The sequence below is a fragment of the Candidatus Palauibacter polyketidifaciens genome (genome assembly GCF_947581785.1).
Taxonomy (GTDB): Bacteria; Gemmatimonadota; Gemmatimonadetes; order Palauibacterales; family Palauibacteraceae; genus Palauibacter; species Palauibacter polyketidifaciens.
In genome coordinates this window covers 1-114448 of the sequence record NZ_CANPVO010000014.1, presented here as the reverse complement: position 1 = coordinate 114448, position 114448 = coordinate 1, and the positions used below count along the sequence as shown (strand labels likewise).

Sequence of the window (114448 nt, the reverse complement as noted above, 5' to 3'; positions counted from 1 at the left end):
GAGTTCGTCGTTCGCCGCCTCGAGTTCGGCCATGCGCTCGGTCAACTCGCGGAAGAGGAGGCTGCGCTCGACGCCGTTGCGGATGGCGAAGGCCAGCACGTCGTTGTCCCACGGCTTCTCAAGGTACTGGTAGAGCCCGGCCTCGTTGATCGCGAGGATCGCGTTTTCCTTGTCGGCGTAGCCGGTGAGGAGGATGCGGGTCGCCTCCGGCCTCATGCTGCGGGCTCGCGAAAGGAACTGAACGCCGTCGAGGTCGGGCATCATGAGGTCGGCGACGATCGCGTGGACCGGCTCCTCCTCCAGGTGCTCGAGCGCGGCGCGAGGGGACGTGAAGGGGAGCACGAGGTGGTCCGTCTCCAGCTCCAGGAACCCCTGAATGGCGTCCACGACCATGTCCTCGTCGTCGACGACCATCACTGTACCGGCGTCCGGTCTGATCTCATCCATGTCGGATCATGTCATCGCCAGGCCGCGAACGCGACTCGCGAGGCCGCGGAGGAGGTCGAGACCGAGTTCGGGGTGGTCGATGAGCAGGTCGCGAAAGTCCTCCCGGGTGATGCGCAACACGCGGGTGGACTCCACGGCGTGCGCTTCAACGAGACTCGGATGTTCGTCGATCAACGCCCACGTGCCGAACGCCTCCCCATCCGTGAGGGAAATCGATCCCTCCCCCTCCCCCTCGAGCGAAACCTCGCCGTGGATCACGAGGTAGAGGGCGTCCGTCGGCTCCCCTCTGCGGATGAAGACCGCGTCCGGCCGGACCTCGACCTCCCTCGCAATGGAGGCGAGGAGCGCGAGTTGCCGGCTCTTCACGCCCGAAAGGAGATCCACGCTCTGCAGGCGGAACACTTTCTCGATCAGTTCCATCTCTTCCTCGTCTCGCTCGTCCCCCGGATCCAGTGCGGGGGTCTGTGTCCGTCGCGCAAGCCGGCGGACCAGCCGCGCCAGTGCCGGTTCCGCCGGCGAGAAGCCGCGGAGGGCCTCGTTGGTCGCCTCGCGATCGGTCTCGAAGGACGTCCAGAGCGCGCACCTCGCGATCCAGGCGTCCTCATCGTCCCACAGCTCCCGCAGAAGCTCTCCCGCCTCGCGCGATGGTCCCTGCGGGGCCTCCTCCGCGAGCACCGGCCTGAGGTCGGAGAACGTGCGGTGCCCGACCGTGGTCTCGATCCATTCCAGCGCGTTCGCGCGGCGGCGCGGCCGTCCGCTCTCGAGAGCCAGGTAGCTGCGCCGCATCGGCTGTTCGGGATACACGAGCCCGAGCCACCGGAAGACGCTCGCCCGCCGGTCTCTCCTCGCCTCGTCGAGCGCCCGGAAAAGCAGCGTTCGGGGCATAGACGTGGGCAGGCCCTCCAGTGCGGCGGCGGCTCGGGCGTAGCGCCCGGACGCCTGGACCTCGCGCTCCACGGCTTCGAGCACCCTCTCCGCCGGAAAGGCGAGATCATCGTGCTGCGTGCGCAGCCGGTGGAGCGACACGAGGGCCTGGTCGTCGAGCGCCTGTTCGGTTTCGGGCAGCAGATAGGAGGTGATGAGGGCGTCGATCGTCGCGGGCGTCGCGATCTCGCCGAGCACGCTCGCCACGCCCCGGCGCACCCAGGGGTCGGCGGCCGGGTCGGAGAGCGCCGCAAGCAAGGGCGTCACGATCTCCTCGCCCCGCCCCGCGAGGCCGGCGCGAGCCGCGCTCCGGGTCCGGGGGCTCGCGAGAGCCGCGATGGCCGCCTGTACGAGAGCGGGCTGCGGAAGCCGGGCTGCGCTGCGCGCGGCCGCCGCCGCGACATCTTCCCGCGGATGGGAGATGAGTTCGACCAGGATGCGCTCTACCGAGGGATGGCCCGGGACGAGCCCCGCCGCCATCGCCAACTCGCGGGCGCCGGCCCCTCCGAGCGTCCCCGCCTCGTATCGCCGCAGCAGCTTCTCGAAGCGCGGGGTCGCGATGCGTTCGGACCGGGTGGCGTCGAAGTCGCTGAAGAGGCAGTCGAAGGCGGCGGAGCGGGCGTTCGTCGACTCCGAGTCGAGGAGGGGGATGAGGACATCGCGGGCACGCGGCGCGGCCTTCAGGGCAAGGAGCCGGGCGGCGGCCCGTCGCACAGCGGCATCCGGATCCTCGAGCCGGGCCCGCACCGCCTCCTCGTTCGAGAGGTCTGGCGCGCGCGACAGCGACCGGAGCGCTCGCGCCCGAAGGCGGGGGTCTTTGTGCCCCAGGAGGCCGTAGAGTTCCGGGGAGAGCGCCCCGACATCCTCCGGTGTGGCGCCGCGCAGGAGGTCGAAGGCGAACGCGACTTTCAGCGGCCGCTCGTCCCGGAGCGCGTCCCGCGCGAGGGCCAGCGCACCCACATCCGTCATCGACACGAAGGTGCCGCGCAGGCTCGCGAAACGCCCCTCGAAGGACTGGGCCAGACTCGTGACGTACGACTTTCGCACCTTGAGGAAGGCGAGCAGCAGGACGCCCGCCAGAGCGACTGCGACGATCCCGAGGATGATGAGCCGGCCCATGATCGAAACGCTGGCGAGAAGGAGCGAGGGGATTGCGATGAGCACGCCGGAAAGCGCCTTCCCCAGCCCTTTCTCCACCGCCACATCGATGTACGACTTCGCTTTGAGCTTGATGTCCTCCGGGACGGGTACGTAGAGGATCTCGCGGCCCGTGCGCTCGGCGGAATAGCGGAACGTCTTCTCCGTCGTCCGGGCTCCGACGGCGACGGCGAGCGCGGCGGTGGACAGCCACACGGCGGCGGCGAGAGCCCCGGTCGCGAGGATCACGGCCACCGGGAAGATGATGACGGCGACTGCGGCGCCCCAGTGGCGCAGGACCGGGCGCAGCGCGAGGAGGACGACGATTGGAAGCCATTGCGTGAGGACGTCCACGAAGGCCAGGAATCCGGCGATCGAGGCCAGATCCGTGAAGACCTCGCGGGTAAGCGTGTTGTACTGGTAGTCGATGAACTGCTTGACGACGATCGTCAGGAGCACCGTGGCCGCGATGAGCCGCACCTGCGGGTGCGCCGCCATGCGCCGCAGGTCGCTGCGCTCGAGCTCGGGATCTTCCGCGTGCGCGTACTCGGACGGCGGCTCCGGCGGCTCCCGGGACCAGACGAGCGCGAGGCCGCCCGCGAGCACGAGAAGCGCGGCACCCGCCACGAGAAGCAGGTTCTCGGATGGCCCGCCGCCCGAGGTGAAGACGGTCGTGAGGAGCGCGCCGAGCGTAGCCCCCGCCGAGCCCGAGGCGATGACGACCGGATAGGCGCGCTTCGCATCGCGGGCGTTGTAGAAGACCTGGGTGGCGATGTAGAAGTGGGTGACGAGCGAGGCCGCCAGCACGTCGTACCAACCGTAGAAGACAAGCCCGAACCACGCCTCCCCCGGTTGGTAGAGGAGGCGGAAGGCGACCATGCTGAGGGCGAAGAACGCCGCAGTCAGCGGGATGAGGCGACGCCAGGAGATGCGGTCCGAGAGGAAGTTGTAGAACGGCGCGACGACGACGACCGCCGCGCTGATGAAGTACACCTGGTAGAAGTCGCCCGCGGCGAGTCCCGAGAGGGCGAAGGCGCTGCGCAGCGGACGCAGGATCCCGATGACGAAGAGGACGAGCGCCGCCAGCCCCATCATGGCGAACAGCTTCCCCGCCCCGGGGCGCCGCGCGAAGGGGCGTCGGAGCCTCACTCGGAGTCCATCACCGCGCCGCGGCGACTCTGGCCGCCGCAAGGATTTTTGCCACGGCCTCCCGCATGGTCCATCTTTCTGTCCTTCGGGGCGTGGCGCAGTCCGGTAGCGCACCTGCTTTGGGAGCAGGGGGTCGCCGGTTCAAATCCGGCCGCCCCGATTGGACTCACGCGTTCTCGAGGTCACCAGCACCTCCCTTTCGATCCATCCCCTCGCCCGCCGGATCGCCTCCGCTCGATGGCTCGTCGCCGTCTTCACCGCCGCGGGCAGCTCCGCGTAGGTACGGTGGTGGCCCTCCGGGACGAAGAGCGGGTCGTAGCCGAAGCCGCCCGAGCCGCTCGGCCGGCCTGCGATTCGGCCGCGCACGACCCCCTCCACGACCTCGTGGCGCAGATCGTCCGTAAGCGCGACCGCGCAGCGATAGTGCGCCCCGCGCGCCCCGTCGGCCACGTCCGACATGCGATCGAGCAGCCACCGGTTGTTCGCCTCATCCCTCCCCCAATGCTCGACCCATTCGGCCGGGGCGAAGCGCCGGGTCCGCACGCCGGGGCCGCCCCCCAGGGCGTCCACGCAGAGGCCGGAATCGTCCGCGAGCGCGGGGAGGCCGGAGCGGCGGTGAAAGTACTTTGCCTTGGACAGGGCGTTGCGCGCGAAGGTATCGAAGGGTTCGAGGTCGTCCTCCTCCTCGTGTTCGGGAAGGCCGAGATCCGCCGGGCCGAGCAGCCGGACGGGAAGGTCGGCGAGGAGACCGCGAATTTCGCGGAGTTTGTGGGCGCTGCGCGTGGCAACGAGGACCGGCGGCGGGTTCAGTCCGCCCAAAGACTCTCCGCCTGGAGACTCTCCGCGAACTCCGGGTAGACCTTCCACAGATATCCGCCCATGACGAGCGCCGCGAGGATGTTTCCGACCAGAATCGACCACCAGGCGAGTTCCTCGAGGATCCAGCCGCCGAGCATCGCGACCATGGCGATGAAGAAGACCTCGAAGACGACGAACAGCACGATGATCCCGAGGGCCAGCGGCGGGAACCTGGACACCTGTCTCGCGAGGCCCGAGACCGCGACGCCGAACAGAACGAAGAACGCGAAGTGCGCGAGCGTGTACCCGACGACGGGCGCAAAGGAGATCTGGACCGCGGCCGGCGTGGGGGCACCGCGGAAGAGGACCGTCGCCAGTGCCGCCGGCGTATAGAGGGGCTGCCGGAGCACGGAATCGATGATGAGGAACCAGCACGCGACGACGAGAGCGCCGAGGATCCCCGCGTAGATGCCGTGCCGCGTCACCCGATGCGTCTGGAGGAAGTTCATCATCCCCACGATGCCGGGTTCGGAACTCACCCAGTGCATGTGGGTGAACATCACGACCCCCGCAAGCGCGTTCCCGAAGAAGACGGCCGGCCATCCCGGCGCGGACATCACGAGTCCGGAAGGGGTCCGGATGAGTCCGATGTAGAACGCGAGCGAACACACGAAGAGGCCGTACAGCGCACCGATGAACACGTTGCGCGGGAGGCCCGCCCACTGAACGAGTGCCGCGGCGAGCATCCCGAGCCCGGCCCAGGCGGTGAAGTGAATGAGGGTGAAGCCCGCGACGATCCCCATCGTGGCCTCGATCTCGGCGCGGCTGATGATCGCCCCCCAGAGGAAGGCGGGAGTCTGCAGCGGCGTCCCCTGCCCGAGGTCGTAGAAGTAGAAAAGCACGGCGAGGACGAAGCCGCCCAGCAGCCCGCCGACGAGTCCGGCCCGGATCCTGCGCCTGAGCGTCAACACGCGGAGTCCGGGTCGGCCGCGCGGGCCGCCTCCCACTTGCGCTGCTCTTCCAGGGCCCTCTCGACCTCCTGCTGGCGCTGCCGGCGGCGCGCCCGGAAGATCCCGCCTCCGATCACGACGAGAAGCAGGTAGGGCATCGCCGCCATGAATATGAACATGAGGACGTATCCCGCCTGTTCGTCCGGCGTATGCTGCATCTGCGGGGCCGCCGCAAGGGCGGCGAAGGTGTTCAGCACGGCTGCTACAGCTTGTCGAGGACGAGTACCGCCATCAGCAGTGGAAGATACAGGATCGAGGCCCGGAACAAACCCCGGGCGTTCGCCGGCGTCGCGGCGCGGGCGAACCGGAACGCGGTCCACAGGAAGCCCGCCCCGAGGACGAGCGCGACCGCGAAGTAGACGACACCCGTGAGGCCGAGGACGCTCGGGAGCAGACTCACGGGGATCAGGGTGAGAGCGTAGAGCAGCGCCTGGCGACGCGTCTGCCGGCCCTCGAAGTCACCGACGGAGAGCATGCGAAGCCCCGCCGCTTCGTAATCGTCGCGGAGAAGCCACGCCAGGGCGAGAAAGTGCGGCAGCTGCCAGACGAAAAGGATCGCGAACAGCGCCCAGCCGCCGGGGCCGAACTGCCCCGTGGCGGCGGTCCAGCCGCCGAGGACCGGCAGCGCGCCGGGCACCGCGCCCACCACGGTGGAGAGCGAGTGCACGCGCTTGAGCGGTGTGTAGACGAAGTCGTAGGAGATGAAGGTGGCGAGGGCGAGGCCCGCCGTGACCGGATTGACCGCGAGCCACAGCCAGACGATCCCCGCGGCGGCCAGAGCCCCGGAGATGACCGTGGCGGGCGGCGTCGCGAGGCGGCCGGCGGGCAGGGGCCGCGCGCGGGTTCGCACCATGAGCGCGTCCACATCCCGCTCCAGCACCTGGTTCATCGCGCTCGTCCCGGAAGCGACGAGCGCCACGCCGGCCATGGCCTGCGCGAACAGGGCGAAGTCGAAGCTCGCCGCACCGAGGAGGAAACCGGCGGCCGCGCTCGCGACTACGAGCGCCGTGATGCGCGGCTTCGTGAGTTCCAGGTACGAGGAAAACGTCCCGCGAATCGAGTGGACCCGTCCCGGGATCCCGGCGAAGGGGATCCCGCGGGCCTTCAGAAGACTCCCTACCTCCATGGCGAAGTCGCGCCTACACGTACTCCATCATGATCGCGATGATCATGATGGCCACGGCCGGCAGCGGCGCCAGCGCCACCAGCCGCAGGCGGTTGGGTTCGAACTTCAGGTGCATGTAGTAGAGCGCGACCAGCAGCGCCTTCCATCCCGCCATGATGAGCAGTGACGTCACGATCAACCACTTTGCGATCGCCAGGTAGACCACCCCCACCTCGAGGGCCGTGAGGATGGCCAGGTACAGCCAGATGAGCATGTACTTGGGATGCTCGTGCCCGTGATCGTCCGCCGCGTGTCCTCCGGCTTCACTCATTCGTTCGCTCCGTAGCTCTCGGCCGCCCACTGCCAGGGGACGGCTAGATCAGGTATACGATCGTGAACAGGATGATCCACACGAGGTCGACGAAGTGCCAGTAGAGGCCGAGCACCTCGATCCCGTGCGTGTTGTCCGCCCCCCAATGCCCCTTGTAGGCACGGATCGTGGCCCACGCGAGGCAGATCACGCCCAGCAGGACGTGGAAGCCGTGAAAGCCCGTCATCGTGAAGAACGTGGCCCCGTACAGCCCGGACGCCGGCGTGAACCCGTGGCTCCCCTGCCAGGATTGGTGTAGCACGAGCTCCGTGTACTCGTACACCTGCACGCCCAGGAAGGTGGCACCGAGCAAAGTCGTCGACAGCAACCAGAGCTTGATCCCCCTCTGGTCCCCCATCTGCGCGGCCGCGAACGCCTTCACCATCGTCACGGAACTGCAGATGAGGAGGAAGGTGTTGAACGCGGTTATCATGACGGCCAGCACTTCGTTCGGCTCCGCCCATGTATCGGAGGCCCCGAACCGGAGCACGACGTACGAGCCGATGAGGCCCGCGAAGAACATCACCTCCGAGCACAGAAACACCCACATTCCCACCTTCTGGGTGTAGACATCGAGTCCTCGCTCGGGGACCCGGCCTGCGGTCGCGGCGTGTGCCATCTCGTCTGTTCCCTTCTATCCGATTAGTGGCTGCCGGCAGCCGGACTCACGACGTCCGGTCGCTCGTTCTGTGCCAGCCAGTCCTTGTCGTCCACGTCCGGGTGGCTGTATTCGTGCGGCCCGTGGTAGACGACCGGGATCTCCTCCCAGTTGCCGTGCTTCGGAGGCGAAGGCGTCTGCCATTCCAGCGTCGTCGCATTCCACGGGTTCGCCCCGGCCTTCTTCCCCTTCTTCAGGCTCCAGAAGAAGTTGAACGCGAACAGGAAGCCGGACGCGAAGAGCCCGAACGCCGCCCACGAGATGAGGGCGTTCGTGTCCTCGATCCCCTGCAGGTGCGCGTAGCCGGTGGAGTCGTAGATGCGCCGCATCATCCCCACCATCCCCACGCCGTGCATCGGGAAGAAGACCACGTTGAAGAGGATGAAGGTGAGCCAGAAGTGGATCTTCCCCATCGTCTCGTCCATCATTCGGCCGAACATCTTCGGATACCAGAAGTAGATCGCCCCGAAGAGCGCGAACAGGCTCCCGCCGAAGAGCACGTAGTGGATGTGCGCGACGATGAAGTACGTGTCGTGGATGTAGATGTCGACCGGGGTCGAGGCCATGAAGACCCCTGACAGGCCTCCGATCGCGAACATCGCGACGAACCCGATCGCGAAGAGCATCGCGGAGTGCAGCTGGAGGTTCCCCCGCCACATCGTGCCCATCCAGTTGAACGTCTTGATCGCGGAAGGCACGGCGATGAAGAGCGTCGAGACCGTGAACGCGAGTCCCAGCGTCGGGTTCATCCCGCTCTGGAACATGTGGTGGCCCCACACGATGAAGCCCAGGAAGGCGATCGAGACGAGCGCCAGGACCATCGCCTTGTACCCGAACACCGGCTTCCGCGAGCCCACGGAGAGGATCTCGGAGGTGAAGCCCATGGCCGGGAGGATGAGGATGTAGACCTCCGGGTGGCCGAAGAACCAGAACAGGTGCTGCCACAGGAGCGGCTGTCCGCCCCCCTCGGGGAGGAAGAAGCTCGTTCCTATGGTCTGGTCGAAGATGAGCATGATCCCCGCCGCCGAGAGCACCGGCATGGCGAGCAGCGCGAGGATCGCCGTGATGAACAGCGACCAGATCGTGAGCGGCATGCGCATCCAGGTCATGCCCGGCGCGCGCATGTTGATCGTCGTCGTGATGTAGTTCACCGAGCCGAGGATCGAGGAGAGCCCGATGAAGACGAGCGCCACCAGCCACAGGACCTGTCCCAGGCCTACGCCGGTCAGGTCGGGACGGGCGCTGAGCGGCGCGTAGAGCGTCCACCCGGCCCCCGCCGCGCCTCCCAGCACGAAGAAGCTCGCCAGGGTGAGGATCCCGGCCGGCACCATGGCCCAGAAGGAGAGCATGTTGAGCCGCGGGAACGCCATGTCGTGCGTCCCCAGCTGCAGCGGGATGAGGTAGTTCGCCCACACGCCCACGAGCATCGGCATGATGGCGAGGAACACCATCACCGAGCCGTGCATCGTGACAAGTGCGTTGTAGAACTCCGGCAGGATGTACCCGCTCGCCACCATCGTCTCCGGGAAGATCCCGCCGAGCGGCAGTTCGCCCCGTGCCGGCCATGCGATCTGGTATCGCATGAGCATCGCCAGCAGTCCCCCGATCATGAGGAAGAAGAGCGTGTAGATCAGGAACTGGATCGCGATGACCTTGTGGTCGGTCGAGAAGATGTACTTGCGCAGGAACGACTGCTCGTGCTCCTCGTGCAGGATCGCCTGCCCGGTCGCCTCCGCTACGATCGTCGCCATATCAGCCTTTCTCGATCACTGGGCGGTCGCCGTCGCCTGGCTGGCCTGCCAGGCGTCGAAGTCCGCCGCGCTGTGCACGGTTACGCTCGCCATCATGTAGTAGTGGCCCAGGCCACACAGCTCGGCGCACGCGATCTCGAAGTCCCCGGTCTGGGTCGCGTCGAACCACACCGGGATCGTCATGCCCGGAACCGCGTCCTGCTTCACGCGCAGCTCCGGGATGAAGAAGGAGTGGATCACGTCCTCGGATTCGAGCAGGATCGTGATGTCCTCGTTCACGGGGAAGTGGAACTGGTTGCGGACGGTGAAATCATCCCCCGTCCCCAACTCCAGGTCGGCTCCCGGATAGGTGATGTTCCACTCGAACTGCTTGCCGACGACGAGGAACTCGAGCGCGTCCTCCGGACGGTTGGAGGCGCCCTTGATGTCATGCCACACGGCGGCCGAGTAGGCGCCGAGGATCGCAATGATGATCGCCGGGATCACCGTCCAGATGATCTCCAGCTTGTTCGATCCGTGCGTGTAATGCGCCCTGGCTCCTTCGCGTCCCCGGTACTTGATGCAGAACCAGAGGATCCCGCCCTCCACCAGGAGGAACGCGATTCCGGTGATGACGAGGATGATCCAGAACAACTGGTCGATCACGACGCCGAATGTCGAATAGTTCGGGGGCAGCGCCCAATCCACGAGCTATCTCCTTCCAGGTGAGCCCTTCGGGGGAACGGGAACGCGAGCGGGACCCGGCGACCCGCTCGGGCCGCCGGATCCCGCGCCTGGAGTTACTGGGTGCGCTCCACCCGGATACGCTTCGTACCGTGCTCGAGGACCAGCGCTTCGCCCATGGGGACGTCGGCGCCCATCATCTCGCCGCTGTAGTCGAACGAGGCCTCGGCCGTCCCGCCCGCCGTGACGGTCACGCTCGACGTCATCGTTCCGAACTCCTCGTGCCACGCCGTCATCGTGTAGTCGCCGGCGGGGACGTTGGCGATCGAGTAGCTCCCGTCGGTGCCCGTCACCGCGAAGTACGGGTGGTCGACGACGCCGATGTACGCCTGCATCCAGCCATGCACGTCACACCGCACGGGAACCATCACCTCGGCCACCGCGAAGCGCTGCGTGCTCGTGATCCCGGCCCGCGGCTGGCTGATGTTGAAGCCGCGGTTCTCGGTCGGGGTGGCGTTGATGTTGTGGAGCAGGTTGTCGCTGTTCGAGATCTCGATGTCCTGCCCGCTCTGGACGCCGAGCACGTGCGGCGTGTAGCGGCAGTTCACCTGGTCGAGCGTCGCGGCGCCCGACGCGGCCGGCGCGCCGGAAACCCCCTCGCTCAGGTAGACGAACACGTTGGCGAGGCCCCCACCGGAGACGAGGACGTTCTGGGCCATGGGCCCGTCCGCGCCATAGCCGGCGGCGCAGTCCGCCTCGGCCGACATGTCGATGGCCTCCATCGTCGGGGCCGTCCCGCCGAAGTTGGCCATGCCCGAGATCGTACCCACCGTGGACGGGTCCACCGCGGCGGCGGCCGGCGCCGCTTCGCCCGCGTCGTCCGCCGCACCTTCGGACGATCCGCCGCCGCCGCCACAGGCGGCCATCGCCGCGACGGCCAGCATGGCGGCCGAGCGGTTCCAGAAATGCGATCGCATTGACTTACCTCCGTACCAGAAGCTGTTGCGCAATTGGCTGTTGAGAGCCCTTCCCCGTTGCTTCATCGATCCCTCCGGCGGTCCTGGGCCCGGCGCACGAGAACGAGACCGAAGGCCCCCGTCAAGAGCATGGCCAGCAGGGGCGTCACGACGACCGTGCTGGATGCCGGAGGTTCGAGGAGAATGTAGTACCACGTACTCACGGAACTGCGCTTTCCGACCTCGGCGCTGGACCCATCCCACGCCTGGAAAGCGATGGGCGTCGGAGTGCCCTCCACGAAGTCGAGGCCGTCGCTCTCGACCTCGATCGAGCGGCGGACATAGAGCGTCCAGCGCCCCTCCTCCCACGTCGCCTCGCCGGCTACCGGATCCTCGGCGAGCGGTTCGACGGAGTCCAGGCCCCGGCCCCGGCCCGCGCCGATGCCGGTCTCCGAGTCCCACGTCCAGAGATAGACCGGTTCGCGGGCGTCTCCCATCAGGAAGTACGGCCGGTCGGTGCCCTCCGGCAGTTCGAAGGGGAACTGGAGGAGCACGGCGTCCGGGGGCCGCACGGTCGGCGCGCCGGCGCTGTCGAGGGCGATCGGCTCCGCTCCGTCGAGATCGAGCGCGGCCGTGATCTTGTTCTGCCACTCGTCCCAGTTCGGGTCCGGGCTGTTCGACGGGTCGTTCCACTGCACGCGCAGCGCGATGTCGTTTCCGTCGTGGAGCCCCTGCACCCAGAGCCCGTCGACTGTCGGAGAGAAGTTGCGCGGCAGCTGCACGACCTGGCCGGACAGCGGGAAGTAGAAGGCCTCGACGCCCGCCCAGGCTTCTTCCCCGCCATCGGCCGGAAGCCCGCCCTCCGCCCGCCCCACGCGGATCACCTCCCGCAGCGGCGGCACCTCGCGCGGTCCGAACGAGGCGAGGTAGTGCGACAGCTGCCAGACCTCATCGGGCGAGACGACGCCCGAGTTCATGGCGTCGATCGCCGACGGCATCGGCGTGCCGTCCAGCCCCGTCAACATCCTCGTGTGCATGTCCTCGACGCTGCTGCCGCCGTTCAGGACCCACGCCTCCGTGAGGTCGGCCGCGCGAATGGGGAGCCCCCGCCAATCCTCGAGCGTCGGCGCCGAGGTCCCATCGCCCCGCCCGGAGAGGCCGTGGCACTCTTCGCACAGCATCGTGAGATACGCCGCCGCCCCCGCCTCGATCGCCGCGGGACCCCCGCCGGGATCCGATCCGAAGTCCAACGGCTCGGGAGCGGGACCCTGGGCGAAGAACCTCGAGAAGCTCTTCAGGTAGACGATGAGGTCGTCGATCTCCTGGTCGGAGAGATTGGGCCAGCCCGGCATCGTCGTGCCGGGGAGTCCGTTCTCGATCGCGACCCGGATGTCGGCGTCCGTCGGGAGCTGCCCGCTCCCGGTCGTCCGGATCTGGTAGAGCGCCTGCGTGAAGTCGCGCGGCCGCGGCAGCATCGACGCGGCGGCCGAGCCATCCCCCTGCCCGGTTTCGCCGTGACACTCCGCGCACCAGCGATCGTACACGACCTTGCCGGCGGCGGCCGCGTCTTCCTGTCCCGCGAGCGCGGACGGCGTGCCCGCGAAGAGGGCGATGAGCACGATTTCCGTTCCGCGCGGCGCCCTCATTCGTGCCCCCCTTCCTCTTCCCAGGTGCGCGGCGGGAACCCCGTCTGGTCGTAGAGATAGAGGATCACCGCCCAGATCTCGTCCTGTTCGAGGATCGTCTCCCAGGCCGGCATCGCCGAGTCCCACGGCGTCCCTTCGCGCGGAAGGCCGGGGCCGCCCTTGACGATGCGCCAGAACACGTAGCTCTCCGTGAGCTGGGGCAGGTTGCCCGAACTCGTGAAGTCGGCGGGCACCGGGTTGAAGGCCGGCGCGTAGTGGCCCTGGCCGTCGAGCAGATCGCCGTGGCAGGGCACGCAGTTTCGCACGTAGATCCGTTTCCCGACCGCTAGGTGCTCCTCCATGGAGCCTTCCTCGCGCAGCGGATTCTCGAGCCCCGTCAGCTCGATCGTCTCCCCGCGGAAGGTGAGCTGGTTCGGCGGCGCCGGGTGTACGGCCCGCAGCGTGGCCGGTGCGGCGTAGCTCGGCTTCACGCGCTCGTAGGCGAGCCAGCCGATGAGGACCGGGAAGGCGACCATGAGGATGCCGCGCACCGTCCGCCGGTCGGGCTGCACCATCGTCGCGCGGATCGGCTCGCGGAAGCGCTGCCACCGGTCCTCGTCCGCGCTCATGTAGAGGAGGACGCCGACAAGCACGATCAGCATGTACTCCACGATGACCGAACTCGGGACCGGCGCGCTCGCCACGCCGACCACCGGGAGGACGTAGCCGATCACGTACTCGAACGCGACGTAGGACGCCACGACGACGATCGCGCCCTGCCAGAACGGGTGGGACAGGTAACGTTTCATCGGCTACCTCCCGCGCTGTCGGGCGGGACTTCGGCCGCGTCGCCGGGAGCCTCGCCGCCGGCACCCGAGCCTCCCACGAAGAAGTCCACGAGCACATCGAGCTCGACCGGAGACATGAGATCGCCGAAGATCGTCGGCATCGTCCCGGCGAAGGCGGAGTATTCCTCGTTGATTGTCGCCATCGGATCCACGATCCCCTCGCGGACGACGGCGGGGTCCTGTCCCCGCAGTTCCTCGAAGGGAGGGGCGACCATGCCGCCCTCTCCACCGAGCGCGTGGCAGGCGAGGCAGCCCTGCGCCGTGATCAGCGCGACCGCGTCGACCTGGTTCGGGTCGGTGACGGGGGTCGGTGGCGGGGCGGCGGCGGCCGCGTCGTCGGCGGCCAGCGCCGCGGCGAAGTCGTCCGCGTTCACCGTGATCTCGCCGCCCTGCGACTCCAGGAAGGCAACGAGCGTCCACAGCTCGGCCTGCGACGAGACGATGCTCTGATCGATCATGATGGGGTCGAAGCCCTCAACAATGTAGGCCGTTGGGTTGACCAGAGACTCCCAGAGATAATCCTTGCAGCTCTGCCCCGGGACGCGCGTCGCGCACACACCGCCCACCACGCCGAGGAGGTCCGGAGCGCGCGTGCCGAGGCCGTGGCACGCCGTGCAGCCGCCCGCCCCGGCGTAGATCTCTTCGCCGATCGCCGCCAGCTCCTCGGGCGGCATGTCCGCGCTGAGCACGATCTCCCGCGGCACCGCCGACTGCACCTGCGGGATCACGTTCGCCACGAAGGTGAACACCGCCAACGTCGCCACGACCGTGAACAGGATCTTCAGGTTCGTCATCTATTCCTACCGTCCTCGCACCACCGTCCTCGCGTCCCCGCTATCAGGCACCGCATCTAGTCCACGTCGCCCAGGGAGGGCGCCGGCATCGGGTCTCCGAGCGCGGCGCGCCCCTCCTGCCCGGCCTTCACATTCGCCTCGGCTTCGCGGTACACGGAGCGTTCGGCCAGGCCGCCGAGCCAGAATATGAATCCGACGAGGGCGAAGAAGATGAGCACGCAGATGCTGATGATCGTCGCCGCGGGCCCGAGGGCCGGCGTGAACGCCTGCTCGCTCGTGTCCCGGATCACCTCGTAGACGTGCCAGTGCTGCCGGATCCCGCTGCGGGCGAAGCCCATCAGCCCCATGAGCCACGTAAATGTGACGGCGAGGATCAGGAGCGCGTACTGCGACCGGTCCGGCATCCTCCCCCACCGGATCTCGCCCCGGGACTTCGCGCCCCGGAGCATCGCCATGTCGATCCCGATGACGAACAGGATCGTCGCCAGGACCGCGAGCACCTGGTAGACGGAGAAGCCGATCCGCACGATCGCGGTCACGAAGTAGCCGTACACGCCGTAGAACACGACGACGACGGCGCACAGCGCGAAGGCCGCCCCCTGCAGCACCGTCCCCGCGCGCGCCCATTGGACCACGGGATCCTTGTTCGCCCTCCGGTACATGAGGAAGGAGAGGAACGTCGTCAGGATCATCAGGTTGACGGCCGTGTTCTTCGCGCTCATCACCCCGAGCACCTGCAGGAACGGGTGCCGGATCCCTCCCATGGCCGCGATCTCGTCCCGGTCCGCGATCATCGTGTTCGGGGTGGCCCACACGATGACGCCCAGGACCAGCACGAGCAGCATCCACTTGATGTACGGCTGGAACCGTTCGGCCCCCGGGATCCGTCCCATCCCGATCCACAGATAATAGTTGCCCGCGAGGAAGAGGATGCCGATGAGGAAGGCCTGGATGATCCAGAGCCAGCTCATGAAGCCGCCCATCATCGTGATGCCCATCTGCTGGCTGAACTCGTAGATCTCCCGTCCGAGCCAGTACCCGGCGAAGGGGAGGACGATGAGCGCGCCGATCGCGATGAGGTTGCCGGTGTAGCCCATCCAGTCGTAATGCGCGCGTTCCTCGTCGGTCCTGCTCGTGAGGAAGCGGTACGCCGCGTAGGCGCCGACGATCGCACCGCCGAACACCACGTTCGCGAGCAGCCGGTGGATGTTGATGGGCATCCAGGTCGCGTTGTTGATCGCGCTCCACAACTGGACGGTCTGGGGGGCCGTATCCGCCGTGAGTCCCTCCGGAGGGCTCATCATGTAGGTGAGCCACCCGTTCGCGATGAACATGACGATCGTGCCCCAGATGTTGAGCATGATCCCCAGGCACCAGTGCACCTTCTTCGCGGCGCCCTTCTTCCACGCGTCCCACCCGTAGTAGTAGAGGTAGAGCGTGAACGATTCGAGGAAGAAGAGGCCGGCGTACACCCACATCGACGGAGCGAAGATCGCCGTGAGGTACGCCCAGAAGCGCGGGTAGAGCGTCGAGAGGAAGAAGACGAGGATCGCGCCCCAGATCGCGGTCGCGCTGTAGGCCACGAGCAGGAGGCGGGTGAATTCCTTCGCGAGCTTGTCGTACTTCTCGTCCCCTCCGAACATCCCGATCGCCTCGATGACGACGGCGAACATCGGCACGCCGAGCACGAAGGCCGCGAACAGCAGGTGGAGCTGGGCCGCGATCCAGACCGCACCGCGACGGTCGAGCCCCAGGAAGTTGAATTCCCCGTAGTCGGGCCCCGGCACCTGCGCGAGGAGCGGGAGCGCGACCGCCAGTGCGAGGGCGGCGAGCAGTACGCCGCGGGTCACGACGCCCCGCGTCATCCAACGCTTCATCGCTTTTCCCCCCGTCCCGCGCTCCGCCGACTCCGGGCGAAGAAGGGCATCCGTTTCGAAAAGTCGACCGGCATGGCCCGGCGGACCTCGGTCATCACGTCGAGCGTCACTTCGGAGTGCCCGCGGTCGCGCGCGAATTTCTCCACCCGCTCTGCCACCACGCCGCGCACGAAGCTGGGGATGGCGCTGAGCCGCGCCTCGGCCTCCGCGCTCCACTGGAGCTTCTGCTCGGCCGCCGAGCCGTAGGTGACCGCCCGGCGCGGCTCGATCGCGTCGGCGATGCCGGGCCCCGGCTCGTAGGCGCACGAGGGATCGGGACCGAGGAGGTCGCCGTCCACCGCGTACGCGCGGGCGCGGCAGCCGCCGCAAAGCGCGCGGTACTCGCAGCGGCCGCACTTTCCGCCCGGTTCGCCGTCGCGCAGCAGGCGGAAGACGGTCGCCTCGCGCCAGATCTCGCCGAAGGACGCGTCGGCGAGGTCGCCGGCCACCTCCGGCATGTACGGGCACGGCGTCACCTTGCCCTCGGGCGTAATGCGGCAGTACTGGACGCCGCAGGGGCAGCGCGTCCGGTAGTTCAGGAGCGGAGAGTCCGGATCCTGTTCGTACACGTGCCGCATGAGCTGCGGCTGGCACTTGGAGCGGATCATGAGCCGCCCGCGGTAGTCCCGCTGGAGTTCGGCGAGCCGGACCACGATCTCGTCGTTCTCCGCGGGGGCGAGGCCGCGCATGCCCTCTCCCCTGCCCGTCTCGACGAGGAAATAGACGTTGAGGCAGACGGCACCCTTCGCATCCGCCCAGGCGGCGATGGCGTCGAGTTCGTCCCGGTTCCCGCGCGTGACCGTGAACTGGATGAGGAAGTCGAGACGGTGCTCCGCCAGCCGGTCGACGGCGGCGAGCGTGTCTTCGAGTGCGCCTTCCCCGTGGCGGAAGCGGTCGTGATAACGCGGGTCGAGGGAGTCGACGCTCAGGGCGACCCCCTGCACGCCGGCCGCCTTGAGCGAGGCGACGCGTTCATCGGTGAGTCCGGTGCCGTTCGTGCCCACCGTCACGGTGGCGCCGCGTTCGGAGGCGTACGACGCGATCTCCTCGAGATCGGAGCGCACGAGCGGCTCCCCCCCGCTGAGGATGAGGAGGGGGGATGGACTCACTTCGAGGACCTGGTCGATGACCCGGAAGCACGCCGCGGTGTCGAGTTCGTCGTCGGCCGCGTGCCACGATCCGGCGGAAATATAGCAGTGGGAGCAGGCGAGATTGCAGCGGCGCGTCAGGTTCCAGGCGACAACGTGCGGGATGGCGACATCGGGTTCGGTGCGCGGCGACGCGGCGGCGGGGCCGCCGTCCCATAGCGAACCGGGCACGGCCGGGCTCCGGTGCGCGACAGCTTCCGCGGCCAGCGGGGCCCCGGTCACTTCGGGCGCGATCCCTGCTCCGAAGCGGGACCGCTCTGCTCCGCTCCCGTCTCCTCTCCGAGTTCCGTGCGCGCGAACTTTTCGACCGCGGCGCGGGCATCGTCGGGCGAGACCATCTTGAAGTCGACGGGACAGTCCTCCGCCTGCTGCTCGATGTCGCGGATGGGACAGCGCGTCACCCCGGAGGCCTTCGCCTCCTCGATGAAGCGCTTCATCTCCTCGCTCATCCCGTCGACGCCGGCGGCCTCGGCCCGCGCCTGCTTCGCCTTCAACTCGTTGAACATCACGAGCATCGTGTCGAGGTCGAACTCGTCGGCCGCGATCATCGCGTCCTTGTTCTCGTCCATCACGACCGTCGTCACGCGCCACATGCCCTGGTCGCGGGCGAAGCGCTCCACCGTGTTTCGCGCGAGGGGACGCGCGATCAGCGGCACGCGCCCCAGGCGTTCGAATGCCTCGTGGGTCCAGACGATCGGGTCGGCGTCCGTGCGGTCGCGGGGGATCTGGTTGTCCGTGACCGGACACTTCGCCATCACGGGGAGGGGGGCCTCGAAGGCGTCGGCGTCGCTCGTCTCCACGACGGTGCGCTTCATCGCCTCACCCGCCTTCACCTCCGCGAGGGCGAGTTCCTCCGCATCGCCGATCCCCATCACGAGCTGCATGTGAGTCGGAAGGAGCTTCTTGATCGCCTCGTCGAGGCGTTCGTTGGTCACGACGGGCAACTGGTCACGGTTCCAGAGTTCCGCCTTCTCGCCGTTCGCGCGGCCGTTGGCGGCCTGCCCGACCTCGGCGATCGAAGGCGCGGCGCCCGTCTCGAGGGCCTCGCGCGCCACCCTCGCCGTGCCGTTCGTCGGAGCCTCGGACGCCTTGTACTTCTTCTCGTCCTTCGGATTCGGGACGAAGGCGGCCGCGTAACGGCTCCCCGGCCCGTAGCGTTCGAGGACGAACTCCTCGACGGCCTTGCGGGCGATCCCGAGGGCGAACGGCGGCACGCGCAGGATCCTCACCTCCGCTTCGGGCGCCCACTCGAGCCCGGCCTCCCCGTCCTCTTCGATCCAGGGGATCTCCTCCGGACGCACCTGCTCGGTCCCGATGAGGAGCATGTTCGCATCGGAGAGGTGGACGAGGTTGTCGGCCTGCGACCCCAGATCCGTGCCCTCGATCCGGTGCGAGCCGTGACGGGCCACGACGATGAGGGAAGGATCGATCTCTTCGGCCCACTTGAGGAGCGCGTCGAACGGCTTCCCGATGAGGACCTGGGTCTCGATCTCGACGTCGGGGAACTCGCTCGCCATCACCTCGGCCCGCTTGATGTTCGCCTTGCAGAGGCGGAGGAGGCCCTTGTCGATGATGTTGTTGTGGAGTTCTTCCTGTTCCTCGAACTTGAACACCTTCGAGGCCTGGACCGAGAGCACGTCCTTGATGTTGTGGAAGACGACGTGGTGGTACTGCACGTCGAACGCGCTCGCGATGTAGACCTTGGCGCCGTACTCACGGGCCATCTCCAGCGCAATCCGCAGCCCCTTGTACGCGTAGGCCGATCCGTCCACGCCGACGAGCCACTTGCCGCCTTCGAGCGGCCGCTCGTCGCGGATGATGAGCGCGTCCTTCTCGATCCCGCGGAGCGCGCGCGCGACGACGCCGCCGAGCCGGCTCCGCTCCTGCCGCCCGAGACCGTGAGCGCCGATCGCGACGAGGTCGTACTCGCGGCCGGAGGTACCCGCGAGCTTGTCCTCCTGCTCCTCGTCCTCCGCCAGCAGGCGGCCGTTCTCGCCCAGCTTGACGTCGGTGCGCTGTTTCTCGCTGCCGTCGTAGTTGTGGGCGATGTTCGGATCGAAGCCGATGAGGCTCGGGAGACGGCCGCTGCCGCGGTTCGCCTCGTTGATGATCTCCTCGTAGTTGATGCCCTCGAGAAGTTGGCGCGTGATGGTCACGCCGGCTTCGGTACAGCGGCGGTGGAGCTGGTCGAGGAAGCTGTCGGAGATGAGCTGCAGCCCCTTCTCGATCAGCTTGTCGTGGATTTTGCGCTGCCTGCGGATCTCGGCCGGCTCCTGGAACTGGGCCGGGAGCCCGATTTCGAGCTGGCGGAAGCGGATGTCGTGGAGGCGCGCGGCGTAGACGTGGGAGCCCGTGATGCGGCCCCCGAAGCGGGCGCAGAGTTCGATGGCGCGGTCTACGGCCCAATCCGACTCGCGCGAGTTATCGACCGGGACAAATACCTCTCGATACATGGCGCTCCGTTGGACGGCGTGCTGCGGCCGGTTCACGCTGCTCGCGCCAGCCTCGCCCGGGTGCGAAGCCCGGATATACGCAGTCCGCGAAGATCGGCCACGGACAAGGAATTCGGCGATGCTGGTTCAAGGCCTTCAGGGTCTCCGGAGGTCCGGACCCCCGCTTATGGGCCAAGAAGTTGCGGTTGACCACGGGGAAAGTCAAACGCGGTCACCAGGTTCTTGGCCAGCGGAGGCGGCGGCTCCAATCCGGCGCGAAAACCGCGGCCCCGAAGGTGAGGCCGGCCGCGACGAAAAGGCTGCGAAACCATACTGAATCGTCCACCGGAATCGGCCCGACGGCGGCCCCCAGGGCGGCCCGGAGCGGGGTGTAGGGGTTCCAGTCGGCGACAAAGGATGTCCAGCCGGGCGCGGGCGTCCGGAAGAAGCCGGCGAAGTGCAGGAGGAGGAGGGACAGCGCCGCGGAAGCGAGGGCGGCCTCGGCGAGGGACCGCACCGCGGCGGCGACGAGAGGGCCGAGGAGGTTGGCGAACCAGAGCGTCGCGAGGGTCGCGAGGAGAACGGCGGGAACCGCCCGCAGGCCGCCGGCCGACCACAGGAGGACGAACAGGGTCGGAACGAGTTGCAGAGTGTCGATCGCCGTCCCGGCCAGAGTCCTCTCCAGCAGCCAGCGGGGAGCCGGATACCCCGCGCGCAGGATCTCGTCGAGCCAGCCGTCCCGCGTATCCCGCACGGCCGGGATCGCCGAGCCGAACGCGCCGAAGAAGACGATGAACACGCCGAACACGGCGACGCGGTGCGGCGCCGCCGCTTCGCTCAACGCGACCGGCGTGAGGAGGAGCAGCGGCACAGCCACGTTCCAGGCGAAGAGCCGCCGCCGCGCGAGCGCCGAACGCCACGCCAGACGCCAGATCGTCACGCTGTGTCCCTCGCTGTCTCCTCGAGATCCCGCCCCGTCAGGATGACGAAGGCGTCCGCGAGGCCGGGTTCCCGCACGTTCACGGAGGCGACGGAGGCTCCGGCGCGCAGAACCCACGCGAGCGTCTCCGGGAGGGCCCGGCTCGGGTCTCCGACCTCGAGAAGCAGGCTGCCTTCACCCCACGAAACCGGGCGCACGCCCGCCGGGGCCGGCTCGAGGGCAGCGCGGTCGGGATGTCCTCCCGCCGGGAAGCGGATCTCGACCCGCGGGCGGATCCCGATCCGTTCGAGGAGCCGGGCGGGAGCGTCCGCCACCTCGCAACGCCCGTCGACGATGAAGGCCACGCGGTCGCAGTGCGCCGCGGCGAAGCCCGGGTCGTGGACGGAGAGCACCGTGGCGCCTCCGGCGGCCCGGTGGTCGGCGAGGGCCGCGGCGAACGCCGCGCGGCCTTCGGGGTCGAGGCCGGCCAGCGGTTCGTCCAGGAGGAGCAGCCGGGGTCGCACGCCGAAGGCGACGGCGAGGGCGAGGCGCCGACGCATCCCGCTCGAATAGGTGCCGACAGGACGGTTCGCGTCGCCCGACAGGCCGAAGCGCTCGATCCAGGCGTCGGCCGCGGCCCGGGCCTGCCGGGGCCGCCCGCCGTGAAGTTCGAGCAGCGTGGCCGCGTTCTCGCGCCCGCTGAGCCAGGACCGCAGGGCCGGCTGATCGGGGGCGAGCCAGCGTTGTCGGGCACCGTCCACCGAGGAATCTCGCCGGAGGCCCGGGACCCGGTCGCCCGCGAGGAGTCGGAGAAAGGTCGATTTGCCGCACCCGTTCGGGCCGAGGAGTCCGAGTCGTTCTCCGTCCCGGATCTCGAGCGAAAGTTCGTAAAGGGCGGCACTCCCATCGGGGTAGGTGTAGCTGACGCCCCGCGCCACGACGAGCGCCGGAACGGCGGGGCGCGTCAAGGGACGATCTCGATCCCGTCCTCCCAGACGGTGATCGCATCGACGGGGCAGGACGCGCACGCCTCCAGGAAACGCTTTCGTGACGCATGCTCGGGGGTCGTGAACACGGCCACGCCATCCTCGTCGAGATCGAACGCCTCCGGCGCTTCCTCGATGCAGTCACCGAACCCGACGCACAGGTCGCGGTCCACTACGGCCCGCACGCCGTGAACCTCCCGTTCGATCAGCGGGTCCGGAGCGCCTTCCATCACATCCCCTCGAGTCCGAGATCGGTGCGTGCGCGGTCCATGACGGCGGGGGTCATCTCCTCGATCCCCCGCTCCCTGGCGTAGTCGCTGTAGATCTTCTTCACCATCCCCCGGACGAACGAGGGGACGAGACCGAGCCGCTCCACCGCCTCCACACTCCATCGGACGCCCCCCGGATTCGCCGCGGGGGGTGGCTCGAACGCTTCCTCCCTGCCTGTGGCCACCCCGCTGCGAATGCCCTCGAAGTTCGCGTCGGGCACCGTGCGGCCGCCCACCTTCACACCGAGGGAACTGACGAGTTGCGTCTCCATGGGGTTGGCCAGCATCGCCGTCTTCCGCCCGCAGTCCGGGCACTTGAAGACGGCGGCCATCGTGCCGTCGCCCGGCACGGCGCGTTCGTCGAACGCCATCTGCCGGTCGCATTCGAGGCAGAGGAACTTCACAGCTGCTCCGCCAGGCGCCCGAGCGCCTCCGCCGCGGGCCCCGTCCCGTCCACCCACGGATCGAGGCGGCCTCCGTCGGCGGCGGCCCCCAACTCGGGGTCGAAGGGGAGGCGGGCGAGAAGCGGGACGTCGAAGCCCTCCGCAAGATCTTCGCCCGCCTCTCCGGCATGCAGCGGGACGAGGCTGCCGCAGGCGCCGCAGAGGATTCCCGACATGTTCTCGATCACCCCCAGCAGGCGCAGGCCGCGTGTCCGCGCCATGTCGAGCGAGCGGGTTACGGAGTCGCGCGAAGCCGCGCTCGGGATCGTGACCGTGAGGACTCCCGCCATTTGGGGGACGAGGACGTGCAGCTCGGCGAGGCGCTGGGTACCCGGCGGGAGATCGACGAGGAGGACGTCGAGCTCCCCCCAGGCGACATCCGCGATGAACTCCCGCAGCGCTCCGCGCTCCTGGGCGCCGCGCCAGACGAAGCCGGCGTCGGCGGGCTCGCGCCAGGCGAGGGCCCGCTCCGGCTCCAGGAGGAGCCCCATCGACATGACGCGCACCCCCGCCGGCGAGGTGGGCGGCTCGAGTCCGTCCGGTCCCTCCGCGAGCGTCCCCGGTTCGATGCCCAGAAGGCGGGGAACGCTGGGACCGTTCAGATCCGCGTCGATCAGGCCCACGCGACGCCCCCGACGGGCCATCGCCGTCGCGAGAAGGGCGGAGACGAGACTCTTCCCCACCCCGCCCTTGCCGCTCATCACGGCGACGACCCGTGCCACGGAGGCGAGTCGAGCGGACACGCGCTCGTCCTGCGCCGCCATCTGATCGGGAAGATCCGAGGGCAGTTCGTCGACTTCGTGATAGGTGCGGATTCCGGAGTTCATCGGGGGTGGAAGCTCCCACCGGGCCTGTGAAGGGTCAACAGCATCACCGATAGCGTCACCGGGACGACGTTTCGAGGTTCGCCCCGTCATCGTACGATGTGTGACGGTTCCAGCGCCGTCCACCGTGAACGGAACGTCCCATGTCGATCATCGGCTTTCACCGCTTCCTCATCGCCACGGCCATCGTGTTCTGCGCCGTCTTCGCCGCGTGGGAGTTCCGGATCTTCGCGAGCACCGGCAGCGTCGGGGCGCTGCTCATCGGCGTCGCCTTCGCCCTCGCGGCGGCCGGTCTGGCCTATTATCTCGCCAACCTGACCAGGTTCCTCAGCGGAACGTGGCGCGACTCTCCGTGGCGCCGGGAGCGGTGAGGCGCAGGTTCGGCGGCGCGACGCTTCGGTAGACGGCGTGCGTGACGGGAGCGAGGAACGGGCGGGCGGAGGCCGGCCGGTCGTGTTGTATGTCGCGGGGGCCGCGTTCCTCTTCGTCATCGCCGTCGTCGTGGCCGGCTCGTTCGTAAGACCCGATCCGCTGACGTTCATCCCCACGCCCATCGCCCCGCAGCCTCCGGTGGATGGGTTCGTGGTGGATACCGTGACGATCGATGCGCGGGACGGATCGCAGTGGGTCCACTTCGATTTCGACAAGAGGAGCGCGGTGGATGGGCCGCTCGCGGGCTGGGATCTCGCGCTCAACCGCTACCACGTCATCGTGAACGGCGGAACGGGGTATCCCGGGGCCGGCGGGGCCATCGCCATCGGCGTGCCGTGGGAAGCGGTGACCGAGGCCCCGGCGTCCGGGTATGCAACGACGGAGCGCGCGCTTGAGGATGGCCCGGCGACGCCCGGGCTCGAGCGCTGGTATCGGTACGGGTTCTTCTCCCACCTCCTCGAGCCGAAGGACGAGACGTACGTGATCCGGACCGCGGAGGGGCGCTACGCCAAGCTGAGGATCCTGAGCTACTACTGTCCGCAGGCGACGCCGGGGTGCATGACCCTCGTGTACGGATACCAGGCGGACGGTTCGCGCCGCCTCACCGGCTGAGCCGCCGCGCCCGCTCCACGAGGCGGGACGCACCCGCCTCCAGCATGCGTTCCGCCAGACCCCGGCCGATGGCGAAGGCCGACGAGCGAGGCCCTGTCTCGACGCCTTCGACCGGCGGGCCGCCGTCCACGTCGTAGACGGCCGCGCGAAGGCACAGGTCCTCCCCCCGCGGAAACGCACGGGCCGCGATGGGGACCCGGCACCCCCCCTCGAGCGCCGCCAGGAGCGCCCGTTCGGCCGTGACCTCCTGTCGGGCGGTCGGATCGTCGAGCGCCTGCACGCGGGCAGCCATGTCGTCTTCGCCGGCCCGACACTGGAGCCCGAGCGCGCCCTGTCCGGGGGCAGGCAGCCAGCCGTCGTCCAGGGCGTGTGCACCGGGCGGCCACAGGCCCAGGCGACGGAGCCCGGCTGCGGCCAGAACCAGCGCCTCGAAGCCGCCGTCTTTCAGCTTGCGGAGCCGCGTGTCGACGTTCCCGCGGATCGGCCGCGGATCGAGGTCGGCACGGGAGGCGCGCAGTTGCGCGGCGCGGCGCAGCGAAGACGTGCCGACCCGCGCGCCGGCGGGCAGGCGCCGGAGGACGTCGCCCCGGCCGTCATCCGGTGCGGCGGAATGGAGCGAATCCCGGACTACGAGCACATCCCGCGGATCTTCGCGGGACGGGACCGCGCCCAGCATCAACCCATCGGGGAGGTCGGCCGGCAGATCCTTCAGGGAATGCACCGCGACGTCGATCTCTCTCTCCCGGAGCGCGCGTTCGAGGTCCTCCGTGAACAGCCCCTTGCCCCCGATCTCCGGCAGCGGCGTCCCGGGATCGCGGTCCCCGGCGGTGGAGATGAATCGGTATTCGATGGACAGCTTCGGCCAGCGTTCGCGCAGTCGGTCTCCCACCCAGGCCGCCTGCGCCCGGGAGAGCGGCGACCGGCGCGCCCCGACCACGAGGGACACCTTCAGCCCACGAGCGACGAGTAGGTCCCGCGTCCCACCGCGCAGAGGCGCCCCTGGTCGTCGTGCACGTCGACGTCGGAAACCGAGATCGTACGGCCGTAACGCCGGAGGCGGGCCGTGGCCAGCAGGTACGGGCCTGTGCAGGGGCGGAGGTAGTCGACCCGCAGCGAGATCGTCGGGACGCCGCCTCCGGCTCGCACCGCGACGACCATGTCCCCCGCGATGTCGATCAGCGACGCGACCGGACCGCCGTGATACCTGGTGCCGTCGCCCCGCGTCAGCTCGAGTTGTTTGGGCATCCTGAGGACCGCGGTGTCCTCGCCCAGCTCCTCGAGGGTGACGCCGAGCGCGACGATCGCCTCCTGGCCGGCGAGGATGGACTCGATCAGGGCCCAGGCGCTCGAATCCCGAACCCCGCCGGTCCCCGCCGCGCCGGACGTCGTCATGGCAGCGGCGGAACGCTCGCGACCGGCGTACTCGCGTAGTAGAGGAGCAGGAACACCAGGAGCAGGATGGCGACCCAGATGACGTTGGTGCCGGTGGGCCAGGTGCGCCCCCACACGCCGGTCGGGCCCATGTAGCGCCGCGCCGATCCGATCGCGCTGCCGGCCGCGGCCACGGAGCGCGCCGCGACGGCATCCCGCAGCCGCGACGCGACGCCCCCGGCCGCAAGCGCCAGGCTCCTGCCGAAGCGGCGATAGAACCAGTCCGCATCCAGATTCGTCGAGGGCAACTCGTGCGGCTCCCGGTCCGACAGCCTGAGCCACACGAACGCGAGCACGGCGAAGAAGAGGAGCTGCAGCTGGCTGATCACGTGCGCGGAGGTGAACGGCACGTACGTCACCTCGTACGGCAGGTTCGGATACAGGAACAGGGTCGGGAACGCCCCGTTGAATACGCACAGGAAGGCGGCCATCCCCATCGCGATGAGCATGGTTGTGGGCGCCTCCTTCGTGCGGATCCCGGAATCGGGGCCGAAGAAACCGTAGAACGGGATCTTGATTCCCGCGTGATGGAGCACGCCGGCGGAGGCGAAGAGGAGGAAGAGCCACACGACGTCGAGGTTCTGTTCCAGCGCGGCCGCCATCACCATCGACTTGCTCACGAACCCGCTGAAGAGCGGGAAGGCGGAGATGGAGGCGGCGCCGACGATGCACAGGCCCGCCGTCTTCGGCATGCTCTTGTAGAGTCCGCCCAGCTCGCTGCACTTCGTCGTACCGGTGCGATAGAGCAGCGCGCCGGTCGACATGAAGAGGAGTCCCTTGAAAAGCACGTCGTTGAAGGCGTGCGCGACGGCCCCGTTCATGGCCATCTCGGTGCCGATCCCGACGCCGCACACCATGAAGCCGATCTGATTGATCATGCTGTAGCCGAGGACCCGGCGCAGATCGTTCTCGATCACGGCGTAGAAGATCGGGAACATCGTCATCACCACGCCGACCCAGATCAGCAGATCCTCGCCCTGGTATCCCCGCGCCAGGGTGTAGACGGCGACCTTCGTCGTGAAGGCGCTGAGGAAGACGGCCCCGCTGTAGGTGGCCTCCGGGTAGGCGTCCGTGAGCCAGTTGTGGAGCAGCGGGAAGGCCGCCTTGATCCCGATTCCGAGCAGGATCAGCTTCCCGCCCAGCGTCTCCGTCCCCATGTGGTCGAAGGCGACCGACCCCGTGGCGCGCGCGTGGGCGATGATACCGGCGAGCAGGATGACGCCCGATCCGACCTGGACGATGAGGTAGCGGATGCCCGCCCGGTACGAACGTTCCGTGCGGCGCGCCCACACGAGGAAGACGGAACTCAGCGCCAGGAGTTCCCAGAAGACGAAGAGCGTGATCAGGTCGCCGGCCTGGACGGCTCCTATCGCGGCACCCGCATAGACCAGCGCCGAAGTGTCCTCGAGCGCGCTTCCTCCGCGCCGGGCGAAGATGAGTCCGATGAAGGCGGCGATGTGGAAGAGCCACCCGAAGATCCGGCTCAGCCCGTCGATGCGGACGAGGGTCAGCTCGTAGGAGAAGATCGAGACCTGCCCGAACTCCCCTTCCCCCAGCGAGAGAAGTGCGGCGAGGCTCGCGACGGGCAGGAGAAGGACCCAGCCCGTACGCGCACGACCCCGGAGCAGGGGCACGAAGAGCGCCCCGAGGATCATCACCGCCGCGGGAGGAAGGCTACCGATCATAGTAGTCCTCGTCCCGCATCACGCCCTTCCGGAGCAGCTTCGCGGTGTAGACGATCGCCGTGTAGGCGAGGAACCCGTAAACGGCGTAGAACTCGGGGAAACCCTCCCAGCTGCGCTCCGGGTGGCGCAACTCGAAGCCTGTCAGTCTGTAGAGGATCGGGTTCGCGATGTCGAGCGCGAAGACGACGGCGCACGCCACGATCAGGATCGCGATGAGGCGCTTCCAGCGCTTCGGGTCGTCGAAGTAGTGCCTGCCCCGGTCCTTCACCTCCCCGCTCATATCGCGCTTGCCAGAGGCCATGTCTTACCCTCCGCCCAGGGGGATGAGCAGGCGATACACATCGTCCGCGAGGAAGAAGAGGACGATGCAGCCGAGCGCCGTGAAGGAGAGCGCCGCGACGCAGAATGCCGGCGCCTCCCTGAAGCGCGGCGGCTCCGATCCGTCGGCGGGTTTCGAGAAGAACGCCCGGATGGGGATCGGCACGAGGTACGCGATGTTCAGCAGCGAGCTGACCATGAGGACGGCGACGAATAGAATCTGCCCGGCGTCGAGCGCGCCAAGCGCCAGATACCACTTGCTCCAGCTCCCGCCGAGGGGCGGGACGCCGATGACGCTTAGGGCGCCGATGAGAAACGCCGCCATCGTGATCGGCATCGCGCGGCCCAGCCCGCGCATGTCGCTGACCTCCGTCTTGTGCGCCGCGACGTAGATCGCGCCGGCGCAGAAGAAGAGCGTGATCTTGCCGAACGCGTGCATCGCGATGTGCATGCTGCCGCCGACGACGCCCCAGGTGTTCGCGAGCGCCGCTCCGAGGACGATGTAGGAGAGCTGGCTCACCGTGGAGTAGGCGAGGCGCCGTTTCAGGTTGTCCTGCGCCATGGCGACGAGCGAACCCGCGATGACGGTGAAGCCCGCGGCGTACATGAGCCAGACGCTGATCCCCGTCGCGGTCAGCAGATCGAGGCCGAAGATGTAGATGACGACCTTCATGATCGTGAACACGCCGGCCTTCACGACCGCGACCGCGTGGAGGAGCGCGCTCACCGGCGTCGGCGCCACCATGGCGGCGGGAAGCCAGCGGTGGACCGGCATGAGGGCGGCCTTCCCCGTCCCGAAGACGAAGAGCGCGAGGAGGATGAGGAGGATGCCTTCCTCCGCCCGGCCGGCCAGGATCCCCCCGACGCGGAAGTCGAGCGTGCCAGCAAGGACCCAGGTCCACGCCACCGCCAGGAGGAGGAACGCGACGGACGTGGTGACGAGGATCCCCAGATACGTGCGGGCGCCCTTCATCGCCTTCCGCGTCCCGTGGTGCGAGACGAGCGGGTAGGTCGAGAGCGTCAGCACCTCGTAGAAGAGGAACAGCGTGAGCAGGTTGCCCGCGAGCGCCACGCCCATGGCGGCGCAGATGGAGACCGCGAAGCAGACGTAGAACCGCGTCTGGTGCGCCTCTCCGTGTCCCCGCATGTAGCCGATCGAATACAGCGAAGTAACGATCCAGAGCCCGGAAGCCACGAGGGCGAAGAGCATGCCGAGGGGCTCCAGCCGGAGCACGAGGGAGAGGCCTCCGGGGAGGAGCCGAACCAGCAGGACCCCAGGGGTGGCGCCGGCGAGGACGTGCGGCAGCAGCGACGTCACGAACCAGAAAAGGGCGACGCCGGTGGCGAGCGTCACGGCTTCCCGCACGTTGGGCCACCGGCCGAACAGGGCAATGAGCACCGCACCGGCGAGGGGGATGACCAGCGCCAGGTGCAGCGGCACGAGTCCGCTCACGGGAGCCCCCGCAGCACGGCTTCGGCCGCCTGCTCCGCCACGCCCGCCGAGTACCGGGTGTAGATGCCGAAGAACACCGTCGCCCCGAGCAACACCCAGGTGGGAACGAGCATGGCGAGCGGCGCCTCGCGCGCCTCGCGGGCCCGCGCGCTCGGTTCATGGAAGAAGGCCATCTCGACCACGCGCCACACGTAGACGAGCGCGAGGAGCGAACTGAGGAGCAGGAGGACGGCGACGACGAGGCTGTTCTGTTCCAGCGCGGCCTGGATGAGGTACCACTTGCTGATGAAACCGGCCGTCGCCGGTACCCCGATGAGGCCGAGACCGCCGAGGGCCCATGCGGCCATCGTCCACGGCATCGCGCGTCCGATCCCGGCCATTTCATCGAGGTCGACGGAGTGCAGCTGCAGCATCACGCACCCCATCGCCATGAAGAGCCCACCCTTGATGAGCGCGTGGTTGAACAGGTGGACGATGCCGCCCGTGAGCCCCGTCGCGGTCGCGAAGCTGATGCCGAGCACCATGTAGCCGATCTGCGCAACCGAGGAGTAGGCGAGCATGCGTTTCACGTTGCGCTGGAAGATCGCCACCGTGGAGGCGACGAAGATTCCGGCCAGGGCCAGCGGCATGAGCGCGCGTCCGAGTCCGAGCTGCTCGAACGAGAACTCGAGGCCGAACACGCTGAACATGAAGCGCAGCAGGATGTAGACGGAGACTTTCGTGGCCGTGGCCGCGATGAAGGCGCTTACCACCGATGGCGCGTACGAGTAGGCGTTGGGGAGCCAGACGTGGAGCGGGAAGAGCGCCATCTTGAGCGCGATCCCGACGGTGAGGAAGCCGAAGGCGACGAGCGCGGTCCGCACGCCCTCCACGGCGGGAAGCCGCTCCGCCATGTCCGCCATGTTCAGCGTCCCCGTCATCTGGTACATGAGGCCGATGCCGATGAGGATGAACGTGGCCCCGATCGTGCCCATCACGAGGTACTGGAACGCCGCGGGCAACGCCTGCCGGCGACCCCCGAGCGCGATGAGAGCGTAGGACGAGAGCGCCGAGACCTCGAGGAAGACGAAGACGTTGAACAGGTCCCCGGTGATCGCGATGCCGAGCAGCCCCGTGACGCAGAGTAGGTAGAGGGTGCAGAAGAGATAGTGCCGGCTGGCCGGAATCTCGTCGGTGAGGCTGCGCGGCGCGTAGGTCAGAACGAGGGCGGCGATCCCGGACACGAAGAGGAGGACGAAGGCGGCGAGTGCGTCGACTCTGTACTCGATCCCCCACGGGGCCGCCCAGCCTCCCATTTCGTAGCTGATGACGCCCGCCTCGAGCACGTCGCCCAGGAGGAAGACGGAGACGAGGAAGGTGAGCCAGCACACGCCCGTCGCGAACGGGAGAACCAGGGACCGCCGCCGCAGGATGATGCAGAGCGGCGCCGCGAGAAGCGGGATGAGGACCTGCAGGACCGGCAACTGCGCCTGGAGCGCCTGGCTCATCGAGCCTCGTCCTGCGCGTAGATTTCATCCTCCTCGATCGTCTCGTACGCCTCGCGGATGCGCACGACGAGCGAAAGGGCGACCGAGGTCGTCGCGACGCCCACGACGATCGCGGTCAGGATGAGGACGCTCGGGAGCGGGTTGCTGTAGACCTCGAATCCCTCGGCGACGATCGGCGCCGTGCCCCCGCTCACCTTTCCGACCGTGATGTAGAAGAGGAAGACGGAGCTCTGGAAGATGTTGAGTCCGATGACCTTCTTGATGAGGTTGCCGCGTGAAATGACGATGTAGAACCCCATCATCATCAGGAAGATGACGACCCAGTAGTTGTAGAGGCCGAGGACGGTTTCGGTCATGCGCGCCCCCGCCCGGCGAAGGTCGAATAGATCGCGATCATCACCGCGGCGACGGTCATCCCGACGCCCAGTTCGACGACGAGGATCCCGTAGTGCTGCCCCGTCGAGGGGTGCGCGGGGTTCAGGGCGTCGTAGTCGAGGAAATTCCGGCCCAGGAGCATCGCCACGACCCCGGTGCCCGCGTAGACGAGCACGCCGGTCGCGATGACGAGTTCGACCATGCGGGCCGGGGCGACGCGGCGCACCGCGGTGAGCCCGAAGATGAGGCCGTAGAGCACGAAGCCGGCCGCGAAGATCACGCCCGCCTGGAATCCGCCGCCCGGACCGTAGTCGCCGTGGAACTGCACGTAGAGGGCGAAGAGGAGGACGTACGGCAGCAGGAGCTTGCTGACGACGCGCAGGATCGTGTGGTCCGTCATCGCGCGTCCTCCCCTCCCCCGCCCGCGGGCTGGCGTTTGCGGCTCCCCCGCAGGAGAGCCAGCACGGCGATCCCGGCGGTGAAGATCACGACGGTCTCGCCGAGCGTGTCGTAGCCCCGGTAGCTCGCGAGTACCGCCGTGACGACGTTCGGCACGTGGATGTCGTCCTCCGTGCGCTCGACGTAGGACGGGTGCGGGTAGTTGCTGGCCGGAGCCTCCGGATCGCCGAAATGGGGCATGTCCAGCGTCCCGTAGACGAGCGCCGCTCCGGTGACCGCGACGATGAGCAGCGGGAGCGCGGGTCGTCGAACGGGCACCTTCGCCTTGCGCGTCGTCAGTGCGAGCGTCGCGAGCGCGAGGATGGTCGAGATCCCGGCCCCGACCGAGGCCTCCGTGAAGGCGACATCGGGAGCATCGAGCAGGAGCATCCACGAGGCACCGAGGAAGCTGAAGATCCCCATCAGCATCACGGCGGCGAACAGGCCGCGCATGCGCACGACCGCAACCGCCGTCGCACACAGAAGCGTGAGGAGGAGCGCCGTGACGATCTGGACCTCGAGGGCTATGAACTCGATGTCGCCTCCTCCGTCTCATCGACGTCCGGCCGGAGCCCGGTCTCGAGCGCCGCGTTGGCGAGCGCGTGGGTGGCCGTCGGGCTCGTGATCCCGAGCAGGACGAGGATCGCGACGAGCTTCATCGTCACGGTCCAGTCGGGAGAGAGGAACATCAGCCCGGTCAGAATCAGCCCCGCACCCAGCGTGTCCGTGATCCCCGCGCCGTGGATGCGAGAGAAGAAATCGGGCAGGCGGACGATGCCGATCCCGCCGATGACCGCGAAGACCGCGCCGGCGATCACGAGTACCGAACTCACGATCTCGAGGATCATGACGTCCTCTCGCGGTCCGGGTCCGCGAAGTTCCCGTACTTCGAGAATCTCAGCACCGCGATGACGCCGATGAAGTTGATGAGGGCGTACAGGAGTCCGACATCGAGGAAGTGCGGCCGGCCCGTCACGAACCCGATCGCGGCGATCAGGAGGACGGTCTTCGTGCCGAACATGTTCAGCGCGAGAATCCGGTCGAAGACCGTCGGTCCCTTCCCCGCCCGCACGAGGGCGAGTCCCATCGTGACGATGATCGCGGCGACCGCGGCGGCGAGGATCATCCGTGTCCCTCGACCCGTGTGACCCGCCGGTCCATCTCCCCGGAGAGGACGCCTGCAGCCGCCTCCTCCGTCAGGGCGTGGATCGTGATGTGGTCGCCCTCCGTGTCGATCGTCACGGTGCCGGGAGTGAGCGTGATGGAGTTCGCGTATATGACCCGGCCGACGTCCGTTCGCTGTCCCGCCCGCACGCGGATCACGCGCGGACGGATCGGCAGATCCGGCCTGATGATGCGCAGGGCCACATCGACGTTCGCTTTCACGATCTCGATGACGAGCCAGGGCAGGTAGCGGACGAGCCCCGCCGGCAGCTGGACCGGCAGACCCTCGTCGTCGACGATCCGCATGCGGAGCGAGATGAAGACGACGAGCGCGACCGACACGGCGCCGAGGCCCAGTAGCAGCGGCTTGTCGAAGTACCCCGACAGGAGGAGCCAGACGCCCGCCAGGATGGCGACGAGACCGGCGGCGTACGTCACAGGTTCCGCGTGGCGGGTCGAGCGGCTTGCGGCATGTTGGCGCCCGGACGTTGAGTTAAGGTTGTCGGCCCGTGTGAACGAATCGACCACAGAATGGCGAACGCATCGCGTGGGCGCGAGAGCTTCCCGCGCGATCGGCCCCGGCGGTCGACGCCGGTCAGTCTACCACTGCGATTGCGCCCCGTCGACGATCTGCTGGACGAGATTCTCGAGGGCGACGATCAGGGCCTGGTCTTCGGTTTCGTTTCCGGGTTCGTACTCCCCCGTGCCCGTCAGACTCTGATTTCCCCAGATGATGAGGTTCTCGGCCACATCCAGGATCTCCACGGAGACGCTGACGGTCACGCGGCGCTGGAAGACGTCCGCGCCGACACCGCCGACGGCGTCGAAGTTGACCGCCTCATCGTTGTAGCGCCGGATCTGCGCCGTGATGACCGCGTCCGCTTCCTCCTCGGACGAAAGCCGCAGCCCCAGCCGCTGGCGCGCCGCCGTGAGGAGTTCGTCCATCAGGGACTCCGCGATGCCGAACTGGGTGCTCTCGTTTTCGATCGGAGCGACCCAGACGGTGCGCATGTGGCTGGGCAGCCCGCCGCCGCCGGAGAAGCTGTAGCACCCCGCCAGCACCGTGAGCATCGCGATCGCGACCATCGCTCCGGAGCGGAATCGGCAAGACATAGTTTTCCTCATCGTATGGCTGTGATTGAGCCGTCGCGCTCAGTAACTCCCAACGTACCCCGCTCGAGTCCACGTTGTCCCGGTACCGGGCTTCCCGGGGCCAGCGGGGATCGCTCCCCCACTCGAGTTCGATCCATCGCTCGCGACGGCCCGCCCGCCGCTCATCGAGCCGGGTGAGCCGCCCGCCTTCAAGATAATAGCTTCGCGTCGCGCCTCCCTCGACCGCGAACTCGAGCACGCGGAGGCCGCGGACCTCGGACCCCCGGGCGGGGGGCATCTCGCCCGGCCGAAACACGCCCGCCATGGCATAGAGGAAGACGGTCGGGGGCAGTTCGACGCCCTCGAGGTCGCCGGAGGTGGCGAGGACGCCGTCGACGAGCGTCGCCTGGAGACTCCCCTCCCCCGTCGAGAAGAGGTCGAGGCGGAAGCGGTCGGGAGGGTTCACCCGGGCGGCGCCATCGCCGCGGAAGCTCCCGCTCTCGCCGGCGTATTCCCACCTGAAGATGACGTGCATCGGCTGCTCCGTACCCGAGCTTGCTCGCGCCCGCCGGGCAACCTCTTCCGCATCGGGCAGCGGGGTTCCGCGCTCGAACCCCCCAGCGCAGGCGGTGAGCGTCAGGAGGAGGAGGGGCCCGAGGGCGCGCGGCGCCGAAGCACGGATCACGCGGCGGAATGCGGAGCGACGACGGTCGGCAGCATCTCCAGTTGCCGCCTCACGGCCGCCGGGAACCGGTGGGGACGGCCCCGCGCATCGGTACACACGAGGGCGGTGCGGGCACGGGCGAGCGTCGCGTCGTCCGACGCGCGCGCGATCCGGTAGGAGAAAACGACTTCACGGCTTCGGACGCGTTCGACGCCCGTGTGAATGCGGATGAGTTCGTCGTATTCGACCGGGACCCGGTATTCGACTTCGACCCGGGAAACCGGGAGCCAGAGGCCTCCGCGCTCGAGTTCCGCGTACGACACGCCGCGCTCGCGCATTAGCGCCGTGCGCCCGAGTTCGCACCAAACGAGGTAGTGGCGGTGGTGCGCACGACCCATTTGATCGGTCTCGGCATACCGCACGCGCACTTCCGTCGTTCCGACTCCGTTTGCGTCTTTCATGCCCCCAATATGCTCCCCCGACGCGCCGGGTGTCGAACTTTTCGGCTGATGGGTTCTCCGCGGCCCGCCCACGAGTTTGACGCGCCGCGCCCGGCGCGCCGAGCTTCGGCCCATGTGCGAACGCACCGTCGTCGTGTCCGACATCCACCTCGGCGCCGTGGCCGAGGAGAACGCGCGCGCGTTTCTCGCCTTTCTCGAGGAGGCGGACCGCTGGGGCGACGAGCTTCTCATCAACGGCGACCTGTTCGACTTCTGGTTCGAATACGGTCAGGTGATCCCGCGGGGTCAGCTCGACGTGCTCGCCCGCCTGCGGAGGCTCGTGGAAGGCGGCATGCGGATCCTGTTCATGGGCGGGAACCACGACGCCTGGGGGGGGAGTTTCCTCCGCGATGAGGTCGGCATCGAGATCCTCGCCGAGCCGGCGCGGCGACGCATCGGAGGGCGGCGTGCGTACATCGCGCACGGGGATGGACTCGGCCCCGCGGACTGGGGCTACCGGATTCTGCGCCGGGCCGCCCGGAGTTCGGTGGGACGCGGACTCTTCCGGTGGGTTCACCCCGACCTCGGGCTCCCACTCGCCCGGCTTGCCAGCGGGACGCGGCGGACCCAGGCTGGAGGGGCCGGGAAGGAATCGCCCCGTGCTTCGCTCCTTGCGCGGCACGCCATCGAGGTGCTGGCCGCTCACGAGGATGTCGACCTGGTCGTGTTCGGACACTCGCACCGGCCGGAAGTCGCGGAAGTCGCCCCGGGGAGGTTTTACCTCAACTCCGGGGATTGGCTCCATCACAACAGCTTCGCCGTCGTGACGCCGGACGAGATCCGCCTGGAGTCCTACCGGCGGCCCGGCTAGCGGCCCGTCACAGGACCCCTGCCCGGTTCGAGTGCCACGGGCTGCTAGGGGAAATCGACCTTGAAACCGACGGCGATCCCGACGGATCCATCGGCGGGCGGGCCGATAGAGGGCTCGAAGTCCCAGAACTGGGTGGACACCCACGCGTCGAGACCGCTCAGAAAGGCGATGAACCCGGCGAGGACGATCCAGTTTTCCCGCTGCCCCGAACGGTTCGAGATCCGCTCTTCGTTCAGCGGCAGTTCCTCCTTCGCCGCGGAGAGCCGCGCGTCGGACTTGAAGACCATGAACAGGAAGACGGACTCCGCGGCGAAGTAGAAGGCGCCGCGCGACGGGCGTCCGACCTCCAGTTGTCCCCAGCCCGGGAGGATGAGCGAGCGGCCGAAGGCCCCGAGCGGGGAGATGGGGGGGGGGCGGCCCGTCGTGTTGGCGGCGGGGGTCGCTGCCGCGGGCACCGAATCGGCGACCGCCGGGGGAGGCGGCGGATCCTGCGCCCGCAGCGACGACGGGTCCAGCGCGTGGCCGAGCAGGAGCAGGGCCGCGAGCGCGAAGGTGGCGGGAACGTGTGGGAATCGAACCCACCCGGGACGCGTGAACGCCCCGTAACGGTTTTGAAGACCGCAGGCGACACCAGTCACCATCCGCTCCCGGTCATCCGTGTCGTCGTCATTCCGGTCCGACCGATCAGGTGGCCGGCCGGGCCCGGCCGATCACCTCGATCTCGACGCGGGCCCCCAGGGGCAGCGCGCCCACGGCGACGGTCGAGCGCGCGGGGTAGGGAGGCTCGAAGTGGCGGGCGTAGACCTCGTTCACGACACCGAAGTCGCCCATGTCCGCAAGGAAGATCGTCGTCTTCACGACGTCTCCGAAGGCGAGCCCCGCCTCGTCCAGCACGGCCGCCAGGTTCGTCATCACCCGCTCCGCCTGGGAGACGACGTCGGCGCCCACCAGCTGACCGGTGGACGGCACCAACCCCACCTGTCCTGCGGAATAAAACAGCTCGCCGGCCCAATATCCCTGGGAGTAGGGGCCGACGGCGGCGGGTGCATGGTCGGTGTGGACCGGTCCGGTCTGCATGGCTCGAGGCTCCTTTCGGGGGGCGGGCGATCGGCCGCTGCCACCGGGCGTGGCGCGGAATATCCGCGGGTCGCCGTTGCCTTGCATCGGGTCGGTGGGAGCCGGTAACCTCGCCCGTACGCCTCATCGCTGGAGGCGAGTCGTTGCGTTCGAACGCGTTCTGGCGGTCGGGCGAACATACTTCGATCCCCGGGAGAGCGCCAAAGATCGTGCCCGACGGCTCCGCTCGCCGTTCCGCCGCAAGACTCGCTCGCGATGCCGTGCTCCGCATGGCCTTTGCGGTCGAGGCCTATTGCCGGCTCCTCGTACGCGTGTGGAGGGCTTGTTTGAGTCAGCCCTTCTATCGCGGCGATCTCGTTCAGCAGATGGACACGATCGGCGTCGCGTCGATCTTCATCGTCATGCTGACCGGCCTCTTCACGGGGATGGTGCTCGCCCTCCAGTCTGCCGTGGAAATGGAGCGGTTCGGGGCAACGGTCTACATCGGCCGCCTTGTGGGGGCCAGCACGATACGCGAACTCGGTCCCGTTCTCACGGCGCTCATCGTCACGGGCCGCGCGGGCGCCGGCATGGCGGCAGCATTGGGCGCAATGCGTGTCACGGAGCAGGTGGACGCCCTCCGCACGATGGGTGTCGACCCGATCCGGAAACTCGTCGTGCCGCGTTTTCTCGCCGCCCTCGTGATGCTCCCGGTGGTCACGATCATCGGCGACGCCGTCGCCATCATGGGCGGGCTTCTCATCGCGGTCCTGACGCTGGATTTCACGGCCCAGCTGTATATCAACTCCGTGTGGGACACCCTCGCCCAGAGCGGCTTCGTGCTCAGGGTCATCCCCATCGACCTGATTCAGGGGCTGGTGAAACCCTTCACCTTCGGCGGGATCATCGCGCTCACGAGTTGCTTCCACGGGCTTCGGGCCGAGGGCGGCACGGAAGGCGTCGGGCGAGCGACGACCCGCGCCGTGGTGACCTCGTCCATCCTGATCCTCGCGGCGGATTACTTCCTCACCCAGATCCTGCTCGCCATGTTCCAATGGTGAGCGAACCACCATGAGCGACCGGACGCCCACCGGCGCGCCCCAGCCGGGAAGCGAGGCCTTCGAGGCGGAGTTGCGCGACGAGATTCGCCGCGAGCTGGAAACCCACGGGAGCGGGTCCGGCGGGCCCGAAATCGTCGAACTCCGGGATGTGTGGCTTTCGTTCGGGGATCACGAGGTGCTGCGCGGCGTTTCGCTCGGCGTCGCCCGGGGCGGGACGCTCTGCATCCTCGGCGGGTCGGGGGTCGGAAAGTCGACGATCCTGCGCCTCATGCTCCGGCTCCTCCTTCCCGACCGCGGCGAGGTCCTCATCGAGGGACGCGACATCAGCGCGGTTTCGCGTCCGGAGGCTCTGGCCCTCCGGGAACGGATGGGGATGGTGTTCCAGGGATCGGCGCTCTTCGACTCGCTGAACGTGTTCGACAACGTGGCCTTCCCGCTCTACGAGCATACGACGCTGCCGGAGGACGAGATCCGGGAGCGGGTCGAGGAGGTGCTGTCCTTCGTGGACCTCGACCCGGCCGTGGTCCTTCCTCTACTTCCGTCCGCACTGTCGGGAGGCATGCGCAAGCGCGTCGCCATCGCGCGGGCGATCGCTCACCGGCCGCCGATCCTTCTCTTCGACGAACCGACGAGCGGGCTCGATCCGATCACGACGCGGAGGATCGACGAACTGATTCTGAAGCTGCGGCGGGAACTCCACGTGTGCGTCGTCGTGGTGACCCACGATGTGCGATCCGCATCGAGAATCGCGACCGAGACCGCGCTCCTGAAGGACGGGGAGATTATCTTCAGCGGGACGCCGGAGGAGATGCATGCCACGGAAGACCGCTATGTTCGGGCCTTCCGAGGCTGACGGACGGGCCTTCCACGGCAACGGACAGAGGCAGGAAAGGATACGATGCGACGGTCGGAACCGATCACATGGGACCAGATGCGCGTGGGGTTCGTCCTCATCGTCTCCCTCGTCCTTCTCGCGCTGTGCGTGCTTTTCGTGGGTCGGATCGGGGACGTGTTCGGCGAGCGCTACCAGCTCGTGGCGCTCATGGAATCGGCTTCGGGGCTCCGCCCGGGAGCTCCCGTCCAGGTGGCCGGGCGCGGCGTCGGTCAGGTCGAGCGCGTGGAGTTCATCGCCCCGGAAGAGCGGGGCGACTCGGAGGCGGCGGTCGCGGTCTGGCTCGGGGTCAACGTGGACGTCCGGGAGCAGATCCGTCGCGGCTCGCGAGCCCGCGTGCGGACGCAGGGACTCCTCGGCGACCGTCTCATCGACATCGAACCGGGATCTCCGGATTCGGCAATCCTTGTCCCGGGAGACACGATCGGGACGGCGCCCGCGCTGAGCTACGATGAACTCCTCGGCCAAGCGGCCGATGCCGTCCTCGGCCTCACGCAGCTCTCGAACGATCTTTCCGCAACGCTGGCCCGCGTCTCGAGCGGCGAGGGTTCACTGGGACGCCTCCTTGTCGACGAGGCGCTGTACGACGGCCTCGTCGATCTCAACGACAACCTCGCGGCCGTGCTGGGGCCGATCGCGGACGGGGAAGGCTCGCTGGCCCGCCTGTGGACGGATCCGCAGCTGTACGACCGCCTCGTTTCCTCCACCGCTCGCCTCGACACCGTGACGGGAGCGCTGGCAGCCGGCGAAGGGACGCTCGGGCGTCTGCTGGCGTCGGACTCCCTGTATCGGGCGATCGCTTCGTCCGCGACCCGCGCCAACTCGATCCTGGATCTCATCGAGAGCGGCGAGGGGGTGGTCGGGCAGCTTGTCAGCGACGAGACGCTGTACGAGGAGCTGCTCAAGGTGGTGGTGGACCTGAACGCCTTCCTCGCCGAGGTGCGGGCCAACCCCGGCAAGTTCATCCCGCCGATCCGGGTTTTCTAGCGCAGGGCGGCCGCCAGGATCGCCAACCGCTAGAGTTCGTGCAGCGTCTCGAAATCGATGACCTCGAACTCCCGCGCGCCGGCGGGAAGTCTCACGCTCACGAGTTCGCCCTTTCTCCTTCCGAGGAGTGCGCGGCCGATGGGCGATTCCATCGAGATGTCGTTGTTCTCGATGTCGACGTCGTCGCCGATGGTGAGGTTGAAGGACTCGATCTCGTCGTCCTCCAGGTCGCGCACGGCGACTCTCGAACCGAAGCCGACTCGGTCCGTCGGGATGTTCTCGATATCGAGTTCCCCGAGCTGCGACATTCGGCGCGCCAGGTAGTCGAGCCGCGCCCGCACGAAACCCTGCCGCTCGAGAGCGGCGGTGTACTCGGAATTCTCTCGCAAGTCGCCCTGGGCGACCGCCTTCTCGATCTCTTTCGGAAGGATGACGTTCAGCTCGTGGAGGAGCGTCTCCGCTTCGTCCCCGATCTTGCGCTGCAGTTCTTCGATCATCCGGAACCTCCTCGACCCGTCGACGGGCCGGCCGCAAAAAAAGCCGAGGCGCTCCCGGAAAGGGAGGCGCCCCGGGTGGAGCCTGCATGAGTGGAGGCGGCGGGAATCGAACCCGCGTCCGCGAGCCCATCCGCCACGGCATCTACGTGCGTAGTTCGCGATTAAGTCTCGTCCCGCGAGGGTTCACGAACAACCCCTTACGAAACCAGCCGTGTACGGCTCTCGCCGTGCTCTCGTCACCCGCGGCTCACGGCGCGCCGGGGCGACCAGCCCGATTCATCGACGTCCGTCGGGAGATCCTCGGGCCGGGATCTCTCGGGGACGGGCTACGCAGATTTACGCAGCCAGAGCCAAACCGTCGTTGGCACCTGAAGTTTCCCGGTGTTTAACGAGGCCCCGGGCACCTCGGCACGCTTCCGCAGCTTCCGGTTCACGCGTCGAAGCCGTGTCGCCCCCCGATACGCGTGACTGCTGCCAATACGGTGGTTTATCCCGGCGTGCAGCGCAAGTTCCGGAAGCGGCCGCGGAGGTTCTTTGACAGCCGGAAACCGGCGCGGGTATACTCGGGGTTTGTCGGGTCCCGCAGAGTCGGTTCCCGTTGATTCGATATGCGCCCCGCGTTCGCGGGGAGGAGATATAGATCCAAGTGCAGCTTCGTGAATTGTTCGTCCCGTCCGCCATCAACCTCGACCTGGCGGCCGAGACGAAGGACGAGGCCCTGAAGGAACTTGTGTCGTGCCTGGGCCTCGACGGAAAGTCCGAAGGAATCCTCTACAAGATGTTGAAGCGGCGGGAGAATCTCGGTTCGACCGGGATCGGCCGCGGCATCGCGATCCCCCACTGCCGTTCGCTCGTCGTGACCCGACTGAGGGTCGCGTTCGGCCGAAAGCTCTCCGGCCTCGACTTCAAGGCGATCGACGAGAAACCCGTTCGGTACGTCTTTCTCATCGTCGCGCCGCCGCTGGAAGTCTCGAATCAGTACCTTCCGGTGCTGGGCAAGATTGCGCAGTTCGGCAAGGAGGCCGACGTGCCGGAGTCGCTCGCGGAACTCTCGAGCCCCGAACAGTTCATCGAACTGCTCGAAGCAAAGGATCTCTAGTGGACCAGCAACTCGAACTGCTCCTCGAGATCCAGGACCTGAGAATGCAGCGCCGGGAGCTCACGGACGGGTCGACGGACCTCGAAGCGGAGGTCTTTGACGTCAAGATCGAAGACGCGATCCGGTCGCTCGACGAGAAGGTCGAAGAACTGGCGGCGAAGCTGACCCGGGGGATCCGGGAGCGCTACCGACGCATCGCCGACAAGGCGCCCAGAGTCGTCGCACCGGTCATCAACGGCATCTGCTACGGCTGCTTCGTGGCGGTTTCCACTGCCCGTGCCTCGGAAGCAGACCGCAATCTTCGCGTCGAATCGTGCGAGTATTGCGGCTGTTTCCTCTATCACGTCGGCTGAACGAGGGTCCTTCCTTCGGTCGTTCGTCGGGTCACTCCTTCCCGGTCCAGGTATTCGAGGAGCGGAATCAGGTACTTCCGGGAGAGCCCGAACGTTTCCTTGAACCGCGCGGGAGGGGCCGGCGCGCCGTCGGCGAGGAGATCTCTCACTTGCGCTTCCATGGTTTCGAGAGCCGCGGCGGCAACGTGCAGTTCTGGTGTCACCGCCTTCGTCAGGCCGGATTCCTGTAGCAACCGCAGGAGGTCGTCGAGCACGGCCCGGTCGAGGCGCAGCGACCTTCCCAGTTCCGCGACGAGCGGCGGCTGCAGTCCGGCGGCTTCGATTGTCCGGGCAAGTTGCGCGCGCCCCTCTTCCTCCCGCTCGGTGAGGCGGGGCGCGTGGCCCGGAAGCGCGAGCCGCGGCCCGCTTTCGACGAGCCGGCGATCGTCGAGGAGTCGGCGGACGGCCGTCTCCGCCAGTTCGAGGTCGCAGACCGGCGCCATGGCGGAGCGCACGGCCTCCTTCGACACGCCGGGGGCGCGCCGATCCGCGGCGTGGAGACGGGCCACGCTCTCTTCCACGGCCTGCATGGCGCCCGCCACGGCATCGGCCGCGAACCAGCGGCCGCCGATGCGCACGCATCCGGCTTCCTCCGCGGCCGTCTCGAGTGTGGAGCCGCGCCGCCCGAGGAGGATCGATGACGTGGCGACGGGGAGCCCGCGCAGGCCCCTCAGGGTCACGGCGGCGGCGATCGCCTCCTCCGCGGCGCCATCGAGAATCGGCCCCCAGGATTCCGTCCGTGCCGGCCAGCCGGGGGGCGGGTTCAGTTCCGCGACGCGGATGCCGCCGATCGTCGTCACCGGCGAGTAGAAGCGGAGGATGGCCCGATCGCGGGTCCGGGCGAGGAGCGGCGCCTCGAGGGCAAGCACGGCCCAGGCGGTCGCCCCGGGTGCGACGGGTCGGCGATCCGCCGTTTGCAGCCGGGCCATGACTTCGCGCGTGCCAAGGTAGACCCTGAGACGCTGCCCATGCAGCAGAGGCCGGTCGCGGCTCCCGAGTGCCCGCACCCGGACGCCGAGACGTGCGCTCGACTTCCATTCGGACGGATCGAAGAGCACGCTGCCCCGCTCCACGGAGGCCGGCGCGACGCCGACGAGCGCGACGGCGCACCGGCGGCCGGCGGTGACGCGGGGCCGAGGATCTTCGTGCACCTGGAGCGCACGCACGCGGGCCGAGTGCCCTCCGGGGAAGACGCTCACGGTGTCCCCCACGCCGACGGACCCGCTCCACACCATGCCGGTCACCACGGTACCTGTGCCCCGGATCGAGAAGGACCGGTCGACCGGCAGCCGTAGGCGGTCGTCCACGCCGCGCGCGCGGATCCCCACCATCGCCCTGCGCAGCGCTTCCCGCAGCGGTTCGATTCCGTCGCCCGTCGGGGCGGAGACGGGCACGATCTCCCATGAGGCCCGGTCGGAGTCCTCGTCCAGCAGTTCCCGGGTCGTCTCGCGTGCGAGGTCGAGCCAGTCGCCATCCACCCGGTCGCTCTTGGTGAGCGCGACGACTCCGCGCCGGATGTTCAGGAGGCGCGCAATCGCGAGGTGCTCGTGGGTTTGCGGCATCGGACCCTCGTCCGCCGCCACGACGAGAAGGAGCACATCGATGCCGGTGGCCCCGGCAAGCATGTTCTTGAGAAAGTCCTCGTGCCCCGGGACGTCGACGATCCCCGTCTCCAGGTCGGGATCGAGGTCGAGCCGCGCGAAGCCCAGGTCTATGGTGAGGCCCCGCTTCCGCTCCTCCAGCCAGCGGTCCGTCTCGACTCCCGTCAACGCCCGCACGAGGGCCGTCTTGCCGTGATCCACGTGTCCGGCGGTCCCGATCACGATCCCGCGCCGATCGCTCACGCCCTCGCTCGGCATGCTCACCGGTCGTTCACGGGTCAGTCCAGCCGGCTCAGGAAGGGCAGAGATTTCAGCTGTGCGCCCTCCGCCACGTGGTGCCGGATGAACTCCGCCAGCCAGCGGCCCTGGCGGCCGTTGGACTGGTTCCGCTCCGCCGCCCCCCCCGAAACGAGGATCCGAAGGGTGTCGAGCTCTCCCGGATCGAGTTCGGGTCCGATCGGACCGCACGAGCCGCAGCGTAGTCCACCCGCCTCGAAGTCGAAGCGCGCACGCGTGGCTCCGATCGGATTCCGGCATCCGACACAACGTTCGATCTCCGGTCGAAAGCCCAGGGCGTTGACCACACCCCAGACGTACTCGAGCCCGCTGGCCGACGCACTCTCCCGGACTCGGCCATGGAGTCCGTCGAGACCTTCCGTCAGCGTGCGGTACAGCTCCGCGTCACCGTGTTCGGGGGCGAGGCGCATCACGAGTTCGCAGAGGACGGACGCGATCGTGAAGAGTTTGATCGAACGGTCGAGTCCTCGCCGGTCGTGGAGGAGTTCGAAGTTGGAGAGCGTATGCAGGTCGCGTCCCTCCCGGCTGTAGAATGTCGCCTCCCCTTCAACGAAGGGTTCCAGAAGGCCGCCGAAGCGGCTTCGGGGGCGCAGCGCACCGCGGGCGAGCGCGGAACACGGACCGAGCTCCCAAGTCATCAGGCGCAGGATCTTGCTGGTTTCGCTGTACCGGTACGTCTGGAGGACCACGGCCCGGGTCGTTACGAGTCCCACTCGGCCCCCCGACCGCGGGCGCGGTCAGCTGGGACGAAGCAGGATATCGGTCGTTCCCGCCCCGATCGGCGCCTCGTCGATGAACTCGCCCTCGGCCGAGAGGAGAACGAGACGTCCCTGGCCCGCAGCCACGTAGGTGGCGCAGAGGACCTGGCCGTCCAGAAATGCGGATGCGACCCGGCAGCTGAGGTTCGAACCGTCGCGGTCGCGCGGCTGGATCGGGTTCTCCGGCCCGCTTATCCATGCCCGGATCGCAAAGCTGAACGCCAGAACGTCCGTCTCCGTCGCATCGACACCCTTGGTTCGCACGACGTAGACGAGCCCGTTCCGCCCGGCTTCCATCGAGATTCCGTTGCCGCCAAGGGAGTTCAGGTCCTGCACGCTCCGTGCCGTCATGTCGATTTCGACGAGATTCCCGTCCCCCAGCGGGGCGGAGGTAATCGGATCGACCCCTCCGCCGGCCAACAGGAGCATCTTGTCTTCCAGCACGATGGCCTCGGTGGCCCCGACCGTGCTTTCCGGGAGCCTCAGCTCGTCAAAGTAACTGCCGCTGATGAACTCGTGGAGGGCAATGCGGGGAGGGCCGAGGGGCGCTCGTCCGCCGTCTTCGTCGTCGAGGTTGGCATCGACGGAGACGACGAACTGCCCGGCCGGGATCGCCCTCTCCACGAAGGTGCCCACTCCTTCGACGGCGATTTGCGCCATCGGCGTGCCCGGAAAGGCCACGAACACCGCGTCCAGCCCCCGGGCGGGGATGAGCGCGCCCACCGTACCGCCGGCATCGAAGATCACGGTGGGTTTCCCGGGGTCCACGATGGCGTTGTTCGGGAAGGTGGCCATCGTCTGTTCGTCCGTCGAGAAGGACCCGAAGAGGACCTTGCTTCCCCCGGGCTCGTCCCACGCCGTCACCCACAGATCCTGGATGAAGTCCGCCGTCTGGCCCCGGAAGCCCGCCCCCAGCTGGATGTCACGCCCAAAGGGGACGATCCGGTCATCGATCCTGTTGAACTGCTGCAGGGTCCCGGAGATCGAGTTGAGCACGGCGAACTCCGACCGGTCGGGCGTGACGACGCCGGGTTCATCCGGTCCCGTCCCGTTCGAGCCGCCGCACCCGGCGAGGACGACCGCCAGTGCTCCGATCTGTATCCAGCTACGTCTCCGCATGATCTGCTCCTGTGGTGCCCAACCGATTCGGGTACGCGGCCGTTCGCCGCCCCGGCGACGGCAGCGCCCCATCGGTCGGGTGCATCCCGGCAAAGGTCCGTTCCCGGGTCGTGGACGGCAAGCCGGCGCCTCGGCGCCTGCCCGGGTCCCGCGCGCTTCCGCCAGAATAACGTTCAGGAAGCCTCTATCGGCGACGACGCGCCGCTCGCCACCCCCCGCCGACGGGCCCGAACCGGAAGCACGGAATGCCCGAGATCTCCCAGCGATTCGACCCGGACTTCGCAGCCGTAGGTCGAGGCCAGGGCCGGCGAGCGGAGCACTTCACCGGGCGGCCCGGCAGCCATTCCCTCTCCCTCCGCCAGCAGGATCATTCGATCGGCGTAGCGGCTCGCCAGCTGCATGTCGTGCGTGATGCAGATGACGGTGAGGGCTTCGTCTCGCACGCGCTCGCGGAGCGCATCGAAGATCCACAGTGCGTGCCTGAAGTCGAGGTGGGCGGAGGGTTCGTCCAGGATCAGGATTCCGGGTTCCTGTACGATGGCGCGGGCGAGCTTGGCGCGCTGGCGCTCTCCGCCCGACAGTTCGGCGAGCGGTCGGTGCGCGAGGTGCTCGAGGCCGGCCCACGCCAGCGCGTTCCCGATGACCTCCTCGTCCCTCGGAGCGAGAGGCGCCCACGGACTCACGTACGGGTTCCGGCCCAGTTCGACGTAACCGCGGAGGCTCACGCGAAGGGCCTCGGGGGGAGCATCCTGCGACACCACGGCCGTGCGCCGGGCGAGCACCGAGCGATCCCAGGAGACGAGCGGCCGGCCGTCGAGGTGCACCGACCCCTCGGATGGCTCGAGAATGCCTCCCAGCAGACGCACGAGCGTGCTCTTCCCCGCACCGTTCGGCCCGATGACCGCAGTGAACGCGGCCACACCGAACTCGAGGGACAGGCCCCTGAGGGTCGGGGTGGAGGCGGACGGATAGCGGAATGTGACGTCCTCGAGCTGATAGGCCGCCGCGTCCCCCCGGTCGCCGGCCGACTCAGGCATAACTCCTCCTCAGGAGTACGAGGAAGAGCGGCACGCCAAGCAGCGCCGTCACGACGCCCACGGGAAGTTCGAGCGGCCGGAGCGCGACCCGGGCCACGGTATCGGCGAGGACGAGCGCGGCGCCGCCGCCGAGGGCGCCGAGCGGCAGGAGGCGTCGGTGGTCGCTGCCCCAGATCATGCGCGCGCCGTGGGGTATGACGAGACCCACGAAGCCGATGACGCCCGCGGTACTCACCGCCACGGCAGCGAGCAGTGAGGCGATGAAGTAGGCGCTCCGCCTGACCAGTTCCACCCGCGCTCCGAGATAGGCCGCCGCTTCCTCTCCCAGAGCGAGAGCGTTCAGGTGGCGGGAGAGCGCGAAAGATACGGTCCCGCCCGCCGCGGTCACGAGGCCGAGGGCGACCGTGGACTCCCACCCCGCCCGCTCGAGACTTCCCATCGTCCACAGCACCGCGGCGCGCGTGGCATCCGGTTCGGCAAGCGAGAGAAGGAGCAGCACGCCGGCCCCGAAGAATGCCGAGACGACGACTCCGGCCAGGATCAGGACGTGCGTGTCGAGGCGACCCACGGCGAGCGCGACGCGAAATACGATGCCGATCGCGGCAAGGCCTCCGGCAAGGGCGAAGCCCACCGTGCCGAGATATCCCAGCACGCCTCCGAGTGCGGTGAGCGCGAGGACAGCGCCGAGCGCCGCACCCGAGGAAACGCCGAGGAGATACGGTTCCGCGAGTGGATTTCGGAGCAAGGCCTGGAACAGGGTCCCCGAAATCGTGAGCGCGATGCCCGTCAGCGCCGCGGCCGTGACGCGGGGGAGGCGAAGCGAGAGCACGATGGTCCGCGCCGACGGATCCGTTTCCTGGCCCGCGAGCGCGCGCCACACATCCGCGGGCGCAACGTTCGCGGCCCCCAGCAGGAGGCCGGAGACCGCCGCGATGGCAAGAAGCAGGATGAGCAGGAGCGCTCCACGGCCGGTCCGCGTCACGAGGAACAGGAAACCGCAATCGGCTCCGGAGCGGCCGCCGGCAGTTCTCCGTGCAGCGCCTCCGCGATGGACCACGCCGCCTCCGCCACGCGCGGGCCGAGACGACTCACGACATCGCGATCCAGCGTGGAGATTCGACCGGCCGCGACTGCGGGGATCCGTTCCCACCCGTGGCGCGTCGCGACGTTCGGACGCCGGTGCAGGGCTTCCGCGGCAACGGAGACGAGGATCCGTTCCGGATTGCGGTCGATGATGGCCTCGAGACTCACCCGCGGCGCAGCCGGCTCGAGATCGCCGAACACATTGGCCCCGCCGGCGATCGTGAGCAGCGAGTCGACGAAACTGCCGCCACCGATCGTCATCGGCGGATCGGCCCAGGCATCGTAGTAGACGCGCACGCGCGGTCGACCCTCCGTCGCCCGGGATACGGCCGCGAGCGCACGCGCGATCCGGCCGGCCAGCGCGCTCCCCCCTTCGGCACAACCCACGAGCTCGCCGAGGCGGAGGATATTGCGGCGTAGATCCTCCAGGGTGTCGTGTCGAAGAGCCAGGGTCGGCACGCCGAGGCGGCGGAGCCGCTCCCGGCTTTCCCGGTTCGTTTCCCCATCGTAGAGGATCACGAGATCGGGATCCCGGGCGAGCACGGCCTCCAGCGATGGGCGGATGCCGTCGCCGACGTCGGGGATTCGACGGGCCGCGGGCGGATGGACGCCCCAGCGGGTGCGGCCCACGAGCCGGTCGCCGGCCCCGAGGTCGAAGAGGATCTCCGTCGCGGTCGGGATGAGGGAGACGATGCGGCGCGGTTCGGCCCGCGCGGCCACGTCCCGCCTCGGAACGTCGCCACCGCCGGCGGTACCGGGCGCGCCACAGGCCGCGGCGAGCGCCACGGAGAGGACGGCAAGCGACCGGGCCATGTTGTCCAACATCCATCCCCCGCTTCCAGTCCGAACGGGGGAGCGCGCCGGGACCCGGCGCGACGGAGGACCCCGCTCTTCCCGCGAAGAGCATGCGTTGGCAGTAACGGGCTGCCGGGGCATGGAGGAGCACGTCTCCTGGCTCGAGGCCGTCCGCTCGGTCGGGCCTCTCACAGTGGCGGGGCCGCGCCGGATTCTCACCGACTTCCGTTTGCCCCTCCATGTCCGCGCGTCGCCGCCAAGATGGGCGCCGCCGTCCGCGACGCGCAAGAAACCGCGCTGCGGCCCGTTAGGCGGCTCTCCACGCTCCTCAGGGCTCGAAGCGGCCGAAGTCCTCGGGATCCAGCCCCTTGAGGTAGTCGCTCAGCGGCTCGTCCGGGGCGCGGGACGGCCCGCTCTCGGGGGGCGGTGCCTCTTTCCCCTCCATCCCCGCCTCATCGATCTCGAAGGCGCTCGCTTCGAGGAGACTCTCCGCCGCGTGAATCGGGACCCCGGCGCGAAGGGCCAGCGCGATGCTGTCGCTGGGACGGGCGTCGATGGAGATGAACTCGTCCTCCCGCCGAAAGACGAGCGACGCGTAGTAGGTGTTGTCAACGACCTTCGTGATCAGGACCCGGACGAAGGCGCTGTCCAACCCGCGCACCACCGCGTTGAAGAGATCGTGTGTGAGGGGACGCGTGAACTGGACTCCGGCGAGTTCCATCGCGATCGCCGAGGCCTCGCCGGGTCCGATCCAGATCGGGAGGAAACGCTCGCCGTCCTTCTCCTTGAGGATGACGACGGGAGCGCCCGTCGTCTTGTCGAGCCCGAGGCTGGCCACGGCAACCTCCCGCATCCCGGACTCCGTCATCCCGGTCCCCGGTTCCTTTCGGGGAGCTGACGCCTATCCCGCCAGGGCATCGATCCGATCGGTTCTCTCCCATGTGAACCCATCGCCTTCGGGCTCCCGGCCGAAATGCCCGTAGGCGGCCGTCCGGCGGTAGATCGGCTTGCGGAGCCCGAGCCGCTCGATGATCGCCCGCGGCCGAAGATCGAAGACCTCCGTCACCCGGCGAGCGAGTTCGTCGTCCGGCCGGCGCCCGGTGCCGAAGGTGTCGACCATCACGCTGACCGGCTCGTCGACGCCGATGGCGTAGGCGAGCTGGACCTCCGCCCGCCGCGCGAGTTCCGCCGCGACGATGTTCTTCGCAATCCACCGCGCGGCGTAGGCCGCGGACCGGTCGACCTTCGACGGATCCTTCCCCGAAAAGGCTCCGCCGCCGTGCCGACCCAGGCCGCCGTACGTATCCACGATGATCTTCCGCCCCGTGAGGCCCGCATCGCCCTGCGGTCCGCCGATCTCGAAACGACCCGTGGGGTTGATGTGGCACTGTGCGCGGCCTTCGTCGTAGAGCTCGTCCGGCAGAACGGGCCCGATGACCTCTTCCCGGATCGCCGCCTCGATGTCGTTCTGTGCGATATCCCCGTCGTGCTGGGCCGAAACGACCACCGCCGTGACGCGGGCCGGCTCTCCGTCCCGGTATTCGACCGACACCTGGGCCTTCCCGTCCGGCCGCAGCCAGCCGATTACGCCAGCTCGCCGCACGTCGGCGAGGCGCTTCACCAGCGCGTGCGCCAGCATGATGGGCAGGGGCATCCGCTCCGGCGTCTCATTGGTCGCGTATCCGAACATCATCCCCTGATCTCCGGCGCCACCGACATCCACGCCCTGGGCGATGTTCGCCGACTGCTCGTCGATTGCGGTGAGTACGCTGCACGTGTCCCACTGGATCCCGTGCTCCGCGCGCGTATAGCCGATGTCACGCAGCACTTCCCGGGCGATGGCCGCGATGTCCATCCGGGCGGACGTCGTGATCTCGCCGGTCACGAGGACGAGGCCGGTCGTCACGAGCGTCTCGCATGCGACCCGGCCCCGGTCGTCCTCCGCGAGGATCCGGTCCAGGACCGCGTCCGAGATCTGATCCGCGATCTTGTCGGGGTGTCCCTCGGTCACGGATTCGGAGGAAAACGGTTGTATCCCCTTCACGAAGCTGATTCTCCCACTTGGAGGTTTGCGGCAGAGTGCCGCGGAAGGCGTAGCGGCCAAGATAGTGGCCGCCCGACCGGGCGGAGGCAACGTCCCCGCTGAGGGTTCAGGAGACGTACAGCGGTGACGGCTCCACCGGAATGGCGTCCTCCAGCCGCGCGAGAAGTTCGCCCGGCATCCCGGGCGGGGCGCCGGCGCGGCTCCAGAGCTCGGACAGCTCCGCCACGGAAAGGAGCCCCACGAGTTCCCTCATCTCGGGGATCGACGTGGGCGCGAGACTGAAATCCCGGTAGCCGAGGGCGAGCAGGAGGGCGAGCCCCACCGGTTCCGCGGCAAGGTCTCCGCACACGCCGATATCGAGGCCGAGGGCGCTGGCCGTGTTGAAGATCCGCTCGTAGCTGCGGATGAGCGCCGGATGCATTGGGTTCGAGAGATGCTGGAGTCTGGCGTTGCCGCGGTCCACCGCCAGGGAATACTGCGTCAGGTCGTTCGTGCCGAGGCTGATGAAGTCCAGGTGCCGTCCCACGAGATCGAGCGTGTCCGCAAGCGCGGGCGTTTCCACCATCACGCCGAAGGAGGCGGGCTCGGTCTGACCCAGCTCGCGGCCGACTTCGGCGACGATCTCCTTCGTGCGCAGGATCTCGGTCTCACAGATCACGAACGGGACCAGGATCCGCATGCGGGCCTCCGGTCCACCGGCCCGGATCGCGGCGCGCAGCTGGTTGCGGAAGAGCTGGGGCCTGTCCAGGCAGACGCGAATCGCGCGCCAGCCCAGATAGGGGTTTTCCTCCGGAGGGAGGTCGAGAAAAAGCGGGAACTTGTCGCCGCCGATATCGAACGTCCGGAGCGTCACGGGCTGGTTCGGGAAGCCGTCCACAACCTCTCGGTAGGCTTCGTACTGCTCCTCTTCGCTTGGAATCACCCTCCGCCCGATGACGAGGAATTCGGACCGGAAGAGTCCGACCCCCTCGGCACCCACGCGCCGGGCCGCCGGCACATCGTGCGGTTGATCGATGTTGGCGCGAAGGTGAACGCGGACGCCGTCCGCCGTCAGCAGAGGCGCGGGTTCGCGGGTGAGGTCGGCGGCGGGACGACCGGAAAGGCGGCGGACCATCTGCAGGTGTGCCGCCGTCTCGGCCTCCGTCGGCTCGAGCAGGACGCGACCGTTGCCTCCGTCGAGGAGAACGGTGGTACCGTCTTCGATCTTCGCGAGGTCCGCGCCGAGTCCGACGACCGCCGGAATCCCGAGCGAGCGGACGACCAGCGTGCTGTGCGAGGTGCGGGACCCGGATCCGCTCGCCACGCCGAGGACGAGTTCCGGATCGAGGCGCACGGCGAAGCTGGGCGTGAGGTCGTCGATGGCGATCAGCCCCGGTTCCTCCGGAAGGGCAAGGGGATCTTCGTTACGCCCGGTGAGCCGCGCGAGCACGCGGGACCGGATGTCCCGCAGATCGGCCAGGCGATCAACGACCATGAAGTGCCCCGCATCGACGATCGCCGTCCGAAGCTCGGTCAGGCGCCAGTCGAGGGCGCGCTCCGCGGAAAGGAAGTTCTCGCGGATATAGCGGATCGTGCCTGCGACGAGGTCGGGGTCCGAGAGGATGAGGATCTGCGGGTCGAAGATGTTCGCTTCCACCTCGCCCAGCGAGCGAGCCGCCTCTTCACGCGTGTCCCGGACGCGGTCGGCAGCCCAGGCCCGCGCCTCCTCGAAGCGCGCGACCTCGCGCTCGACGGCGTCGGACGGGATCGTCTTGTGCTCGGGTCGCCACTCATGACGCTCGAGTCGCCGAGCCACGCCGAGAGCCCGCCCCGGCGCCGCCCCGATCCCGTGAATGACCTCGCTCACGCAAGCCCGTCCATGCCCGCGTCCGGATCGAGTTCCTCGCTGAACCCGGACAGGACGAGTTCGGTGAGGGAGTCGACGGCGTTTTCCGCGTCGGATCCCGTGGCCTGGATACGGATGGAGGCGCCGGCCTCGGCCGCGAGCATCATCACGCCCATGATGCTCTTCCCGTTCACCTCCAGCTCATCCTTCTCGACCCGCACCTCGGCCCGGAACCGGCTCGCCAGCTTAACGAACTCAGCGGCCGGGCGGGCGTGCAGCCCCAGCCGGTTCTGAATACGTACCGCTGCTTCGTGTCGTACCGTCACAGAAGTCCTCCGCCCCGGTCGAGCGAACGATCGGCGTCGAGCCGTGCGTCGCGGAAGGCTGTACCGCCTGTCCGGACGCTCACAGGAGCCACACCGCGCACGCGGCAAGCAGGCTCGCCATGGCGACCGCCGAGATGTGTCGGGGGACAAGGTAACCCATCAACGCCGCGATGACTGCACCGCCGTCCCTCCAGAGGGCGTCGCCGGTTCCCGGAAGCCGGCCCACGAGCAGCGCGGCGAGGACCCCTATGAGCACCTGGTTTGCCCGCACGAGCGCGCTCTCGATCCGGCGCAGAGGGGCGCGCTTCAACACGGAGGCCACGGACCGGCCCGACCTCCAGCCGCAGCGCAGCCCCCAGACGCGGAGGGTGACGTGGCCGGCATTGTACAGGAGAAGGAAAGAGCCGGCAGCGAACAGCGGGTCGAGTCCAAGCAAGAACCCGATGCCCGCGGCGGACGCGCAGAAGGGCCGCCATCCGGCCCACGCGACCCCGTCGCCCAGCGCTCCCAGCGGCGCGCGGAGCGCGGAACGGAAGCGCAACAGGGTGTCGGGGTCCTCTCCATCGAATTCGAGGCGCGCGAGGGCCCCGATCGCCACGGGGGCCAAGTACGGATGCGCATTGAAAGCTCGCGAGTGGCGCTGGACGGCCCGCCGGAACGCGGCGGGGTCGCCCTCGTGAATGCGCGCGAGCAGCGGGGCGAGCGCATGCGCCATCCCGGGCCCCGTCATCGTACGGTCGTTCCATGAGCCCTGGATGGAGAAACTGCGCGAAATGGCACGCGCGAAGTCCCTCTTGCGCGGCATCATGCGAACACTCGGACGAGCAGGGTTCCGAGGACGCATCCCGCGGCCAGCGCCGGCCAGTGGCGGTCTCGCGCGCCGAGCCCGCGCGCCGCGACGCCCGCGCCGGCGGCGAGGCCAATTCCCGCGACAACGGGCCACCACGCAGCGCCCGCCGCGCCGGGCGGCTGCGTCGACAGCAAACGAACGAACAGCACGGAGGGCACGAATAGCGCAGCGACGAGGAGTCCGGCGCGCAGAGCGTCCAGGGCGATCGCCAGCCTGTGGCGTCGCGCGAGGGCGGCCGCCCCCCCGCGGAAGCCCTCGGGTCGCGAGACGAGGCTCGGCGTCACGCGTCGCAGGAGGGTCACCGAGTGGGCGCCGGTCCACCCGATCGCCCAGCCGACCACGACCGCGGCGACGATGCCGATCGGGGCGCCATCCCCGGCGGCCGCGTAGGCGGCTCCGGCCGTGAAGGCCGCGGGTCCGGTCTCCGGGTGCCGCGCACCGCCGAAGGGGGGATGCCGTGACAGGACGAGTTCCAGCCAGACTCCGACCAGGCACCCCGCGGCGGGTGCCCCGAAGAGCAGTCCTCCCAGCGTACCCGCCACGATGGGGCGGGACCACATGGCCTGAGGCCAGGACACCCCGTCGAGACCGATCGCCGCACCGAGCAGGCAAGCCAGCGCCCAGTCGCCGGCGGAAAGCTCGACGCCCGTCATCGGAGCCTCCGCGCGTCGAGACGAACCTCCCGCTGGGTGGGGAGGCTCCGTGCGCTCACGGAAGCGCGCTCACCGATCACCCGCAGGTCCTCGATCTCCTCCGGAGAGAGATGGACGTAGTCCAGGATCTTCTTCCGCCCCTCCGCGGCGTACACGCCTCCGACGTTCACGGTCCGCCCATCGAGGCAGCCGGGCTCGGCCAGCGCCCGCATCGTCCGCGTATCCCGCGTGAGGAGCGCCCCGCGCTCCGCCCGGCGGCCGAGTTCCCCGAAGCGCCGGATCGCCTCGTCCACCCCCAGGAATTCCGCGCTCTCCTCGTCGGCGAGCGCGCTGGCCCAGAGCTCCTGCTCCCACTCGCTGGAAGCGAGAGCGTCATCGACGACGATGTAGAAGTCGAGGTCCAGCGGACGCCCCCACCCCACGAGTACCTGGCCGTGTATCAGACGCTCATCGATCCGCAGGAGTTCGAGCGGCATGGTCCCGCTCAGTCGGTCCCGGCCGGCGGAGACGGGTGCGCGCGCTGCCCGGCCTGCCCCTTCCGGACCAGACGGGGGACGAGCGTCGCCATCGGCATTTCGCGATGAAAGACGAAGTCGAGCAGCATCGGGAGGTTGACGCCTGCGACCCACGCGCAGCCTCGGCTCTCCCGCACGTGCTGAAGGCCGGCGAGACCGCAGCTGCCGCCCGCGAGATCCACGAAGAGGATCGTCTCCGCCCCCGCCGCCGCCTCTCCGATGATCTCGGCGAGTTCTTCGGGTCCCCGGCCTTCGTTGCTCACGGCACGCAGGGCCCCCCGGACGCCGCTGATGGTTTCGACGGCGGACACGAGGGCCTGCGCGAGCTCCGCGTGCGCCACGACGACGCCGCGGACCCGGTCATTCGTCATCGGACTCCAGGTAGTCGCGCACCGGCCGCATGCGCTCGATGAGGTCGCGCTCGAAAGCCGCCGCCGGATCTTCTCCGGAATAGCGCAGGAGGTGGTTCATGGCCACGACTTCGGCGATGACGGTGATGTTCTTTCCCGGGTTCAGGGGGATGCGGACCTTCGGCAGCTTCGCGCCCAGGATCTCGCATTCCTCCACCTCGAGACCCGTCCGGTCGTAATCGTCGCGGTCTCCCCATACCTCGAGTTCGACGACAACTTCGATTCGCTTCTGCTGGCGCACGGCCCGGATCCCGAACATGGCGCGCACATCGATGATCCCCACGCCCCGGATCTCCATGTGGTGGCGCTGGTTTTCATGCGCGCGCCCGAGGAGGATGTCGCTCTGGCGGCGGTGTACGAGGATGAGATCGTCGGCGACGAGACGGTGGCCCCGCTCCACCAGATCGAGCACGCACTCGCTCTTGCCGATGCCGGACGGACCCATGAAAAGGAGGCCGATCCCGTACACATCCGCGAGAGATCCGTGGAGCGAGGTCCGCGGCGCGAACTCTTCCTCGAGATAGGGCTGCAGCCGCCGGTAGAAGTCTCCCGTCTTGAGAGGCGTTTCGAGCACTGCGACGCCGGCCGCCTCCGCCGCGGAGACGAGTTCCGCCGGCGCTGCCTGATTCTTGGTGATGATCGCGCAGGGAACACCGGATTCGAACACGAACGTGAGGGCGGCGGCGCGTTCCGAAGCGCGGAGGCTCTCGAGGTAGGCGATCTCCGTTTCGCCGAAGATGAGCACCCGCTGGGAGACGAAGCGCTCCCTGTAGCCGGCCAGCGCGAGTCCCGGCGACGAGACTTCCGGCACTTCGATGCCGCGCTCCAGGCCGGACTCGCCGGCGACGACCGTGAGCGAAAACGCCTCCCGCTTGCGCCGAAGCAGCGACGCGACCGTGAGGGTCATCCGGGCTCTCCGTCCGCCTCGAAGGGGCTCCCGAACAGTTCATCCATCGGCGGCGCGGAGTGTTCGTTGTACCGGTCATGGTTGCGTCGGAGCTGGTTTCCCAACTTGTCCGCGAGCCGGTCGAGCGCCGTGCGGGGGTCGGGACCCGCAGCCTCTCCATGCACGGGACGGGCGCGGTCGACGCTGACCACGGCCGCCGCGCGTACCTGGGTCTTCTCTCCGGTGAATACGACCTCGGCCTTCGAGGCGCGCGGCTCGAAGCGAGTCAGACTCGTGAAGCGAGTCTCGATGATCTCGCGAATGTCGGAAACATCGGTGTTACGCGCGGTGACGATGGTTCTCATCGGTCCTCGTCAGGGTTGAAGTGACTTGTAAAGGTGCGCTTCCGTCTCATCCGCTGCACGCGACCACGAGAACCGGGCAGCGTGGGCCAACGCGCCTGTTCCGAGGCGTTCGCGCACCGATGGCTTCTCCAGAACTTCGCGGATCGAGGCAGCCCACGCTGCGGCGTCCCCGTGCGGGGCGAGGATTCCCGACTCTCCCGCCGCCACCGACTCGCGCAGCCCGGGGGAATCGCTCGCGATCACCGGCGTGCCGCACGCGGCCGCCTCCACGTTCGTCATCCCCCACCCCTCCTTCGGGGAGGGATACACCACAGCCCAGGCCCGACGCAGCCAGGCGACCTTCTCCGCCTCGGAGATGTACCCCGGAAAGCGTACCCGGTGCGCGAGCCCGGCTCGGCGCACGAGTCTTCGGAGGCGACGCTCGTCGCTGCCGCGGCCCGCAATGACGAGCCTCGCGTCCGGCAGCCGGTCGCTCAGCTGTGACAGCGCCTCGAACAGGACATCGAGGCCTTTGTAACGCTTGAGGCGACCCACGTAGAGCAGTGTCGGGGTCTCCGCGCGCTCCGTCGCGGCGCCCGGCTGGTAGGTGTCGTGATCGATCCCGGGCGGGATCACCGTGATATCCCGGGCGAGGAGGCCTCGCTTCGTGAGGTCGAGCGCCGTGCTCTCCGAGATCGCCTGGAAGGAGCAGTCCCGATAGACGCGGGGGATCGCCCGTTCCGCCGCCCAGACCGCCGTCGCGAGAGGGATGGACGCCTCCGCGTAGGCCGTGGCCCCGAACAGGTGCGGCACGAGTGCGACGACGGGGACGCCGGCCCACCGCGGGGAATAAAGCGGGACCTTGTTGATGTCCTCGACGAGCACGTCCGGGGTGAAGCCGTGCACGATCCCCCGCGCCGCGCTCCGGGCGCGCCATGCGTAGCTGTACCGGTCTCCGACCCGCTGGAAGTCGATCCCATCGAGCGTCGCGGACGGGGCCGCGCCCGGCCAGCCGCTCACGACGGCTCGCACCTCGTGTCCGCGGGCGGCGAGCCGGCCGAAGATCTCGTGGAGATGCACCTCGGCACCGCCGGCCTCGGGGTTTTCGCGGTCCTGCCAGTTGAGGAGGAGGATCCGAAGGGGACGCACCACGGGACCGGTCAGAGCCCTGCCTCGCGGGCCTTCAGCACCGCGTCGAGCACGCCGTTGAGGAAACGCGGACTGCCGGGACTGCCATACCGGCGCGCCAGCTTCAGGGCTTCATGAATCGTGACTTTCGGCGGAACGTCTTCGAACCAGAGCAGTTCCGCGATCGCGATTCTCAGAATGTTGCGGTCGATGGCGTGCAGGCGCTCGATCCGCCAGTTCGAGGCGTGATGGGCGATCGTCGCGTCGATCTCGGCGAGATGGCCGCCCACGGTTTCGAGCAGGCGCCGGACATGAGGGCGGTAGCGTCCGGACATGCGGCGGTGGACGAGGCTCTGTGCCGCGTGTTCGAGCGGCGTGCCCTGTCCGCCCACTTCCCACGCATACAGGAGGTTCAACGCCCAGCTCCGGGCGCGCGAGTGGACGTGCGTCCGGGCGGTCGGCGTCACGAGCCCGGCTGTCCGTGAGGATCGGCCATGCCGAGCGCGGCGCGGGCCGCCTCCGAGCCGGCGTTTCCGAGTTCGCCGCCGGCCCGCGCGAGCGCCTGCTCCAGCGTGTCGGGCGTGAGCACGCCGAGACCGACCGGCACGCCCGAGTCGAGCTGGACCCTCGCGAGGCCGTCGATCGCCGCGCGGCTCACGTGGTCGAAGTGCGCGGTTTCCCCGCGGATCACGCAGCCCAGCGCGACGATGGCGGCGTAGCCGCGCGCGGCGGCTCGTCGCGCGGCGAGCGGCAGTTCCCAGGCGCCGGGGACATACACGATATCGAGATCCTCTTCGGCCACGCCGCATTCGAGGGTCGTCCGCGCGGCACCCGCGAGGAGACGCTCGGTGACCCGGGAGTTGAACCGGCTGACGAGGATGCAGACCGTCCGGCCATCCCCCGAAGCCGCGCCCTCGTACGTCGTCGCGCACCCCCGTTCGAAGCCTTCGGGCCCATCGCCTCGTGGAGTATCCGACCTGCTTCTCACGCGGATCCGGTCAGGTGTCCCAGCTTCTCGCGCTTCGTGCGGAGATAGCGGACCAGCCGATCGTCGACCCCGCCGAGCTCGAGGGGCACGCGGTCGCGAATCACGAGGCCGAAGCCCTCCAGCCCCGCGAGTTTCTTCGGGTTGTTCGTCATGATCCTGATCGAGTGCAACCCGAGATCCACGAGAATCTGGGCCCCGATGCCGTAGTTCCGCAGGTCGGGCGGAAAACCCAGCGCCTCGTTCGCTTCGACCGTGTCGTGGCCCTCGTCCTGAAGTTCGTAGGCGCGGAGTTTGTTCAGGAGTCCGATCCCCCGCCCTTCCTGGTCCAGGTAGACGATGACCCCGGCGTCGGCCTCCACGACCATCCGCATCGCGGCCTCGAGCTGGCTGCCGCAGTCGCAGCGGTGGGAGTGGAACACATCGCCCGTCAGGCAGCGCGAATGCACGCGGACGAGGACATCCTCCGCGCCCGCCACGTCGCCGCGCACGAGCGCGACGTGTTCGCGCCCATCCACCTCGTTCGCGTACCCGACGATGCGGAAATCGCCCCACGGCGTGGGGAGCTCCGCTTCGGCAACGCGCCGCACGAGACTCTCCGTGCGCAACCGGTAGGAGACGAGGGCGGCCACCGTGATGAAGGGGAGGTCGTGCTCCGCCGCGAACTTCTCGAGTTCCGGGCGGCGCGCCATCGTCCCATCCTCGTTCAGGATCTCGCAGATCACGCCCGCCGGAGTGAGCCCGGCCAACCGGGCGAGATCGACCGAAGCCTCCGTCTGGCCCACCCGCTGCAGCACGCCGCCGGGCCGGGAGCGGAGGGGAAAGATGTGGCCCGGGCGCACGAGGTCCGTCGGCCGGGTCTGGGGATCCACCGCGACCCGGATGGTTCGGGCGCGATCCTGTGCCGAGATCCCGGTCGACACGCCGAAGTCCGGGCGGGCGTCGATCGACACGGTGAACGCCGTCTTGTGGGGGTCCGACAACCGGTCGTCCGTCATGAGCGGGAGATCGAGGCGATCGGCCATCTCATCGGGCATCGTGAGGCATATGAGCCCCCGGGCGTGCCTGGCCATGAAGTTGATCGCTTCGGGCGTCGCAAGTGCGGCGGCGCAGACGAGATCCCCCTCGTTCTCGCGGTCCTCGTCGTCTGCGATGATCACGAGTCCGCCGCTGCGGATACGCTCGATCGCCGCTTCCACCGTATCGGCGGGCATGCCCGCCAGCCGAAGTCTGTTGTCGGTTTTCATTCGAACGGGAGCCGACTCAGGAGTCCACCGGGGCCACGTGCGGTCGGAGGGCACGAGCTACGTGCTTGCCGATCAGGTCCGCCTCGAGGTTGACTCTCGCACCCGAAGCGAGGCGCCCCAGCGTGGTATGGGTCCATGTATAGGGAATGATGGCGAAACGCGCGATGGTCCCGGTCAGGCGGTTGACGGTGAGACTCACGCCATCGACGGCGAAGGAACCCTGCGACACGGTCACCCTCTCGAGGCCATCGGGGAGTTCGATCTCGAGCAGGCCCGACTCGCCTTCCCACCTCGCCGCCGCCACGGTCCCCACCCCATCGATGTGTCCCTGTACCATGTGACCGCCCAGCGGATCCCCGGCGCACAGCGCCGGCTCGAGGTTCACCGGATCCCCGACCCGCCAGCTCCCGATCGTGGTCCGCTCCAGCGTAGCCTCGACGACGTCGACCTCGAACGTCTCCTCCCGGAGCGCGACGATGGTCGTGCACACGCCCGCGAGCGACACCGAATCCCCGGCGCGGAGCCGCTCGAGAAACGGGACGCGGGCGATCGTCAGCCGGAGCGCGGCCTCCCGGCGTTCCCGGCCCGCGACCTCGCCGACCGCCCGTATGATTCCAGTGAACACGAGTCCGGCCGCTCAGAGGTTGTCCAGGGTTTCCTGGAGTTGTCGGTGCTCGAACACGATCTGCGTATCCTGCCCCAGCGAGTCCCGCTGCATGGGCAGCCAGTCCCCCTGCGTCGACGGCTCGAGGCCGGGAAACGCCGGCACGCCGTCGCGCCCGTAGAACATGGGAGCAATGAAGGCGTGGATCCGCTGTATGTGTCCCCCGCGAAGCAACGACGCGGCGACCTGACCCCCGCCTTCGACGAGCACGGAGAGCACGCCGCGAATGGCCAGTTCGTTCCAGACGGCGCTCAGATCCAGTCTGTGGTCCTCGCTCCGGGGCACTCCGATGACTTCCACGCCGGCTTCGCGGAGCGGATCCGCGCGCTCCTGGAAGCCGTCCGAGTCCGGATCCGCAAAGGCCCATACGGGTGCCTGGGCGGCCGTGCGCACGAGCTGACTCGACGGGCGGAGTCTGAGCGTGGTGTCCAGGACGGCCCGTACCGGCGGCACCCTCGGCAGGACCTCGCCGCGGGCGGTGAGCAACGGGTCATCGATCGCGATCGTGTTGGAGCCGATCAGGATCGCATCGTGACAGGAACGGAGACGGTGCACCTCGTCCAGCGCCCGGATGCCGGTCACCGGCGTGCGAACGCTTTCCGCCCCGAGCTTCGCATCGAGCGACAGCGCGAGTTTGAGCGAAGCGAAGGGCACCCACTGCCGGTGAAACCAGAGGAAGGCCGCGTTCAGCCGTTTTGCGGCGTTTGCCTCGATCCCGATCTCGACGTCCAGTCCGGCCTGCCGCAGCTCCTCCGCCCCGTGACGCGCCTCCGGATTGGGGTCCCGGCAGGCGATCACGACGCGGCGCACGCCGGAGCGGATGATCGCCGTGGTGCACGGGGGTGTCAGCCCGGTGTGGCGGCACGGCTCGAGCGTGACGTACAGCGTGGCGCCCGCCGCGCGCGACCCGGCCTCCCGCAGCGCCATGACTTCCGCATGGTCGCCGCCGTATTCCGCGTGCCATCCCGTGCCGAACACCTGGTTCCCGCGGGCCACAACGGCGCCCACGAGCGGGTTGGGCGACACCCGGCCCTGTCCTCGCGGCGCCACGGCCAGCGCCTCGCGCATGTGGCGGAGGTCCTCGGTGCGGCTCGGCGGCGCCCCGGCGATGGGGTCGAATCCCCGCGCCGTCACGAAGTCACCAGGTGCACCCTGCCGCTGCCCGCGACGAGTTCACCGCACAGGAAGGCCTCACACCCGGAGTCGCGAACCTGCTCGAGCACGCCGCCGGCCTCCGCATCCCGTACGACCGCAACCATCCCCACGCCCATGTTGAAGGTGGAGAAGAGCTCCGCCTCGTCCGCCCCGCTTTCGCGCGCGATCACGTCGAACTCGTGCGGGCGCACCCAACTGTCGGAGCGCACCACCGCATCGAGGTCCGGGCCGATGACCCGGTCCACGTTCCCCGGGATCCCGCCCCCCGTGATGTGGGCGAGCGCCCGCACGCGGCCTGCCTGGAGGCTGGGCTCGAGGATCGACAGGTAACTGCGGTGGGGACGCAGGAGGACGTCCGAGACGGAGTCCCCGGTCCCCGGGAAGGCGTCGTGGGCCCCGAGTCCCAGGCGGTCGAAGAAGAGGGCCCGCACGAAGCTGTAGCCGTTCGTATGCACGCCGCTCGATGCGAGTCCGATGAGAAGGTCCCCCGGCTCCAGATCTCTGCGGGTTACCTCCGGGTATGCGATCTCGCCCACCACGAATCCCGCGAGGTCGTATTCTCCCGGCGCATAGAAATCCGGCATCTCCGCGGTCTCTCCCCCGAGCAGCGCGCATTCGTTCGCGCGACAGGCGGCGGCGAGTCCCGAGACGACGCTCGTCACGGTGTCCGGATCCAGCACGCCGCAGGCGACGTAGTCCATGAAGATGAGAGGCCGCGCGCCTTCGACGAGGATGTCGTTGACGCAGTGGTTCACGAGATCGGCGCCCACCGTGTCGTGGCGATCCGCCATGAAGGCAATCTTCAGCTTCGTCCCCACGCCGTCGGCGCTCGCGACGAGTTCCCGGCCGGGCGTCGCCCGAAACCGGCCTCCGAACGAGCCGAAGTCCGAACTCACGGCCTCCGTCCGGGTCCCCCGGACGAGCCGGGAGAGCCGGGCTTTCGTCGCGCGGGCCGCCTCGAGGTTCACGCCCGCGTCCCGGTACGTCAATCCGTCGTTCATGTTCTCTTCATGCTTCCACCCGCGGGGTTGGCAGGCCGCGGCAAAAACCCCGCTGCGTTCGAGCGGTGCTGCATCTCGCCTGAAACGCTGCGCTCTGCGTCGCTCCTCGGTCACATAGCTCTGCCATGCTCCCTCGTCGCTCCTTGTCAGGCGAGCGCTTCACCGCTCTCGGCGCTAACGCAGGGTCTTGCCACGGTCTGCTGGCACATCGAATCTGGTGAGCGTCCCGAAGCTTCGCACCCGGTCCTCCACTTCGGCCATCGTGAGCGTCACCATACGGCGCGCGCCGAAGGCCTCGCACGCGAAGGAACCGAGCGCACAACCGTACACGACGGCGCGCCTCAACGCGGGTCCCGCAATCGAACCGCAGCGCGCCAGATACCCGATCAAACCGCCCGCGAACGCATCGCCGGCTCCGGTGGGGTCCACCACGTCGTCGAGCGGGAAGCCGGGGGTGATGAAGAAACCGTCGCTCGTGAGGAGCACGGCTCCGTGCTCCCCCTTCTTGATCACGACGTGGCGCGGGCCCCGGCTCTGAATCCAGCGCGCGGCCCGGGCCAGGTTGTGCTCCCCCGAAAGCTGTTTCGCCTCTTCATCGTTCAGGGTGATCAGGTCAATCCTTGCGATGACGTCGGCGAGACGCTCCGGCGTCCCGTCGATCCAGTAGTTCATCGTGTCGCACGCCGCGAGCACGGGCGACTCGATCTGATCCAGCACCTCGAGCTGAAGTGCGGGGTCGATGGCGCCCAGAAAGGCCCAGGGCGCACTCCGGAAGGCGTCGGGAATCGTCGGATGGAAGTCCGCGAAAACCCCCAGCTCGGTGAAGGTCGTGTCCCTCGTATTCATGTCCCGGTGATAGAGGCCGCCCCACCGGAAGCTGCGGCCGGATCGCTGCTCGAGCCCCGACAGATCCACGCTCCTGCGCCGGAGGAAGTCGAGTTCGCCCGTCGGATAGTCGTCGCCGATGACCCCGACGAGCTGGACCGGCGCGAACAGCGAGGCCGCGGCGCTGAAGTTGACCGCCGTCCCGCCGACCACGTCCTCCTGGTGTCCGGCGGGGGTCGAAATCTCATCCAGCGCGACGCTGCCCACGACGAGGATCGACCCCGCTCCGGTCCCGCCGGCGCCGTTTCCGGTGGCGCGGACGTTCACTTCGCCTCCCGGGTCATGGTTTCGGGGGCGGAGAGGCCGAGCGCCCGCAGCCCGTTGCGCAGTGTGAGCTGAACCGCGCGCGCGAGCCGGATTCTCGCCGCCCGCTCCGGCACGTCCGCCAGGATTCTCTGCGCCGGATCCAGGTTCCCCTGGTGATACCAGGCGTTCACGAGCCCCGCCGTCTCCTCCAGGTACGCACAGACCAGGTGCGGGGCGCGGCTCGTTGCGGCCGCCGCGATGACCTCGGGAAGCCTCAGGACGGAGAGGGCGACTTCACGCTCGGCCGGGGTGCCGAAGCCGTCTGGAACCTCGACGAAGGCCGGAACGTCGTCGGCGACGACCTCCGCCCTGCGGAACACGCTGCACATGCGCGCATGCGCGTACTGCACCTTGTAGACCGGATTCGCATCCGACGTATCCAGAGCGAGGTCGAGATCGAAGTTGAGATGGACCTCCGCGCGGCGCATGAGGAAAAAATACCGCGCCACGTCCGGACCCGTCTCCTCCACGAGTTCGCCCAGCGTCACGAAGCGTCCGGCCCGCTTGCTCATCCGGACTTCCCTGCCGTCGCGCAGGACGGTGACGAGCTGGATGATCAGGACCTCGAGCAGGTCCGGGCACGACAGGCCGCACAGGGCCGCCAGCATGCGCTTCTCGTGGCCCTGATGATCCGCACCCCAGACGTCGATCGCGATGTCGAAGCCGCGCCGCGCCTTGTCGAGGTGATAGGCGAGATCCGGCAGGAAATAGGTGAACGAGCCGTCGCTCTTGATGAGGACCCGGTCCTTCTCGTCGCCGTAACCGGAGGTCCGAAGCCAGGTCGCCCCCTGCGAGCGATAGATGAGGCCGCCGTCCTCCAGCGCCTCCAGGAGGTGGTCTATCGCTCCGGACTCGTAGAGCGAGCGCTCGGAGTAAAACAGATCCATGTCAACGCCGAAGCGCGACAGGTCCGCCGCCTGTTCCTCGCGGAGCAGTCGCACCGCTTCGCGCCGAAAGTGCGCCTGGCGCGCTTCCGGCGGGAGCGAGGCGAGAAACCCCGGGCCGGCGGCGTCTCGAATCGTCAGCGCGACATCGCGCACGTACTCGCCGTGATACCCGCCTTCGGGAACCGTCGCCGGCCGCCCGGCCGTTTCCTCGTAGCGTGCCTCGACGGATTCGCCGAGGAGTTCGATCTGCCGTCCCGCGTCGTTCACGTAGAACTCGCGCGTCACGTCGTGTCCGGCCCACTCCAGCAGCGACGCGACCGCGTCCCCGAGCGCCGCGCCACGACCATGGGCCACATGCAGCGGCCCCGTCGGGTTGGCGGAAACGAACTCCACGTTGACGCGGAGCGCGGGTGAAGCCTGTGTCCGTCCCCAGTCACGGCCCGCCTCGATGACCTCCGTCAGTCGGGGCCAGATGGATTGATCGGAGAGCCGGAAGTTCAGGAATCCCGGGCCCGCGACTTCCACCGCCGCGATGCCGGCGGCCGCGGGATCGATCAGTTCGCAGACGCGCGCCGCGAGTGCCCGGGGAGGCTGGCCCAGTCTCTTCGCGAGCACGAGCGCCGCGTTGGACGCCCAGTCTCCGTGCGTCGGATCCCGCGGCCGTTCCAACCCCGGGGAGAAGCCCTCCGGAGCCCCCGCGGCCGAAAGGGCGGATTCGAGCGCCTCGGAGAGCCGAGTCAGCCCGGCGTCGCGCGTCACGAGTCGGACCCGCCGTCCGGCGACCCGGAGGAGGCGCCATCGGACGTGGACGAGGCGCTTTCCGGCGACCCGGAGGAGGCATCGCCCGAGGCCTTGGCGGCCGCGGACTTCCCGCCGTCCTCCGGCGCCTGCCGATAGTCGGTGGCGTAGAAACCCGGCCCCTTGAAGACGATCCCGCCTCCCGACGAGATGAGCCGCTCCACCTGCTCTTCCCCACACAACGGACAGAGGCGGATCGCCGGGTCCGACATGCGCTGGAACCGCTCGAATTCGTGTCGACAACTGCGACATCTGTATTCGTACGTTGGCACTCGTGCCCCTGGATCCATCCGTGGAACGTCGACGTGCCCGCGGCGTTACGCCGCGGACCGCTAGCCGGGCCGGTATTCTCCCCACACCTCGCGCAGCGCGTGGCTGATCTCGCCCAGAGTCACGCGGCGCCTGGCGGCGTCGATCAGAACGGGCAGGAGGTTAGCATCTCCGGCCGCCGCTCGCCGGATCCCCGCCAGCGCCGCTTCCACGTCCGCGTCGCTCCTCTCCGCCCTGAGCCGCGTGAGCCGCAGGCGTTGTTCATCCGCCAGTCGAGCAAAATCCGGCGCCTTCGGCATTTCGACCGGTTCGGCATCCGCGTGCAGGTTCACGCCGACCACCTCGAGTTCGCCGCTCTCGATCGCCTCCTGATGGCGGCGGGCGGCGAGGTGGATCTCCTCCCTCATGTAGTCGATCGCCTGCACGGGGCCGCCCAGTTCCTCGACGCGAGCGAGATACTCCCGGGCCCGCGCCTCGATGTCGTCCGTGAGCGACTCCACGAAGTAGGAGCCCCCCAGGGGGTCGACGGTGTCTCCGACACCGGTTTCGGCCGCCAGGACCTGCTGCGTGCGGAGCGCGAGGCGGGCCGCGTCCGCTCCGGGAAGCGAGAGCGCTTCGTCGTAGCTGTTCGTGTGCAGCGACTGCGTCCCCCCCAGAACCGCGGAGAGCGCCTGAACGGCGACGCGCACGACGTTGTTCAACGGCTGTTGGGCCGTCAACGCCGCCCCCGACGTCTGGGTGTGGAACTTCAGTCGACAGCTCTCTTCCGCGGCTCCGAAGCGGTCCCGCATGAGCCGGGCCCACATGCGGCGGGCGGCGCGGAACTTTGCAACCTCTTCGAAGAACAGCCGGTCGGCCGAGAAGAAGAAGCTGAGCCCGGGAGCGAAGTCGTCGATCTCCAACCCACGCTCGATGGCGCGGCTCACGTACTCGAGACCGTTGGCGATCGTGAAGGCCAGCTCCTGGGCCGCCGTCGCGCCGGCCTCGCGAATGTGGTACCCACTGATGGAGATCGAGCGCCAGCGCGGCATCTTACGGGAGCAGAAGTCGAATACGTCCGTCACGAACCGGAGGCTGGGCTCCACCGGATAGATGTACGTCCCCCGCGCGATGAACTCCTTCAGCACGTCGTTCTGGAGCGTGCCCCGGAGGACGGCCGGATCGATACCCCGTTCCCGGGCCACGCCTGCGTACATCGCGAGGAGCACGGGCGCCGTGGCGTTGATCGTCATCGCCGTCGAGACGCGTTCGAGCGGGATCTCCTCGAACAGCCGGTGCATGTCTTCGATCGAGTCGATCGCCACGCCGACCCGTCCGACTTCTCCCCGCACCCTGGCATCGTCGGAGTCGTAGCCCATCTGAGTCGGAAGGTCGAAGGCAACGGAGAGACCGGTCTGTCCGGATTCCAGCAGATAGCGGAAGCGCGCGTTCGTCGCCGCGGCCGTGCCGAAGCCGGCGTACTGGCGCATCGTCCATAGCCGCCCGCGGTACATCGTGGGGTACACGCCGCGCGTGTAGGGGAACTCGCCGGGCAAGGCCCGATCCGGGTTCGCATCGCCCGCCTCGTAGACCGGATCGATTTCGGTCCCGCTCGTGGTGGAGAAGACCGGGCGCCGTGCGTTCACCGGGTCTCCGCCTCGAGCGTCACGAGAACCTGGTCGCGATCCACGACATCGCCGGCGCGGACCTCGATTTCGGCCACCGTTCCCGGTCCACGGGCGCGCAATTCGTTCTCCATCTTCATGGCTTCGATCACGACCAGTCCATCGCCGGCGCTCACGCGCTGCCCGGCTTCCGCGAGGACCCGCGTGATCAGCCCCGGCATCGGCGCGCGCAACTCCTGCGGTCCCCGCCCCCCCGCGCCCTGATCGGCCAGTGCGCGGAGCGCCCGGGTACGTTCGTCCTCCACCGTGACGTCGAAGGTCCGGCCGCGCACGGTCAGCCGCCACCCGGCGGGCGTCCGGCGCGCGAACACGCGGTGGTTCGCGCCATCCAGGGTGAGCTGGATTTCACCATCCGCCAGCCACGCGAACTCCGCTGCCCGCTCCGAACCGTTCAGGCGCAGCCCGGAGACCAGCCGTTCGACCTCGAAGCCCGCGCCATCCACCTCGACATGGTACTTCATGACGGCTTCACCACTCCCGATCCGCGCGCATCCACGCCGACAACCCGTTCGCTCCGTCGCGGGAGCGCCGCGCACCGCCGGCAACCACCCGCGGCCGATCCTCATCCGCGAGGAGCACCGCGGCCGCCATGGCCACGTCGCGCAGCCCGGGGTCCGCGGCCCCTCCGAGTCCGGGGTGCTCCTCCACGTACCGGATGGAGAGATCGTTCGCCCGGTAGTCGGCTTCGTCCATCACCGCGAGGTGCCAGGGGACCGTCGTCTCGACGCCGCCGATGACGAGCCCCTCGAGCGCGGACCGCATGCGCCGGATCGCAGCGTCCCGATCCGAGGCGTGGACGACCAGCTTGCCGAGCAGCGAGTCGTAGTGCGGACCGACGTCCGACCCGTTCCGGATCCCGCCATCCCAGCGTACGCCGGGCCCCGTCGGCACTTCGAGGCGGTCGATTCGACCCATGGATGGGAGGAATCCGGCGGCCGGATCCTCCGCGTTGATCCGGCACTCGATCGCGTGCCCGCGGGCGGTGGGCGGCTCGCCGCCGCCGAGCAACGGGAGCCCCCGTGCGACGCGCAGTTGCTGACGGACGAGGTCCACGCCGGTGACGAGTTCCGTCACGGGATGCTCGACCTGAATCCGGGTGTTCATTTCGAGGAAGAAGAACTCGCCCTCTTCGACCAGAAACTCGACCGTGCCCGCGCCGCGGTAGCCGACCGCCTCCGCCGCCCGCACGGCGACCTCCGCCATTCGGCGCCGGAGCGCATCATCGATCGCCGTGGAGGGCGCTTCTTCGATCAGCTTCTGGTGTCGCCGCTGGATCGAGCACTCCCGCTCGCCGAAGTCCACGGTTCGCTCTTCGTCGGCGAGCACCTGGATCTCGATGTGCCGGGGGGAACCGAGGAAGCGCTCCGCGAACACGCGTCCGTCGCCGAAGGCGCTCTGCGCCGCCCGCGTCGCGCGCCCGAACGCTCCGGCCATCTGCTCCTCGTCGGAGACGACCTGCATGCCCTTGCCGCCGCCGCCGGCCGCCGCCTTCAGGAGGACGGGGAACCCGATCCGCTCAGCTTCGAGGATGGCGTCGCGCGCGGAATCGAGCGGGGCGCTGCCCGGTATCACGGGCACCCCGGCTCCCTCCATCCGGGCCCGGGCCCGCGTCTTGTCGCCCATGATTTCGATCGCGTCGGCGGGAGGTCCGATGTGCACGAGACCCCTCGCTTCGACGGCGCGAGCGAAACCGGCGTTCTCGGCCAGAAAGCCGTACCCCGGATGGACCGCCCCCGCCCCCGTCTCCTCCGCGGCCGCGAGGAGCCTGTCGATCGACAGGTAGCTCTCCGCGGCGGCGGCCCCCCCGATCCGGACCGCCTCGCCCGCGAGAAGCACGTGGGGGGCCCGGCGATCCACATCGGAGTAGACCGCGACCGTCCCGAGGCCTTCCTCGTGGCACGCACGGATGATCCGAACCGCGATCTCGCCGCGGTTCGCGATCAGAACTTTGTCGAACATCCGGCCTCGGAGGGGTTCACAACGGGATATTGCCGTGCTTCCTGGGCGGGTTGCGATCGCGCTTCTCGGCCATGGCTTCGAGCCCCGAAACGAGACGCCCGCGCGTCTCGCGGGGGTCGATCACATCGTCGATGAACCCGCGTTCGGCGGCGAGATAGGGGTTGGCGAACTTCGCCCGATATTCCGCTTCGAGTTCGGCCGTGCGCGCCACGGGGTCCTCGGCCGCGGCAATCTCGCGCCGGAAGAGGACCTCCACCGCGCCCTTCGCGCCCATCACCGCGATCTCCGCGCTCGGCCAGGCGAGGTTGAGGTCGCCCCGGATATGCTTGGACGACATGACGTCGTACGCGCCGCCGTAGGCCTTGCGCGTGATGACGGTGAGCTTCGGCACCGTCGCCTCGCAGTACGCGAAGAGGAGCTTCGCGCCGTTTCGTATGATGCCCTCGTGCTCCTCCCTCAGTCCCGGGAGAAAGCCGGGCACATCCTCGAAGGTCACCAGCGGAACGTTGAACGCATCACAGAAGCGGACGAACCGCGCGGCCTTGATGCTCGCATCGCTGTCCAGGACGCCGGCGAGGACCGCGGGCTGGTTGCCGATGATGCCCACGGCGTTCCCCCCGAGTCGGGCGAAGCCCGTGATGATGTTGCGGGCGTACTCGGCGTGAACCTCCATCAGGCTGTCGGCGTCGACGACGCGACGGATGATGTCCAACATGTCGTACGGGAGCTTCGGGTCGTCGGGCACGATCTCGAGAAGCGCCGCGTCGGCCCGGTCCGCCGGGTCCGTCGTCTCCCGCCACGGGGGCGTCTCCTGGTTGTTCGAAGGCAGATAGGACAGGAGGCGGCGCACGGCCCCGAGCGCCTCGACCTCGGTCGCCGACCGGAAGTGTGCCACGCCGGACCGGCTCGCGTGCACGGCGGCGCCGCCGAGTTCGTCGAACGTCACGTCCTCGTGCGTCACCGTCTTCACGACGCCGGGGCCCGTGATGAACATGTGGCTCACTCCGTCCACCATGAACACGAAGTCCGTGATGGCGGGGCTGTAGACCGCGCCTCCGGAACATGGCCCCAGAATCGCGCTCAGTTGCGGGATCACGCCCGACGCCAGCGTGTTTCGGAGGAAGATGTCCGCGTAGCCGCCGAGCGAGGCGACCCCTTCCTGAATCCGTGCGCCACCCGAGTCGTTGATGCCGATGAAGGGGGTCCCGTTCCGCGTCGCGAGATCCAGGACCTTCACGATCTTGCCGGCGTGCGCTTCCGAGAGCGAGCCTCCGAAGACCGTAAAATCCTGGCTGAACACATAGACGGTCCGTCCGTCGATGCGGCCGTAGCCGGTGATGACGCCGTCGCCGGGGATGCGCCGATCTTCAAGCCCGAAGTCCGTGCAGCGGTGCTCGACGAAGCGGTCGAACTCCACGAAGCTCCCCTCGTCGAGGAGGATCTCGAGGCGCTCCCTGGCGCCCAGCTTGCCGCGCGCGTGCTGGCGGGCGAGCCGATCCGGGTCCCCGCGCGCGGCCCGCTCGGATCGGGCCTCGAGTTCGGCCACCTTCTCGCGCATGCTCACCGGATGCTCGCCGTTCGCACCCGGGACCGCGTGTCCGCGCGCAGGGTGTCCACGCGCAGCGAGTCACGCGGCGCAAAGGGAGACGGCGCCGCACGCACCTCTGCCAGCCAGCTGAGAAGTTCCTCTCTGTCCGCCTCCACGGGCGAACCGTCCACCAGCATGCGGATCTCCGTGGAGCGCCGTACGACCGACCGCTCGGCAACGGGACGCAGACGGCCCGTAACGCCCTCGACTTCCGGTCCCGATTCGAGGTATGCCGCGAGCGCGGCCGGGATCGGCAGTCTCGCGCCATCGAGAGCGGAAAGAACCAGGAGCGTCGCATCGTGTGCCAGAGCCGGCATAATGTTGTCCCGCAACGCCTTTCGGTATCGTCTCTCATAATCCGCGACGAATCGCCGCCACGGCGTACCCGGGCTGACGCGGTCCGTCGCGAGACCGATCACGCGATGGTCCGTCGCGAAGCGTTCGAGGCGGCGCAACGCGGCCGGCTCGGCCCAGGCCCCGCTCCCCATCACGATCACGTTGTAGAGCCCGTAATAGAAGAGTTGAGGCGCGATGGCGAGGACGCCGGACACGGACGCCGCCGGCGCGAAGACGACGTCGGGCTCCGAGGCCGCGACGGCTTCGATGGGTGCCTGGAAGGTCGTGACCCCGGGATCGTAGCGTTCGTGCCCCACGAGCAGGCCGCCGTTCTCCCGGATCGTTCGCGTGAACGCATCGATCGCGCCTCCGAGCCCGACCCCATCCGGCTCGAGGACGGCGACCCGGCGGAGCCGCAGATCCTCCAGCGTCCAGCGCGCCAGTTCCCGCGCCACATCCGAGACGCGCGTCCCCGCATCGTAGAGCGTATAGGTCGCCGACGCGGGCCTCAGCACGTCCGTCGCCGTGGGGCTGATGATCGGCAATCTCTGATTCCCGCGGGCCCGCGACGCCGCCGCGAACGACTCGGAGCGAAGCGGACCCAGGATCGCGACCACGTCCTGTCCTTCGAGCGACCGCACGAGACCCGCCGTGTTCTCCGGATTCGATTCGTCATCGACGAAGATGAGTTCGACATCGAAGCCGGCCGGGCGCTCGTCACGGTATCGCTCGACCGCGAGTTCGATCCCCTCGCGCAGCACCCGGCCCAGAGCCGCGAGGTCCCCCGTGAGCGGGAGGATCGCGCCGATGCGCGCGCTGCCGCTGCCGAGATCCGTTCCCGCTTCGACGATCATCTCCGCCGTGACCCGCTCCGGTTCGGCGGGCTCCCCCTCCAGGACGCGGGCGGCCAGACGCCTCGCTTCGTCCCCCTGCTCCTCGACGATGAGCAGGCGGATGAGTTGGGTATGAACGATCGCGGCCGCAGCCGTCTCCGGCGGGAAGTTCCCGGTCAACGAGCGTAATTCCTGGGTCGTGAGGGCGCCGGTCAACCGGCGGAGATCCTCCGCGCCCATCGTCTCCAGTCCCTGGGGCGCGGAGAGGATCGCAGCGACCGCTTCGGGCTCGCGGCCGGTGTCGGAGAGGATCCGAACCAGTCGCTCCAGAGTGGCCGTTCCCAGGGTTGAGGCGGGCCCCCGCGCGAGGAGCCTGCCGTAACGATCCGCGGCGGCGCCCGGGAGCCTCTGTGCCTCCAGCGCCCGACCCGCCACGGAGAGGGCCCGGTCCGCGAGGCCCCGGAGAGATCCCAGTTCACGCCATGCGGCGTCGAGGGAGTCCGCGCGCGCCGCGGCGGCGGCGAAGCGTCCCTGCTCGTAGTCGGACTCGGCGAGGCGGAGTGCGGCCTGCGCCCCTTCCCGATCCACGGTGCTCGACGTGGCCATCTCGACGGGTGGGTTGCCGGCGATGAACGCACAACCCGCGGCCGCGACCAGCACGGCGCCGCAACCGAGGGCTACGCGTCTCCGCGCTGCCCTGCGCCGCTCGCGGAAGGGGCTACTCCCCTGCCTCACCACCGGAATCGGACTGCTCCCCCTCGTCCGTGTCATCCGCCGCGGAGCCCGACTTCGACGCCGCCATGTTCTCGTACTCTACCTCTTCGGCGGCGTACGGGACATCGGGTGCGTCCACGACGGCAAGAACGATGCGACGGTTGATGGGATCCGTCTCGAGTACGCGCAGTTCCAGCCGATGTCCCTCGTCAAAGTGGTCGGCGGGCTCGGTGACCGGCGCCTCCACCCCGAGTTGCGAGATCGGCACGAATCCTTCGAGATCGCTCCCGAGGTCCACGACGACGCCCTTCTCGAGCAGACGCGTGATCGAGCCCGCCACTTCCCGTCCCGGCTGGTACGCCTGCGCAAGCTGATACCAGGGATCTTCCTGCACCTGCTTCAAACCGAGGGAGATCCGCTTCTGGTCGGGATCGATCGAGAGCACGACGACATCGACCTCCTCCCCCTTCCGGAGCACCTCGGCCGGATGCTGCACCCGCCGCGTCCAGCTCATGTCGGAGATATGGACGAGGCCGTCGATTCCCGCCTCGACCTCCACGAAGGCGCCGAAGGACGTGAGGTTGCGGACCAGCCCGCGGATCTTCGTCCCCGGCGGGTACTGCGCCGGCAGCGCCAACCACGGGTCCTCCTCCACCTGCTTCATCCCGAGCGAGATCTTCTGTGCCTCCTCATCGACGCGCAGCACGACGCATTCGACCTTGTCGTTGATGCCGACGAGCTGGGAGGGATGGCGGACGTTGCGGGTCCAAGACATCTCGGAGATGTGGACGAGACCCTCGATCCCGCGCTCGAGTTCGACGAAGGCGCCGTAGTTCGTAATCGAGACGACCCGGCCCAGCACGCGCGTCCCGACCGGATACTTCTCGGCCACGTTCTTCCAGGGGTACTCCTGAAGCTGCTTGAGGCCGAGCGAGATCCTCTCCCGGTCCCAGTCGATGTCGAGGATCTTGATCTCGAGCGACTGGCCGATCTCGCAGACTTCCGACGGATGGCCGATGCGCCCCCAGGACATGTCGGTGATGTGGAGGAGGCCGTCCATCCCGCCGAGGTCGATGAAAGCGCCGAAGTCCGTGATGTTCTTGACGATGCCGGGGCGCACGTCGCCCACGGACAGCTCCTTCTTGAGTTCCTCTCGCTTCCCTGCCCGCTCCTCTTCGAGAAGGACGCGACGGCTCACCACGATGTTCCGGCGGCGCTTGTTGAGCTTGAGGATCTTGAAGTCGTATTCGTCGCCCAGAAGGTCGTCGACGTTGGGTACGCGGCGAAGCGCGATCTGGGATCCGGGCAGGAACGCGTCGACCCCCATGAGATCGACCGTCACGCCACCCTTGATCTTCCGCTTGATGCGCCCCTGCACGGGACGGTTGTTGTCGAAGGCGTCCTTGATCTTCTCCCAGACGCGGAGGAAATCCGCCTTCTTCTTCGAGAGGACGACGACGCCTTCCTCATCCTCGAGGCTCTCGAGGAGGACATCGACGGAATCGCCCATCTCAACTTCGTCCGGATCCGCGAACTCTTCGAGCGGGACGGCTCCTTCGGACTTGAAGCCGACATCCAGGATGATGTCCGTCTCCGTCTTTCCGATGACCTGCGCGGAGACGATCTCACCTTCGGTGATGCGACTGAGGGTGTCTTCGTAGAGCGCGTAGAGTTCGGCGTACTCGGCCTGATCGTGCTGGGAGTCATCCCGGGGATCCGCATCGAGATCCAGATCGATGGCACTGGGCTCGAAAGCGGCCGGCGGCGTCGCGACGGCCACCTCCACCTCTTCCTGAGCGGCGTCGTCGATTTCCGTCGACGCGTCCGTGGTCTCGGGGATGTCCGTCTCGGGGACTTCGGTCTCGGGGACTTCGGTCTGAGGGTTCGTGTCGTCGGGCATAGGGAATCAAGCTCCCGCGCGGGGCCAACGGTGCGTCCCGCCGGGCCTCGTGGCAAAAAAGAATCGACCCCGACCGAGCATCACCATCTCCGCCCAGCCGCCGGCCGATCCCCTGGTGTCGGGTCTCCACAGGATCCGGGGCGAAGCGCCACTTTTTCCGCCACGGTCCTCGAACAGTAGGCTAACTTAGATTCGCGCTGGGGGAGCGTCAACGGAAAGCGGAGGCCGCAAGCTCGAGGATCGCGTCCACGACGCGGCCCGGGGACATGGAGGTCGTGTCGATCTCGATCGCGTCGGGCGCTCGCCGGAGCGGGGACAGGGGACGCGATCGATCCAGCCGGTCGCGCGCGTCGATCCGCCGGACCTCGCGCTCGAGGTCGTCCTCCGTGAAGGGAGCGGCGCGCTGGCGCAGTCGACGGCGGGCTCTCTCGCCGACGTCCGCCACGAGGAAGACCTTTAGCTCCGCGTCGGGGAAGACGGCGGTGCCGATGTCGCGTCCCTCGCAGACGATCTCGTGGCGGCGGCCCGCCCGGCGCAGCCGCTCCAGCACGACATCCCGAACCGCCGGAAGCGTGGAAACGGCGGACACCCGCGCGGTCACCTCGGACGATTCGAGACCGCGGCCGGGCCGGGTCCCCGCAACGGATACATCGAACCCGTCGTCCGCGGGGACGAGATCGACGTCGAGCCCGGGCACCGCAGCCTCGATCGACGGCTCGTCTTCGGCGATGCCCCTGTCGAGCGCCCACCAGGTGATCGCCCGGTAGAGCAGTCCGGAGTTCACATGCACGAAGCCGAGTCGTCGGGCCACGCTCCGCGCCGTACTGCTCTTGCCGGAAGCGGCGGGGCCGTCCACCGCGATCACCCGTCCCGTTCGCGGAAGAGACCCTCCGCGTGAACCGCGACGGAAAGGCTCCAGGGCGTCCCAGAAATCCGGATACGAGACGTCCGCGCACGCCTGGTCGTCGATCCGCAGGTCGGCGTCTCCCGCCGCGTCGAGAACCCCGAACGCCATGGCGATCCGGTGGTCGCCGTGCGCGTCGACATCGCCGCGCAGCCGCCCGGCACGGCCCTGGATCGTGAGGCCGTCCGGCCTTTCCTCCACGACGACGCCGAGTTTCCCGAGCGTCCGGGCCAGGACGGCGAGGCGGTCGCTCTCCTTCACGCGCAACTCGGCGGCGTCGCGAATTTCCGAACGGCCCCGCGCTCGGGCGGCGAGGACGGCGAGGAGCGGAATCTCGTCGATCACGCGCGGGATCAGGTCGCCGCCGATCGAGAACGCCCGCAGGTCGTCGGGGGGATGCACGGTCCACGCCTCCCGCGGTTCCCCGCCCTCCGTCGGTGCGGGGTCCCGGTCGACGCCGGCCCCCATCTCTTCGAGCACGGAAAGAAATCCGATGCGGCCGGGGTTGGCCGCCACGTCCGCCACCCTCACCGTGCGGCCGCCGAGGAGCGCCGCCCCGATGAGGAAGGCCGCCGAGGACGGATCGCCGGGAACGGTCATGCGGAGACCCTCGAGCGCACCCTCCCAATCCGATGGATCGAAGCGCACCTCCCCCGCCCCGGTCCGCCCGGCGTCGAATGCGAGCGGCACCCCCATCCCGGCCAGCATGCGCTCGGTGTGGTCCCGGGAGAGGGCGGGCTCGCTGACCTCGACCCGGACGCGGGCCAGCACGCCGGCGAGAAGGATGGCCGACTTGACCTGGGCGCTGGCGACCCGGCCGCGGTGGCGCAGCGTCCTCAACGTCCCCGTGGCTCGCCCTCGAAACCGCACGGGAAGGCGCTCCGGCTCCCCGTCGTACTCGACCCGTGCCCCCATGGCCTGCAGCGGATAGATGACGCGGCGCATGGGACGGCTGCGAAGCGATGGATCGCCATCCAGGACGGCCGCGACGCCGGAACCCGCCAGGATCCCGGCGAGGAGGCGCGCCGTCGTCCCGCTGTTCCCGCAGTCGAGCCGCGGAGCCGAGGTAACGTCGAGCCCGCCGCCCGCACAGCGGATCGTGAGGCCGCGCCCCTCCTCCTCCTCACACTCGACGGCGGCACCGAGCCGCTGCATCGCTCGCACGCTGGCGCGCACATCGGCGCCGTCCGAGAGACCGCGCACGACGGAGGCCGACGAGGCGAGCGGCGCGATTAGCGCGGCGCGGTGGGAGATCGACTTGTCCCCGGGTACGCGCACCCGGATCAAGGGTCCGGATCTCCGGGCTCCGCGTCAGCGAAGGAGACGTCGGTGGACCAGCCGTCGCGCGCGAGTTCCGCCCGGGGGAAGACGGTGCGCGCCTCCTCGAGCAGTTGTGCCGGCCGCTCGGCGTAGCGGGCGCTGATGTGCGTCAGAACGAGCCGCCGCACGCCCGCCTCGCGCGCGACCCGGGCCGCGGCGGCGGCGGTGGAGTGGCCGGTTTCCTGCGCCCGACCCCGTTCCTCCTCCGTGAACGTCGCCTCATGCACGAGGACGTCGGCGTCGCGCGAGACCCGGACGGTTTCGGCGGAGGGACGCGTGTCCCCCGTGTACACGACCTTCCTGCCCGGCCGCGGCGGACCCACGAGCTCCGCGGGGTGGACGCGCCGACCGTCCTCGAGATCCACACTCTCCCCGCGATGAAGACGGCCGAAGAGCGGACCCTCGGGGACCCCCATTTCACGGGCCGCCGCCACATCGAACCTTCCGGGACGGACATCCTCGATCAGGGCGTATCCGAGCGAGCGCCGGGTATGCTCGGTCGCGAATGCCTCCAACCGAAAACCGTCCCCTTCGACCGCCTCGCCCGCCCGGAGTTCGTGCACGGTCGCGTCGAAGGCCAGACGATCCCCTCCCAGGTCCCGGAGCGCGCGGATCGTCTCGCCCGTCCCGTGCGGCGTCCAGATCCGGAGCCGCTCATTGCGCCCCTGGAGGCTCATCGTGCGGAGCAGGCCCGCGAGCCCCAGGTAGTGGTCGGAGTGAAGGTGCGTGATGAGGATGTCGTCGAGGGAAAAGCCCACCCCGTACCGCATCATCTGCCGTTGCGTCCCCTCGCCGCAGTCGAGAAGAAACAACCGCCCCCCGCGCTTCAGGGCGAGCGACGAAACGTTCCGCGACACCGTCGGCCGCGAGGAAGCCGTTCCGAGAAACGTCAGTCGGAGGATGGCGCGACTCCTTCGGGGGCGCCAAGGCGCGCGATCAGTTCAGCGTCCGACATCTCGGAGAGCGTGGCGCCGTTCAACTCCACCACCGGGCGATGCGCGCTGACGCAGCACAGCCGGAGGCCTACCGTATCCGCCGCGCTCCCCCCCTCCGCCCAGACCGGCCCCATGCTCCGGGCAAGCCAGATCGCTCCGTCGCCATCGACGACCCGGCGCTCGGTCGCCGTGAGCGGTCGTCCCGCCTCCCACAACGCGCGGAAGGCCTCGTCGTCGAGGTCCGACACGGCGAGTCCGGCGGGAAGCGCCGTCCGTCGGTCCGCCACCTCCGGGTCGTCGCAGACGAAGTAGCCGAGCCCGAGGCCGGATGGCGCGCGGGCGGCCTCGTACACCGTCCACGATGCGCCATCGATCGTGCCCGAGCGCCGCGGGCGAGCGCCTCCGCCCGTCATGCCGACACCCCGCCGTACACGCCGCGCGTCACCGTTTCGCCGCGGGGTGCCGCGCTCTCACGGCTCGCCAGGGCCTCGCTTGCGGCCTGCTCGATTTCCGCCTCCACTTCCCGCTCCACCAATGCCAGCTTCCGGAGGTTCCGGTCTCGCAGGCTGCCGGCGCCGGCGACTCCGAGGTCGATCCCCGCCAGGTACTCTTCATAGAGTCCGATCGGGTCGCGCCGCCCCCAGTGCCGGAACAGCTCACGTGAAAAGATGGCCCGGGCCTCGCGCACGTCGTGCGTCGCGTGCCCTCCCATGCGGAAGGTACGCGCTTCGATGAGTTGCGGGCCCTCTCCCCGCCGGCAGCGTTCGGCGGCCACGCGCGTTGCCGCGTAGACCTCGAGCACATGGTTCCCGTCCACCGATTCGGAAGGGATCCCGTACGCCGCGCCCCAAGCCGCGAAATCGGGCGGCACGTGGTGCTGATCCAGCCGCGTACCCAGCGCCACCTGGTTGTTCTGGATGATGAAAACGATCGGCAGCCCGAGCGATGCCGCGAAGGCGAACGCCTCGTGCGCCTCGCCGTGTTTCGTCGCGCCGTCTCCGACCCAGGTCAGCGCCACGCGGGGCTCTCCGCGAATCCGGAACGCGAGGGCGAACCCGTTCATGACCGTCGACAGCGTGGCGACCATGCTGATGGGCGGGCACACGCCGTAGCGCAGATCCCCCAGGTGCAGATCCCGTCCCTCCGCGGGGGCGTCCGCCGTCCCGAGGTAGGTGCGGAACACCTCCGCCATCGGCATGCCCATCTCGTGGTTCGCCCCCTGGTTGCGGATCATGGGACCCACGATGTCCCCCTCGGAACCGCGGCGGTCGAGCGCGTTCACCGCCCCAACCGTTACGGCTTCCTCTCCGGTACCGAGCCACGCCTTCGAGATCACGCCCTGCTTCACCCACCTCGTGAGCGCGATATCGCTGAGGCGGAAGCGGAGGAGTCCCCGATACAGGGCGATGTACGCCTCGGGAGGGAGCGCGGCGATCTCTCGCTCGCGGGCGTCGTCCGCACGGATGCGCGACCTGTACTCCTCGAGGAGTTCGGGGTCCGGCTGCCAGGAGACGTACTCAGGGGGGTCGTAGGCCGAGTATCGACGCATCGTCCAGGTCCTCGTGGTCCGGCAGGCCGGAAAGCGGCCCGTCGCGCGGCACATCCTAAGCCTTCGCCCCGGACCGCGCGAACCGATAATCTACGGGTGGGACACCACGCGGCCGAAGTGCCGCGCCATGCGACCGAGGCGCCAAGATGAACCCAGGTCGAGCCCTGGCGGAGGAGTTCGTATGAAGCCGTGCCGGCGCTGCCGGTGCAACGTGCCGGACGCGACGAAAATCTGTCCTCATTGCCGCGCCCCGCAGCGACGCGGCGACCGCACGCCGCAGATGGTGCTCGGATTCGTCGCGGTCGCCGCCGCCGCGTTGGCGGCGCTCGGGTCCTGTCCGAGCCTCGCCGGGCAGCCGCCGGGCGGGTCGCTGCGGACGGAGCCGCCGACAATCGCACGCCTGCGCTACGACGGCGGGGGCGACTGGTACGCGAACCCCTCGAGCCTCGACAACCTCCTCGAGCAGATCCGATCCCGGACGGGGATTCCGGTCGCCGGCCGGCCCGCGGAGGTGGGCGCCGCGGATCCCGACCTCGCCGACCACCCGTACCTGTACGCGACGGGACACGGGAACATGTCCTTCACGGCGCTCGAGATCGAACGGTTGCGCGCCTACCTGTACGGGGGCGGCTTCCTCCACGTGGACGACAACTACGGCCTGGACGAGTCCTTTCGCCGGGAGATTGCCCGCCTCTTCCCGGACCTTCCCCTCGCCGAAGTGCCGCTCGAGCACAGCATCTACCGGATCTTTTACGAGATGCCGGACGGCCTGCCCAAGATTCACGAGCACGACGGGAATCCCGCGCAGGGGTTCGGCATCTTCCTCGATGGCCGCCTCGCGGTCTACTACAGCTTCGAATCCGATCTGGGGGACGGCTGGGAAGACGAGGGAGTTCACGGGGACGCGCCCGAGGTGCGGGAATCCGCGATCAGGATGGGCGTGAACCTCTTCCTCTACGCGCTCTCCGCGACCCCCGCCCGCTGACGGCCCGACACCCGCTGACGGCTCGAAATCAGGCGCCGAACTTGCCGAAGATCGCCATCAATCCGACCACGACGGCCGTGGCGATGAAGACCCCCCAGGCGAAGATGGCCGTAAGAACGGGGCCGTCGGATTTCAGGTGCATGAAGAACATCGCGACGAGCGCGAACTTCGCCGCCATCATCACGAGGAGGATTGGAATGAGCACGGGGGCAAGCGCCTCGATGTAGAACACCATCACCTCGAGCGCCGTCAGCGCGGCGAGGATCACCGCGATGGCGACGTAGAGGCGCGTGCTCGGGTGCGATTCGGCGGAGTGGCGACTCACGTGTGCCTCACACCAGCAGGTAGATGAGGGTGAAGAGGATAATCCACACGACGTCCACGAAGTGCCAGTAGAGACCGGCGATCTCCACCGTCTCCGCATGGCGGGCGTCGAGCTTCCCGTTCACCGTCCTCACGAGGAGCGTGCTCAGCCAGATCACGCCTCCAGCGACGTGGGCCCCGTGCGTTCCCGTCAGGACGAAGAAGGTCGACGAGAAGAGGTTCCTCGACAGCGGCAGCCCCTCGTGAACGAAGTGGCTGAACTCGTAGTACTGGCCGCCGAGGAAGATCAGGCCGAATAGCGCCGTCAGGCCGAGCCACAGCTTCGTCGCCCGCAGGTCGTTTCTCTGCACCGCCGCGAGCGCGAGCACCATCATGAGGCTGCTCATCAGGAGCACGAAGGTCGTGACGGTGATGAACGGGATGTTCAGGAGGTCGTGCGGATAGGGCGGCACGAGGTTCCGACCGCGATAGATCATGTACGTGGCGATCAGCGTGCCGAAGAGCATGCACTCGGACCCGATGAAGGTCCACATCGCGAGCTTGCGGTTCGGGATTCCCGTCGAGGTCGGCCCCTCCATCAGTGGGCCACCTCGCCGAACGGGGGCTCGAAGGCCCACGCGAAGAGCCCCACCGCCGTCACGAACAGACCGAAGAGCGTGAGCCCGAGCGATCCGAGCGCGCCGATCGTCATGAGGAGCATCCCGACGGCGAGTACGAGCGGCCAGTACGACGGATTCGGCATGACCACCGGCTCCGGCGGCTCGTCCGGCTGCCGCCGCGGCATGGCGCCCCCGGGTTCATCCCCCTCCACCCGGGACTCCGGTTCGATGTAGGGATGCCAGAGCGGATCCCGTCGGTCGACCGTCGGGATCTCCGCGAAGTTGTAGTGCGGCGGCGGCGAGGCCGTCGTCCATTCGAGCGTCGACGCGTCCCACGGGTTGCGTCCGGCCGCCTCCCCGCGCCGCCACGTGCGCCACAGATTCCAGACCAACGGCACGAAGGAGAGCGTGAAGATGAAAGCCCCGATCGTCGAGATCAGATTGAAGACGTCCAGCCCGAGCCCGTCCGCGTACGTGTAGGTGCGCCTCGGCATCCCGAGGAGCCCCGAGAAGTGCATGGGGAAGAAGGTCACGTTCAGCGCGAGGAAAGTGAGCCAGAAGTGGGCCTTCCCCAGGCCCTCGTGCAGCATCCGTCCCGTCGCCTTCGGGAACCAGTAGTAGAAGCCGCAGAAGAGGCCGAAGACGGTGCCGCCGATGAGCACGTAGTGGAAGTGCGCCACGACGAAGTACGTATCCGTCTGCTGCAGGTCCGCCGGCGGCGAACTGTGCATGACGCCGCTCAGGCCGCCGATCGTGAACGTCGCCACAAGTCCGGCCGCGTAGAGCATCGCCGTTCGGAAGCGCAGACGCCCCCCCCACATCGTCGCGATCCAGTTGAAGATCTTGATCCCCGTTGGAATCGCGATGAGCATCGTCGTCCCGCCGAAGACCGCGTTCACGACGGGCCCGAGTCCGACCGAGAACATGTGGTGGACCCAGACGCCGAAGCCGAGGAAGGCGATGAGCACGCCCGAGAAGACGACGACGGGATACCCGAACAGGATCTTCCTGGAGAACGTCGGGATCACGTCGGATACGATGCCGAAGGCCGGCAGGATGAGGATGTAGACCTCGGGGTGGCCGAAGACCCAGAACAGGTGCTGCCAGAGGATGGGGTCCGCGCCCGCCGCCGCGTCGAAGAAGTGCGTCCCGAAGCTGCGGTCGAAGAGCATGAAGATCAGGCCGACCGTGAAGGGCGGGAAGGCGAGCAGGATGAGCGCGGAGACGATGAGCGCCATCCAGGTGAAGAGCGGCATCCTCATGAACGTCATCCCCGGCGCCCTCATGTTGAGGATCGTGACGAGGAAGTTCAGCCCGCCCGCGATCGACCCCACGCCGGAGATCAGGAGCGAGAGGACGTAGAAGTCGATGCCGAGACCCGGCGAATACTCGCGGTTCGTCAGCGGCATGTACGCAAACCAGCCCCCGTCGGGCATCATCCGGAGGGGGACGCTCGCATAGAGGAAGAGGCCGCCGAAGAGGAAGACCCAGAAGGAGAACGCGTTCAGGCGCGGAAAGGCGACATCGCGCGCCCCGATCTGCAGGGGCACGACGAAGTTGAAGAAGGCGACGACGAGCGGCATGCCGGCGAAGAACACCATCGTCGTGCCGTGCATCGTGAACAGCTGGTTGTAGAGGTCCGGATCGAGGAAACTGCGCTCGGGGGCCGCGAGCTGGAGCCGGATGAGTTGTCCCTCGAAGCCCGCGACGAGCAGGAAGGCGAACCCGACCACGAAGTACATGATCGCGATCCGCTTGTGGTCGACCGTCGTCAGCCAGCTCCAGATCCCGGTGGGATGCGCGTCGGTCATGGCCATGGCGCTAGCGGAGCGAGCCGAGATAGGCGACGAGCTGCCGGATCTGCGCGTCGCTCAACTCGACCTCGGGCATCGGATTCCCGGGTTTCACGTGCTGGGTGGAATCCAGCCAGCGCGCCAGGTTCCCGGGCGTGTTCTCAAGCACGCCCGAGGCGATCGTGAGCCGGCTCCCGAAGTGCGTGAGATCGGGGCCGAACTGCCCCGCCGCCGGCGTCCCTCTCACCGCGTGACAGCTCACGCACGCGTTCGCCATGAACACGCCCTGCCCCGCCCGCGCCTCCGCGTCCGCAGGCGTCGAAGCCGGCTCCGCGTTCGCCCGGGCCCAGCGCTCGAAGTCCTCCGGTTCGTCCACGATCAGGCGCATCCCCATGAGGGCGTGCGCCGTGCCGCAGAACTCGGCGCACTGTCCGTGGTACACGCCGACCGAATCCGGCCGGAACCAGAGTTGGTTTTCGATGCCCGGCACAAGGTCCCGCTTTCCGGCCAGGCGCGGAACCCAGAACGAATGCATGACGTCCGCGGAGCGGAGCCGCAGGTCGACGGTGCGGCCCAGCGGAACGTGCGCCTCGTTCGCCGTCACGATGCCGAGTTCCGGATAACGGAATTCCCACCACCACTGCTTGCCGATGACCTCGACGACGAGCGCTTCCGGATCCGGCGTCGACCGGTCGATGATGAAGATCGCGCGCATGGTCGGGATCGCGATGGCCACGAGGATGAGCGCCGGGGCCAGCGTCCAGCCGACTTCAAGGAGAAGGTGGCCGTGGACCTGTTTCGGCCGCCCGTCCCCCGGGCGCTCCCGAAAACGCACGAACACGTAGATGAGGACGCCCCCCACCACGACGAACACGCCGACCGCCCACCAGAAGATCTGGTCGAAGAGCTGGTCGATGAGCGTGGCGGAATCCGAACTGGGGTGCAGCGTGGATTGCGGATATTCGCCGCCGCAACCCTGGCTGACCAGCACCCCTAGGAATAGCACGAGCGCTGCGATCGCGCGTCGTCTCAAGGGCGTATCTATATGTGTTTCGGGGAAACCTCGAATTCAGGGCGGGCTCCGCATCCACGGAGCCCGCAGGACTTTAGCCGGGCATGGCGGGCGGGTCAAGAAGCCCCGCCCGCCGCAACCTCAGCGGGCGTGCGGCACGTCTCCGACCGGCGTCACGCGACCGCCGTAGAGTTCCCCCACCCACTCGCCGTATCCGTTGAACGGTAGCGTCGGAACCCGTTGTCCGGTGCCGACGATTTCCTCCTGCGCCTGGGACCAGCGGGGATGAGGCACGCCGGGATCCACGTTCGAGTAGAAGCCGTATTCGGACGGCTGCAGGTCGTTCCAGAAGGTCGTCGGCATCTCGTCGGTGATGTCGATGCGGACGATGCTCTTCGGGCTCTTGTACCCGTACTTCCAGGGCACGTGGATGCGGACCGGCGCGCCGTTCTGCTTCTGCAGCGGATGGCCGTACATCCCCGTCGCGACGAAGGCGAGTTCGTTCATCGCTTCGTCCATGCGAAGCCCCTCGTAGTAGGGCCACTTGTACCAGGTCTGCGTCTTCTGGCCGAAGGCCTGCTCCGGCCGGTTGAAGGTCACGAAGCCGACGTAGCGGGCCTCGTTGCGCGGCTGCACCCGCTCCAGCAGCCGGGCGAGCGGGAAGCCGATCCACGGTACGACGACGGACCACCGCTCCACGCAGCGGTGCCGGTATATCCGTTCCTCGAGCGGGAAGGCGCGTTCCAGCTCCACGAGGTCGTAGACGCCCGGGTTCTCGACGAGACCCGTGACTTCCAGTTCCCACGGGCGGGCCTCGAACGGACCGACGTTGCGCCACACCCCATCCTTGTCCGTGCCGAACTCGTAGAAGTTGTTGTACGTGGCCACGATCTCCTCCGGCGAGACCTCCTTGTGGCGGTCGCCGGGCGTGAAGCGCGGGTCGTTCACCGCGACGGGATAGAGATCCGCGGTCGGAGTGTCCGGGATGTTGTCGAGGGGGCCCCGCTGCTGGGCTACCGCCGCCCCCCCCGGCCGGCACGCGAGCGAGGCGGCGGCGAGGATCGCTCCCCCGCCCATGCGGGCGACGAACTGCCGCCGGTCGAGGTACACCGACTCCGGCGTCGCTTCGTTCTCCCTGATCCGCCAGCCGGGCGGAATATGAATGTTCGCCATGGAGATTCTCCCTTGCCGTTCGGCCTCCGGTCCCCGCCGGTCGCCGGCCGCTTCGCCTGCGGCGTTACCCGCTTGAAATATAACCGCTCCGGCGCCGCGTGTTTCGCAACCCCCCCCCCCCCCCCCGCGCCGCTCTGCCTCGGACGGCGAGGACGCTAGTGGCGGAAGAGCCGCCGCCCGGTGAAGACCATCGCGATGCCGTGCTCATCCGCGGCCTCGACGACCTCCGCATCGCGCTTCGAACCACCCGGCTGCGCGATCGCGGTCACCCCGGCGGCGGCCGCCGCATCGATGCCGTCGCGGAAGGGGAAGAAGGCGTCCGACCCGAGGACGGCGCCCGCCACGTCGAACCCCTGCGCCCGGGCCTTGCGGATCGAAATCTCCACCGAGTCGACGCGGCTCATCTGCCCCGCGCCGATTCCGATCGATGCCCCGTCGCGCGCGAGCAGGATCGCGTTCGACTTCACGCTCTGCACCGCGGACCACGCGAACGCGAGATCGTCCCACTCCGCGTCGCTCGGAACACGCGCCGTCGGGACGTCGGCCCCCCGATTCACCTCGCACGCCGGTCGTGGTGCCGCCTGCAGCAGGACCCCGCCGCGCACGCCGCGCACTTCGACCCCTTCCCGCAGATGGCCCCCCGCGTCCAGCGCCGCGCCCGTTTCGGGCTTCAGGATCCGGATGTTCTTTTTCGCCCGCAGGAGGCGGAGCGCATCCTCCGAGTATCCCGGCGCCACCACGCCTTCCACGAAGTTCCGGGAGAGGGCTTCCGCGACGGCCTCCGTCAGCGAGTCCGTGAAGGCGATGACCGAACCGAACGCCGAAACGGGGTCGCACGCGAGCGCCTTCTCATAGGCCTCCAGCGGGGATGCGCCGACGGCGAGGCCGCACGGCGTCGAGTGCTTGAGGATCGCGCAGGCGGCGCGCCCCCCGGACACAAAGGGCGCGATCGCCGTGAGGGCCCCGTCCACGTCGAGGATGTTGTTGAACGAGAGTTCCCGGCCGTGCAGTTGCACGAGCGCGGGAATCCCCCGCGGTGGACCCGCCCCATCGCGGAAGAAGGCGGCCTCCTGGTCCGGATTCTCCCCGTACCGCAGCGACTGCACGCGCACGAGCGAGACGACGGCCTCTTCCGCCGCGAGGTCGGTCGAATCCGCCGTTCCATCCGGCCGGGTCAGGTAGCGGGTGATCGCCGCGTCATAGGCCGCTGTGTGCCCGAACACCTTGGCCGCCAGCTCCCGCCTCAGCTGCAGTGTCTCCGGCGCGTCCCCGGCATCGAGGGCGTCGAGCACCCGCCCGTAGTCGGCCGGATCGCACACGGACCAGACGGATGGATGGTTCTTCGCCGATGCCCGGAGCATCGTCGGGCCACCGATGTCGATCTGCTCCAGCGCCTCCCCGAGCGTGACGTCCCCGCCGGCTACAGTCTCGCGGAACGGGTACAGGTTCACGGCCACGAGGTCGATGGGAACCATCCCGTGCGCGGCAAGCTGGTCCAGGTCGTCCGCCACCTCGCGCCGGGCCAGGATCCCGCCGTGCACCCTCGGGTGCAGCGTCTTCACGCGGCCGCCAAGCATCTCCGGATGGCCGGTCAGGTCGCTCACGCCGCGGACCTCCAGCCCCGCCGCGAGCAGCGTCCGCATCGTCCCTCCCGTGGAGGCGATCTCCCAGCCCCGCGCGATCAGTCCCGCACAGAAGTCCTCGATCCCCGTCTTGTCCGAAACGCTCACGAGCGCAGTCGGCATCCCCTCTCATCCTTCCCGGTTGGTGAACGATTCCGTCTCGAACCACTCGCGAACCCAGCGGACCCGACGGTCCGCTTCCAGACGGACCGCCCCCGAAGCGAGGGCTTCCACGGCCGCGGGCAGAATCCGGTGCTCCACCGTCAGTACGCGGGCCGCGACGGACTCCGGAGTATCGCCCGCGAGCACGGGTACGGGCCACTGGCACAGGATCGGACCCCGGTCGTACGCCTCGTCAACGAAATGGACGGTCGCTCCGGTGATCCGAACGCCGGCGTCGATGACCGCGCGATGCACGCGGGCGCCGTACATCCCCTGGCCGCCGAAGGAGGGCAGCAGCGCGGGGTGGATGTTCAGGACCCTCCCCCAGTAGGCCCGCACGACGGCTTCGGGCACCAGTTTCATGTAGCCGGCCAGGACCACGATGTCGCTTCGCCACTCGTCGAGCGTGCGGCGGAGGAAGGTCGCCGCTTCTTCGCTCGTCGCCGGCGGCGAGACCGCCGACGCCACCCCGGCCCGCCGCGCCCGTTCGAGGACGCCGGCCCCTTCGCGACTGGCGATCACCCCGACGACCTCGCGCTCCGGGCTGTCCGGGCGCTGGAAGCGGTCGACGAGCGCCTGGAAGTTGGAACCGCCTCCCGACGCGAGGACGGCGATCCTCACGGCGTCAGACATCGGCGAGCCGATCGAGCGCCGAGGTGAGAGTTGCGGCGGCTCGGGCCGTTTCCTCGCCGGGCAGGGTCCGCACATCGACGATGAACGCCGCACGCTCGATGCGGCCGATGAGCGGGAGGGGGCCGGCGCGGCACTCCGCCGCGAGCCGCTCGACATCGATCCCCGTCACGGCCCACCCGGCCGAGGGAATCGCGAACCCGGGAAAGGCGCCTCCTCCGACCATGGCCTCGGTCGGGACCACCTCCACGCGGGCTCCACTTCGCTGTGGAGGCTCGATGCGTGCGGCGGCCGCGCGGGCTTCGACCGCCTCCACCGGCTCGCGCAGCATCCGCAGCGCCGGTACGCGCCGGACGGCAAGCTCCGGGTCGCGGTAGAGCATCAGTGTGGCTTCGAGGGCGGCGAGCGTCGTCTTGTCCACCCGAAACGCCCGGAGGAGGGGATTCCGGCGCAAACGCCCGATCAACGCCGCATCGCCGGCGATGATCCCGGCCTGCGGTCCCCCGAGGAGCTTGTCGCCGCTCCAGGTCGCGAGGTCGACGCCCGCGGCCAGCGAACCCCGCGCGGTGGGTCCCTCCGGGAAGTCGGGCAGGAGATCGGCGTCGAGCAGTCCGGAGCCGAGGTCGTGCGCGAGCGGGATCCCGCGCTCCCGGGAGAGAGACACCAGAGCCGCGAGCGGGGGGCGCGCCGAGAAGCCCTCGACGCGGTAGTTCGAGGGGTGGACCCGCAGAATGAGTCCGGTCGATTCGCTGACGGCCGCCGCATAGTCGGAGACTCGTGTCCGGTTCGTCGTGCCGACCTCCCGCAACCTGCCGCCGCTCCGACCCACGACATCGGGGATCCTGAACGTGCCTCCGATTTCGACGAGTTCCCCGCGGGACACGAGCACCTCGCGGCCTCGCGCCAGTTCGTTCACGACGAGCGCCACGGCCGCCGCGTTGTTGTTTGCGATGATCGCCGCGCCCGCACCCGTCAGCTCGCAGACGACTTCGCTGCAGTGGTCGTATCGCGAGCCGCGGCGGCCCGTCGCGAGGGAGAGTTCCACGTTCCCATAGCCGGCGGCCTCCGCCTGGGCGCGACCCGCCGCGTCGGCGAGCGGCGCCCGGCCGAGGTTGGTGTGGAGCACGACGCCCGTTCCGTTCAGCGTCCGCCGCAGCGATGGCCGGGATCGCGCCTCCAGATCGCGTTCCGCCGCCCGTAGGAGATCGACCGAATCGGACCGCTCTTGACCGGCTCCCGCGCGGGCACGGTCCAGGGCCCGGCGGAGCGAGTCCTTCACCGTCTCGCGACCGTAGCGGTCGATCAGAGGGACGAGCTCGGGTTCCTTGAGGAGCGCGTCCATGGAAGGGAGCCGGCGGCGCGGGTCCGTCATGCGCGCCGTCGAACCGTGTCCGGCGGGGCTCCAGCCGTGTCCGGCGGCGCCCCGACGGTGTCCGGTGGCGCCGCAACCGTGTCCGGCGGCGCCGCGGCGGTATCCGGCGGCGCCCCGAGAGTGTCCGGCGGGACTCCGGGGAGGTCGAGCGTGTCCGGCGCCGATGGCACCGAATCCTGCTCCACGGCTACGGAATCACCCTCGGCGGCGGCAGAGTCCGCAACGGCCACGGAGTCCGCAGCCGGGGGCTCCGGCTCCGCCACGAAGGACGTATCGCCGCCTCCCGCGAGACCGCGCACGTTCACCACGCCCGTAACCGCAACCCGGTATGTCCCGGAGTCGAGCGCCGCCCCGAGCCGCACGGTGATGAACCTGGAGGGAAGGACGGGATCCTCTTCCGCGATGGAGTCGGAGGCCGCGCCGGCGACGGAATCCGGGCTCGGGGCTTCCACTTCCGCGGTGTCGGCGACCGCGGCCGAGTCCTCAACGGCCGCGGAATCCGCCGCCGCCACGGAGTCCGCCAGCGCGGCGGAGTCGGCGGGGAACGTCACCTCGTCGGCCGAACCCATGAGGCTCGCCACGATCTCCAGCATTTCGTTGGTCGCGGAGTCCCGAATCGCGAGGCCGGGTTCCTCCGGTTGGGGATTGAGAAGGTAGTCATCGAATTCGAGTTGCACCGTCTCGCTTCCCACCACGAGGGCGCGAGCGAGCAGGGGCGGCGTGGTGTCCGGCGCCACGACGACGAACCTCAACTCCGTCAGCGAGTCCGGCGAGGCCGACACGAACGCGCTGTCATGGGACTCCAGCGCGCGATCGGGAATCATGTTGCGATTGCGATCGACGAACCCGAAAGCCTCGTACTCGCCCGGCGGCAACCCGCGCGCCGCGAACCTTCCGATGCTGTCCGTGATGGCACCGTATGGAATGGAATCCGGACCCGCCCAGAAGATGACCCGCGCCTCCTCCAGCGGTTGCGCCGTCAGTGCGTCGATCACCTCTCCCTCGACCATGGTTTCGGGGATCTCCGCGCCCGTGGAGAAGCAGAATTCGACCGGGATTTCCATCCCGTTGCGCAGGAGATCGTTGATCCCGTCGGTCGGAATCGTGAAACAGTACATGACGCTGTCCCGCCACCCGTCCTCCGGCCGAAGACGCAGATCCGAGAATCCGGTCTCCGCCTCGTACACCTCCATCGGGGTGACGAACATCTGCCTGGCAAGGCCGTTCGGTATCCGCACCGGTTCGCTGAAACGGATTTCGAGCGCGCCGTCGAAGTCCACGACCGTCGAATCCGGCGCGGGACGGATGCGGACGATGGACGGCGGGACCTCGTCCGGCCGCGCGCCCGGCGGAGGCATCTCCCGTGCGCAGGCCAGCGTGATGAGGAGGGCCATGATCGCCGAAAGGAGCTTCCCGTCGGCGATGAACGCGACCAATCGTGCGCGGGCTCCCGGCCCCTGCCCGGAGGTTCCGGGCCCGGCGCGCGTCAGACTTCCGCCCGCAGCGATCGGAGCTTCTCCTCGAGACGGGTGCGTTGTGCTCCCAGCGACGTCACTTTCTCCCGCTCCCGCGCGATGACTACCTCGGGCGCGTTACCGAGGAAGCCCGCGTTTTCGAGCTTGCCGCGGCTCCGCGCGAGCAGATTGGCGGTTCGTTCCAGCTCCGCACGGATGCGCCCCCGTTCGGTTTCCAGGTCGATGACCCCCTCCAGCGGGAGGAAGAGTCCCCCGCCCGAGCGGAGCACGGCGTGCGCCCCGGCTCCGTCCACGGAAGCCGTGCCGGCGTCCTCCGCGACCCCCTCCACTTCGGACAGCCCCGCCAGGCGGGCGATGCTCCCTCCCTCCTCGCCCAGAGCCGACCGCAGGGCCGGCGACGGATCCGTCACCCTGACGCGAACCCGGGTTCCCGGCTCCACGCCGTATTCCGCGCGCAGCGCCCGCACCGTCCCGACAAACTCCTGCAACGCTTCGATTCCCGCATCCGCATCGGGGTCGATCCAGTCGTCGGGGCATTCCGGCCACGGTCCCGTGACGAGCGAACCCGCAGCGTTTGCGTCCGGCAACCTCGCCGCGATCGCTTCCGTGACGAAGGGCACGATCGGATGGAGGAGGGAAAGCCAGCCGCGCATCACGCGCGTCAGCGTGTGTCCCACGTCCCGGGCCGATTCGCGGTCTCCGTTCAGCCGGTGCTTCGCCAACTCCAGGTACCAGTCGCAGAAATCTCCCCACACGAACGAGTGGCCGACCTCCGCGGCCTCGTGGAGACGATAGCCTTCGTAGGCCGCGTCCATCTCGTGCGCTACCCGCGCGAGACGGCTTCGGATCCACCGGTCCGCGAGCGCCGTCGGTTCCGGCGCGTCCCTCTCACCGTCCCAGCGGGCGTGCGGCAGCGCGAACCGCGCCGCGTTCCACATCTTGTTCGCGAAGTTGCGCCCCGGACGGAAGGCGGCTTCCAGATTCTCGTTGTCCAGCTGGATGTCCGTTCCGAGGGGAGACCCTCGAACGAGCGTGAAGCGCATGGCATCAGCACCATACAGTTCAACAACTTCCAGAGGATCAACCCCGTTCCCGAGAGATTTGGACATGCGGCGGCCGAGGTGGTCCCGGACCGTCCCGTTCAACAGGACATCGGTGAACGGCAACTCTCCCATGAACTCGAAGCCCGCCATGATCATGCGAGCCACCCAGAAGAAGAGGATCTCGGGCGCCGTGACGAGCGTCGCCGTGGGATAGAACGACCGGAGGTCCGCGGTCCGCTCCGGCCAGCCCAGCGTCGAGAAGGGCCACAGCCACGAGCTGAACCACGTATCCAGCACGTCTTCGTCCTGGCGCAGCTCGCCTCCGCAGGAGGGGCAGTTATCCGGGTCCCCGGTGGAAACGATCACTTCGCCGCATTCGGGGACATCGCAATACCAGACCGGGATCCGGTGTCCCCACCACAGCTGCCGGCTGATGCACCAGTCGCGGATGTTCTCCATCCAGTTGCGGTACACGCGGCCGAATCGCGGGGGGTGGAAGCGAAGTTCCCCGCTCTCGTAGGCGGCGAGCCCCGGTTCCGCGAGGGGCTTCATGCGAACGAACCACTGGAGGCTCAGGCGCGGCTCGACGACGGTGTCGCAGCGATAGCACCGCCCGACGGCGTGAGCATGGTCCTCCACGCCCACGAGCCAGCCGCCCGCATCGAGGTCCGCCACGACGCGCTTCCGCGCCTCGAAACGGTCCAGGCCGCGGTAGGCCTCCGGGACGGCGTCATTCATGGCCCCCCCGTCCGTCATCACGTTCAGCGCTTCGAGCCCGTGACGCCGTCCGATCTCGAAGTCGTTCGGATCGTGGGCCGGCGTCACCTTCACGACGCCCGACCCGAACTCGGGGTCGACATGGTCATCGGCCACGATCGGGAGAGGCCGCCCGACCAGCGGCAGTTCCGCCTCCCGGCCGACCAGGTTCCGGTAGCGCTCGTCCCCGGGCGAGACGGCGAGCCCCGTATCGCCGAGCATCGTCTCCGGCCGCGTCGTCGCGACTTCCACGTGTCCGCCGTCGGCCAGCGGGTACTTCAGGCGGTAGAGCTTGCCGTCCAGGTCGCGGTGCTCCGCTTCCTCGTTCGAGAGCGCGGTGCGGCAGCGGGGACACCAGTTGATGATGTAACGGCCGCGGTAGATGAGGCCCTTCTCGTAGAGGCGGACGAAGACCTCGCGCACCGCGTTGGAAAGTCCCTCGTCGAGCGTGAACCGCGTCCGCTCCCAGTCGCAGGAACACCCGATGGTGCGCAGCTGGTCGATGATCCGTCCCCCGTACTCGTCGACCCACTCCCACACGCGCGCGACGAAATCTGTCCGGCCGAAGTCGAAGCGTGTGAGCCCGTCTCCGCGCAGCTGCCGCTCGACGACGTTCTGCGTCGCGATCCCGGCGTGATCCGTGCCCGGCACCCACAGGGTGTCGTATCCCTGCATCCGCCGCCGACGGATGAGGACGTCCTGCAGGGTGTTGTTGAGCCCGTGACCCATGTGCAGCGCGGCGGTGACGTTCGGCGGGGGGATCACGATCACGTAGGGCCGCTCGACGTCCGCGGCCGGAACGTGAAACAGCCCCGCCTCGACCCAGCGCTCGTACATCGGCTGTTCGAGCCCCGCGGGATCGTAGCGGGAGGAAAGCTCGGTGGACGGTTGAGAGTCACCCAAGGGGCGGCTCCTGACTGACGGGTTTGCGGTGTCGGGAGAACCATCGGTCCGACGGGGAGGCCCCCGGCGTCCAGGCTGCGGCTCAGTCTAACGGGGGCGCCGCACGTTCGGAACCGCGCGGCGCGGCACGGTTACGGGGGCCCGCGGATGCGCAGGGTGTCACCGCGCCGGCGGACCTCCTCTTCGGAACGCTCACGCATGCGAGCCCTCGCCTCCGCGGCCGCGGCTTCCACGTCGTCCCGAAGGTTCTGGATCTGGATGGCCGTCAGGTCACGGATCGCCTGTTCGTAAGCCCGTCTTTGCGGCCCCGTGGGGGCGAACCCGATGGGTATGGGGATCGTGACATCGCCAAGATGGATCCCCTGCTCGGAGAACCCCCACCGTTTCCCGTCGCGCTCGAAGGTCCAGTCGCGCGCGCGACGCCGCACATCGTCCTCGAGCTGGAGGCTGTCAAGCCAATCGCGCAGAATCGCCCGGACCGCGCTGTCCGCCCGGGCGAACTGGACCAGCCTTTCCCCGATTAGCCGGGGGGACTGCGGGTCGAACCACAGCCGCCTGTCGCTGAAGCGGAGTCGGAGCCGCGAGGCGTTGGTCAGGCCCCGAGGCGCTTCAGGAGCCGTCGGTGCACCGGTGACGATCAGCCCCGGTGCGCGCTGGAGCGGATCTCCCTCCTCCACCGTTTCTTGCTCCTCCTCCGGCTCTTCCTCTTCCTCCTCCGGCTCGGGTTCGACCTGAGGAGGCTCCACCTCGGGGGGCGGCACCGGTTCGGGCCGGGGCTCCTCCGGAAGGTCCTCGGGCAACGTGGGCGCGATTTCGACCACGACGAGGGCGTCGGGCGCGGGCACGGTCTCGATCGGCGGGAGCGTGAACGGAAGCGAATCGACCCGGACGCCCCCCACCGCGACCAGGAGCAGGATGTGCAGGAGCACCGAGGCGAGGAGTCCCATCGCCAGCGTCCGACGCCCGGAACGCTCCCGTTCGCGTCGCCGGTCCGCGAACGCCTGGGGTCGAGTGGGAGGCACCGATCTACTCGCCGGCCGAAGTCCCGGGCCAGGTGTGGTGGCCGTCGGACCGGCCAGCCGCCCGGGGCGGAACCGTCATGTGATCAGCTTCTTCTTCTTCGCGGCCGGGAAGAGGACGTTGTTGAGGATCAGCCGATAGCCGGCGGAATGCCGGTGGAGATCGAGATCCGTCGGGGCATCGCCGATGAGGTGGCGAGGGTCTTCCGGGTCGTGGCCTCCGAGGTAGGTGAAAGTGCCCTCGCCGAAGCTCCCGTGCAGGTACTTCACGCGTCCGCGCGCATCCTCCTCCGCGAGCACCGTGACGCCCGGCTGGAGACGTTCCCGGCGGAACGTCGTCGTGAGGCCGTAGAAGTCGGGCAGCACGCGCCGATGGTTCTGGGTCAGCATCGCCGGAACGGGATCGAACTTTGCGCTGAACTCGAACAGCGAGAAGCTGCCGAGATCGACCCTCCACGGAGTATTCACCTGGTGACCGTCGATATCGCTGAAGGCGCTGAGCGTGGGGTCCGTCACGAGGACGGCATCGCGGAAGGCGAGAGCGTCCGGCCAGTGGAGCTTTTCGCTTGCCGCCGCATCGGGAGGCGATCCGTCCGCGAAGGAGGCGGCGATGTCGGTCCTCGCCGCGGCGAGGGCGAGTTCCAGCGTTTCCGTCGCCGTGCACATGGCAAACAGGAAACCGCCGCCCTCGATGTAGTTCCGGAGTCGGGCCGCGACGGCCTTCTTCAGGGCCGGGACGTTCGGATACCCGAGTTCGCGCGCGATCGCCTCGTTGCGCGCGACTTCCTCCTGCAGCCAGGCCGCGGAAGCATAAGTCAGGTAGAACTTCGAATACTGCCCCGTGAAGTCTTCGTGATGGAGGTGCAGCCAGTCGAAGTTCTCCAGTTCCTCGGAGAGCACCTCACGGTCCCAGATCTGCTCATAGGGAATCTCGGCGTATTCGAGCGCCATCGTCACGGCATCGTCCCACGGCGAGCTGTTGGGCGGCGTGTAGACCGCGATCGTGGGCGCCTTCTCCAGGGGCACGGTTTCCATGTTCTGCGTTTCGATCTCGCGGCGGATCCTCGCCACATCGGAACCGTCGAGCGTCTCCACGGTCACGCCCATGAGCGCGGCCCGCCGGCGGTTGGACGGTGCGTCCGACACGAGAAAAGACCCGGAGCGGTAATTCAGGAGCCATTCGGCCGACTGACCCTCCGAGAGCGCGCCGAACACGTACCCGTAGGCCTTGAGGTGGTTCTCCTGTTCACGGTCCATGGGGACGAGAAGCTGCGCTCGGAGCCCCGAGGCGCCCGCGAGCGAGGCGAGGCCTGCCAGCAGGAAGCCGCGCGCGAGGCGGCGCCGAACGCGGCATCGTTTCGTCTTGGCCTTCATCGGCCTCCTCCCTCGAGTTCGGCGAGCATGCGGCGCGCGACCGGCGCCAGGGCGCTCCGCGGATACCCCACGATGAGCTGTTCGAGCCAGGAAGCGGCGTCGGCGGGAGCGGACGCGCGTGCAAGATCCAGAAGAGCTGCCGGAGCCTCGGGGCTTCCCGGGTGCTGAAGAACGATCTGGCGCCGCAGGGCGCCGGCGATGCGGGCCTGCCCGGCCTCGGCGGCCGCGTCCGCGAGGAAGCTCAGAACAACGGACCGGCCGCTCGATGCCGGCCGGCCGGCCAGGTCGCGGAGCGCCGGGCCCGGATCGAACACCTCGGGAGAGGCGAGGAGGCCGAGAGCGGCGGCGCCCACGATGCGGATCTCCGCCGTGTCCGCCGCCTGCACCAGAGTCAGCAGCCGGAGGCGCCGCGTGCGTTCGGCCGCTCCGATCTCCGCCTCGCGGACGCTACGGCTCGCCCGCTCCCGCGCGGAATCGGGCCGGCCCGCGTACAGCGCCAGCCGGGCCGCCGCGGCGTCGAGCCGCCCCGACGAGGCGACGCGAATCCGTTCCCGCGCGTCCGCGACCAACGCCTCCGCCGTGCCGAGATCGCCGGCTCGGGCGTGGCCGAGCGCGAGCTCCCCCCGCATCCCGGCCTCGGCCGCCGCGGAGTCCGGGTACTGCCTCACATAGCGGTCGAGGACCGAGGCCGCGTCATCAAGCGAAGCGGGGTTGGCCGCGAGAAGACCGAACAGGCGGCGCGACGCCAGCTGATGAGGACCGTCGCCGGGAGCGCTCTCCCGCATCAGTTCCTCCAGCACCCCTCGCGCCGACGCCGTATCTCCCGCGGCCAGCGCCTGGTCGCCCGAAAGCGCGAGCCAGCGCAGGCGGTCCACTGATCGCGCGCTCAGGTCGACGAGCCGCCGCGCGGCCCAGGCGATCTCGCCGGGGAGCGCCGCCGCCTCCGCTTCGCGCACGTACTCCCGCAGGAAAGCGGCGGCTTCGGTATCGTCCGGCGTCGGCGCCGCCTCGACCAGCGCCCGGGCCGCCGCTGCCCGCCCCAACCGCAGCGCGAGGATGGCGCCCGCCCGGGACGCCCGGTCCCGCCGATCGGCGAGCCGCGCGCGCAGCCGCTCGAAGGAGGCCGCATGGGCGCCGGACCCTTCGGCCCCGGTCGCCCGGAGGCCCGCTTCGACCTCGTCCGTCGCCGGCGGCGTGAGGGAGAGAAGCCCGACCCAGGCCGCAGCCAGGCGATCGCCGTCTCCGACCGCGAGGAGGAGTTCGGCGAAGCGCGCGAGGAGTTCCCTGCCGGGGTCTGCCGCGTCGTCGAGCGTCCGGATCGCCCCCGCCGAATCTCCCGCCGCAAGCTGGACGTCGGCGCGGGCCAGCCGCGCCGCGGAGAGTTGAGGGGCCTCTTCGAGCCAGCGGTCGCTCACGGCGAGGGCCGAATCGAGCATCCCCGCGCCGTTCAGTCCCCGCACCCACCACAGCCGGGCGATCTCCCCGTCAGGCGCCGCGACAACGGCGGCTTCGGCGTACGGGACGAGCGCGGCGGACTCACCCGACTCCAGGGCCAGTTCGCCGAGCAATGCGAGCGCACGCGCCGACGCCGGCGTCCGCTCCAGGTGCTCGCGGAGGGCGGATGCGGCTTCCTCGGTCCGCCCGCTCGCGCGAAGGCGCTCCGCACGAGAGACCGTGCGCTGCTCCGAGGCCGCGGATGCCTGACCGGCCACCTCGAAGCCCGTCGGCAGCTGGGCGCCGCAAGCCGTCGCGAGGAGCGCGACGATCCTCATGGCGCCGGGGATCCTGCCGTGGGGGAACCGGAATCGGGGACGGCTCACGTCAGGGCTCCCGCCGGGCCTCGGCGCCTGCCGGGGGGACCCGGTTCAGCCGGTCGAAGTACTCGAAGATCAGCGATCGATAGAAGAGCGGCAGCTCCCGGAGCAGGGCCTCCGAGGGCGTCGGGTAGCGGCGTCCCCGCAGCAACTCCGGATCGATGGGCGGTGGAGCCCCCGGCGGGGCCGTGGCTTCGCGCGACTCCCGTTCGTTGGGGTCGAGATCCTCATCCTCCAGCGAGCGCCCGGCGTCGAGCATGCGCCGGAAGAGTTGCCGCTGTCGTTCAAGCGTCTCCTGCGTGGGTCCTTCCAACTCGAGCTGCTGTGCCAGTTCAGCCGCCTCCTCCGCCAGCTCCTCTGGACGTCCCAGGAGATCGCCCTCCGGGTCTTCCAGTTCTCCGAGCTCTTCGGCGACCTCCTCCTGCCGCCGCGCGATCTCCTCGCGCCGCCGCTCCTCCCCGGACGGCCGCGGGCCGGGCATTAGAAGCGAACTCGTCTCCTGCGTCACGGCCTGCTGCTGCTGCGCGAGCTGGTTCATCTGATCCGCCGCGTCCTGGCCGGCGGCCTCCTGCCCGGCCGCTCGCGCTGCCTCCTCGCTCGCCAACAGGTGTCGGGCCAGCGAGTTCAGCGACTCCTGGATGCCCTCGACCTCCGCCCGGGACGGGAGACGCCGCGCACCATCGCCTGCGAGCCGGTCCAGCAGCTGATCCATGCGGGCCGCCGCCTCGCCCGCCGCAGCCCCCGTCCGCTGGTCCAGCATGGCGGCCTCGTTCCCGGCCTCCGAGAGCCTCTCGACCAGATTCTCCAACCCCTGACGCACGGCGCCCTGCCGCGCACGCCAAGATGTCGGATCCGCCGCATTCTCGCCGCGCGTCGCCTCCGAAAGGCGGCCCTCCTCTTCCGACAGCGCGAGCGCCTCGCTGCGCGCGCGAGCCAGCGACTCGACGGCGGCCTCTCCCTGCTCCCCACTCATCTCCCGCTGCGCCGAGCCGAGGGCACCCGCCGCCTGTTCGAGTGCCGCCGCAGCCTCCTCCGCCGCCTGCCGCTCCGTTTCGCCGACCTCGCCCGGCGCCCCCGATGGGGGCTGCTCGGCTCCGTTCTGCGCGTCGGCCATCTTCCCAAGGGCCTCCTGCGTGCGCTCACCGGCGGCCCGGGCCGAATCCGCGGCCGCTTCCCGGTCCGCCGCCGCAAGTTCGGCCTCCAGCTCCGCCAAGCGCTCCGCCAACGCTTCGGCCTGTTCGACGAGCAACTCCTGACCGTCCTGGAACGTCTCGGGATCCGTCTCCCCGGCAACCTCCCTCTGCTCCTGCGCCAGCTCGTCCGCGTTGGCCTGTGCCGACTTCATCGCCTGTTCGAGCGCGGCCTGCTCGAGCATGCCGAGCGTCTGGTCGACCTGCTCCCGCAGGTCTTCGTAGTCCCCGGCAAGCTGTTCGAGCGCTTCCCGAACCGCTTCCGGATCCAGCTCCCGCAACGCTTCCGCGAGCGCCTCGATCTGCTCCTCGAGTCCGCTCTCGGTCAGTTCCTCGTAACGTTCGGCCAGGCGCCGCAACTGCTCCTGCAGCGCCGGGTCGGAGAGCGGCGAGGCTTCGAGTTCCTCCTGAAGCGCCTGGATCTGCTCCTCGACCCCCTCGAGCTCCTCCTCCGACCGCTGCGCTTCATCGAGCACGCTCCGCGCCTCTTCCGTGGCCTCGAACCGGACGTCCTCGCTGTCGTCCCCCTCGGCATCCGTCTGCCGGGCGGCGTCGGCCGCCGCCTCGGCCAGCGCCTCCAGATTCTCCTCCAGGGCCTGCGCCGCTTCGGACAAGGCCTCGGTCTGATCCGCGCGCTGATCCCGAATCTCCGTGAACGTCGGAACGCGAAGCAGAAAAACGTCGGAAAGCGCGGGCCCTCTGGCCGGATGCCCGTCAAAGGCCTCGAAACGGTAGAACAGCGTATCCCCGGGGAGGAAGGACTCCGCGCTGCGGTCGAGCAGATGCCGGAAGACGGCCCGCGCCGCCCCGGCGGGGTCGGGGGAAAGCGCCTCCCGCCGCTCCGCGTTCTCGCTGCCCAGCCCCGAGCGCCAGCTGCGAACAAAGGCGCGGCGGAGGCCGATGTCGTCCTCGATGTCGACGATGATCGGCATCACCCGTTCGTAGCCCAGGGTCGTATCCGGTGCGGGATAGAGGAGGTGGATGCGCGGCTGAAGATCGGGGACGACGAGCACCCGGATCGGGTCTGGGGGAATGGGCTCGCCAAGCGACGACTCGGCCCGCAGTTCCCACGCCCAGGCGCCCGTTCGCTCGGGCACCCACGAAACGGCGAACTGCGAACCCGCGATCTCGAGCGGGATGCGGGCCGCCGCCTCGGCGGTTTCACCGTCGCCGGGCTCCCATGCGAGGACTCCCTCATCGAGCGGGAGGTTCGTCTCCCCGCTCAACCGCAGCCGCGTGCCTTCCGGTGCCACGAGCGGCGGAATCCGGCCACGGTAGCGCTCCGACCCGCGCCCGAGATAGGCCGGGAACTCGACGGTGAGCTGGAGATCCTGGACAAGGAGGGGCTCGAGGGGACGGACGCGCAGGGTGTCGCTCGAAAAGCCCTCCGCGTCTTCGGCCCACACGGCGGTGGGAGAGATGATCGGGGCGGTGCGGCCTTGGGCCGAACCGGCCGCCGACACATCGAGGAGGACCCGTTCGGGCGCCCGGCCCGCCGCGCGCCACACCAGGTCGACCCGGTCGCGGCCCGCGGCCGAGACGGCTACCACCGCCGCATCTCCGCGCGGCACGCCGGTCTCGCCGGTCACGCCGAGGGGGGGAAGCGGCGCCGGGAAAGCGGTGCGCCACGGCGCGCCCAGCGCCGCGGCGGCCGAGAACGTCGGCTGCGGCCGCAGCAGCGCGGCGATTGAGATCGCGAGAAGCATGAGCGCCACGGCGACGCCCGAACGGCGAATCCGCCGCTTCCATCCCGGTCCGGTGACCGGCAGGAGGCCGCGCGACGCAGCGCTCCCCAGCGCCTCGGAAACCCGCGTGCGGTGGAGGGCGGCCAATCCGGCTCCCGCCGCCGCCTCCGCCCCTTCCAGTTCGATCGCGGAGCGCACATCGCCGGCCCCCAGACCCGCTGCAGCGTCCGCCTCCTCCGCCACCGCATGCGGATGCAGGGCGTGCCAGACGCGGCGGGCGATCCACACCAGCCCGGCGAGGCCGGCCCACAGCACGAAGGCGAGGGCGAGCGGAACGAGCGAGCCACGGCCTTCCCGAGCGGAGACCGGAAGCAGGGAAAGGACGAGGATCAGCGCTCCACCCAGCGTGACGGCTGAAGCCGCCGCCGTCCCGGCGACGCGCGCCCGGGCCGCTGCGCAGGCGGCGGTCAGCCGTTCGAAGCCGAATCCGTCACTCATTCCGAGGGCGCCTCTTGAACCTGCAAGCTCACGCGGTAGGCCTCGTTCCGGCTCAGACCGAACTCCGCAGCCAGGCGGTCGGCGATCTCGCGCCGCCGCAGGCCATCGCGCGACCAATGTCGCGCCTCTTCCATCAGGACCGCCAGATCGAGCGCTTCGTTGCCTGCCTCGCCTTCCCCGAACACGAGCGTCACCTCGCCCCTGACCTCGCGCGTCGCGAATGCCGACACCAACTCGCGCACGGATCCGGCCGTCGTCTCCTCGTGCAGCTTCGTCAGCTCCCGACAGACGACGGCCGCTCGCTCACCCAGACCCGCTTCCGCCAATTCTTCGAGGAGCGCGACCAGCCGCCCCGGCGCCTCGAACGCGACGGCGGTGTCCACGCATGACCGGAGGCTGTCGATCCAGGCGGAGCGTTCGCGGCCCCGCCGTGGCACGAATCCGAGAAAATGAAACCGGTCCGCCGGAAATCCGGACACGGAGAGCGCCGCCAGCACGGCGGAAGGACCGGGTACGGCAAGCACCTCGTGCCCCGCCTCGCGGGCGGCGGCGACCGCCCGCGAGCCGGGGTCGGACACGGTCGGCGTTCCCGCGTCGGACACCAGGGCCGCGGAGCCTCCCCCGGCGAGGGCCGCGAGCAACTCCTCCACCCGTGCGCGCTCGTTGTGCATGTGCAGCGACCGCAACGGGACGTTGGCCTTCAGCCGCGCGAGCAGCGTACCCGAGCGCCGCGTGTCTTCCGCGTAACACACATCGACCGAACGCAGAATCCCGACTGCACGCCGCGGCATGTCGTCCAGATTGCCGATCGGCGTGCCGACCACGTAGAGCGTTCCCGTCACGACACGCGTCCTCGTTTCCCGTTCGCCGCCCGATGCGCCCGCGCCCCCCGGAGCCATCAGGACCGGGGGGCGCGATGCGAGGGTGGACCGTAGCGGCGCCGCTCCTCAGGCGTGCTCGCGGATCTTCTTCTCGAGAGAATCCCTGGGGTGCGCCCCCACGAGGGTGTCAACGACCTCGCCATCCCTGAAGAAGAGGATGCTCGGGATCGAGCGCACGTTGAAGCGGAATGCGGTCTGCGGGTTCGCATCCACATCGAGTTTCCCGACCGTGACGCGACCCGCGTACTCCTGCGCGAGTTCGTCGACGATCGGCCCGACGAGCCGGCACGGGCCGCACCACTCCGCCCAAAAATCGACCATTGCCAGACCCTCGGCACCCTCGATCTCGTCGGCGAAATTCGCATCCGTGATCTCGACGGGCCCTCCGTTCGCAGCGTCAGCCATTCGAATCTCCTGTTCCTCTGCCACCCCGATCACCCGACCGGGAGAAATCGCTTCTTCACTGGCTCCGGTACCGGGTCCGGAATACGTTCCCGCGCGCGGGCACAGGTGAGGTGTCGTACCCCGGCGCCCCGCTCGCGTTCTCCATCGTTCAGGAACTACAAGGGGTCTCCGGCCGCAGTGAACCAAGGCAACCGTACTCCGGGCGCGCCCATTATCGACCACGTGGGAATCGCGGTCAACTCGCTTCAGGAAGCCGTGCCGCGGTGGTCCGCCGTCCTGGGCCAGCCGCCGTCCGGGGAGGAGACCGTCCCATCGGAGGGCATTCGGGCCACCTTCTTCGGCGAGGGCGCCGGGCGGATCGAGTTGCTCGCTCCCCTGACCCCGGAGTCACCCATCGCCCGCTTCCTCGACCGGCGCGGCCCCGGCATCCACCACGTCTGCGTCTGCGTCGACGATCTCGAGGTGGCCCTTGCGGACGCCGAAGCGGCGGGTGCGGAAACCATCCCGCCCCGGATCCGCGTCGGCGCCGGCGGCGCCCGCATCGCATTTCTGCATCCGCGTTCGCTGAAGGGCGTTCTCCTGGAGATGCGGGAGGATCCCGAGGGCGGGTGACGCAGGAGTTTTCCGTCATCGTGCCGACGCTCGATGAGGAAGCGCGGCTCGACGAGACGCTCCGGCGCGCAAAGTCCGCTCTCGGCCCCGAGGCGGAAGTCATCGTGGTCGACGGGGGCAGCCGGGATCGTACGACGGAGATCGCGGCCGCCCATGGCCGGGTCATGTCGACCCGCCGGAACCGGGGCGCCCAGCTCGCCGCCGGGGCACGGACCGCGACCGGCGACATTCTCGTCTTCGTGCATGCCGACACGTGGCTTCCCGAGGGCGGCGCGACGGCCATCCGCGCCGCGGTCCGCGCGGGCGCGGAAGCCGGCTGTTTCCGCTTCGCCATCCAATCGCAATCGCGCCAAACGCGCGCGCGACGGTGGCGCTATCGCCTGCTCGAATGGGGCGTGAACTGGCGCACTCGCCGACTCCGCACCGCCACGGGCGATCAGGCCCTCTTCGCCACGCGCGACGCCTACGAAGCGTGCGACGGCTTCGGGGACCTCCCGCTCTTCGAAGATGTGGCCTTCGTCCGGGCCGTTCGGCGGGTCACCCGCTTTCGCCTCCTCCCCCTCGCGGCGTCCACCTCGAGTCGGCGCTGGGAAGCCGGCTTCCTGCGCACGGTCCTCAAGCACTGGACGTTGCGCGCGGCCTTCCTCGCAGGCGCGGATCCGCGGCGACTCAGCCGCTACCACGAACGGCCTTCCGAGGTCACGGAGCCCCGAGTCTCTCCGTCCCGATCCGCTCCACGAACCAGCGGTTCCCATCCGAAACGATGAGGAACGGGACGCTCACAGCCCCGTTTCGCAGCCCTGTCAGATCCACCATCCAGCGCGAGGCGCCGCCGGCCCCTGCGACAGGATTCGGGCGGAGTTCCCAGGCGCGCGGCTCGAGCAGGCTCGCGAGCACGAACATTCGTTGTTCCGTCTCGTCCCTCCCCCATCGACGTTCCGCCGGGCCCTCGTCCGTTCCGAACAGCCGCGCCATGGCCGAGTAGTCGCGCAGCCTTGCGGCATCGAGAAACCGCCCGATGGCAGCCTCCGCGGACTCCGCTCCGTACAGCTCCGTGCCGTACTCCGCCCCGGCGCCTCCGTGCGACGCGCAGCCGGCGAGCGCGAAGCCCGCCACGGCCATGATCAGGACCGCGACGCGGATCGCGGGGCCCTCCCGCAGACTCGCCGTCATTCCTCCTCCTCCGGTGAATCGGGTGTCTCCGATGGCACGAAGCGCAGCCCTTCGCCGTCTTCGTCGACCTCCACGCGCAGCGCGTCGCCCTCCCGGAAGCGTCCCTCCAGAAAGGCCATGGCGAGCGGGTTCGCGATGAGCCGCTGGATCGCGCGCTTGAGCGGGCGCGCCCCGAACGCGGGGTCGTATCCGACATCCGCGATTCGCCGCCTGGCGGGTCCGCTGACCTCGATCCGTATGTCCCGTTCCGCCAACATCCCGGCGACCCGGTTCACCTGGATCCCGACGATCGACTCGAGGTGCTCCCGGCTGAGCGGCCGGAAGACGAGGATCTCATCCACGCGGTTGAGGAACTCCGGCTTGAAGCGGCCGCGCAGGGCATTCTCGACCTCCGCCTCCGTCCCGGCCCACGACTCGCCGGCCTCGGAGCGGGCGAGGATCCTTGAACTCCCGATGTTGCTCGTCATGATGAGCACGGCGTTGCGAAAGTCCACCGTGCGCCCGCGGCCATCCGTCAACCTCCCGTCATCCAGGATCTGGAGGAGGACGTTGAAGACGTCCGGGTGCGCCTTCTCGATCTCATCGAAGAGCACCACCGTGTAGGGACGCCGTCGCACGGCCTCGGTGAGTTGCCCGCCCTCCTCATAGCCGACATACCCGGGCGGCGCCCCGATGAGACGTGCCACGGCGTGCCGTTCCATGTACTCGGACATGTCGATCCGGACCATGGCGGACTCCTCGTCGAAGAGGAACTCCGCGAGCGCCCTCGCCGTCTCCGTCTTCCCGACGCCGGTGGGGCCGAGGAACATGAAACTCCCGATCGGACGGTTCGGGTCCTGGAGTCCGGCACGACTCCGGCGCACCGCATCCGACACGGCCGTGATCGCGTGCGACTGGTTCACCACGCGCCGGTGCAGGTGTTCCTCGAGCGTCGCGAGCCGGTCCTTCTCGTCTTCGAGCATCCTCGCGACCGGAATCCCGGTCCAGTTCGCCACGACCTCGGCGATCTCGCCGGGTCCGACTTCCTCGTTCAGAAAGGAGCCCTCGTCCTGGATCTCCTTCAGCTTCGCTTCCGCGGCGAGGAGTTCGGCCCGCCGCTTCGGCAACTCTCCGTGGAGGATCTCGGCCGCGCGCTGGTGGTCCACGCGCCGCTGCGCCTGCTGCGCCTCCACGCCGAGCTCCTCGATCTCACGCTTGAAGCGCTGGACCGTCTGGATCGTGTCCTTCTCGCGGATCCAGCGGGCGTTCAATCCCGCGAGCGACTCGCGCGCCGAGGCGAGTTCGCCCTGCAGCTCCGAAAGCCGTCCCCGGCTCCGTGCGTCTTCCTCGTCGCGCAGCGCCTCGCGCTCGATCTCGAGTTGCGTGACCCTGCGATCCAGTTCATCGATCTCCTCCGGCATGGAGTCGATCTCGATGCGGAGCCGGGACGCCGCCTCGTCCACGAGGTCGATCGCCTTGTCGGGCAGGAACCGGTCGCCGATGTAGCGGTCGGACAGGCGCACGGCGCTCACGAGTGCCGGGTCCGTGATCCGCACACCGTGGTGCACCTCGTAGCGTTCCTTGAGTCCGCGCAGGATGGCCAGGGTCTCGTCCACGCCGGGTTCGCCGACGAGAACCGGCTGGAACCGCCGCTCCAGAGCCGGGTCCTTCTCGATATGCAACCGGTACTCGTCGAGCGTCGTCGCGCCTACCATGCGGAGCTGGCCCCGGGCCAGGGCGGGCTTGAGCATGTTCCCCGCATCCACGGCGCCCTCGGCCGCCCCCGCTCCCACCACGGTGTGGAGTTCGTCGAGGAAGATGACGTAACGGCCGCCGGATTCCGTGATCTCCTTCAGCGTCGCCTTCAGGCGTTCCTCGAACTCGCCCCGGTACTTGGCCCCCGCCAGCATCGAACCGATGTCCAACTGCACGAGTTGCTTGTTCCGCAGCGATTCCGGGATGTCTCCCGCGACGATCCGCTGCGCGAGCCCTTCCGCGATCGCCGTCTTGCCCACGCCGGGCTCGCCGATGAGGACGGGATTGTTCTTCCTCCGCCGCGAGAGTACCTGCATGACGCGGCGGATCTCGGCGTCCCGGCCGATGACCGGGTCGAGCTTCCCGGCACGGGCCTCGGCCGTGAGATCGACGCCGTACCGCTCGAGGGCGCGATACTTCCCTTCCGGGTCCTGATCCGTCACGCGATGCGGTCCCCGGACTTCCTCCACCGCCCGGCGCGCCGCTTCCGGACCCGCTCCCGCGTTCCGGAGCAGCGGGCCCGTCGTGGAAGCCTGTTCCCCGGCAAGGGCCAGGAGGAGGTGCTCGGTCGTCACATAGGAGTCGCCCATCTCCCCCGCGAGCGCATCCGCCGCGTCGAGGACGCGGTCGAGTTCGCGACTGGGGGACGGAGCCGCTCCGCTCTGCTTCGGCAGGCGGCCAATGGCCCGTTCCAGGCGTGTCTGCAGGTCGGGGAGATCGATACCCACCGTCTGCAGGACCGGCACGATGACGCCACCGTCCTGCGCGAGCAGCGCCGCGAGGAGGTGCACGTCCTCGACCGCCGGGTTGTCCGACCGGCGCGCCGCGAGCAGCGCATCGCTCAGCGCCTCGCGGGCCTTGAGCGTGAGTCTGTCGTTCGGGATCATCTTCTATTCGCAGCCCTGGAGTCTTGCGTCGAACCGCCGCCATCGCGTTGCGGCCTCCCCGTTTCATGAGCAATCCCCGTGCCCCGTCAGGCGCCGGGATCGAGGCCCCGATCCGCCGGAACGGCGGGACATCCGCCGATGAGGCGGGGACCGGGGCCGGCGGGGACCCCACGTGGTGCCACTTCGGCAGGGGCTCCGTGTTGACCCCTGCCGGACCCGCGACTAGCGTCCCATCGGTCGACCCCGCCCCATGAGGATTCGATCGTCTCCCGTGTCGGCCTCAGGATAATCTGGAGGGATGCCCATGTCGGACCCAACAGCCGGCGGCTCGGAATCGCGCGCGCACAAGCCCTATATTCCCGCCTCGCAGTCCCTGCCCGAGATCACCGGCAAGGCGATCGTCCTCGGCATCCTCCTCTCCGCCGTCCTGTCGGGAGCGAACGCCTACCTGGGCCTCAAGGTGGGCCTCACCGTGTCCGCCTCGATCCCGGCTGCCGTGATCTCGATGGCGATCCTCAGGATGTTCCGCGAGCACAATATCCTCGAGAACAACATCGTTCAGACGGCCGCCTCCGCGGGCGAGTCGCTGGCGGCCGGCGTGATCTTCACCCTCCCCGCTCTCATCCTCCTCCGCCACTGGGCCGGGTTTCCGTTCCTGCCAACGATGGGGATCGCGTTCTGCGGCGGCATTCTCGGCGTTCTCTTCACCATACCGCTCAGGCGAGCGCTCATCGTCGAAGCGGACCTGCGGTTCCCCGAGGGCGTTGCGACGGCGGAGGTGCTGAAGGCCGGAGCCAGCGGCGGCTCCGGCGCGAGGCTGATCGCGCTCGGCGGCGTGACGGCCGCCCTGTTGAAGTTCTCGCAGACGGGCCTCAAGGTCGCGGGTTCCTCCATAGAGCACGGCGTCACGTTCGGCCGTTCCGTGTTCGGGATCGGGAGCGACCTCTCCCCTGCCCTGCTCGGCGTCGGATACATCGTCGGACCCCGCGTCGGCAGCCTCGTGCTCGCGGGTGGCGCGATCTCCTGGCTCGCGGGGATCCCCATCTACATGGCGATCACCGACCCGCAGGTCGTGGCCGGGATCACGGGAGGCGCGACCGGCTACGACGCGGCCGCCGCGATCTGGAGCGCGCAGATTCGCTTCATGGGCGTGGGCGCCATGGTCGTGGGAGGCGTGTGGGCCCTCGTCTCGCTCCTCGGCCACGTGAGAGACGGCGTGCGGTCCTCCATCGAGGCGCTGCGGGCGGCCCGCGCGACGGAGGGCGGCCCGGAGATCCTCCGCACCGAACGCGACATGCCGATCAACATCGTCGGGGTCGGAACCGTCGCGCTCGCGGTGCCGATTCTCGCGGTGTTCGTGCTCGTCATCGACCGCGGCGCGCTCTCCATCACGCCCGGACTCTACTGGCTCGTGCTGGCGCTGGGGACGGTCTTCGCCCTCCTGGCGGGGTTCCTCTTCGCCTCCGTCGCGGGCTACATGGCGGGTCTCGTGGGCTCCTCGAACAATCCGATCTCGGGCGTGACGATCGCGACGATCCTCACGATCTCCCTCATCCTCTATCTCCTGCTGGGATTGCAGGTCGACTTCACCGTTTCGGCGCCTCAGGCGCTCTCGGCGGCGGCGACGGCCATCCTCGTGGGGGCCGTCGTCGCCTGCGCCGCCGCGATCGCGGGGGACAACATGCAGGACCTGAAGGCGGGCCGGATCGTCGGTGCGACGCCGCGGCAGCAGCAGGTCATGCAGCTCGTCGGCGTCACGGCGGCCGCGCTCGTCATCGCGCCGATCCTCGGCCTCCTGTTCGAGGCCTACGGGCTCGGCGGCATCCTGCCGCGAGAGGGGATGGACCCGGACGAGATGCTGCAGGCGCCGCAGGCGACCCTGATGGCTTCCGTCGCCGACGGCGTCTTTTCCCGCAATCTCCCGTGGGGGATGATCGGGATCGGGGCGCTCATCGCCGCGTCCGTGATCGCCCTGGACCAGGTCCTCAAGGCACGCGGCTCCAGCCTGCGGGTGCCGGTCCTCGCCGTCGCGGTCGGGATCTACCTGCCCATCGAACTCGAGGTCCCGATCTTCGTGGGCGGGCTCGTGGCGTGGCTGGTGGGCCGGGCCGTGCGGAGGGGCGGGGGCGACGAGGACGCCGTCCGACAGGCGAACCATCGCGGCCTCCTCTTCTCTTCCGGACTCATCACGGGAGAGGCGCTCGTCGGCATTCTCCTCGCGATCCCCTTCGCGGCCTGGCAGAGCACGGACGTGCTGAGCATCGTGCCCGAGGGGTTCGATGCGGCCGGGAGCTGGATCGGCGCCGGGGTCGTCGTCGGATTCATATTCTGGCTGTACCGCGCCTCGCTCCGCGCTTCCGAATGATGCGCCCGCGCCGAGACGGTGCCACGGTGAAGTCGATCCTGCTCGTCGCGGGCCTCATGGCCGTCGGCTGCGGCGGGTCCGGCGGCGATCTGGACGAAGACACGTACGTTCAGGTCATGGCGAAGCTCAGCTGGGCACGGGCGAAGTACGCGGACACCGCGGAGGGCGACTCGGTACGGGCGGCGACGCTCGAGGCGCACGGCGTGACCGGACAGCAGCTCGAGGAATTCACCGCCCGGTCCGGCGACGACCCCAGACGCATGCACCGGCTGTGGGAGGCGATTCGACTCGAGGTGGAAGTGCTTGACGGCGTTCCGCGCCCGGGATCGCAGGTGGAGGTGCCGGACGCGGAGAGGTCCGAGAGCCGTTGAAGGCGCCGAACCTCCTCGCCGCGCCGGGCCGTTCCGCCCGCGCCGCGGCGCTCCACGCCGGAAGGGCGGGCCTGCTCGGCGTCGCGACGCTCCGCGCGCTCGCCCATCCGCGCCGATACGCGCTGGAGACGGTCCAGCACGCGAAGTTCATCGGTCTGGACAGCCTCCCGCTCGTACTGCTGATGGGCGCCCTCTCGGGCGCGGTCATGGCCCAGCAGACGATGTACCAGCTCTCCCCGGGACTGCCGAGGGAGATCGTCGCGGGGGGCGTCGTGGGCGGCATGCTCACGGAACTGGGGCCCGTGCTGACGGCGGTGGTCCTCGCGGGACGCGTCGGGGCGGCCATCGGGGCCGAACTCGGCACGATGAAGGTGACGAACCAGATCGACGCGCTTCTGACGATGGGGCGGGATCCCGTCGTGGAACTCGTGGTTCCGCGGGTCGTGGCGGGAACCCTGATCCTGATTCCGCTCGTCATGCTCGCCAACGCGATGGGGATCTTCAGCGGCTACGTGACATCGGTCGGCATCCTCGGACTGAGCACGGCCGAGTACGTGGATGGGGCCAAGGGGTACTATCACCACGGCGCGCTGATCTTCTCGCTCGTGAAGGCCGTCGCGTACGGATTCGCGATCACGTTCATCTCCAGCCACGTGGGGCTTCGCGCGAGCGGCGGCGCGGCGGGCGTCGGCCGCACGGCGACGAGAGCCGTGGTCGCGATCATCGTCTCCATCATGGTCCTGGACACCGTGCTGGGACCCGTGTACAAGACGCTCACGTGATCAGGATCATCGGCGTGCACAAGTGGCTGGGCGGACGTCCGGTCCTGAGCGGCGTCGACCTCGACGTGCGGGAAGGCGAAACCCTCGCCATCATGGGGCCGTCAGGGACGGGTAAAAGCGTCCTCCTCAAACACATCGTCGGCCTCTTCGATCCCGACTCCGGAGATATTCTTGTCGATGGGATCTCGGTACCATCGGCCGACCGGGCCGAGATGGCCGCCGTTCGCACAAAGACCGCCTACGTGTTCCAGAACTCCGCCCTCTTCGATTCCATGACGGTGCGCGGGAACCTGCTGATGGGTCTCCCACCGGGTTTCTGCCGCGGCCGCCCCGCGAAATGCGAAGAACTCGTGCGGACCGCGCTCGATCACGTGAACCTCGAGCCGGAGGTGCTGACGCTCCTGCCGGCTGAACTCTCCGGAGGCATGCAGCGGCGGGTCGCCATCGCCCGCGCGATCATCGGCAAGCGCCGTTACGTCCTGTACGACGAGCCCACGACGGGGCTGGATCCCGTCAACGCGACCCGGATCAACCGCCTGATCGCGCGCGTGAGCGAGGAAGTCGACGCGACGAGTATCGTCGTGACGCACGATGTGGAGTCGGCCTTCTTCCTGGCGGACCGGATCGCCCTTCTTTCGGACGGCGTCGTCGCGGCGGAGGGTACGCCGCAGCAATTGCGCGAGACGGACAACCGGGCGGTGCGCGAATTTCTCGACGCGGCGCCCACGCGGGGTCTCGAATGAGGGATCCGGGGCTGCGCGACCGCGGCGTCGAAGTCCGGGTCGGCGCATTCGTCATCCTGACCGCGGCCGTCATCGTGGCGGGCCTGTTCTGGATATCGGGCTCGCCGTTTCGCGGCCCCACCATCCGCGTCTGGGGGATCGCGGAGAACGCGAATCGGATCGCGACCGCGTCGCCCGTCCTGCTGCGCGGGGTGGAGGTCGGCACCGTGGACGAAGTCGCGCTCGAGGCGGAGCGCGTCGTCCTCACGATGACACTCTCTTCTCGGGTCCGGTTGCCGGCGGACACCCGGGGCACCATCCAGCCGGATGGCTTCCTGGGCCAGCAGCTCGTCGAGCTTGTGCCGGGGACCAGTGCCCGGACGCTGGCGGAAGGCGACACGCTCTCGCTCGACCGCCGATCCGACCTCACGTCGCTGGCCTCGACGCTCGGGGACGACGTGGGCTCGCTGATCGGAGAGATGGAATCGCTGCTCGGCGGCGGTCTGGCCGAGAACGTCGCCTCCGGATCGGAGGCCTTCACGCTCGCGATGCGGGAACTCGCCGGAATCCTCGAGACGGAGCGCACGTCGATCGGCAGCCTGCTCGCCAACATGGACACCCTGTCGAACCGGCTCGCGGGAATGACCGGGTCCGAGGAAGTCGATCGCACGCTGGCCAACCTCGACACACTCTCGTCGCGGCTCGCCGGCGCCAGCGCCGATTTCTCGGCCGCCGGCCGATCGCTTGCCGAGATCACGCGGGGGTTGGAGAGCGGGGAGGGCACGCTCGGCAAGTTCCTGCGCGAAGACGCGGTCCACGATGAAGTGCTGGAGACGCTGCGGTTGCTGCGCGCCGCGGGGGAGGAACTCGCCCTCCTCCTGCGGGATGTCCGTGAACGGCCGGACCGTTACCTGACGGACCTCAAGGTCTCGGTCTTCTAGCCGCCCGGTGCGGGGTCTCGCGCCGGCAGGCCCCGACTAGAGACCCGTGGGGACGTCGAAGAAGGCGTGCTCCGCCCCGAAATGCTTCGCCGCGCGCTTCGCCAGAGCCCGGATACCGAGCGTCTCCGTGCCGTAGTGGCCAGCGTAGATCACGTTGATCCCGAGTTCCATCGCCTCGTGGTAGGTGTGGTGGTTCCCCTCGCCGGTGAGGAAGGTGTCGGCTCCCGCCGTGGCGGCCGCCTCGATCATCGAACCCGCACCGCCCGTGACGATCGCGAGCCGCGACACGCGTTCCGGACCTCCGGCGATCACGATCGGGGCTTGTCCGCATACAGCTTCCGCCCGAGCCGCGAGATCGCCACGCGAGGTGTCGACCGCGCCGATGACGCCGATCCCGTCATTCCCCTTGAAGGACCCGAACGGTTCGACATCCTCGACACCGAGTTCCGCGGCGAGGAGGACGTTGTTTCCTATCCCGGGATGGGCATCGAGCGGGAGGTGCGCCGAGTACAACCCCATCCCGCTCTCCATGAGCCGGCGGCAGCGCTCGTACGCGGGGCCGACGAAGGGACGCAGACCGCCCCAGAACAGTCCGTGGTGCACGAGGAGGATCCCGCACCCGGCATCGGCCGCGAGGTCGATCGTGGCCTGACAGGCGTCCGTCGCCGCCCCGATGCGGCCGACGGCGCCCCGCCCGTCGACCTGCAACCCGTTGAGGGCGAACGGATAATCCTCTATCCGGGCCACGTCCAGGAAATCGTCGAGCCAGGCGGCGACTTCCCGGCAGTTCGGGCCGCTGCCGGCACCGGATTCCGCCACCGAGGCTACTCCCACTCGATCGTGGCGGGGGGCTTCGAGGACACGTCGTAGGTCACCCGGTTCACCCCCTTCACTTCGTTGATGATGCGGTTGGAGATCCGGCCGAGCACCTCGTGGGGAAACTGGAACCAGTCGGCCGTCATTCCGTCCAGGGAGGTCACGGCGCGCAGCGCGACGACGTTCTCGTACGTGCGCGCATCCCCCATGACGCCGACGGACTGCACGGGCAGCAGAACGGCGAACGCCTGCCAGATCTCATCATAGAGGCCCGCCGCGCGAATCTCGTCGAGATAGATCGCGTCCACCTCCCGCAGCGCATCCAGCTTTTCCCGCGTCACGTCGCCGAGAATCCGGATGGCGAGGCCGGGACCGGGGAAGGGGTGGCGCCCCACGATCTCCTCTGCAAGGCCCAGTTCGCGGCCCACGGCGCGCACCTCGTCCTTGAAGAGCTCGCGAAGCGGCTCGATGAGTTCGAACGGGTGATCCGGACGGAGGCCGCCCACGTTGTGGTGGGACTTGATCTTCACCGATGGCCCCCACACGGAGACGGACTCGATGACGTCGGGGTAAAGCGTTCCCTGCACGAGGAACCGCGCGTCACCGTATCGGCCGGCCGCCTCCTCGAACACGTCGATGAAGGTGTGGCCGATGATGACCCGCTTCTCCTCGGGTTCCTCGACGCCGGCGAGCCGGTCGACGAAGAGGTCGGCCGCGTCGACGACTTCGAGCCGCATCCCCATGTGCTCGCCGAACACCGCCTCCACGGCATCGCGTTCACCCTTCCGCAGCATGCCCGTGTCGACGAAGATGCAGGTAAGCCGGTCTCCCACGGCGCGCTGCACGAGCGCCGCGGCCACGGAGCTGTCCACCCCGCCGGAGAGGCCGCAGATCACCTGTCCATCACCCACGGTCTCACGGACCGCGGTGAGCTGGTGGTCGATGATGTTCGCGGCGTTCCAGCTCATCTCGCAGCCGGCGATCTCGAACAGGAAGTTCCGCAGCATCTCGCCGCCGCGCGTCGTGTGGGCGACTTCCGGGTGGAACTGCACGCCCCAGATCCGTCGCTCCTCGGACTGGATCGCGGCGATGGAGTTCTCGGTCGTCGCGGAGACCTCGAAGCCCGGGGGCAGCGCGTGGAGGGAGTCGCCGTGACTCATCCAGACCTGAGTGGGCTCGTCGTCGTCGAACCCGTGAAAGAGGGGGTCCGTCGACCGGACCTTGAGTTCGGCCCGCCCATACTCCCGGCGCTCGGCCTGTTGCACCTCGCCCCCGACGAGATCCGCGACGAGTTGCATTCCGTAGCAGATCCCGAGAATCGGGACGCCCATGGCGAGGGTCTCGGGCTGGGCCGTGGGAACGTCTTCGTCGTAGACGCTCGCCGGCCCCCCGGAGAGGACGATGGCCGCCGGATCGTAGCGGCGGACCCACGCCGGGCTCCGCGTCGGCGGGTGTACCTCGCAGTACACCCCCTCCTCCCGAATGCGCCGCGCGATGAGCTGGGTGAACTGGGATCCGAAATCGAGGATGAGAACGCGACTCACCGCACTTCCTCCCCTCCCGTTTCGCCGGAGCGCGGCCCGGCCAGGGTCTCGATCGCGACTTCCCGTTCCTCGCCGGAGGCCATGTCCCGGAGCACCGCGACGCCCCGCTCCGCTTCCTGCGGCCCGAGTACGATGGTGCGCCCGGCGCCCGCCTGGTTGGCGGCCTTGAACTGGCGTCCGACCCCGCGCGACCGAAGGTCGTAGAGCACGCGCCGTCCCCGGTCGCGCAGGGCGCGGGCCAGACCGAGCGCGAGCGGGCGCTCTGCATCGGACACGCATACGATGTAGTCGTCCACGCGGCGGGCCGCCTCGGGCACGAGTCCCCGGTCCCGGAGCAGTTCCGTGAGGACCACGTCCCCCATGCCGAAGCCGAGAGCCGGGAGATCCACGCCTCCCAGCGCCTTCAGAAGGTCATCGTAGCGGCCGCCCCCGCAGATCGCGCGCAGTTCGCCCCGGCGATCCCAGATCTCGAACACCGTCCCCGTGTAGTAGGCAAGTCCGCGGACGAGGCCCGCGTCGAAGCTGACGAAGTCCGCGAAGCCCGCCGCGCCGAGATGCGCGAACACGGTGGACAGCCGGTCGGCCGCCTCGGCGACC

At 69.0% G+C, this 114448-nt stretch carries 112 protein-coding genes, 2 tRNA genes, 1 other RNA gene and 1 riboswitch (1 of these 116 cut by a window edge); of the genes, 17 read left to right on the top strand and 98 right to left on the bottom strand.

Annotation, left to right across the window (positions count from 1 at the left end; genetic code table 11):
* Positions 1–447, bottom strand: the 5' portion of a protein-coding gene (locus RN729_RS03595; protein ID WP_310782311.1) for a response regulator. Its footprint begins 39 nt before the window's first position; the window shows 447 of its 486 coding nt (coding positions 1–447); it begins with the start codon at positions 445–447; the stop codon falls past the left edge of the window.
* A gap of 6 nt (positions 448–453) precedes the next feature.
* Positions 454–3657: an Npt1/Npt2 family nucleotide transporter gene (locus RN729_RS03590; RefSeq protein WP_310782310.1), complete on the bottom strand. Its 3204-nt coding sequence runs from the start codon at positions 3655–3657 to the stop codon at positions 454–456.
* 86 nt (positions 3658–3743) lie between these two features.
* Between RN729_RS03590 and RN729_RS03585 the strand changes: the two genes are divergently transcribed.
* Positions 3744–3817: transfer RNA gene (locus RN729_RS03585), tRNA-Pro, on the top strand.
* Here RN729_RS03585 and RN729_RS03580 read toward each other — a convergent pair.
* The 20 genes from RN729_RS03580 to RN729_RS03485 form a co-directional block, all read right to left on the bottom strand.
* Positions 3799–4476 carry a non-canonical purine NTP pyrophosphatase gene (locus tag RN729_RS03580; RefSeq protein ID WP_310782309.1) on the bottom strand — a complete coding sequence of 226 codons (678 nt, stop codon included), beginning with the start codon at positions 4474–4476 and terminating at the stop codon, positions 3799–3801. The two genes, RN729_RS03585 and RN729_RS03580, sit on opposite strands and share 19 nt — an antisense overlap.
* Complete coding sequence (locus tag RN729_RS03575; RefSeq protein ID WP_310782308.1) at positions 4464–5423, bottom strand: hypothetical protein; 960 nt, start codon at positions 5421–5423, stop codon at positions 4464–4466. Before RN729_RS03575 ends, RN729_RS03580 begins: the two co-directional genes overlap by 13 nt.
* Positions 5420–5662 carry a hypothetical protein gene (locus tag RN729_RS03570; RefSeq protein ID WP_310782307.1) on the bottom strand — a complete coding sequence of 81 codons (243 nt, stop codon included), beginning with the start codon at positions 5660–5662 and terminating at the stop codon, positions 5420–5422. Before RN729_RS03570 ends, RN729_RS03575 begins: the two co-directional genes overlap by 4 nt.
* Positions 5663–5667: 5 nt before the next feature.
* The gene (gene cyoE / locus RN729_RS03565) at positions 5668–6591 is read right to left on the bottom strand and encodes a heme o synthase (RefSeq protein WP_310782306.1); all 924 of its coding nucleotides are present in this window, start codon (positions 6589–6591) and stop codon (positions 5668–5670) included.
* A 13-nt stretch (positions 6592–6604) separates the two neighbouring features.
* Positions 6605–6901, bottom strand: coding sequence for a cytochrome C oxidase subunit IV family protein (locus RN729_RS03560; protein ID WP_310782305.1), 297 nt, complete (start codon positions 6899–6901; stop codon positions 6605–6607).
* Positions 6902–6944: 43 nt separating this feature from the next.
* Positions 6945–7559 carry a cytochrome c oxidase subunit 3 gene (locus RN729_RS03555; RefSeq protein WP_310782304.1) on the bottom strand — a complete coding sequence of 205 codons (615 nt, stop codon included), beginning with the start codon at positions 7557–7559 and terminating at the stop codon, positions 6945–6947.
* A gap of 23 nt (positions 7560–7582) precedes the next feature.
* Positions 7583–9349: a cbb3-type cytochrome c oxidase subunit I gene (locus RN729_RS03550; RefSeq protein WP_310782303.1), complete on the bottom strand. Its 1767-nt coding sequence runs from the start codon at positions 9347–9349 to the stop codon at positions 7583–7585.
* 15 nt (positions 9350–9364) lie between these two features.
* Positions 9365–10036: a cytochrome c oxidase subunit II gene (gene coxB / locus RN729_RS03545; protein WP_310782302.1), complete on the bottom strand. Its 672-nt coding sequence runs from the start codon at positions 10034–10036 to the stop codon at positions 9365–9367.
* 92 nt (positions 10037–10128) lie between these two features.
* Positions 10129–10989 carry a carboxypeptidase regulatory-like domain-containing protein gene (locus tag RN729_RS03540; protein WP_310782301.1) on the bottom strand — a complete coding sequence of 287 codons (861 nt, stop codon included), beginning with the start codon at positions 10987–10989 and terminating at the stop codon, positions 10129–10131.
* A 62-nt stretch (positions 10990–11051) separates the two neighbouring features.
* A complete protein-coding gene (locus RN729_RS03535; RefSeq protein ID WP_310782300.1) occupies positions 11052–12614 on the bottom strand; it encodes a c-type cytochrome in 1563 nt (520 codons plus the stop codon).
* Positions 12611–13402, bottom strand: coding sequence for a cytochrome c (locus tag RN729_RS03530; protein WP_310782299.1), 792 nt, complete (start codon positions 13400–13402; stop codon positions 12611–12613). Before RN729_RS03530 ends, RN729_RS03535 begins: the two co-directional genes overlap by 4 nt.
* Positions 13399–14235: a hypothetical protein gene (locus RN729_RS03525; RefSeq protein ID WP_310782298.1), complete on the bottom strand. Its 837-nt coding sequence runs from the start codon at positions 14233–14235 to the stop codon at positions 13399–13401. Before RN729_RS03525 ends, RN729_RS03530 begins: the two co-directional genes overlap by 4 nt.
* A 56-nt stretch (positions 14236–14291) precedes the next feature.
* Entirely contained in the window at positions 14292–16112 is a 1821-nt protein-coding gene (locus RN729_RS03520; protein WP_310782297.1) for a cytochrome ubiquinol oxidase subunit I, read from the bottom strand.
* Positions 16109–17470, bottom strand: coding sequence for a radical SAM protein (locus RN729_RS03515; RefSeq protein ID WP_310782296.1), 1362 nt, complete (start codon positions 17468–17470; stop codon positions 16109–16111). The genes RN729_RS03520 and RN729_RS03515 overlap by 4 nt, the downstream gene beginning before the upstream one ends.
* A 47-nt stretch (positions 17471–17517) precedes the next feature.
* Positions 17518–19752: a universal stress protein gene (locus tag RN729_RS03510; protein ID WP_310782295.1), complete on the bottom strand. Its 2235-nt coding sequence runs from the start codon at positions 19750–19752 to the stop codon at positions 17518–17520.
* 211 nt (positions 19753–19963) lie between these two features.
* Positions 19964–20671: an ABC transporter permease gene (locus RN729_RS03505; protein WP_310782294.1), complete on the bottom strand. Its 708-nt coding sequence runs from the start codon at positions 20669–20671 to the stop codon at positions 19964–19966.
* On the bottom strand, positions 20668–21618 hold the full coding sequence (locus RN729_RS03500; protein WP_310782293.1) for an ABC transporter ATP-binding protein: 951 nt from the start codon (positions 21616–21618) through the stop codon (positions 20668–20670). The genes RN729_RS03505 and RN729_RS03500 overlap by 4 nt, the downstream gene beginning before the upstream one ends.
* The gene (locus RN729_RS03495; RefSeq protein WP_310782292.1) at positions 21615–21866 is read right to left on the bottom strand and encodes a ferredoxin; all 252 of its coding nucleotides are present in this window, start codon (positions 21864–21866) and stop codon (positions 21615–21617) included. The genes RN729_RS03500 and RN729_RS03495 overlap by 4 nt, the downstream gene beginning before the upstream one ends.
* Complete coding sequence (locus RN729_RS03490) at positions 21866–22309, bottom strand: PCP reductase family protein (RefSeq protein WP_310782291.1); 444 nt, start codon at positions 22307–22309, stop codon at positions 21866–21868. The genes RN729_RS03495 and RN729_RS03490 overlap by 1 nt, the downstream gene beginning before the upstream one ends.
* Positions 22306–23175 carry a P-loop NTPase gene (locus tag RN729_RS03485; protein ID WP_310782290.1) on the bottom strand — a complete coding sequence of 290 codons (870 nt, stop codon included), beginning with the start codon at positions 23173–23175 and terminating at the stop codon, positions 22306–22308. Before RN729_RS03485 ends, RN729_RS03490 begins: the two co-directional genes overlap by 4 nt.
* Before the next feature lie 140 nt (positions 23176–23315).
* Between RN729_RS03485 and RN729_RS03480 the strand changes: the two genes are divergently transcribed.
* Together RN729_RS03480 and RN729_RS03475 are read left to right on the top strand one after the other, a co-directional pair.
* Positions 23316–23543 (top strand): hypothetical protein, encoded by a 228-nt coding sequence (locus RN729_RS03480; RefSeq protein WP_310782289.1) that lies wholly within the window; start codon positions 23316–23318, stop codon positions 23541–23543.
* 37 nt (positions 23544–23580) lie between these two features.
* Positions 23581–24216 (top strand): HmuY family protein, encoded by a 636-nt coding sequence (locus RN729_RS03475; protein WP_310782288.1) that lies wholly within the window; start codon positions 23581–23583, stop codon positions 24214–24216.
* Here the strand turns inward: RN729_RS03475 and hemC are convergent.
* The 14 genes from hemC to RN729_RS03405 all read right to left on the bottom strand — a co-directional run bounded on the left by hemC (position 24206) and on the right by RN729_RS03405 (position 34784).
* The gene (hemC, locus tag RN729_RS03470) at positions 24206–25162 is read right to left on the bottom strand and encodes a hydroxymethylbilane synthase (RefSeq protein ID WP_310782287.1); all 957 of its coding nucleotides are present in this window, start codon (positions 25160–25162) and stop codon (positions 24206–24208) included. The two genes, RN729_RS03475 and hemC, sit on opposite strands and share 11 nt — an antisense overlap.
* Positions 25163–25164: 2 nt before the next feature.
* Complete coding sequence (locus RN729_RS03465; RefSeq protein ID WP_310782286.1) at positions 25165–25608, bottom strand: PaaI family thioesterase; 444 nt, start codon at positions 25606–25608, stop codon at positions 25165–25167.
* Positions 25605–27332 (bottom strand): Na(+)/H(+) antiporter subunit D, encoded by a 1728-nt coding sequence (locus RN729_RS03460; protein ID WP_310782285.1) that lies wholly within the window; start codon positions 27330–27332, stop codon positions 25605–25607. The genes RN729_RS03465 and RN729_RS03460 overlap by 4 nt, the downstream gene beginning before the upstream one ends.
* Entirely contained in the window at positions 27322–27633 is a 312-nt protein-coding gene (locus RN729_RS03455; protein ID WP_310782284.1) for a hypothetical protein, read from the bottom strand. The genes RN729_RS03460 and RN729_RS03455 overlap by 11 nt, the downstream gene beginning before the upstream one ends.
* A gap of 3 nt (positions 27634–27636) precedes the next feature.
* Positions 27637–29103 (bottom strand): monovalent cation/H+ antiporter subunit D family protein, encoded by a 1467-nt coding sequence (locus RN729_RS03450; protein WP_310782283.1) that lies wholly within the window; start codon positions 29101–29103, stop codon positions 27637–27639.
* Positions 29100–30590: a monovalent cation/H+ antiporter subunit D family protein gene (locus RN729_RS03445; protein WP_310782282.1), complete on the bottom strand. Its 1491-nt coding sequence runs from the start codon at positions 30588–30590 to the stop codon at positions 29100–29102. Before RN729_RS03445 ends, RN729_RS03450 begins: the two co-directional genes overlap by 4 nt.
* Positions 30587–30946, bottom strand: coding sequence for a cation:proton antiporter subunit C (locus tag RN729_RS03440; protein ID WP_310782281.1), 360 nt, complete (start codon positions 30944–30946; stop codon positions 30587–30589). Before RN729_RS03440 ends, RN729_RS03445 begins: the two co-directional genes overlap by 4 nt.
* Positions 30943–31365 carry a Na(+)/H(+) antiporter subunit B gene (locus RN729_RS03435; RefSeq protein WP_310782280.1) on the bottom strand — a complete coding sequence of 141 codons (423 nt, stop codon included), beginning with the start codon at positions 31363–31365 and terminating at the stop codon, positions 30943–30945. Before RN729_RS03435 ends, RN729_RS03440 begins: the two co-directional genes overlap by 4 nt.
* Positions 31362–31856 carry a DUF4040 domain-containing protein gene (locus tag RN729_RS03430; protein WP_343218889.1) on the bottom strand — a complete coding sequence of 165 codons (495 nt, stop codon included), beginning with the start codon at positions 31854–31856 and terminating at the stop codon, positions 31362–31364. The genes RN729_RS03435 and RN729_RS03430 overlap by 4 nt, the downstream gene beginning before the upstream one ends.
* 71 nt (positions 31857–31927) lie before the next feature.
* A complete protein-coding gene (gene mnhG, locus RN729_RS03425) occupies positions 31928–32251 on the bottom strand; it encodes a monovalent cation/H(+) antiporter subunit G (RefSeq protein WP_310782279.1) in 324 nt (107 codons plus the stop codon).
* Positions 32248–32529, bottom strand: a complete 282-nt coding sequence (locus tag RN729_RS03420; protein WP_310782278.1) for a monovalent cation/H+ antiporter complex subunit F — start codon at positions 32527–32529, stop codon at positions 32248–32250. The genes mnhG and RN729_RS03420 overlap by 4 nt, the downstream gene beginning before the upstream one ends.
* A complete protein-coding gene (locus tag RN729_RS03415; protein WP_310782277.1) occupies positions 32526–33005 on the bottom strand; it encodes a Na+/H+ antiporter subunit E in 480 nt (159 codons plus the stop codon). Before RN729_RS03415 ends, RN729_RS03420 begins: the two co-directional genes overlap by 4 nt.
* Positions 33006–33167: 162 nt before the next feature.
* Positions 33168–33680 carry an LPS assembly lipoprotein LptE gene (gene lptE / locus RN729_RS03410; protein ID WP_310782276.1) on the bottom strand — a complete coding sequence of 171 codons (513 nt, stop codon included), beginning with the start codon at positions 33678–33680 and terminating at the stop codon, positions 33168–33170.
* A 660-nt stretch (positions 33681–34340) separates the two neighbouring features.
* Positions 34341–34784 carry a thioesterase family protein gene (locus RN729_RS03405; protein ID WP_310782275.1) on the bottom strand — a complete coding sequence of 148 codons (444 nt, stop codon included), beginning with the start codon at positions 34782–34784 and terminating at the stop codon, positions 34341–34343.
* Between the two features lie 112 nt (positions 34785–34896).
* Between RN729_RS03405 and RN729_RS03400 the strand changes: the two genes are divergently transcribed.
* Positions 34897–35634: a UDP-2,3-diacylglucosamine diphosphatase gene (locus tag RN729_RS03400; protein WP_310782274.1), complete on the top strand. Its 738-nt coding sequence runs from the start codon at positions 34897–34899 to the stop codon at positions 35632–35634.
* A 44-nt stretch (positions 35635–35678) separates the two neighbouring features.
* Here the strand turns inward: RN729_RS03400 and RN729_RS03395 are convergent, their stop codons facing one another.
* The 3 genes from RN729_RS03395 to RN729_RS03385 form a co-directional block, all read right to left on the bottom strand.
* A complete protein-coding gene (locus RN729_RS03395; protein ID WP_310782273.1) occupies positions 35679–36089 on the bottom strand; it encodes a hypothetical protein in 411 nt (136 codons plus the stop codon).
* 98 nt (positions 36090–36187) lie between these two features.
* Positions 36188–36283: transfer RNA gene (locus tag RN729_RS03390), tRNA-Sec, on the bottom strand.
* 35 nt (positions 36284–36318) lie between these two features.
* Entirely contained in the window at positions 36319–36711 is a 393-nt protein-coding gene (locus tag RN729_RS03385) for a RidA family protein (RefSeq protein WP_310782272.1), read from the bottom strand.
* 326 nt (positions 36712–37037) lie between these two features.
* On the opposite strand from RN729_RS03385, the gene RN729_RS03380 reads away from it, so the two are divergent.
* Genes RN729_RS03380 through RN729_RS03370 form a run of 3 tightly spaced genes read left to right on the top strand, consistent with a single transcriptional unit; the run spans position 37038 to position 39630 of the window.
* Entirely contained in the window at positions 37038–37751 is a 714-nt protein-coding gene (locus tag RN729_RS03380; protein WP_310782271.1) for an ABC transporter permease, read from the top strand.
* Between the two features lie 10 nt (positions 37752–37761).
* On the top strand, positions 37762–38604 hold the full coding sequence (locus tag RN729_RS03375) for an ATP-binding cassette domain-containing protein (RefSeq protein WP_310782270.1): 843 nt from the start codon (positions 37762–37764) through the stop codon (positions 38602–38604).
* A 45-nt stretch (positions 38605–38649) separates the two neighbouring features.
* On the top strand, positions 38650–39630 hold the full coding sequence (locus RN729_RS03370; protein ID WP_310782269.1) for an MlaD family protein: 981 nt from the start codon (positions 38650–38652) through the stop codon (positions 39628–39630).
* 29 nt (positions 39631–39659) lie between these two features.
* Here the strand turns inward: RN729_RS03370 and RN729_RS03365 are convergent, their stop codons facing one another.
* Both RN729_RS03365 and ssrA read right to left on the bottom strand, forming a co-directional pair.
* Complete coding sequence (locus tag RN729_RS03365) at positions 39660–40127, bottom strand: GreA/GreB family elongation factor (protein ID WP_310782268.1); 468 nt, start codon at positions 40125–40127, stop codon at positions 39660–39662.
* Between the two features lie 88 nt (positions 40128–40215).
* Positions 40216–40583: a transfer-messenger RNA gene (gene ssrA / locus RN729_RS03360) on the bottom strand.
* Positions 40584–40773: 190 nt separating this feature from the next.
* Between ssrA and RN729_RS03355 the strand changes: the two genes are divergently transcribed.
* Complete coding sequence (locus RN729_RS03355) at positions 40774–41226, top strand: PTS sugar transporter subunit IIA (protein WP_310782267.1); 453 nt, start codon at positions 40774–40776, stop codon at positions 41224–41226.
* Positions 41226–41579, top strand: coding sequence for a hypothetical protein (locus RN729_RS03350; RefSeq protein WP_310782266.1), 354 nt, complete (start codon positions 41226–41228; stop codon positions 41577–41579). The genes RN729_RS03355 and RN729_RS03350 overlap by 1 nt, the downstream gene beginning before the upstream one ends.
* Here the strand turns inward: RN729_RS03350 and selB are convergent.
* From selB to RN729_RS03170, 36 genes are all read right to left on the bottom strand, one after another.
* Positions 41567–43462 carry a selenocysteine-specific translation elongation factor gene (gene selB, locus RN729_RS03345; protein ID WP_310782265.1) on the bottom strand — a complete coding sequence of 632 codons (1896 nt, stop codon included), beginning with the start codon at positions 43460–43462 and terminating at the stop codon, positions 41567–41569. The two genes, RN729_RS03350 and selB, sit on opposite strands and share 13 nt — an antisense overlap.
* Positions 43463–43497: 35 nt before the next feature.
* Complete coding sequence (gene recO, locus RN729_RS03340; RefSeq protein ID WP_310782264.1) at positions 43498–44229, bottom strand: DNA repair protein RecO; 732 nt, start codon at positions 44227–44229, stop codon at positions 43498–43500.
* A gap of 24 nt (positions 44230–44253) precedes the next feature.
* Positions 44254–45393, bottom strand: coding sequence for a hypothetical protein (locus tag RN729_RS03335; RefSeq protein WP_310782263.1), 1140 nt, complete (start codon positions 45391–45393; stop codon positions 44254–44256).
* Between the two features lie 173 nt (positions 45394–45566).
* Entirely contained in the window at positions 45567–46430 is an 864-nt protein-coding gene (locus RN729_RS03330) for an ABC transporter ATP-binding protein (protein ID WP_310782262.1), read from the bottom strand.
* Entirely contained in the window at positions 46423–47412 is a 990-nt protein-coding gene (locus tag RN729_RS03325) for an iron ABC transporter permease (protein WP_310782261.1), read from the bottom strand. The genes RN729_RS03330 and RN729_RS03325 overlap by 8 nt, the downstream gene beginning before the upstream one ends.
* Positions 47409–48326: a helical backbone metal receptor gene (locus RN729_RS03320; RefSeq protein ID WP_310782260.1), complete on the bottom strand. Its 918-nt coding sequence runs from the start codon at positions 48324–48326 to the stop codon at positions 47409–47411. Before RN729_RS03320 ends, RN729_RS03325 begins: the two co-directional genes overlap by 4 nt.
* A 131-nt stretch (positions 48327–48457) precedes the next feature.
* Positions 48458–48539, bottom strand: a riboswitch (cobalamin riboswitch).
* 97 nt (positions 48540–48636) lie between these two features.
* Positions 48637–49176 carry a bifunctional nuclease family protein gene (locus RN729_RS03315; protein ID WP_310782259.1) on the bottom strand — a complete coding sequence of 180 codons (540 nt, stop codon included), beginning with the start codon at positions 49174–49176 and terminating at the stop codon, positions 48637–48639.
* A 33-nt stretch (positions 49177–49209) separates the two neighbouring features.
* A complete protein-coding gene (gene metK / locus RN729_RS03310) occupies positions 49210–50352 on the bottom strand; it encodes a methionine adenosyltransferase (protein WP_310782258.1) in 1143 nt (380 codons plus the stop codon).
* Positions 50353–50458: 106 nt separating this feature from the next.
* Positions 50459–52198, bottom strand: a complete 1740-nt coding sequence (gene ptsP / locus RN729_RS03305; protein WP_310782257.1) for a phosphoenolpyruvate--protein phosphotransferase — start codon at positions 52196–52198, stop codon at positions 50459–50461.
* Entirely contained in the window at positions 52195–52503 is a 309-nt protein-coding gene (locus tag RN729_RS03300; RefSeq protein WP_310782256.1) for an HPr family phosphocarrier protein, read from the bottom strand. The genes ptsP and RN729_RS03300 overlap by 4 nt, the downstream gene beginning before the upstream one ends.
* A 79-nt stretch (positions 52504–52582) precedes the next feature.
* Positions 52583–53311, bottom strand: coding sequence for a PTS system mannose/fructose/sorbose family transporter subunit IID (locus RN729_RS03295; protein WP_310782255.1), 729 nt, complete (start codon positions 53309–53311; stop codon positions 52583–52585).
* Complete coding sequence (locus RN729_RS03290; protein WP_310782254.1) at positions 53308–54006, bottom strand: PTS sugar transporter subunit IIC; 699 nt, start codon at positions 54004–54006, stop codon at positions 53308–53310. Before RN729_RS03290 ends, RN729_RS03295 begins: the two co-directional genes overlap by 4 nt.
* On the bottom strand, positions 54003–54482 hold the full coding sequence (locus RN729_RS03285) for a PTS sugar transporter subunit IIB (RefSeq protein WP_310782253.1): 480 nt from the start codon (positions 54480–54482) through the stop codon (positions 54003–54005). The genes RN729_RS03290 and RN729_RS03285 overlap by 4 nt, the downstream gene beginning before the upstream one ends.
* Positions 54483–54490: 8 nt before the next feature.
* A complete protein-coding gene (locus RN729_RS03280) occupies positions 54491–54892 on the bottom strand; it encodes a hypothetical protein (RefSeq protein ID WP_310782252.1) in 402 nt (133 codons plus the stop codon).
* Positions 54882–55838 carry an HPr(Ser) kinase/phosphatase gene (hprK, locus tag RN729_RS03275; protein WP_310782251.1) on the bottom strand — a complete coding sequence of 319 codons (957 nt, stop codon included), beginning with the start codon at positions 55836–55838 and terminating at the stop codon, positions 54882–54884. The genes RN729_RS03280 and hprK overlap by 11 nt, the downstream gene beginning before the upstream one ends.
* Positions 55835–56182, bottom strand: coding sequence for an HPF/RaiA family ribosome-associated protein (locus RN729_RS03270; protein WP_310782250.1), 348 nt, complete (start codon positions 56180–56182; stop codon positions 55835–55837). The genes hprK and RN729_RS03270 overlap by 4 nt, the downstream gene beginning before the upstream one ends.
* A 9-nt stretch (positions 56183–56191) precedes the next feature.
* Positions 56192–57313 carry a glycosyltransferase family 4 protein gene (locus RN729_RS03265; RefSeq protein WP_310782249.1) on the bottom strand — a complete coding sequence of 374 codons (1122 nt, stop codon included), beginning with the start codon at positions 57311–57313 and terminating at the stop codon, positions 56192–56194.
* An 8-nt stretch (positions 57314–57321) separates the two neighbouring features.
* Complete coding sequence (gene nusB, locus RN729_RS03260; RefSeq protein WP_310782248.1) at positions 57322–57756, bottom strand: transcription antitermination factor NusB; 435 nt, start codon at positions 57754–57756, stop codon at positions 57322–57324.
* On the bottom strand, positions 57753–58169 hold the full coding sequence (ribH, locus tag RN729_RS03255) for a 6,7-dimethyl-8-ribityllumazine synthase (protein WP_343218891.1): 417 nt from the start codon (positions 58167–58169) through the stop codon (positions 57753–57755). The genes nusB and ribH overlap by 4 nt, the downstream gene beginning before the upstream one ends.
* Before the next feature lie 104 nt (positions 58170–58273).
* Positions 58274–59521 (bottom strand): bifunctional 3,4-dihydroxy-2-butanone-4-phosphate synthase/GTP cyclohydrolase II, encoded by a 1248-nt coding sequence (locus RN729_RS03250; RefSeq protein WP_310782246.1) that lies wholly within the window; start codon positions 59519–59521, stop codon positions 58274–58276.
* A gap of 16 nt (positions 59522–59537) precedes the next feature.
* On the bottom strand, positions 59538–60146 hold the full coding sequence (locus tag RN729_RS03245) for a riboflavin synthase (RefSeq protein WP_310782245.1): 609 nt from the start codon (positions 60144–60146) through the stop codon (positions 59538–59540).
* A 12-nt stretch (positions 60147–60158) separates the two neighbouring features.
* Complete coding sequence (gene ribD / locus RN729_RS03240) at positions 60159–61319, bottom strand: bifunctional diaminohydroxyphosphoribosylaminopyrimidine deaminase/5-amino-6-(5-phosphoribosylamino)uracil reductase RibD (protein WP_310782244.1); 1161 nt, start codon at positions 61317–61319, stop codon at positions 60159–60161.
* Positions 61316–62341: a phosphoribosylformylglycinamidine cyclo-ligase gene (purM, locus tag RN729_RS03235; RefSeq protein ID WP_310782243.1), complete on the bottom strand. Its 1026-nt coding sequence runs from the start codon at positions 62339–62341 to the stop codon at positions 61316–61318. Before purM ends, ribD begins: the two co-directional genes overlap by 4 nt.
* Before the next feature lie 174 nt (positions 62342–62515).
* Complete coding sequence (locus tag RN729_RS03230; RefSeq protein WP_310782242.1) at positions 62516–63493, bottom strand: PfkB family carbohydrate kinase; 978 nt, start codon at positions 63491–63493, stop codon at positions 62516–62518.
* Positions 63490–65178, bottom strand: a complete 1689-nt coding sequence (gene argS, locus RN729_RS03225; RefSeq protein ID WP_310782241.1) for an arginine--tRNA ligase — start codon at positions 65176–65178, stop codon at positions 63490–63492. The genes RN729_RS03230 and argS overlap by 4 nt, the downstream gene beginning before the upstream one ends.
* Positions 65175–65507, bottom strand: a complete 333-nt coding sequence (locus RN729_RS03220) for a zinc ribbon domain-containing protein (RefSeq protein ID WP_310782240.1) — start codon at positions 65505–65507, stop codon at positions 65175–65177. The genes argS and RN729_RS03220 overlap by 4 nt, the downstream gene beginning before the upstream one ends.
* 42 nt (positions 65508–65549) lie before the next feature.
* Positions 65550–67112 carry a methylmalonyl-CoA mutase family protein gene (locus RN729_RS03215; RefSeq protein ID WP_310782239.1) on the bottom strand — a complete coding sequence of 521 codons (1563 nt, stop codon included), beginning with the start codon at positions 67110–67112 and terminating at the stop codon, positions 65550–65552.
* The gene (locus tag RN729_RS03210) at positions 67109–67612 is read right to left on the bottom strand and encodes a biotin/lipoyl-containing protein (RefSeq protein WP_310782238.1); all 504 of its coding nucleotides are present in this window, start codon (positions 67610–67612) and stop codon (positions 67109–67111) included. Before RN729_RS03210 ends, RN729_RS03215 begins: the two co-directional genes overlap by 4 nt.
* Before the next feature lie 7 nt (positions 67613–67619).
* Positions 67620–69110 carry an acetyl-CoA carboxylase biotin carboxylase subunit gene (locus tag RN729_RS03205; RefSeq protein ID WP_310782237.1) on the bottom strand — a complete coding sequence of 497 codons (1491 nt, stop codon included), beginning with the start codon at positions 69108–69110 and terminating at the stop codon, positions 67620–67622.
* Positions 69111–69126: 16 nt separating this feature from the next.
* Positions 69127–70668 (bottom strand): acyl-CoA carboxylase subunit beta, encoded by a 1542-nt coding sequence (locus RN729_RS03200; protein WP_310782236.1) that lies wholly within the window; start codon positions 70666–70668, stop codon positions 69127–69129.
* A 2-nt stretch (positions 70669–70670) separates the two neighbouring features.
* Positions 70671–72527, bottom strand: a complete 1857-nt coding sequence (locus RN729_RS03195; protein ID WP_310782235.1) for an ABC transporter substrate-binding protein — start codon at positions 72525–72527, stop codon at positions 70671–70673.
* Positions 72528–72585: 58 nt separating this feature from the next.
* Entirely contained in the window at positions 72586–74481 is a 1896-nt protein-coding gene (locus RN729_RS03190; protein ID WP_310782234.1) for a 30S ribosomal protein S1, read from the bottom strand.
* Between the two features lie 208 nt (positions 74482–74689).
* Positions 74690–76663, bottom strand: a complete 1974-nt coding sequence (gene aroA / locus RN729_RS03185) for a 3-phosphoshikimate 1-carboxyvinyltransferase (protein ID WP_310782320.1) — start codon at positions 76661–76663, stop codon at positions 74690–74692.
* Between the two features lie 5 nt (positions 76664–76668).
* The gene (rnz, locus tag RN729_RS03180; protein WP_343218890.1) at positions 76669–77607 is read right to left on the bottom strand and encodes a ribonuclease Z; all 939 of its coding nucleotides are present in this window, start codon (positions 77605–77607) and stop codon (positions 76669–76671) included.
* On the bottom strand, positions 77595–78053 hold the full coding sequence (locus RN729_RS03175) for a hypothetical protein (protein WP_310782232.1): 459 nt from the start codon (positions 78051–78053) through the stop codon (positions 77595–77597). Before RN729_RS03175 ends, rnz begins: the two co-directional genes overlap by 13 nt.
* Positions 78050–79189 carry a thiamine pyrophosphate-dependent dehydrogenase E1 component subunit alpha gene (locus tag RN729_RS03170; protein ID WP_310782231.1) on the bottom strand — a complete coding sequence of 380 codons (1140 nt, stop codon included), beginning with the start codon at positions 79187–79189 and terminating at the stop codon, positions 78050–78052. Before RN729_RS03170 ends, RN729_RS03175 begins: the two co-directional genes overlap by 4 nt.
* Positions 79190–79370: 181 nt before the next feature.
* Here RN729_RS03170 and RN729_RS03165 point away from each other — a divergent pair, with 181 nt between their 5' ends.
* Positions 79371–80174, top strand: a complete 804-nt coding sequence (locus RN729_RS03165) for a DUF4159 domain-containing protein (RefSeq protein ID WP_310782230.1) — start codon at positions 79371–79373, stop codon at positions 80172–80174.
* A gap of 28 nt (positions 80175–80202) precedes the next feature.
* On the opposite strand, the gene RN729_RS03160 is transcribed toward RN729_RS03165, so the two are convergent.
* The 16 genes from RN729_RS03160 to trxA form a co-directional block, all read right to left on the bottom strand.
* Entirely contained in the window at positions 80203–80499 is a 297-nt protein-coding gene (locus RN729_RS03160) for a cytochrome C oxidase subunit IV family protein (protein WP_310782229.1), read from the bottom strand.
* 7 nt (positions 80500–80506) lie between these two features.
* Positions 80507–81076, bottom strand: coding sequence for a cytochrome c oxidase subunit 3 (locus RN729_RS03155; protein ID WP_310782228.1), 570 nt, complete (start codon positions 81074–81076; stop codon positions 80507–80509).
* On the bottom strand, positions 81076–82908 hold the full coding sequence (gene ctaD / locus RN729_RS03150; protein ID WP_310782227.1) for a cytochrome c oxidase subunit I: 1833 nt from the start codon (positions 82906–82908) through the stop codon (positions 81076–81078). The genes RN729_RS03155 and ctaD overlap by 1 nt, the downstream gene beginning before the upstream one ends.
* Positions 82909–82918: 10 nt before the next feature.
* Positions 82919–83923: a cytochrome c oxidase subunit II gene (gene coxB, locus RN729_RS03145; RefSeq protein WP_310782226.1), complete on the bottom strand. Its 1005-nt coding sequence runs from the start codon at positions 83921–83923 to the stop codon at positions 82919–82921.
* Between the two features lie 120 nt (positions 83924–84043).
* Positions 84044–85075, bottom strand: a complete 1032-nt coding sequence (msrP, locus tag RN729_RS03140) for a protein-methionine-sulfoxide reductase catalytic subunit MsrP (RefSeq protein ID WP_310782225.1) — start codon at positions 85073–85075, stop codon at positions 84044–84046.
* A gap of 155 nt (positions 85076–85230) precedes the next feature.
* The gene (gene purH, locus RN729_RS03135; protein WP_310782224.1) at positions 85231–86820 is read right to left on the bottom strand and encodes a bifunctional phosphoribosylaminoimidazolecarboxamide formyltransferase/IMP cyclohydrolase; all 1590 of its coding nucleotides are present in this window, start codon (positions 86818–86820) and stop codon (positions 85231–85233) included.
* A 6-nt stretch (positions 86821–86826) separates the two neighbouring features.
* Positions 86827–87492 carry a phosphoribosylglycinamide formyltransferase gene (gene purN / locus RN729_RS03130; RefSeq protein WP_310782223.1) on the bottom strand — a complete coding sequence of 222 codons (666 nt, stop codon included), beginning with the start codon at positions 87490–87492 and terminating at the stop codon, positions 86827–86829.
* Positions 87485–88861, bottom strand: a complete 1377-nt coding sequence (selA, locus tag RN729_RS03125; protein WP_310782222.1) for an L-seryl-tRNA(Sec) selenium transferase — start codon at positions 88859–88861, stop codon at positions 87485–87487. The genes purN and selA overlap by 8 nt, the downstream gene beginning before the upstream one ends.
* On the bottom strand, positions 88858–90297 hold the full coding sequence (locus tag RN729_RS03120; protein WP_310782221.1) for an Ig-like domain-containing protein: 1440 nt from the start codon (positions 90295–90297) through the stop codon (positions 88858–88860). Before RN729_RS03120 ends, selA begins: the two co-directional genes overlap by 4 nt.
* A 50-nt stretch (positions 90298–90347) precedes the next feature.
* On the bottom strand, positions 90348–93038 hold the full coding sequence (locus RN729_RS03115) for a valine--tRNA ligase (protein WP_310782220.1): 2691 nt from the start codon (positions 93036–93038) through the stop codon (positions 90348–90350).
* Between the two features lie 131 nt (positions 93039–93169).
* Entirely contained in the window at positions 93170–94060 is an 891-nt protein-coding gene (locus tag RN729_RS03110) for a hypothetical protein (RefSeq protein WP_310782219.1), read from the bottom strand.
* A 75-nt stretch (positions 94061–94135) separates the two neighbouring features.
* Positions 94136–95431, bottom strand: coding sequence for a hypothetical protein (locus tag RN729_RS03105; protein ID WP_310782218.1), 1296 nt, complete (start codon positions 95429–95431; stop codon positions 94136–94138).
* Positions 95428–97251, bottom strand: a complete 1824-nt coding sequence (locus RN729_RS03100) for a hypothetical protein (RefSeq protein ID WP_310782217.1) — start codon at positions 97249–97251, stop codon at positions 95428–95430. The genes RN729_RS03105 and RN729_RS03100 overlap by 4 nt, the downstream gene beginning before the upstream one ends.
* Before the next feature lies 1 nt (position 97252).
* Entirely contained in the window at positions 97253–100618 is a 3366-nt protein-coding gene (locus tag RN729_RS03095) for a hypothetical protein (RefSeq protein WP_310782216.1), read from the bottom strand.
* Complete coding sequence (rsmI, locus tag RN729_RS03090; protein ID WP_310782215.1) at positions 100615–101460, bottom strand: 16S rRNA (cytidine(1402)-2'-O)-methyltransferase; 846 nt, start codon at positions 101458–101460, stop codon at positions 100615–100617. Before rsmI ends, RN729_RS03095 begins: the two co-directional genes overlap by 4 nt.
* 105 nt (positions 101461–101565) lie before the next feature.
* On the bottom strand, positions 101566–101904 hold the full coding sequence (gene trxA, locus RN729_RS03085; RefSeq protein ID WP_310782214.1) for a thioredoxin: 339 nt from the start codon (positions 101902–101904) through the stop codon (positions 101566–101568).
* A gap of 177 nt (positions 101905–102081) precedes the next feature.
* Here trxA and mce point away from each other — a divergent pair, with 177 nt between their 5' ends.
* Together mce and RN729_RS03075 are read left to right on the top strand one after the other, a co-directional pair.
* Positions 102082–102516: a methylmalonyl-CoA epimerase gene (mce, locus tag RN729_RS03080; protein WP_310782213.1), complete on the top strand. Its 435-nt coding sequence runs from the start codon at positions 102082–102084 to the stop codon at positions 102514–102516.
* Positions 102513–103283, top strand: coding sequence for a TIGR04283 family arsenosugar biosynthesis glycosyltransferase (locus RN729_RS03075; protein WP_310782212.1), 771 nt, complete (start codon positions 102513–102515; stop codon positions 103281–103283). Before mce ends, RN729_RS03075 begins: the two co-directional genes overlap by 4 nt.
* Here RN729_RS03075 and RN729_RS03070 read toward each other — a convergent pair.
* Positions 103216–103689, bottom strand: coding sequence for a hypothetical protein (locus RN729_RS03070; protein WP_310782211.1), 474 nt, complete (start codon positions 103687–103689; stop codon positions 103216–103218). The two genes, RN729_RS03075 and RN729_RS03070, sit on opposite strands and share 68 nt — an antisense overlap.
* The gene (clpB, locus tag RN729_RS03065) at positions 103686–106310 is read right to left on the bottom strand and encodes an ATP-dependent chaperone ClpB (protein WP_310782210.1); all 2625 of its coding nucleotides are present in this window, start codon (positions 106308–106310) and stop codon (positions 103686–103688) included. Before clpB ends, RN729_RS03070 begins: the two co-directional genes overlap by 4 nt.
* A gap of 304 nt (positions 106311–106614) precedes the next feature.
* On the opposite strand from clpB, the gene RN729_RS03060 reads away from it, so the two are divergent.
* The 5 genes from RN729_RS03060 to RN729_RS03040 are packed head-to-tail and all read left to right on the top strand — an operon-like array spanning position 106615 to position 111491.
* The gene (locus RN729_RS03060) at positions 106615–108675 is read left to right on the top strand and encodes an oligopeptide transporter, OPT family (protein WP_310782209.1); all 2061 of its coding nucleotides are present in this window, start codon (positions 106615–106617) and stop codon (positions 108673–108675) included.
* Between the two features lie 26 nt (positions 108676–108701).
* Complete coding sequence (locus RN729_RS03055) at positions 108702–109046, top strand: hypothetical protein (RefSeq protein WP_310782208.1); 345 nt, start codon at positions 108702–108704, stop codon at positions 109044–109046.
* Positions 109043–109828, top strand: a complete 786-nt coding sequence (locus RN729_RS03050; protein WP_310782207.1) for an ABC transporter permease — start codon at positions 109043–109045, stop codon at positions 109826–109828. Before RN729_RS03055 ends, RN729_RS03050 begins: the two co-directional genes overlap by 4 nt.
* Positions 109825–110571 carry an ATP-binding cassette domain-containing protein gene (locus tag RN729_RS03045; RefSeq protein WP_310782206.1) on the top strand — a complete coding sequence of 249 codons (747 nt, stop codon included), beginning with the start codon at positions 109825–109827 and terminating at the stop codon, positions 110569–110571. Before RN729_RS03050 ends, RN729_RS03045 begins: the two co-directional genes overlap by 4 nt.
* On the top strand, positions 110568–111491 hold the full coding sequence (locus tag RN729_RS03040; protein WP_310782205.1) for an MlaD family protein: 924 nt from the start codon (positions 110568–110570) through the stop codon (positions 111489–111491). Before RN729_RS03045 ends, RN729_RS03040 begins: the two co-directional genes overlap by 4 nt.
* A gap of 36 nt (positions 111492–111527) precedes the next feature.
* Here the strand turns inward: RN729_RS03040 and RN729_RS03035 are convergent, their stop codons facing one another.
* The 3 genes from RN729_RS03035 to RN729_RS03025 all read right to left on the bottom strand — a co-directional run.
* Positions 111528–112310 carry a Nif3-like dinuclear metal center hexameric protein gene (locus RN729_RS03035; RefSeq protein WP_310782204.1) on the bottom strand — a complete coding sequence of 261 codons (783 nt, stop codon included), beginning with the start codon at positions 112308–112310 and terminating at the stop codon, positions 111528–111530.
* Between the two features lie 5 nt (positions 112311–112315).
* On the bottom strand, positions 112316–113851 hold the full coding sequence (gene guaA / locus RN729_RS03030) for a glutamine-hydrolyzing GMP synthase (protein ID WP_310782203.1): 1536 nt from the start codon (positions 113849–113851) through the stop codon (positions 112316–112318).
* Positions 113848–114448, bottom strand: a 601-nt coding sequence (locus RN729_RS03025) for an ATP phosphoribosyltransferase regulatory subunit (RefSeq protein ID WP_310782202.1), incomplete at its 5' end; no start/stop codon positions are given. The genes RN729_RS03025 and guaA, both read right to left, overlap by 4 nt.

Bases quoted from the DNA above. Each gene is read 5' to 3' on its own strand.
- cyoE (WP_310782306.1), bottom strand. From the start codon at position 6,591: ATGGAGGTAGGGAGTCTTCTGAAGGCCCGCGGGATCCCCTTCGCCGGG.
- RN729_RS03560 (WP_310782305.1), bottom strand. From the start codon at position 6,901: ATGAGTGAAGCCGGAGGACACGCGGCGGACGATCACGGGCACGAGCAT.
- RN729_RS03555 (WP_310782304.1), bottom strand. From the start codon at position 7,559: ATGGCACACGCCGCGACCGCAGGCCGGGTCCCCGAGCGAGGACTCGAT.
- RN729_RS03550 (WP_310782303.1), bottom strand. From the start codon at position 9,349: ATGGCGACGATCGTAGCGGAGGCGACCGGGCAGGCGATCCTGCACGAG.
- RN729_RS03540 (WP_310782301.1), bottom strand. From the start codon at position 10,989: ATGCGATCGCATTTCTGGAACCGCTCGGCCGCCATGCTGGCCGTCGCG.
- RN729_RS03535 (WP_310782300.1), bottom strand. From the start codon at position 12,614: ATGAGGGCGCCGCGCGGAACGGAAATCGTGCTCATCGCCCTCTTCGCG.
- RN729_RS03530 (WP_310782299.1), bottom strand. From the start codon at position 13,402: ATGAAACGTTACCTGTCCCACCCGTTCTGGCAGGGCGCGATCGTCGTC.
- RN729_RS03525 (WP_310782298.1), bottom strand. From the start codon at position 14,235: ATGACGAACCTGAAGATCCTGTTCACGGTCGTGGCGACGTTGGCGGTG.
- RN729_RS03520 (WP_310782297.1), bottom strand. From the start codon at position 16,112: ATGAAGCGTTGGATGACGCGGGGCGTCGTGACCCGCGGCGTACTGCTC.
- RN729_RS03510 (WP_310782295.1), bottom strand. From the start codon at position 19,752: ATGTATCGAGAGGTATTTGTCCCGGTCGATAACTCGCGCGAGTCGGAT.
- RN729_RS03495 (WP_310782292.1), bottom strand. From the start codon at position 21,866: ATGGAAGGCGCTCCGGACCCGCTGATCGAACGGGAGGTTCACGGCGTG.
- RN729_RS03485 (WP_310782290.1), bottom strand. From the start codon at position 23,175: ATGAACTCCGGAATCCGCACCTATCACGAAGTCGACGAACTGCCCTCG.
- RN729_RS03480 (WP_310782289.1), top strand. From the start codon at position 23,316: ATGTCGATCATCGGCTTTCACCGCTTCCTCATCGCCACGGCCATCGTG.
- RN729_RS03465 (WP_310782286.1), bottom strand. From the start codon at position 25,608: ATGACGACGTCCGGCGCGGCGGGGACCGGCGGGGTTCGGGATTCGAGC.
- RN729_RS03460 (WP_310782285.1), bottom strand. From the start codon at position 27,332: ATGATCGGTAGCCTTCCTCCCGCGGCGGTGATGATCCTCGGGGCGCTC.
- RN729_RS03455 (WP_310782284.1), bottom strand. From the start codon at position 27,633: ATGGCCTCTGGCAAGCGCGATATGAGCGGGGAGGTGAAGGACCGGGGC.
- RN729_RS03445 (WP_310782282.1), bottom strand. From the start codon at position 30,590: ATGAGCCAGGCGCTCCAGGCGCAGTTGCCGGTCCTGCAGGTCCTCATC.
- RN729_RS03440 (WP_310782281.1), bottom strand. From the start codon at position 30,946: ATGACCGAAACCGTCCTCGGCCTCTACAACTACTGGGTCGTCATCTTC.
- RN729_RS03435 (WP_310782280.1), bottom strand. From the start codon at position 31,365: ATGACGGACCACACGATCCTGCGCGTCGTCAGCAAGCTCCTGCTGCCG.
- RN729_RS03430 (WP_343218889.1), bottom strand. From the start codon at position 31,856: ATGCGCGGCCTGTTCGCCGCCGTGATGCTGATGGGGATCTTCAGCTTC.
- mnhG (WP_310782279.1), bottom strand. From the start codon at position 32,251: ATGATCCTCGAGATCGTGAGTTCGGTACTCGTGATCGCCGGCGCGGTC.
- RN729_RS03420 (WP_310782278.1), bottom strand. From the start codon at position 32,529: ATGATCCTCGCCGCCGCGGTCGCCGCGATCATCGTCACGATGGGACTC.
- lptE (WP_310782276.1), bottom strand. From the start codon at position 33,680: ATGTCTTGCCGATTCCGCTCCGGAGCGATGGTCGCGATCGCGATGCTC.
- RN729_RS03405 (WP_310782275.1), bottom strand. From the start codon at position 34,784: ATGAAAGACGCAAACGGAGTCGGAACGACGGAAGTGCGCGTGCGGTAT.
- RN729_RS03400 (WP_310782274.1), top strand. From the start codon at position 34,897: ATGTGCGAACGCACCGTCGTCGTGTCCGACATCCACCTCGGCGCCGTG.
- RN729_RS03385 (WP_310782272.1), bottom strand. From the start codon at position 36,711: ATGCAGACCGGACCGGTCCACACCGACCATGCACCCGCCGCCGTCGGC.
- RN729_RS03375 (WP_310782270.1), top strand. From the start codon at position 37,762: ATGAGCGACCGGACGCCCACCGGCGCGCCCCAGCCGGGAAGCGAGGCC.
- RN729_RS03370 (WP_310782269.1), top strand. From the start codon at position 38,650: ATGCGACGGTCGGAACCGATCACATGGGACCAGATGCGCGTGGGGTTC.
- RN729_RS03365 (WP_310782268.1), bottom strand. From the start codon at position 40,127: ATGATCGAAGAACTGCAGCGCAAGATCGGGGACGAAGCGGAGACGCTC.
- RN729_RS03335 (WP_310782263.1), bottom strand. From the start codon at position 45,393: ATGCGGAGACGTAGCTGGATACAGATCGGAGCACTGGCGGTCGTCCTC.
- RN729_RS03330 (WP_310782262.1), bottom strand. From the start codon at position 46,430: ATGCCTGAGTCGGCCGGCGACCGGGGGGACGCGGCGGCCTATCAGCTC.
- RN729_RS03320 (WP_310782260.1), bottom strand. From the start codon at position 48,326: ATGGCCCGGTCGCTTGCCGTCCTCTCCGTGGCGCTCGCCGCGGCCTGT.
- RN729_RS03315 (WP_310782259.1), bottom strand. From the start codon at position 49,176: ATGACGGAGTCCGGGATGCGGGAGGTTGCCGTGGCCAGCCTCGGGCTC.
- RN729_RS03295 (WP_310782255.1), bottom strand. From the start codon at position 53,311: ATGATGCCGCGCAAGAGGGACTTCGCGCGTGCCATTTCGCGCAGTTTC.
- RN729_RS03290 (WP_310782254.1), bottom strand. From the start codon at position 54,006: ATGACGGGCGTCGAGCTTTCCGCCGGCGACTGGGCGCTGGCTTGCCTG.
- RN729_RS03285 (WP_310782253.1), bottom strand. From the start codon at position 54,482: ATGCCGCTCGAACTCCTGCGGATCGATGAGCGTCTGATACACGGCCAG.
- RN729_RS03280 (WP_310782252.1), bottom strand. From the start codon at position 54,892: ATGACGAATGACCGGGTCCGCGGCGTCGTCGTGGCGCACGCGGAGCTC.
- hprK (WP_310782251.1), bottom strand. From the start codon at position 55,838: ATGACCCTCACGGTCGCGTCGCTGCTTCGGCGCAAGCGGGAGGCGTTT.
- RN729_RS03270 (WP_310782250.1), bottom strand. From the start codon at position 56,182: ATGAGAACCATCGTCACCGCGCGTAACACCGATGTTTCCGACATTCGC.
- RN729_RS03250 (WP_310782246.1), bottom strand. From the start codon at position 59,521: ATGAAAACCGACAACAGACTTCGGCTGGCGGGCATGCCCGCCGATACG.
- purM (WP_310782243.1), bottom strand. From the start codon at position 62,341: ATGAACGACGGATTGACGTACCGGGACGCGGGCGTGAACCTCGAGGCG.
- RN729_RS03220 (WP_310782240.1), bottom strand. From the start codon at position 65,507: ATGGATCCAGGGGCACGAGTGCCAACGTACGAATACAGATGTCGCAGT.
- RN729_RS03210 (WP_310782238.1), bottom strand. From the start codon at position 67,612: ATGAAGTACCATGTCGAGGTGGATGGCGCGGGCTTCGAGGTCGAACGG.
- RN729_RS03205 (WP_310782237.1), bottom strand. From the start codon at position 69,110: ATGTTCGACAAAGTTCTGATCGCGAACCGCGGCGAGATCGCGGTTCGG.
- RN729_RS03200 (WP_310782236.1), bottom strand. From the start codon at position 70,668: ATGCGCGAGAAGGTGGCCGAACTCGAGGCCCGATCCGAGCGGGCCGCG.
- RN729_RS03190 (WP_310782234.1), bottom strand. From the start codon at position 74,481: ATGCCCGACGACACGAACCCTCAGACCGAAGTCCCCGAGACCGAAGTC.
- RN729_RS03175 (WP_310782232.1), bottom strand. From the start codon at position 78,053: ATGACGGGCGGAGGCGCTCGCCCGCGGCGCTCGGGCACGATCGATGGC.
- RN729_RS03170 (WP_310782231.1), bottom strand. From the start codon at position 79,189: ATGCGTCGATACTCGGCCTACGACCCCCCTGAGTACGTCTCCTGGCAG.
- RN729_RS03165 (WP_310782230.1), top strand. From the start codon at position 79,371: ATGAAGCCGTGCCGGCGCTGCCGGTGCAACGTGCCGGACGCGACGAAA.
- RN729_RS03155 (WP_310782228.1), bottom strand. From the start codon at position 81,076: ATGGAGGGGCCGACCTCGACGGGAATCCCGAACCGCAAGCTCGCGATG.
- ctaD (WP_310782227.1), bottom strand. From the start codon at position 82,908: ATGACCGACGCGCATCCCACCGGGATCTGGAGCTGGCTGACGACGGTC.
- msrP (WP_310782225.1), bottom strand. From the start codon at position 85,075: ATGGCGAACATTCATATTCCGCCCGGCTGGCGGATCAGGGAGAACGAA.
- purH (WP_310782224.1), bottom strand. From the start codon at position 86,820: ATGCCGACTGCGCTCGTGAGCGTTTCGGACAAGACGGGGATCGAGGAC.
- purN (WP_310782223.1), bottom strand. From the start codon at position 87,492: ATGTCTGACGCCGTGAGGATCGCCGTCCTCGCGTCGGGAGGCGGTTCC.
- selA (WP_310782222.1), bottom strand. From the start codon at position 88,861: ATGACGGACCCGCGCCGCCGGCTCCCTTCCATGGACGCGCTCCTCAAG.
- RN729_RS03105 (WP_310782218.1), bottom strand. From the start codon at position 95,431: ATGAAGGCCAAGACGAAACGATGCCGCGTTCGGCGCCGCCTCGCGCGC.
- RN729_RS03095 (WP_310782216.1), bottom strand. From the start codon at position 100,618: ATGAGTGACGGATTCGGCTTCGAACGGCTGACCGCCGCCTGCGCAGCG.
- trxA (WP_310782214.1), bottom strand. From the start codon at position 101,904: ATGGCTGACGCTGCGAACGGAGGGCCCGTCGAGATCACGGATGCGAAT.
- RN729_RS03070 (WP_310782211.1), bottom strand. From the start codon at position 103,689: ATGACGGCGAGTCTGCGGGAGGGCCCCGCGATCCGCGTCGCGGTCCTG.
- clpB (WP_310782210.1), bottom strand. From the start codon at position 106,310: ATGATCCCGAACGACAGACTCACGCTCAAGGCCCGCGAGGCGCTGAGC.
- RN729_RS03060 (WP_310782209.1), top strand. From the start codon at position 106,615: ATGTCGGACCCAACAGCCGGCGGCTCGGAATCGCGCGCGCACAAGCCC.
- RN729_RS03040 (WP_310782205.1), top strand. From the start codon at position 110,568: ATGAGGGATCCGGGGCTGCGCGACCGCGGCGTCGAAGTCCGGGTCGGC.